This window comes from Rothia sp. HSID18067 (assembly GCF_003989445.1).
In the GTDB taxonomy this organism is placed as follows: domain Bacteria; phylum Actinomycetota; class Actinomycetes; order Actinomycetales; family Micrococcaceae; genus Rothia; species Rothia aeria.
The window spans coordinates 920,134-1,035,476 of sequence record NZ_RBMF01000001.1 but is presented as its reverse complement, the minus strand read 5'-3'; the positions used below and the strand labels follow the sequence as shown (position 1 = coordinate 1,035,476).

The 115,343-nt window shown below is 57.0% G+C and carries 95 protein-coding genes, 4 tRNA genes and 1 CRISPR repeat array (2 of these 100 only partly in view); of the genes, 69 read left to right on the top strand and 30 right to left on the bottom strand.

The annotated features are described in order from the left end of the window. From argS to D8M23_RS04535, 9 genes are all read left to right on the top strand, one after another. Positions 1–152: the final stretch of an arginine--tRNA ligase gene (gene argS / locus D8M23_RS04575; RefSeq protein ID WP_126853848.1), read on the top strand. 1,513 nt of this gene lie to the left of the window's left edge; only the last 152 of its 1,665 coding nucleotides appear in the window; the start codon falls outside the window, past its left edge; it ends in the stop codon at positions 150–152. Between the two features lie 182 nt (positions 153–334). Further along, entirely contained in the window at positions 335–1,849 is a 1,515-nt protein-coding gene (gene lysA / locus D8M23_RS04570; protein ID WP_126853847.1) for a diaminopimelate decarboxylase, read from the top strand. A gap of 206 nt (positions 1,850–2,055) precedes the next feature. Next, positions 2,056–3,339 (top strand): homoserine dehydrogenase, encoded by a 1,284-nt coding sequence (locus tag D8M23_RS04565; protein ID WP_006888912.1) that lies wholly within the window; start codon positions 2,056–2,058, stop codon positions 3,337–3,339. Between the two features lie 79 nt (positions 3,340–3,418). After that, positions 3,419–4,519 carry a threonine synthase gene (gene thrC, locus D8M23_RS04560; RefSeq protein ID WP_126853846.1) on the top strand — a complete coding sequence of 367 codons (1,101 nt, stop codon included), beginning with the start codon at positions 3,419–3,421 and terminating at the stop codon, positions 4,517–4,519. Between the two features lie 174 nt (positions 4,520–4,693). Next, on the top strand, positions 4,694–5,674 hold the full coding sequence (gene thrB / locus D8M23_RS04555) for a homoserine kinase (protein ID WP_126853845.1): 981 nt from the start codon (positions 4,694–4,696) through the stop codon (positions 5,672–5,674). A 389-nt stretch (positions 5,675–6,063) separates the two neighbouring features. Next, positions 6,064–8,037 carry a transcription termination factor Rho gene (gene rho / locus D8M23_RS04550; RefSeq protein ID WP_126853844.1) on the top strand — a complete coding sequence of 658 codons (1,974 nt, stop codon included), beginning with the start codon at positions 6,064–6,066 and terminating at the stop codon, positions 8,035–8,037. 170 nt (positions 8,038–8,207) lie between these two features. After that, positions 8,208–9,290, top strand: coding sequence for a peptide chain release factor 1 (prfA, locus tag D8M23_RS04545; RefSeq protein ID WP_006888877.1), 1,083 nt, complete (start codon positions 8,208–8,210; stop codon positions 9,288–9,290). 51 nt (positions 9,291–9,341) lie between these two features. Continuing rightward, positions 9,342–10,292, top strand: a complete 951-nt coding sequence (gene prmC / locus D8M23_RS04540; RefSeq protein ID WP_126853948.1) for a peptide chain release factor N(5)-glutamine methyltransferase — start codon at positions 9,342–9,344, stop codon at positions 10,290–10,292. Positions 10,293–10,368: 76 nt separating this feature from the next. Continuing rightward, positions 10,369–11,580 carry an L-threonylcarbamoyladenylate synthase gene (locus D8M23_RS04535; protein WP_126853843.1) on the top strand — a complete coding sequence of 404 codons (1,212 nt, stop codon included), beginning with the start codon at positions 10,369–10,371 and terminating at the stop codon, positions 11,578–11,580. Between the two features lie 127 nt (positions 11,581–11,707). Here the strand turns inward: D8M23_RS04535 and D8M23_RS04530 are convergent, their stop codons facing one another. Further along, on the bottom strand, positions 11,708–12,778 hold the full coding sequence (locus D8M23_RS04530) for an NAD-dependent epimerase/dehydratase family protein (RefSeq protein WP_126853842.1): 1,071 nt from the start codon (positions 12,776–12,778) through the stop codon (positions 11,708–11,710). Between the two features lie 227 nt (positions 12,779–13,005). On the opposite strand from D8M23_RS04530, the gene D8M23_RS04525 reads away from it, so the two are divergent. From D8M23_RS04525 to D8M23_RS04470, 13 genes are all read left to right on the top strand, one after another. Beyond that, the gene (locus D8M23_RS04525) at positions 13,006–14,949 is read left to right on the top strand and encodes a glycosyltransferase (protein WP_126853841.1); all 1,944 of its coding nucleotides are present in this window, start codon (positions 13,006–13,008) and stop codon (positions 14,947–14,949) included. Continuing rightward, positions 14,949–16,853, top strand: a complete 1,905-nt coding sequence (locus D8M23_RS04520; RefSeq protein WP_126499863.1) for a polysaccharide biosynthesis protein — start codon at positions 14,949–14,951, stop codon at positions 16,851–16,853. Before D8M23_RS04525 ends, D8M23_RS04520 begins: the two co-directional genes overlap by 1 nt. A gap of 33 nt (positions 16,854–16,886) precedes the next feature. Continuing rightward, positions 16,887–18,011: an MraY family glycosyltransferase gene (locus D8M23_RS04515; RefSeq protein WP_126853840.1), complete on the top strand. Its 1,125-nt coding sequence runs from the start codon at positions 16,887–16,889 to the stop codon at positions 18,009–18,011. Positions 18,012–18,310: 299 nt separating this feature from the next. Beyond that, positions 18,311–18,481, top strand: a complete 171-nt coding sequence (locus tag D8M23_RS11700) for a hypothetical protein (RefSeq protein WP_153269372.1) — start codon at positions 18,311–18,313, stop codon at positions 18,479–18,481. A gap of 42 nt (positions 18,482–18,523) precedes the next feature. Beyond that, positions 18,524–18,778 carry a hypothetical protein gene (locus D8M23_RS04510; RefSeq protein ID WP_006888914.1) on the top strand — a complete coding sequence of 85 codons (255 nt, stop codon included), beginning with the start codon at positions 18,524–18,526 and terminating at the stop codon, positions 18,776–18,778. A gap of 97 nt (positions 18,779–18,875) precedes the next feature. Next, positions 18,876–19,667, top strand: coding sequence for a F0F1 ATP synthase subunit A (gene atpB, locus D8M23_RS04505; RefSeq protein ID WP_006888864.1), 792 nt, complete (start codon positions 18,876–18,878; stop codon positions 19,665–19,667). A gap of 130 nt (positions 19,668–19,797) precedes the next feature. Then, positions 19,798–20,007, top strand: a complete 210-nt coding sequence (gene atpE / locus D8M23_RS04500; RefSeq protein WP_006888883.1) for an ATP synthase F0 subunit C — start codon at positions 19,798–19,800, stop codon at positions 20,005–20,007. Positions 20,008–20,056: 49 nt separating this feature from the next. Continuing rightward, positions 20,057–20,617 (top strand): F0F1 ATP synthase subunit B, encoded by a 561-nt coding sequence (locus tag D8M23_RS04495; RefSeq protein WP_023134631.1) that lies wholly within the window; start codon positions 20,057–20,059, stop codon positions 20,615–20,617. Next, positions 20,617–21,429 carry a F0F1 ATP synthase subunit delta gene (locus D8M23_RS04490; protein WP_126853839.1) on the top strand — a complete coding sequence of 271 codons (813 nt, stop codon included), beginning with the start codon at positions 20,617–20,619 and terminating at the stop codon, positions 21,427–21,429. Before D8M23_RS04495 ends, D8M23_RS04490 begins: the two co-directional genes overlap by 1 nt. A 145-nt stretch (positions 21,430–21,574) precedes the next feature. Continuing rightward, positions 21,575–23,200 (top strand): F0F1 ATP synthase subunit alpha, encoded by a 1,626-nt coding sequence (gene atpA / locus D8M23_RS04485; RefSeq protein ID WP_006888884.1) that lies wholly within the window; start codon positions 21,575–21,577, stop codon positions 23,198–23,200. Between the two features lie 81 nt (positions 23,201–23,281). Beyond that, positions 23,282–24,226, top strand: a complete 945-nt coding sequence (locus D8M23_RS04480) for a F0F1 ATP synthase subunit gamma (protein ID WP_037288061.1) — start codon at positions 23,282–23,284, stop codon at positions 24,224–24,226. Between the two features lie 62 nt (positions 24,227–24,288). Then, positions 24,289–25,752, top strand: coding sequence for a F0F1 ATP synthase subunit beta (gene atpD, locus D8M23_RS04475; RefSeq protein WP_126853838.1), 1,464 nt, complete (start codon positions 24,289–24,291; stop codon positions 25,750–25,752). Between the two features lie 2 nt (positions 25,753–25,754). After that, positions 25,755–26,027 (top strand): hypothetical protein, encoded by a 273-nt coding sequence (locus D8M23_RS04470; protein ID WP_006888845.1) that lies wholly within the window; start codon positions 25,755–25,757, stop codon positions 26,025–26,027. Positions 26,028–26,228: 201 nt separating this feature from the next. Here the strand turns inward: D8M23_RS04470 and nucS are convergent, their stop codons facing one another. Next, positions 26,229–26,942, bottom strand: a complete 714-nt coding sequence (gene nucS, locus D8M23_RS04465; protein WP_126853837.1) for an endonuclease NucS — start codon at positions 26,940–26,942, stop codon at positions 26,229–26,231. Positions 26,943–26,998: 56 nt separating this feature from the next. After that, positions 26,999–27,406, bottom strand: coding sequence for a hypothetical protein (locus D8M23_RS04460; protein ID WP_126853836.1), 408 nt, complete (start codon positions 27,404–27,406; stop codon positions 26,999–27,001). Positions 27,407–27,541: 135 nt separating this feature from the next. On the opposite strand from D8M23_RS04460, the gene D8M23_RS04455 reads away from it, so the two are divergent. The 3 genes from D8M23_RS04455 to D8M23_RS04445 all read left to right on the top strand — a co-directional run bounded on the left by D8M23_RS04455 (position 27,542) and on the right by D8M23_RS04445 (position 29,269). Further along, positions 27,542–28,015, top strand: a complete 474-nt coding sequence (locus D8M23_RS04455; protein WP_126853835.1) for a hypothetical protein — start codon at positions 27,542–27,544, stop codon at positions 28,013–28,015. A gap of 46 nt (positions 28,016–28,061) precedes the next feature. Continuing rightward, the gene (locus D8M23_RS04450; RefSeq protein WP_126853834.1) at positions 28,062–28,391 is read left to right on the top strand and encodes an ATP/GTP-binding protein; all 330 of its coding nucleotides are present in this window, start codon (positions 28,062–28,064) and stop codon (positions 28,389–28,391) included. A gap of 71 nt (positions 28,392–28,462) precedes the next feature. After that, on the top strand, positions 28,463–29,269 hold the full coding sequence (locus tag D8M23_RS04445) for an alpha/beta hydrolase (RefSeq protein WP_126853833.1): 807 nt from the start codon (positions 28,463–28,465) through the stop codon (positions 29,267–29,269). 123 nt (positions 29,270–29,392) lie between these two features. Here D8M23_RS04445 and D8M23_RS04440 read toward each other — a convergent pair whose 3' ends face one another. Beyond that, a complete protein-coding gene (locus D8M23_RS04440; RefSeq protein WP_238693756.1) occupies positions 29,393–30,754 on the bottom strand; it encodes an AI-2E family transporter in 1,362 nt (453 codons plus the stop codon). Positions 30,755–30,942: 188 nt separating this feature from the next. Here D8M23_RS04440 and D8M23_RS04435 point away from each other — a divergent pair, with 188 nt between their 5' ends. From D8M23_RS04435 to D8M23_RS04415, 5 genes are all read left to right on the top strand, one after another. After that, complete coding sequence (locus D8M23_RS04435) at positions 30,943–31,929, top strand: tetratricopeptide repeat protein (RefSeq protein ID WP_006888940.1); 987 nt, start codon at positions 30,943–30,945, stop codon at positions 31,927–31,929. 195 nt (positions 31,930–32,124) lie between these two features. Continuing rightward, complete coding sequence (locus D8M23_RS04430; RefSeq protein ID WP_126853832.1) at positions 32,125–33,024, top strand: ABC transporter ATP-binding protein; 900 nt, start codon at positions 32,125–32,127, stop codon at positions 33,022–33,024. Further along, positions 33,000–34,652 (top strand): transporter, encoded by a 1,653-nt coding sequence (locus D8M23_RS04425; RefSeq protein WP_126853831.1) that lies wholly within the window; start codon positions 33,000–33,002, stop codon positions 34,650–34,652. Before D8M23_RS04430 ends, D8M23_RS04425 begins: the two co-directional genes overlap by 25 nt. Positions 34,653–34,854: 202 nt before the next feature. Continuing rightward, positions 34,855–35,157 carry a DUF3039 domain-containing protein gene (locus D8M23_RS04420; RefSeq protein WP_006888875.1) on the top strand — a complete coding sequence of 101 codons (303 nt, stop codon included), beginning with the start codon at positions 34,855–34,857 and terminating at the stop codon, positions 35,155–35,157. Between the two features lie 261 nt (positions 35,158–35,418). After that, positions 35,419–37,206, top strand: a complete 1,788-nt coding sequence (locus D8M23_RS04415) for a DEAD/DEAH box helicase (RefSeq protein WP_126853830.1) — start codon at positions 35,419–35,421, stop codon at positions 37,204–37,206. Positions 37,207–37,230: 24 nt separating this feature from the next. Here D8M23_RS04415 and D8M23_RS04410 read toward each other — a convergent pair whose 3' ends face one another. The 3 genes from D8M23_RS04410 to D8M23_RS04400 form a co-directional block, all read right to left on the bottom strand. Continuing rightward, positions 37,231–37,893: a hypothetical protein gene (locus D8M23_RS04410; protein ID WP_126853829.1), complete on the bottom strand. Its 663-nt coding sequence runs from the start codon at positions 37,891–37,893 to the stop codon at positions 37,231–37,233. A gap of 160 nt (positions 37,894–38,053) precedes the next feature. Further along, on the bottom strand, positions 38,054–38,782 hold the full coding sequence (locus D8M23_RS04405) for a DUF6891 domain-containing protein (protein ID WP_126853828.1): 729 nt from the start codon (positions 38,780–38,782) through the stop codon (positions 38,054–38,056). A 177-nt stretch (positions 38,783–38,959) separates the two neighbouring features. Beyond that, a complete protein-coding gene (locus D8M23_RS04400; RefSeq protein WP_006888887.1) occupies positions 38,960–39,631 on the bottom strand; it encodes a hypothetical protein in 672 nt (223 codons plus the stop codon). 459 nt (positions 39,632–40,090) lie between these two features. On the opposite strand from D8M23_RS04400, the gene D8M23_RS04395 reads away from it, so the two are divergent. Continuing rightward, positions 40,091–40,561 carry a hypothetical protein gene (locus tag D8M23_RS04395; RefSeq protein ID WP_126853827.1) on the top strand — a complete coding sequence of 157 codons (471 nt, stop codon included), beginning with the start codon at positions 40,091–40,093 and terminating at the stop codon, positions 40,559–40,561. 91 nt (positions 40,562–40,652) lie between these two features. On the opposite strand, the gene D8M23_RS04390 is transcribed toward D8M23_RS04395, so the two are convergent. Together D8M23_RS04390 and D8M23_RS04385 are read right to left on the bottom strand one after the other, a co-directional pair. Continuing rightward, entirely contained in the window at positions 40,653–41,228 is a 576-nt protein-coding gene (locus tag D8M23_RS04390; protein ID WP_126853826.1) for a hypothetical protein, read from the bottom strand. A gap of 60 nt (positions 41,229–41,288) precedes the next feature. Further along, on the bottom strand, positions 41,289–41,999 hold the full coding sequence (locus tag D8M23_RS04385; RefSeq protein ID WP_126853825.1) for a DUF6891 domain-containing protein: 711 nt from the start codon (positions 41,997–41,999) through the stop codon (positions 41,289–41,291). Between the two features lie 486 nt (positions 42,000–42,485). Here D8M23_RS04385 and D8M23_RS04380 point away from each other — a divergent pair, with 486 nt between their 5' ends. Beyond that, entirely contained in the window at positions 42,486–42,911 is a 426-nt protein-coding gene (locus D8M23_RS04380; protein WP_311639971.1) for an S-layer homology domain-containing protein, read from the top strand. Between the two features lie 79 nt (positions 42,912–42,990). Further along, the gene (locus D8M23_RS04375) at positions 42,991–44,016 is read left to right on the top strand and encodes an S-layer homology domain-containing protein (protein ID WP_238693755.1); all 1,026 of its coding nucleotides are present in this window, start codon (positions 42,991–42,993) and stop codon (positions 44,014–44,016) included. A 113-nt stretch (positions 44,017–44,129) separates the two neighbouring features. Here the strand turns inward: D8M23_RS04375 and D8M23_RS04370 are convergent, their stop codons facing one another. Both D8M23_RS04370 and D8M23_RS04365 read right to left on the bottom strand, forming a co-directional pair. Then, positions 44,130–44,756 carry an isochorismatase family protein gene (locus D8M23_RS04370; RefSeq protein ID WP_126853823.1) on the bottom strand — a complete coding sequence of 209 codons (627 nt, stop codon included), beginning with the start codon at positions 44,754–44,756 and terminating at the stop codon, positions 44,130–44,132. A gap of 78 nt (positions 44,757–44,834) precedes the next feature. Further along, the gene (locus D8M23_RS04365; protein ID WP_126499881.1) at positions 44,835–46,133 is read right to left on the bottom strand and encodes a nicotinate phosphoribosyltransferase; all 1,299 of its coding nucleotides are present in this window, start codon (positions 46,131–46,133) and stop codon (positions 44,835–44,837) included. Positions 46,134–46,284: 151 nt separating this feature from the next. Here D8M23_RS04365 and clpS point away from each other — a divergent pair, with 151 nt between their 5' ends. The 11 genes from clpS (at position 46,285) to D8M23_RS04310 (ending at position 59,378) form a co-directional block, all read left to right on the top strand. Then, positions 46,285–46,626, top strand: a complete 342-nt coding sequence (gene clpS, locus D8M23_RS04360; protein WP_023134645.1) for an ATP-dependent Clp protease adapter ClpS — start codon at positions 46,285–46,287, stop codon at positions 46,624–46,626. Then, positions 46,626–47,186 (top strand): DUF2017 domain-containing protein, encoded by a 561-nt coding sequence (locus D8M23_RS04355; RefSeq protein ID WP_006888872.1) that lies wholly within the window; start codon positions 46,626–46,628, stop codon positions 47,184–47,186. Before clpS ends, D8M23_RS04355 begins: the two co-directional genes overlap by 1 nt. A gap of 259 nt (positions 47,187–47,445) precedes the next feature. Beyond that, positions 47,446–48,429 carry a glutamate racemase gene (gene murI, locus D8M23_RS04350; protein ID WP_126853822.1) on the top strand — a complete coding sequence of 328 codons (984 nt, stop codon included), beginning with the start codon at positions 47,446–47,448 and terminating at the stop codon, positions 48,427–48,429. Positions 48,430–48,433: 4 nt separating this feature from the next. Beyond that, positions 48,434–49,327 (top strand): MBL fold metallo-hydrolase, encoded by an 894-nt coding sequence (locus D8M23_RS04345; RefSeq protein WP_006888911.1) that lies wholly within the window; start codon positions 48,434–48,436, stop codon positions 49,325–49,327. Between the two features lie 39 nt (positions 49,328–49,366). Then, complete coding sequence (rph, locus tag D8M23_RS04340; protein ID WP_126499884.1) at positions 49,367–50,104, top strand: ribonuclease PH; 738 nt, start codon at positions 49,367–49,369, stop codon at positions 50,102–50,104. A gap of 43 nt (positions 50,105–50,147) precedes the next feature. Continuing rightward, positions 50,148–50,816: a non-canonical purine NTP pyrophosphatase gene (locus tag D8M23_RS04335; protein WP_126499885.1), complete on the top strand. Its 669-nt coding sequence runs from the start codon at positions 50,148–50,150 to the stop codon at positions 50,814–50,816. Between the two features lie 139 nt (positions 50,817–50,955). Further along, on the top strand, positions 50,956–52,185 hold the full coding sequence (locus D8M23_RS04330; RefSeq protein ID WP_126853821.1) for a peptidase E: 1,230 nt from the start codon (positions 50,956–50,958) through the stop codon (positions 52,183–52,185). Between the two features lie 37 nt (positions 52,186–52,222). Further along, a complete protein-coding gene (locus D8M23_RS04325; RefSeq protein WP_126853820.1) occupies positions 52,223–53,329 on the top strand; it encodes an ADP-ribosylglycohydrolase family protein in 1,107 nt (368 codons plus the stop codon). 77 nt (positions 53,330–53,406) lie between these two features. Next, positions 53,407–54,666 (top strand): exonuclease SbcCD subunit D, encoded by a 1,260-nt coding sequence (locus D8M23_RS04320; RefSeq protein WP_126853819.1) that lies wholly within the window; start codon positions 53,407–53,409, stop codon positions 54,664–54,666. Next, positions 54,648–57,863 (top strand): AAA family ATPase, encoded by a 3,216-nt coding sequence (locus tag D8M23_RS04315; protein WP_126853818.1) that lies wholly within the window; start codon positions 54,648–54,650, stop codon positions 57,861–57,863. Before D8M23_RS04320 ends, D8M23_RS04315 begins: the two co-directional genes overlap by 19 nt. 159 nt (positions 57,864–58,022) lie before the next feature. Then, positions 58,023–59,378: a hypothetical protein gene (locus D8M23_RS04310; RefSeq protein WP_126853817.1), complete on the top strand. Its 1,356-nt coding sequence runs from the start codon at positions 58,023–58,025 to the stop codon at positions 59,376–59,378. Between the two features lie 142 nt (positions 59,379–59,520). On the opposite strand, the gene D8M23_RS04305 is transcribed toward D8M23_RS04310, so the two are convergent. The 8 genes from D8M23_RS04305 to bcp all read right to left on the bottom strand — a co-directional run bounded on the left by D8M23_RS04305 (position 59,521) and on the right by bcp (position 68,666). Next, a complete protein-coding gene (locus D8M23_RS04305) occupies positions 59,521–60,168 on the bottom strand; it encodes an MBL fold metallo-hydrolase (protein ID WP_126853816.1) in 648 nt (215 codons plus the stop codon). Positions 60,169–60,188: 20 nt separating this feature from the next. Continuing rightward, the gene (locus tag D8M23_RS04300) at positions 60,189–61,280 is read right to left on the bottom strand and encodes an S-(hydroxymethyl)mycothiol dehydrogenase (protein WP_126853815.1); all 1,092 of its coding nucleotides are present in this window, start codon (positions 61,278–61,280) and stop codon (positions 60,189–60,191) included. 151 nt (positions 61,281–61,431) lie between these two features. Then, positions 61,432–62,307 (bottom strand): alpha/beta fold hydrolase, encoded by an 876-nt coding sequence (locus D8M23_RS04295; protein WP_126853814.1) that lies wholly within the window; start codon positions 62,305–62,307, stop codon positions 61,432–61,434. A gap of 156 nt (positions 62,308–62,463) precedes the next feature. Next, positions 62,464–63,729, bottom strand: a complete 1,266-nt coding sequence (locus tag D8M23_RS04290; protein ID WP_126853813.1) for a YihY/virulence factor BrkB family protein — start codon at positions 63,727–63,729, stop codon at positions 62,464–62,466. A gap of 174 nt (positions 63,730–63,903) precedes the next feature. Beyond that, positions 63,904–65,385 carry a malate:quinone oxidoreductase gene (locus D8M23_RS04285; RefSeq protein ID WP_126853812.1) on the bottom strand — a complete coding sequence of 494 codons (1,482 nt, stop codon included), beginning with the start codon at positions 65,383–65,385 and terminating at the stop codon, positions 63,904–63,906. A 166-nt stretch (positions 65,386–65,551) separates the two neighbouring features. Beyond that, positions 65,552–67,609 (bottom strand): ABC transporter substrate-binding protein, encoded by a 2,058-nt coding sequence (locus D8M23_RS04280; protein ID WP_126853811.1) that lies wholly within the window; start codon positions 67,607–67,609, stop codon positions 65,552–65,554. 381 nt (positions 67,610–67,990) lie between these two features. Then, positions 67,991–68,075 (bottom strand) — tRNA-Leu (locus D8M23_RS04275). 114 nt (positions 68,076–68,189) lie between these two features. Then, entirely contained in the window at positions 68,190–68,666 is a 477-nt protein-coding gene (gene bcp, locus D8M23_RS04270; RefSeq protein ID WP_126853810.1) for a thioredoxin-dependent thiol peroxidase, read from the bottom strand. A 225-nt stretch (positions 68,667–68,891) separates the two neighbouring features. Here bcp and D8M23_RS04265 point away from each other — a divergent pair. Next, positions 68,892–68,964 (top strand) — tRNA-Lys (locus D8M23_RS04265). 163 nt (positions 68,965–69,127) lie between these two features. Here D8M23_RS04265 and D8M23_RS04260 read toward each other — a convergent pair. After that, positions 69,128–69,640 (bottom strand): hypothetical protein, encoded by a 513-nt coding sequence (locus tag D8M23_RS04260; protein ID WP_126853809.1) that lies wholly within the window; start codon positions 69,638–69,640, stop codon positions 69,128–69,130. Positions 69,641–70,074: 434 nt separating this feature from the next. Between D8M23_RS04260 and D8M23_RS04255 the strand changes: the two genes are divergently transcribed. The 6 genes from D8M23_RS04255 (at position 70,075) to metG (ending at position 77,549) form a co-directional block, all read left to right on the top strand. Beyond that, entirely contained in the window at positions 70,075–71,895 is a 1,821-nt protein-coding gene (locus D8M23_RS04255; RefSeq protein WP_094758049.1) for an acetolactate synthase large subunit, read from the top strand. Continuing rightward, entirely contained in the window at positions 71,895–72,395 is a 501-nt protein-coding gene (ilvN, locus tag D8M23_RS04250) for an acetolactate synthase small subunit (protein WP_023134658.1), read from the top strand. Before D8M23_RS04255 ends, ilvN begins: the two co-directional genes overlap by 1 nt. Before the next feature lie 194 nt (positions 72,396–72,589). Then, positions 72,590–73,618 carry a ketol-acid reductoisomerase gene (gene ilvC, locus D8M23_RS04245; RefSeq protein WP_126853808.1) on the top strand — a complete coding sequence of 343 codons (1,029 nt, stop codon included), beginning with the start codon at positions 72,590–72,592 and terminating at the stop codon, positions 73,616–73,618. 309 nt (positions 73,619–73,927) lie between these two features. Continuing rightward, the gene (locus D8M23_RS04240) at positions 73,928–74,761 is read left to right on the top strand and encodes a YwqG family protein (RefSeq protein WP_126853807.1); all 834 of its coding nucleotides are present in this window, start codon (positions 73,928–73,930) and stop codon (positions 74,759–74,761) included. 212 nt (positions 74,762–74,973) lie between these two features. Beyond that, on the top strand, positions 74,974–75,795 hold the full coding sequence (locus D8M23_RS04235) for a YwqG family protein (RefSeq protein WP_238693754.1): 822 nt from the start codon (positions 74,974–74,976) through the stop codon (positions 75,793–75,795). Between the two features lie 206 nt (positions 75,796–76,001). Further along, entirely contained in the window at positions 76,002–77,549 is a 1,548-nt protein-coding gene (metG, locus tag D8M23_RS04230) for a methionine--tRNA ligase (RefSeq protein ID WP_126853805.1), read from the top strand. A gap of 173 nt (positions 77,550–77,722) precedes the next feature. Here the strand turns inward: metG and D8M23_RS04225 are convergent, their stop codons facing one another. From D8M23_RS04225 to D8M23_RS04195, 7 genes are all read right to left on the bottom strand, one after another. Then, a complete protein-coding gene (locus tag D8M23_RS04225) occupies positions 77,723–80,458 on the bottom strand; it encodes an ABC transporter permease (protein WP_126853804.1) in 2,736 nt (911 codons plus the stop codon). Between the two features lie 2 nt (positions 80,459–80,460). Continuing rightward, the gene (locus tag D8M23_RS04220; protein ID WP_037235444.1) at positions 80,461–81,222 is read right to left on the bottom strand and encodes an ABC transporter ATP-binding protein; all 762 of its coding nucleotides are present in this window, start codon (positions 81,220–81,222) and stop codon (positions 80,461–80,463) included. 434 nt (positions 81,223–81,656) lie between these two features. Next, a complete protein-coding gene (locus D8M23_RS04215; protein WP_126853803.1) occupies positions 81,657–84,563 on the bottom strand; it encodes an ABC transporter permease in 2,907 nt (968 codons plus the stop codon). Then, the gene (locus D8M23_RS04210) at positions 84,563–85,324 is read right to left on the bottom strand and encodes an ABC transporter ATP-binding protein (protein WP_006888662.1); all 762 of its coding nucleotides are present in this window, start codon (positions 85,322–85,324) and stop codon (positions 84,563–84,565) included. The genes D8M23_RS04215 and D8M23_RS04210 overlap by 1 nt, the downstream gene beginning before the upstream one ends. 199 nt (positions 85,325–85,523) lie before the next feature. Beyond that, a complete protein-coding gene (locus D8M23_RS04205; protein WP_126853802.1) occupies positions 85,524–88,343 on the bottom strand; it encodes an ABC transporter permease in 2,820 nt (939 codons plus the stop codon). A gap of 79 nt (positions 88,344–88,422) precedes the next feature. Further along, positions 88,423–89,142 (bottom strand): response regulator, encoded by a 720-nt coding sequence (locus D8M23_RS04200; RefSeq protein ID WP_006888659.1) that lies wholly within the window; start codon positions 89,140–89,142, stop codon positions 88,423–88,425. A gap of 42 nt (positions 89,143–89,184) precedes the next feature. Then, entirely contained in the window at positions 89,185–90,462 is a 1,278-nt protein-coding gene (locus D8M23_RS04195) for a sensor histidine kinase (protein WP_126853801.1), read from the bottom strand. 157 nt (positions 90,463–90,619) lie between these two features. Here D8M23_RS04195 and D8M23_RS04190 point away from each other — a divergent pair, with 157 nt between their 5' ends. From D8M23_RS04190 to D8M23_RS04155, 8 genes are all read left to right on the top strand, one after another. After that, positions 90,620–91,684 carry a 3-isopropylmalate dehydrogenase gene (locus D8M23_RS04190; RefSeq protein ID WP_094758055.1) on the top strand — a complete coding sequence of 355 codons (1,065 nt, stop codon included), beginning with the start codon at positions 90,620–90,622 and terminating at the stop codon, positions 91,682–91,684. Positions 91,685–91,937: 253 nt separating this feature from the next. After that, a complete protein-coding gene (locus D8M23_RS04185) occupies positions 91,938–93,035 on the top strand; it encodes a branched-chain amino acid aminotransferase (RefSeq protein ID WP_126853800.1) in 1,098 nt (365 codons plus the stop codon). A gap of 185 nt (positions 93,036–93,220) precedes the next feature. Continuing rightward, positions 93,221–94,018: a glycosyltransferase gene (locus tag D8M23_RS04180; RefSeq protein WP_126853799.1), complete on the top strand. Its 798-nt coding sequence runs from the start codon at positions 93,221–93,223 to the stop codon at positions 94,016–94,018. A gap of 64 nt (positions 94,019–94,082) precedes the next feature. Then, positions 94,083–94,838, top strand: coding sequence for a fumarylacetoacetate hydrolase family protein (locus D8M23_RS04175; RefSeq protein WP_006888677.1), 756 nt, complete (start codon positions 94,083–94,085; stop codon positions 94,836–94,838). Between the two features lie 89 nt (positions 94,839–94,927). Then, positions 94,928–96,436 (top strand): glutamate--tRNA ligase, encoded by a 1,509-nt coding sequence (gltX, locus tag D8M23_RS04170; RefSeq protein ID WP_126853798.1) that lies wholly within the window; start codon positions 94,928–94,930, stop codon positions 96,434–96,436. A gap of 177 nt (positions 96,437–96,613) precedes the next feature. Beyond that, entirely contained in the window at positions 96,614–96,895 is a 282-nt protein-coding gene (locus D8M23_RS11820) for a hypothetical protein (protein ID WP_126853797.1), read from the top strand. Between the two features lie 5 nt (positions 96,896–96,900). Continuing rightward, positions 96,901–97,233 carry a hypothetical protein gene (locus D8M23_RS04160; RefSeq protein WP_126853796.1) on the top strand — a complete coding sequence of 111 codons (333 nt, stop codon included), beginning with the start codon at positions 96,901–96,903 and terminating at the stop codon, positions 97,231–97,233. 266 nt (positions 97,234–97,499) lie between these two features. Then, positions 97,500–97,575, top strand: a tRNA-Gly gene (locus tag D8M23_RS04155). Between the two features lie 166 nt (positions 97,576–97,741). Here the strand turns inward: D8M23_RS04155 and cas3 are convergent. Then, a complete protein-coding gene (gene cas3 / locus D8M23_RS04150; protein ID WP_126853795.1) occupies positions 97,742–100,726 on the bottom strand; it encodes a CRISPR-associated helicase Cas3' in 2,985 nt (994 codons plus the stop codon). A gap of 344 nt (positions 100,727–101,070) precedes the next feature. Between cas3 and casA the strand changes: the two genes are divergently transcribed. The 9 genes from casA to D8M23_RS04105 all read left to right on the top strand — a co-directional run bounded on the left by casA (position 101,071) and on the right by D8M23_RS04105 (position 111,934). Continuing rightward, positions 101,071–102,786: a type I-E CRISPR-associated protein Cse1/CasA gene (casA, locus tag D8M23_RS04145; protein ID WP_126853794.1), complete on the top strand. Its 1,716-nt coding sequence runs from the start codon at positions 101,071–101,073 to the stop codon at positions 102,784–102,786. Beyond that, a complete protein-coding gene (gene casB, locus D8M23_RS04140; protein WP_161971646.1) occupies positions 102,779–103,402 on the top strand; it encodes a type I-E CRISPR-associated protein Cse2/CasB in 624 nt (207 codons plus the stop codon). The genes casA and casB overlap by 8 nt, the downstream gene beginning before the upstream one ends. Positions 103,403–103,419: 17 nt before the next feature. Further along, entirely contained in the window at positions 103,420–104,553 is a 1,134-nt protein-coding gene (gene cas7e / locus D8M23_RS04135) for a type I-E CRISPR-associated protein Cas7/Cse4/CasC (RefSeq protein ID WP_126853792.1), read from the top strand. A 2-nt stretch (positions 104,554–104,555) separates the two neighbouring features. After that, positions 104,556–105,260: a type I-E CRISPR-associated protein Cas5/CasD gene (cas5e, locus tag D8M23_RS04130; RefSeq protein ID WP_126853791.1), complete on the top strand. Its 705-nt coding sequence runs from the start codon at positions 104,556–104,558 to the stop codon at positions 105,258–105,260. Continuing rightward, positions 105,257–105,922: a type I-E CRISPR-associated protein Cas6/Cse3/CasE gene (gene cas6e, locus D8M23_RS04125; RefSeq protein WP_126853790.1), complete on the top strand. Its 666-nt coding sequence runs from the start codon at positions 105,257–105,259 to the stop codon at positions 105,920–105,922. Before cas5e ends, cas6e begins: the two co-directional genes overlap by 4 nt. Positions 105,923–106,018: 96 nt before the next feature. Further along, a complete protein-coding gene (gene cas1e / locus D8M23_RS04120; RefSeq protein ID WP_126853789.1) occupies positions 106,019–106,966 on the top strand; it encodes a type I-E CRISPR-associated endonuclease Cas1e in 948 nt (315 codons plus the stop codon). Next, positions 106,963–107,310 carry a type I-E CRISPR-associated endoribonuclease Cas2e gene (cas2e, locus tag D8M23_RS04115; protein WP_052186548.1) on the top strand — a complete coding sequence of 116 codons (348 nt, stop codon included), beginning with the start codon at positions 106,963–106,965 and terminating at the stop codon, positions 107,308–107,310. The genes cas1e and cas2e overlap by 4 nt, the downstream gene beginning before the upstream one ends. Positions 107,311–107,401: 91 nt before the next feature. Next, a CRISPR array of direct repeats spans positions 107,402–108,849; the repeat unit is 29 nt; unit sequence GTGTTCCCCGCATACGTGGGGATGAGCCC. Between the two features lie 601 nt (positions 108,850–109,450). Then, positions 109,451–111,592 (top strand): LPXTG cell wall anchor domain-containing protein, encoded by a 2,142-nt coding sequence (locus tag D8M23_RS04110; protein WP_126853788.1) that lies wholly within the window; start codon positions 109,451–109,453, stop codon positions 111,590–111,592. 269 nt (positions 111,593–111,861) lie between these two features. Next, positions 111,862–111,934 (top strand) — tRNA-Glu (locus D8M23_RS04105). Between the two features lie 64 nt (positions 111,935–111,998). Here D8M23_RS04105 and msrA read toward each other — a convergent pair. Further along, positions 111,999–112,520, bottom strand: a complete 522-nt coding sequence (gene msrA, locus D8M23_RS04100) for a peptide-methionine (S)-S-oxide reductase MsrA (protein WP_094758064.1) — start codon at positions 112,518–112,520, stop codon at positions 111,999–112,001. A 102-nt stretch (positions 112,521–112,622) separates the two neighbouring features. On the opposite strand from msrA, the gene D8M23_RS04095 reads away from it, so the two are divergent. Next, positions 112,623–113,519 (top strand): Nif3-like dinuclear metal center hexameric protein, encoded by an 897-nt coding sequence (locus tag D8M23_RS04095; protein WP_126853787.1) that lies wholly within the window; start codon positions 112,623–112,625, stop codon positions 113,517–113,519. A 169-nt stretch (positions 113,520–113,688) separates the two neighbouring features. Here the strand turns inward: D8M23_RS04095 and D8M23_RS04090 are convergent, their stop codons facing one another. Beyond that, positions 113,689–115,343, bottom strand: partial view of an S-layer homology domain-containing protein gene (locus D8M23_RS04090; RefSeq protein WP_126853786.1) — the 3' portion only. 124 nt of this gene lie beyond the right edge of the window; 1,655 of the gene's 1,779 nt are visible here — the last part of the coding sequence; the start codon falls outside the window, past its right edge; its stop codon occupies positions 113,689–113,691.

The window sequence follows — 115,343 nt, the reverse complement described above, 5'->3', positions numbered from 1 at the left end:
ACAGCTGGTACGGCCTCTCGCGCGTGGCTCCGAAGGGCGATGAGCCAGTGACTGATCTGCACCGTACCCGTTTGCTTCTCAATAATGCAACACGTCAGGTACTCGCCAACGGATTGGGTCTGCTGGGGGTCACCGCCCCCGAGCGTATGTAACGCTAACCGGCCCGAAGCCGTGTACCCCTCCCATCTTGGTGGGGTACGCGGCTTTTGTTGATCGGCGGCTCATCCGCTATCTGAACACCGCTCATCAGCAGCATCGTGGCGGCGCGGCGTTCCGATATAGTGGTGATGGCATCACGAATCTGTGACCGTGACACAAGACCCGAGGACTATGCATGAGCGACGCGCAATCCCTGTACGCCCCCAACTGGCTTACCCGCCCTGACCATCCCGCCGAGCTGAACCGTACCATCTGGACGGACTCATTTCAGCGTAATCATGGGGGAGAGCTAACTATTGACGGCATTGCAGCGAGTGAGCTTGTCAAAGAGTTTGATACTCCGCAGTACGTATTTTCGGAAGATACATTCCGAGCTAGGGCACGCGGGTACCGCCAGGCATTCGAGGATGCTTTCGCCCGGCATGGCGCGCAGGCGAGTGTCTACTATGCGGGAAAGTCATTCCTGTGCACCGCCGTGGCGCGGTGGGTGCATGAGGAAGGTTTGTGTCTTGATACGGCATCGGGCGGGGAACTGGCGATTGCCCTGCGGGCGCAGGTTCCCGGGCAAAATATCGCGCTGCACGGTAATAACAAGTCGCGCGGCGAGATTGCGCGCGCCATCAAACACGGGGTAGGGCGTGTTGCGGCAGATTCCGTTGACGAGCTTAAACTCATCGCGGATGTACACGCCGAACTGAACGCAGAACGCGCCGCAACGGGGCAGGAGCCGTACCCGGCGGTTCCCGTGCTCATCCGGATTACACCCGGTGTGCACGCCTCCACCCACGAATCTATTGCCACGGCGCATGAGGATCAGAAGTTTGGGATGTCGCTTCAGCCTGGAACCGCGCGTCTTGCCGGGTTAGAGGCAGATGAACTTGAGTATTGGTCAACCACTGAGGACGAATCCTACGCGATGCTTGCCGCCGGTATCCTCACCGCCACAGATTCCCTGGATTTTCGGGGTATTCACTGCCATATAGGTTCGCAGATTTTTGAGGCGCAGGGTTTTGAGCAGGCGGCAGATACGGCTCTTACCTTTATGCATGCCGTGAACCAGAAATACGGTCTTAGCCTGCCGGAGCTTGACCTGGGCGGCGGCTATGGTATTGGTTATACCGAGGCCGATACTCCGCGCAGTATTGAGCAGATTACCGTCTCGATTGCGGATGCTGTCGCGGCAACCTGCGTACGTCTTGGCCTGGCGATTCCGCATATGTCTTTTGAACCTGGCCGCTCGATTTCCGGTCCCTCGGGGGTGACGCTCTACACCGTCGGCACCATTAAAAACGTGAGTATTGAGGATGAGCACGGTCAGATTCGAGTGCGCCGGTATGTCTCGGTGGACGGCGGTATGAGTGATAATGCGCGCCCGGTGCTCTATGACGCCGACTACACGGTTACCCTGGCAAACCGCGCCCCGGTGGGGGAGCAGGTGCTTTCTCGTGTGGTGGGTAAACACTGCGAATCGGGTGATATTGTGGTGCGGTATTGCTATCTTCCCGCCGATCTTTGTGCGGGGGATATTCTCGCGGTGCCAGCTACCGGTGCGTACTGTTATGTGCTGGGGTCGAACTATAACTACCTGAGCCGTCCGCCGGTTATTGCTACGTCGGCGGGGGAGGCGGCATATCCTATTATTCGTCGACAAAGCGAAAATGAGATGCTTGCTCTAGACACGGGTTTCTAGTACGGGCACTGAATCTTTTCCGCATGATGACACCGCATGGCGCATGTTTGAGTAAGAAGCTGCACGTAATATAACGACACCCCCGTAAATGGCGGTAATGTTGGCGTCTTGACCGCGCCCAGGTACCGCTCTCTTGATACAGTTGATGATGACGTTGCCCGTTTGTACAGGCGCGTTCACCACTCGGTCAAAATGTAGGAGATAACGTGACTGACACCATTAAGGTTGCTCTGCTCGGCGCTGGGAATGTGGGTTCCCAGGTAGCGCGTATTTTCAGTGAAGATAGCGCGGTTCTCAAAGAACGGATAGGGGCACCTGTTGAGCTGATCGGTATTGCCGTGCGTGATACTGCGGCTAAACGCCACTGGGATGCTAACCCAGCACTGTACACTACCGATGCGGACGCCCTGATTGATGCCGCCGATGTGGTGATCGAGCTGACCGGCGGTATTGAACCTGCACGAACCCGCATTCTGCGTGCCCTAGAGGCCGGTAAATCGGTGGTTTCGGGTAATAAAGCGCTTCTGGCAAAACACGGTGTTGAGCTTCAGGCTGCTGCCGATAAGTCCGGTGCACAGCTTTCTTATGAGGCAGCGGTCGCCGGTGCAATTCCGATTCTGCGCCCCCTGCGCGATTCTTTGGCAGGCGATACCGTCACACGTGTGCTGGGCATTATGAACGGCACCACCAACTACATTCTGGATCAGATGGATACCACCGGCGCAACCTTTGCCGATGCGCTCAAGGATGCCCAGGAACTCGGCTACGCCGAAGCAGACCCCACCGCCGACGTTGAAGGCCACGATGCCGCGTCAAAGGCGGCTATTGTAGCCTCATTGGCGTTCCATTCTGATTTCACCATTGATGACGTTCACGTTGAGGGTATTACCGCTGTAAGCGCCGATGACGTTGCCGCTGCAGATGCCGACGGCTATGTGATTAAACTTCTGTCCGTTTGCGAACGCGATGGTGAGGGGGTCAATATCCGTGTGGCTCCTACGCTTATTCCGCGGCAGCATCCACTGGCGGGTGTTCATGGCGCGTTTAACGCCGTGTTTGTGCAGGCACAGAACGCAGGCGAGCTGATGTTCTACGGCCCCGGTGCCGGTGGGGCACCAACCGCTTCCGCCGTTCTGGGTGATTTTGTATCGTTAGCGCGCCGCCTGGTACTGGGCGGCCCCGGTGTGCCCGAGTCCTCTTACGCGCAGCTGCCCGCTACCGGACTGGGCGACATTATCTCCCGCTACTCGGTAGGCATGCTGGTTGACGACAAACTGGGCGTGCTCGCAAATATTTCCCGTATTTTCGCCGAGCACGGCATTTCGGTGGATTCTTTGCGTCAATCTACTCCGCAGGACGGTGCCGCACAGATTCGCCTAGTAACGCACTCCGCCAAAGACTCTGACCTGCGCCGCGCGATCGCGGTGATCGACGGCTTAGACACCGTGCGCGAGATTATTTCCGTGATTCGCGTCGAGTCCGGTAAATAACCCAAGAAGACTAGAATTTCAGCGCGGAAATTCGCAAGTCCGCGCGAGCAACACCACCAGCAGAAAGTAGGAGAATCCCATGGCACATGTGTGGCAGGGCGTCATTAACGAATACCGCGACCGTCTCCCGTTCGGGGACGACGTAAAACCGGTAACTCTAGGCGAAGGCGGAACCCCGCTAATTCACGCACCGGCACTATCAGCGCAAACCGGCAATACGGTATACCTCAAATTTGAGGGGATGAACCCCACCGGGTCCTTCAAAGACCGCGGCATGACGAGCGCTATTACCGCCGCTAAACACGAAGGCGCGAAAGCTGTCGTGTGCGCTTCGACCGGTAACACTTCAGCGTCGGCAGCGGCATATGCGCTTCAAACGGGGATGCGCTGCGCGGTACTCGTGCCGGACGGCAAGATTTCAATGGGCAAACTCTCGCAGGCCATCGCCCACGGCGCCGATATTATTCAGATTGACGGAAACTTCGATAACTGCCTCGAAATTGCCCGTAAACTCAGCGAGAATTACCCGGTATTCTTGGTGAACTCGGTGAACCCCTACCGCATTGAGGGGCAGAAGACCGGCTCTTTTGAGGTCGTCGACACCCTGGGAGACGCCCCCGATTACCACTTGCTCCCGGTAGGTAACGCGGGCAATATTACCGCTTATTGGAAGGGATACAAGGAGTATTCCAAGCCTTATACGAACCGTGACGGCAAGGTTCTAGAGCCGGTCGCCACCAAGCGACCCATCATGTGGGGTTTCCAGGCAGCCGGCGCGGCGCCGATTGTTGCAGGGCACCCGATTGACACTCCCGAAACGATTGCGACCGCGATCCGCATCGGTAACCCTGCCTCATGGGAGAAAGCTGAAGCGGCACGCGACGAATCCGGCGGCGTGATTGAGGCCGTTACCGATGAAGAGATTCTTGAGGCGCACCGCTGGCTCTCTTCCCGCGAGGGCGTTTTCGTCGAGCCCGCATCAGCCGCTGGCGTTGCAGGTCTGCTCAAGAAACACCGCGCGGGTGAGGCCCCCGAAGGCAAGACCATTGTCATTACGGTGACGGGTCACGGTTTGAAGGATCCGCAATGGGCGCTGGAACCGGTCAACGGCGCGAAGGTTGAACCGACTAAGGCAGCCTTCGATGTTGTGGCTGTGGCAGATATTCTTGACCTGAATTAGACCACCGCCCCCTTGAGGAAGGCGCCTCCAGTATCCGCATAGCGGATGCGGCGGGGCGCTTTTCTATACCGCATTACATGCAATGCTAGGATAAAATCCGTAATACACCACAATGTTTGTGTTCGGGGCAGAAACCCCTAACACACCCCACAACGCCCCGAGTACGAGGTCCCCATGTCACTCAATTCGATGCCCCTTACTCTCACCGACATTCCGGTGGGTAAAACTGTGACCGTCAAGGTTCCCGCTTCAAGCGCCAATCTCGGCCCCGGGTACGACACCCTGGGACTTGCCTTAGGGTACTATGACGAGCTGACGGTTGAGCGTATCGCCGAAGGGCTGGAATTTGAGCTGTCGGGCGAGGGCAGCGATACGGTGTCACGCAACGAAAACCATCTGGTGGTTCGGTCAATGCGCACCGTCTTCGAAAAGGCCGGGCTGGATGAGTTCCCTGCCCTTAGACTGACGGCGCACAACCGTATTCCGCACTCGCGCGGCATGGGATCATCCGCCTCCGCTATTGTTGCGGGTGTTGCGGCGGCCTCAGCGCTACTGCCGGAGTATGCTCGGTTAAGCCGCGACCAGATTTTCCAGATCGCCTCGGATGTAGAGGGGCACCCCGATAACGTTGCTCCGTCAGTGTACGGTTCGCTGTCAATATCCTGGGGTGAGCTGGGAGACTGGCACTCACTGATCGTGCCGGTGCATCCCACCATTGTGCCTGTGGTTGCGGTGCCTGATTATGAGGTCTCCACCAAACTTGCGCGCTCGCTGATCCCCGCTGAGATTCCGCATGGGCAGGCGGCGGCCAACTCTGGCCGGGCGGCACTGCTGATTCAGTCGCTTGCGCAGGCGCCGGAGTATCTCATGGACGCGACTGTGGACTACCTGCACCAGGGGTACCGTGTGCCCGCGATGCAGCCGAGCGCGGCTCTGGTGGCGTATCTGCGTGAGCAGCAACTTCCTGCTGTCATCTCGGGTGCTGGGCCCACCGTTCTTACGTTTGCGCGCGGCGCCAAGGAGGCCAGCCGGGTGTGTGAATTCGTTGAGAAGTTCACGGCGGAGCATCCCGGAAATATTTTTGAAAATCGTCATCTGTCATGGCGCGTCATGCCGCTTGAAATCGATGGCGAAGGTGTTATAGTTACACAGTAGGCACATACAGCCGAGTCACCGATTGGCGTGTCTAAAGCTTCCGGGATCTGTTTCAGTAGCGGCCTTGACCGCGTCGGAAGTGTCAAAAAATCACCGGTGGTTTCTCCACCAAAACTCCGTGTTCTTCGTGGGTGCCGCTTGTGGTTTTTAGACGTAAAAATGGCGCCGTTCAGGGTTGTCGCTTCTTATCGTAGGGTTTTTCCTTTACGGCAAAATGCGGTAGCTTAGCGAACGAATGCTCCAAGAACTTTGAAAGGATTCCCCCGTAAAAGTACGCGTCGAGCTCTACCCGAGTTCGGCGGGGGCCGCGCTCAATAGTGAGAAACCCGATCCTTAAGTTTCTGTAGGGATTTTCTGGGTGTTTTAAAACAAATATAAGGAAATATTTAGTGGCAAAAAATATTGTCGTGACTGAAGACGAAAACGCGTCGGGCACACTCGTAACGAGCTCGAAGCTTGGCGAGCTGAAAGTCGCTCAGCTACGCACCCTAGCCCAGCAGTTGGGCATTAAAGGGTACCTGCGTCTGAAGAAGGCGGATCTGGTTGAGGCTGTGGCGTCTCACCAGCGCGGAGGCGTGGTGGCTGAACGCGATGAGACCGACGCTGAGAAAAAGAGCGAAAAGACCGAAAAAACTCCTTCCTCTAAGGCTGAGAAAGCTGAAAAAAGTGAGGGCGAGAAGGCACCCGCAAAGCGAACCCGCACCACGCGTACCCGTAAAACGCAGGAGGCTAAGAAAGCCGAAAAGACCGCTAAGACGGATGCGGACCTTCCTCCCCTGGATGTGAAGGCAGAGCTGGCTTCCGAGAAAATTCGTGAGCGCCGCGAACAGCGTGAACTCCCCGAGAACTCCGCCGATTTGAAGGCCGAAACCGCAGACGGGGCAACCAGCCTGGATTCCATTACCGCCGCCTTGGATATGACGTTCGGTACCGACCCGGAGAAGCCGGTGAAACGCACCCGCACCCGTGAACGCACCAATAACCGCCGTAAGAGCGAAGAGGCTGAAAGCACCGAGCAGAACGAGCGCACCTACCGCCGCACCAATAAGCGTGAACGGTACGAGAAAAACGAGCGGTACGAGAAGAATAATGACCGCCAGGCCAAGGCCGATCGTTCTAACTCCAACGACGATGAGCGCCGTAACCGCCGCAATAAGCGCACTAATGAGCAGCGGGAGCGCCGCAATAACCGCGGGTTCGATAATAAAGTCAGCGAAAACGATGTGTTGGCACCGATCTCCGGCATCCTCGAAATCCTCGATAATTATGCATTTGTGCGCACCTCAGGCTATTTGCCGGGTCCGGATGATGTGTACGTGTCGCTGGCTCAGGTGAAGCATTTCCGCCTGCGTAAAGGCGACCATATTCTGGGTGCTATCCGGGTGCCGCGTGAAGGGGAGCAGAACTCCCGCCAGCGGTTCAACGCATTGGTTCAGATTGAGGCGATTAATGGTCAGAGCGTTGAAGACTCGACGCGCCGCCGTGAATTCTCAAAGCTCACCCCGCTGTACCCCAAGGAGCGTTTGCGCCTTGAGACCGATAAGAAGAAACTGGGCCCGCGCGTAGTGGACCTGGTGTCCCCGATCGGTAAGGGCCAGCGCGGCCTGATTGTTTCACCCCCGAAGGCGGGTAAGACTCTTATGCTCCAGTCGATCGCGAATGCGATCACGGAGAATAACCCCGAAGTGTACCTCATGATGGTGCTGGTAGATGAGCGCCCCGAAGAGGTGACCGATATGCAGCGCACGGTTAAGGGTGAGGTGATCGCCTCAACCTTCGACCGTCCCGCTGAGGACCACACCACGGTCGCGGAGCTCGCTATTGAGCGCGCGAAGCGTATGGTTGAGCTCGGCTACGACGTGGTGGTGCTGCTGGATTCGATGACCCGTCTGGGGCGTGCCTACAACCTGGCGGCGCCCGCATCCGGCCGTATCCTCTCCGGCGGTGTGGATTCTGCCGCGCTGTATCCTCCGAAGAAGTTCTTCGGTGCGGCCCGCAACATTGAAGAGGGCGGTTCGCTGACTATTCTGGCGACGGCTCTGGTGGAGACCGGCTCGAAGATGGACGAGGTGATCTTTGAGGAGTTCAAGGGCACCGGCAATATGGAGCTGCGCCTGTCGCGCCAGCTGGCGGATAAGCGTATCTTCCCCGCAGTCGATGTGACCGCCTCCGGTACCCGCCGTGAGGAGAACCTGCTCAGCGGCGAAGAGGTGAAGATCATGTGGGGTCTGCGCCGAGTGCTGGCTGGTATGGAGCCGGAGCAGGCGCTGAGCGTGCTGACGAACCAGCTGCGAAAGACCGAAACGAACGCCGAGTTCTTAATGACCGTGCAGAAGAACGGCCTTAGGATGAGCCCCAACTAGTCGCGGTGCTTCTATCGCCCGCCCCGTGCGTTTAATAGCGCAGCAGGGGCGGGCGATATTCGGCGTTTAGCGCCGGTGGCGTGGTGCGTTCTGCGGTTCGCACGGCATAATTGGCTTTGAGGATGCGCACCGGGTGGGTGCGTTCATGAATTGTAAGAGAGTAATAGACAATGTTTGAATCTATCCAGGTGCTACTGGATGAGCACGCTGATTTGCAGGCGCAGCTGGCGGATCCTGCGGTGCAGGCAAACCAGGGTAAGGCGCGCCGTGTGGGCCGCCGATACGCCGAGCTGACCGGTATCGTGAGTGCTTATAACAAATACAAGGGTTTCAGCGATGACCTTGAGGCGGCCCGTGAGATGGCGGCCGAAGACCCCGAGTTTGCCGCCGAAGTACCCGTTTTAGAGGCTGAACTTGAAGCGGCGGGGGAGAAACTGCGCCGCCTGCTCATCCCGCGTGACCCGGATGATGGCCGTAACGTGATTCTTGAGGTAAAAGCTGGCGCGGGCGGCGACGAGGCGGCGCTGTTTGCGGGCGACCTGCTGCGCATGTACATGCGGTACGCCGAGCACAAAGGCTGGAAAACCGAGATTATTTCCTCCACCAGCACCGATGTGGGCGGCTATAAGGATGCGCAGATTGCGATTAAAGGCACCTCTAATGAGCCCGCCGAAGGCGTGTGGGCGCACCTGAAATATGAGGGTGGTGTGCACCGTGTGCAGCGCGTTCCGGCAACCGAATCGCAGGGACGTATTCACACCTCCGCGGCGGGTGTGCTGGTTTTCCCTGAGGTGGATGAGCCCGAAGAGATTGAGATTAGCCAGAACGACTTAAAGATTGACGTCTACCGTTCCTCCGGTCCCGGCGGTCAGTCCGTGAACACGACTGACTCCGCTGTGCGCATCACCCACCTTCCAACGGGTATTGTGGTGGCGATGCAGAACGAAAAGTCGCAGCTGCAGAACCGTGAAGCCGCGATGCGTGTGCTGCGTGCGAGGCTGCTGGCGCATCAGCAGGAGCAGATTGAGGCGGAGAACGCTGCGCATCGTGCCTCTCAGGTGCGCACTATGGACCGGTCGGAACGTATCCGCACCTATAACTTCCCCGAGAACCGTATCGCTGATCACCGTACCGGCTACAAAGCGTATAACTTGGATGCGGTACTGGGCGGAGACCTTGAACCGGTGGTGCAGTCCGCTATTGAGATGGATGAGGCGCACCGCCTATCCCAGGTGGGTCAAGAGCAGAAATAACCGGTGCCACGGCAACGCCGGCAGGTGGATGCGATGACGCGGAACATGGACATGACCGATACGACAGGAACATCCCTTACCCCGACGCAATGTGAAGGGGTGAGCCTTGCGCAGGCACTGCGCCAAGGCACCGCCACGCTGCGGCAGGCCGGGGTGCCGAGCCCGGTGGCTGATGCTGAGCTTTTAGCGGCGCATCTGCTGGGTACCGATGCCGAAGGTAACCGGCGTGGTACCGCCCGTGAAGGGTACACGCGCGGTGCGGTGCAGCAGCGGGCGCTTCTGGGGGATGTTCTCACCGCGCAGGATATGCAACGGTATGAGTCGCTTATCGCCCGCCGTGCCCGTCGCATACCCCTGCAGCATATTACGGGTGTGGCGGCGTTTCACCGTATCCAGGTGCGGGTTGGTCCGGGAGTGTTCGTGCCCCGGCCCGAGACGGAGCTGCTGGTGGAAGAGGCACTTAACGCACTCCGAGCGTACCCCCAGCGGCGCCTGCGGGTTGTTGACTTGTGCGCCGGTTCAGGCGCGATTGCAGCTGCAATAAAAAACGCCCTGCCGAATGATGCCCTGGTGACAGCGGTGGAGCTTTCGGAACATGCCGAGCCCTGGGCCCGCATTAACTGCGAAACATACGATGTGAACTTCGTACACGGCGATGCGCTCAGCGCCCTTGAGGGATTGGGTGGGTACTTCGATGCGGTCGTGTCGAACCCGCCGTATATCCCGCAGGGGCGGGTGCCTGCAGAACCCGAGGCCGCCCAGCACGACCCGGATATGGCGCTCTATGGGGGGTCGGCGGATGGGATGCGGATACCGGCTGCGGTTGCTGCCAGGGCCGCGTACCTTGTGAAACCGGGTGGGTTTTTTATTATGGAACATGATGAAACCCAGCAGGATGCGGTGGCCGAGGTGTTCAACGAGCTGGGTTTTGTGAGAGTGCGGTGTGTGCACGATTTAACCGGCAGGCCCCGCCATACGTGCGGTTACAGGCCAACCGTGTAGGCGGTAAGAAGGCCCGCAGCATTTTGTGGCCCTGGGCTGAACCAACGCAACCTAAAAACATGAGAGAATAGGGCACGTGAAAGCTAAGCTGTACCCCGTATCGAGTGAGACTGAGGTTTCGGAGGCCATTACGGCCGCCCGTGAAGCCTTGAACTCGCACGAGACTATCGTTATTCCCACCGACACCGTTTACGGCATCGCCTGCGACGCCTTTTCGCATGAGGGCGTGGCGAAGCTGCTCTCCGATAAGGGCCGTTCACGCACCATGCCGCCGCCGGTCATGATTTTTGATCAGGCGTCGCTGTCCGGTGTGGCGGATGAGATTCCTGATGAGGTGTACGAGCTGGGCCGTAAATTCTGGCCGGGTGCACTCACCGTTATCTTGTACTCTTACCCGTCACTTAACTGGGATTTGGGGGATACCCAGGGCACGGTGGCCGTGCGTGTACCCAATGATGAGTTCGCGTTGAAGCTTCTGACGGAGCACGGCCCGCTGGCTGTTTCTTCGGCGAATAAAACGGGGCAGCAGGCGGCGGTGAACGCGCAGCAGGCAGCCGATCAGCTGGGGGAGAACGTGAGCCTGATCGTGGATGCTGGTGACCGGCCAGCATCTACTGGCAGCACAAAAGAGTCCGCGGCTGCCTCGGACAGTAAATCTCAAGCACCGGATACCGATGTGCCAGGCTCAGAGGACACAGAGACCGCAGATTCGGGGGCTGAGAGTGCCCCCGCCGCTGAAACCACCAAGGATGCCCCCTCCGAAACGGCGGAAGGTACCGGAAGTGATGATGCACCGGCACAGGCTCTGCCTTCAACAATCCTGGACTGCACCTGCACCCCGTTTGTGGTGGTGCGTGAGGGCGCTATCTCCGTAGAGGCGCTGCGTGAGGTGGTTCCCTCAATCGCGACCCGCGCCGAGCTGGATGAGCGTAACGAGCTAAAAGCGAAGGAGCGTGCCGCTGAGGGTGAGACTCATGCCGCCGCCGGGCAGGAAGATTTAGACGAAGCATACGAGCAGTGGGATAAAGAACATTCGCAGGGTTCGGAGTCCGCTCGCCGTGCTGGCGCACCAGCTGAGGGGTCTATCGCCTCGGCGCTCATGGGTGCGGTAGGGGTGCTGGGGGAGGTGTCTGCCTCAGCGGGTATCGATCAGCAGCGTACCCGACAGTACCGCAATAACACCCCGAAACCTGTTAAGCGGGATGAGGCGCAGGCGCAGCCGTTCTCCGCTCAGCAGGCCCGTGCTCTCGTTTTCGGTGAGCAGACGGAGAGCGCTTCCACAGATTAGCGGGGCGAGCTTTCTTTCCCTATAAGCCCCACAAGTACGAGTGCGCAGTTTCTGAGGCGTATGGCCGGTTTATCCCGGACCTCGCAGAAACTGCGCACTGTGTGCTTAAACGAGCTGTGTGTTCGTGCTAGCGGAATCGTTTGTCTTTTTTCTTACCCAGTGCCGTGTGGGCGTTGCGCAGCACCTCGCGCACGCGCGGCTCGGGTACCAGGTTATTGGCACGCGCCCACGAGTCGTCAAGCTCCTGACCGAACCACATGAGCTCCACTTTACGCACCGACCCCTGAAACTTATCGTTCAGCAGCTCCGAGACGGTGTAGCCAGCTTTAATAGCGCCACGGCACAACCACTCCGGCAGGTGTTTGGGGGCGCGGCGGCCCGCATCGGTCATGATTGAGTTAACCGTAGCTCCCTCCCAGGGCTGTAAGACAATAGGCGGTAGCTGACCCGGGAAACGGCCCAGTTTGACGGTAAATTCAGCTAGGGCGTATGAGCTGGAGACGGGCGATTTGCGGTTTCCTGCCCCCGCCACCGAGGCGAACGGGGAGGAAGCCATCTTTGCGAACAGCTCGGTGGTGCGGCGCCCACGCCCCTGTACGCTGGTGGCGCGTAGGATACACAGCTCAACCGCGTGATCGGGGGCTACATAGGCGGGAGCGTGGGAAGGCGCGGCGGGGTAGGGGGAATTTGCTGAACCGGGTGCCTGCCCCTGTGCCGCCGTTTCTTCTATTAAGTCGTATAGGTCAAGCAGGCACTCTTCACCGAGCGCTTTCGAGAACGAATAAGCACTGAATGGTTCAGTGTATTCGGTCGCATCCAGCACGGGTTTAGCACCCTGCACGGCGGCGGAGCTGAGGTGAATCATGCGGCGCACCCCAGTGCGTTGGGCGGCGATAGCAATGACGGCCGGTAAGAGGGCGTTCGCGCCCACAAGCGCTGGCAGGTCCTGCATATTGGGGGCTGCCAGCCCAGCGGCGTTGACGATCACGTGCGCCCCCGCGAATGCGTCGGCGAGAGAGTCGATAATACCTTCGAGACGGCGTGCCTCGTCAATGATGATTTCGGGGTCGGTTGCTCGGGTCGCCAAACGCGGCGCTTCGATGGGGTCTGCGCTGATACCCTCGGCGTTGAGTCGGGCTACGATGGAGGAGCCGACGAAGCCGCTGGCGCCGATTACTTTCCACTGGGGGTCGGACACGTCATTCACCTTTCTTATCCCCGAACCTTTACGGGGCTCACTCCAACTTTCGCACATGTGCACGGGTTTTGGAAACGAAACGCGCCTGTATATTCAGGCGGCTAAATATGGGGTGCGACATATTTACCGTGAGTGCCTTTTCTGGGGGTAAAATAGAGAGTCTGAATTCTAGTATTCTTTCGGTGAATCACGGTATTTTCTTTGAGCAATGTGGGAGGGAGCTGTTCGTGAACGCAGAGGATGCACGTACTATTGTGGCGCCCAATAATGCTCAACACTCCAATACGCTGTACCGCACGGTGGCGGTAGTGGTGACCTATAACCGTAAAGACCTGCTGCCGTTGACATTAGCCGGTATCGCCAGGGGAGAGGCCCAGCCAGCTGCGGTGGTTGTGGTCGATAACGCCTCCACTGACGGCACCGCGCAGTACCTTGCGGACCTTCACTACCCGCTCCCGCTGGATGTCATAACCCTGCCCCGCAATATGGGCGGAGCTGGCGGGTTCGCAGCAGGAATTGACCGGGCACTTGCGCAGCATGACCCGGATCTGGTGTGGGTCATGGACGATGATACTGAACCCACCGAAAACACCCTCTATGAGGCGGTAAAAGCCTGGGAGGGGTACTCGCCGGTACGGGCTTTACGCCCCGCCCTTGTCGCGTCCAAAGTTGTGTGGGACGACGGGCGGGATCACCCCATGAATACGATGCGCACTATGTTTGCGGCAGGCGCTGAGCGTCACGCCCGTGCCCAGGCGGTGGGTGCCCGGCCTATCCGCAGCGCCTCGTTCGTGTCAATCCTGATGGACGCACAGGTGATGCGCCAGAACGGCGGGCTGCCGCTGACGGAGTTTTTCATCTGGAATGACGATTTTGAGTTTTCTACACGTCTGGCACACCACCGTGACGCTATCGCGGTACCGTCCTCAGTGGCGGTGCACCACACGAAAACCTTCGGCACCACCGACGCTAAACCAGGGCCGCGGTTTTACAATGATGTGCGCAATAAGCTGTGGGTTTTTACCCGGTGCCGCACTCTCAGCCCCCTGGAAAAGCTCCTCTACGGCGTATCCAGTGCCCGTCTGTGGGTTTCCACCGTGGTGCGTACCGATGAGAAAAGAACCTATTTCGGGTACTTTGTGAATGGCATAAGGGACGCAGTACGCCCGCCCCGACCTAATGCCGAGGTCATGGCGGGGGTGTATCCCCTGCATTTCCCGGGGCGTTACGGTTCGTCACAGGAACCTGTCATTGTGCCGGATACGGATAAGACCCCCGATTTTTCGGTTCTCATGAGCGTATATGCTGAGGAAATCCCCGAGTACCTGGACGCTGCGTTGGCTTCGAATGCGCGTGAACAGTCGCTTCGGCCAACTGAGCTGGTGCTGGTGCTGGATGGGCCGCTCACCCCAGAACTTAATACCGTGATTGAACGGTGGGTTGCTGAAGGACAGGCGGGCCGGTGCGCACCTATTCGTACGGTGCCGCTGCCGCAGAACGCTGGCCTTGCTGCCGCTCTCAACGAGGGGCTGGCAGCGTGCACCCACGAGCTGGTGGCTCGCGCAGATTCCGACGATATTTCGGAACCCTCCCGGTTTGAGAGGCTTATCCCAGCACTGGCCGCTAGCGATTGTGCGGTACTTGGTTCGGCCATGCACGAGGTGGATGCGCAGAACACGGTGTGTGAGGCGAAGCGCTCCACCGTTCTGGGCGCGGAACGGGTTCAGGCAGCGATGCCGTCCCGGAACCCGCTGTACCACCCCACCGTGGCGTTCCGAAAAACCCCGGTGCAGCAGGTGGGCGGTTACGAATATGTGCCCGGGGCCGAGGACTGGTGGCTGTGGTCCCGGCTGGCTGCCGCTGGGTACAAGCTGGATAACCTTTCTGAGGCTCTGGTGCGGTACCGGGTGGGTGCGGGAGCCTACACCCGGCGCGGGGGTCTTGTAGCATGGAAACAGGATTGGGCGATTCAGCATCGTCTGTACACTGGGCACGCCATCACCAAGGCGGGGTGGGTGAAAAATATGGGGGTGCGCACCGTTTACCGGTTTATCCCCGAGTCCGTGCGCCGCACCGCTTTTAGGGCTCTTGTAGGTGCTAAAAGCATAAACCAACCACATACATCTCAGCGGCTCTTTAGCATCCGCTCACAGTTTCGAAAGGGGACTTAGTGACCTCTGAACCCACTAAGCGGTCTGAGACACAGACTGATATTCCAACATATTATGAACGTAAGCTCTCCTGGATGCTGGGGCGGATGTTCTTAGATTCCATCGCGTGGGCTTTAGCCCTCGTGGTGGCGTTCATGTTGCGTTACAGTGTGCTGCTGAATCAGCGTAGCGTGCTTGATGTGATTGACGCTCAAGCTCTGGCAATAAACATTGCGTTGGCGGCTGTCTTACAAGTGGGCTTTGGCCTGTGGTACAAGGTGTACCGTCGGGACCATGAGTACGGCTCATTTGAAGAGATCCTTCTAGCGGGCGCCGCCGTGGTGGCCACCGGGCTGGGGCTATTTGCCTGGAGCTACCTTGATGAGCTGCTGCACTGGCCGCATCTGCCGCATTCTGTGCCGCTGATCAGCATGGCGTTTGCCCTCATGCTGATGGCCGGTATGCGCATGGCTAAACGCACCTATGTTGAGTGGCGTCTGAAGAAGCGGCAGGACGGCGAACCTGTCATTATTTATGGTGCTGGTTTGGCGGGCCGTTTGGTGATTCAGTCGATGATACAAGACCGCCGTTCAAAAGTTTTCCCGGTAGCTATTATTGACGACAACCCGCGCCTATTAGGGGCGAAGGTGCACGGTATTCCGGTGCGCGGCAATATTGATAATCTGGATCAGCTTATTGATGAGCTGCACCCGAAGAAAGTGATTGTTGCGATCTCAAAGTACCCTAAAGACACCTTCGACGTGCTGTGGGAACGGATGCGTGAGAGGGGTATCGAAGCCCGTCGCATTGCGAGCACCACCCAGCGCCTGGTGGGTGACGATACGGTGTATGAGACGGACGATAGCGAAATCATGCAGCTGGTGCGCGGCGAGATTAACTATGAGGTGGACGACCAGCTGCTTAGCTCGTATATTACGGGGAAACGCGTGCTGGTCACCGGAGCCGGTGGTTCTATCGGTTCGGAATTGTGCCGCCAGATTCACCGTTTTAACCCGCAGCTGCTCATGATGCTTGACCGGGATGAGACCCTGCTGATGGACACTAAGCTGTCGATCACCGGCGAGTCGAGCCTGGATGATGAGCGCATTATTCTGGCTGATATCCGTGAGGGCGAGAACCTGCGCAAAATCTTTATGGAACGTAAACCCGATATTGTGTTCCACGCAGCTGCCCTGAAACACGTCTCAGCATTAGAGGCGTACCCCGAGGAGGCGTGGAAGACTAATACCCTGGGCACTCTTAACGTGCTGCGTGCCGCGGAAGCTTCGGGTGTTGGGACTCTAGTGAATGTCTCAACAGATAAGGCGGCTGACCCGACCACGGCCTTGGGGCAGTCGAAACGTGCGGCAGAGTGTCTGACCGCCTGGTTCGGGCACCAGACCGGACGGAAGTACGTTTCGGTGCGCTTCGGCAACGTGTTTGGTTCCCGCGGCTCCATTAAGCCGCTATTTACCCGTCAGATTGAGAGCGGCGGGCCTATTACGCTCACCCATAAGGATGCCACCCGCTACTTTATGCTGATCCCGGACGCTTGCCTGCTGGTGATGCTTGCCGGTAAAATCGGCCGGCCGGGGGACGTGATGGTACTCGATATGGGCGACCCCGTGCATATTTATGATGTTGCACGGGAGATGCGTAAGGCATATGGCCGTTACGATGTGGAGATTGTACTCACCGGCCTGCGCAAGGGCGAGAAACTAGGTGAGGTGCTGTTTGGGCACGGGGAGCACTATGAGCGTAGCGCCGAGAACCGGTACATTTCGCACTCGACTGCCCCCGCTCTAGACCCGGATACGCTGGACTACGATACGTGGCTGCGTGACTATGAGGAACACCGCGGCTATGAGCGGCACGGCTTGGAGCGAGCACCTGATCTGGGTACAGCCCGACGTATTACGCGTTAGGTGCGGTTACGAACAGAAGTAAAGGACACCCCGATGCTACCGATAATCACTGTGGCCCTGACCGCTACCATCCTAGGCGGTGTGCTCCCGTTCCTGGTGCGTCCGCTATTGCACACACTGAATATGGTGGATTTACCGAATGAGCGTTCCTCTCACACTACCCCCACCTACCGGGGGATGGGATTGGCAACCGCTTTGGCGGTGTGCGCAAGTTTTGGGGTGGCAACTGCTGCGGGATGGACGGTGAATACCGGTATTTCGGTAACCCTATTGGCGGGTATGGCTGCCGCACTGCTGCTGGGCTGGATTGAGGATGTAAGCGGCATTGGAATCGCTATACGGGCCGGGGTGCAGTTGCTGATTGGTGCGGGGGTTGCCGGGGTTTTGTCGGTGCTTATGAATGTGCCGATATTCTGGGCAGTACCGGCAGCTATTTTCGTGGCCGCGTACATTAACGTGGCGAATTTTATGGACGGTATTAACGGTATTTCCGGCTGCCACGGTTTGGCGGCTGGATTGTGCTACTCCTTTACGGGATACCTGACGGAATTGTCGTGGCTGACCCTGGGCGGTCTGGCAATCGCGGGTGCGTTCGCGGCGTTTTTGCCGTGGAACGTACGCAGCGGTCGTAATGTTTTCTTAGGTGATGCCGGTTCGTACCTGCTGGGGGCGGGGCTGTCGATACTTGCGGTGGGCACCTGGTTTGCGAATGTGAATCCGCTGGTGGCTTTGGCCCCGCTGCTGGTGTACTTGGCTGATTCGGGTACCACCTTATTGCGTCGTATGGCTGCGGGGGAGCAGTGGTATAAGCCGCATCGGACGCATGTGTACCAGCGTTTGACTGATGTGGGCTTCACACATTTAGGGTCTGCAACGGTGGTGACTGGACTAACAGTGCTGGTGTGGGCTCTCATACTTAACGGCCTTAACTTTTGGAGTAGCGACCTTCCTATTCTGGGTGTGGCGTTGCTCGCATTTGCGGTGTTAGTTGTGCTGCTATATTTATCTCTGCCCACACTTATTGCGCGTCAGAAGACCGCAGCGCCGTCAGAGAATAACACCGCGGCCCCCGAAGACGGCACAGGGGGTAGTTTGGGGAGCTCACAGGCGTCCTTCCACGGAGGTCAAAACCCTCATGATTCGGGAGAAGTTCAATGATTCTGCAGAGGGTTAAAAACCTGCTGTGGTATCCGCCATCAGAACGAAAAGGGCGGCCTCTGGGCTCCTATTCGCGCACCTTCCCGTGGAAGACTCTTTACTACAGGGTGAGTGTCTGCTCCGTCCCGCCATTATTGCTGGGTGTAACAGGCGCGTTAATTGTACGCGGACCCTCTGGTTTGGCGGGATTTATGCTCGGGTTTCTGATAATCTATATATGTTTCACCTTAGGCGTATTAACGGTGTTGGGAGCCACCCGATTAAGGGTTGGAATACCCCAGGCCCTAGTATGTGCCTACGTGGTGAAAGCAAGCTTGATGGGGGTGGTGCTCCTGACGGTGCCTATCCCCGAAAATATAAAACACGGGTGGACACTCGCCGGAGCCATTATTGGGGCTGTACTCTGGCTGAGTATTGAGGCCATCACCATTAACAACATACGGATTCTATACTTTGACTCCGAACCATAAAAGCACACATTTTTGGTTTGGAGAAAAACGACAGGAAGATTTTTGGCCGAACCTGAGAAGAAATGGTGGCGTGGAGACAGGGAACTCCGAACCACCGGGGAACTGGTATCTGGCGGGGGCCTCTCCGGCGCCGTCATGACCATTCTTTATCTACTCATCGGCGCCGCCGTCTGGGGGCTTATCGGCTTTGGGCTCGATAGTCTTCTAGGCACCTCCTGGATCGTGTGGGTCGGCGTACTGGTAGGGGTCTGCGGAGGCTTATACCTTGTATATATCCACATGAGTCAGGAAAAATAACTAGGGTCGCAAGACCCCGCGCACACCAATCCCCCATAGTTAGTTGAGTAAATGCTCGCCCAGCGGGCAGCCAACTAGCAGCAAGAAAGGACTTGCTTTGATCGAGAACGGGTCTGTACTCGCGGAAGGCTACGTGCCGCCGACCCCGGATGAAATGCACCTTCCCGACCTATTCGCTATTGGGTCTTTTGGCGTGGGCAAGCAGATGCTTCTGGTGCTTCTCTCCGTCGTCATTATCGCGGGCTTTTTCCTGTGGGCCGGACGCAAACGCGCCATGGTTCCTTCCAGGACACAGTTCGTAGCTGAGTCGGGGTACCTTTTTGCCCGTAATTCACTGGCCAAGGAACTTATTGGTGCGCATCACTTCAAGCCCTTCATCCCTCTGCTGTTTGCCTCGTTCTATTTCGTGCTGGTGAACAACCTGTACGGTTCAATTCCGCTACTGCAGTTGCCTTCGTTCTCACACCCCGGCAGTGCCTACGCATTGGCAGCTATTGCCTACCTGAGCTGGGTAGGTGTCGGTATTAAGCGCAAAGGCTTGGGCGGCTTCTTTAAAGATTTGACGATGCCTTCGGGGGTTCCTGTTTGGGTGTACCCGATTCTAATCCCCATTGAGCTGCTCTCCAATATGGTGATTCGCCCCGTGACGCACTCCCTGCGTCTTTTCGCCACCATGTTTGGCGGGCACATGGCAATGATGGTTGCCGCGTCCTTGGCGCAGTACATGATTGACTCAATGGGCGGGGTTGGTTATGCAGCTGCTATCGCCCCCGGGGCGCTCGGTATGTTCCTCTACTTCCTGGAGCTTATGATCCAGGTTATTCAGGCCTACGTGTTCGCGCTGCTACTGGCCGTGTACATGCAGGGCTCGGTCTCCGAAGGCCACTAATTAAGGTTTTCGTTCCCAAGCTTTTGGGTAACGAATAAAGCAACCCGTTGCAAGCGGGCTTAGCACACTACAAAAGACTCTGTTCGGCGGAGGAAGGGTTCCTTCCCGGGCACTGTTGAAAGGAAAAATAATGGAAATTACCGGTTCGATCACCGCAGTTGGCTACGGTCTGGCAGCAATCGGCGGCGGTATCGGCGTGGGTCTGATCTTCGCGGCTTATATGACCAGCGTGGCACGTCAGCCTGAGTCTCGCAAAGCCCTGCAGCCGATGCTGTTCATGGGTTTCGCACTGGTTGAGGCGCTGGCCGTGCTGGGCCTGGTGCTTGCGTTCATTAAGTAACCGGCCCCGATACGTCCCAACGACCAACCCATAGAACAGGATTCCTTCCATGACTTATCTGGCAAATGATGGGGGTGCGGAGCACGCCGCGTCTAACCCTCTGATCCCCGCGACCGGGGAAGTCATCATGACCGCCATCGGATTCCTGATCCTCCTCTTCATTGTCATCAAGTACATCGCCCCGGCATTCGAGAAGATCTACCAGGATCGTAAGGAAGCCATTGAAGGCGGCCTCGCCAAAGCTAAGAAGGTTCAGGCAGAGGCGGCAGCGGCTCGCGAAGAGTACAGCCAGCAGCTCGATAGTGCTCGGTTGGAGGCACAGCAGATTCGTGAGGAAGCCCGCGCTGAAGGCGAAGCGATTATCGCTAAAGCCCGTGAGCGTGCGACCGCCGAGGCCCAGCGTATCACTGAGAATGCGCAGAAAACCATCGAGGCTGAGCGCGCGGCAGCGGCTGTTTCGCTTCGTAGCGAGGTGGGCAGCTTGGCAACCGCTCTGGCCGGGAAGATTGTGGGCGAAGCTCTCACCGATGATGCACGATCGGCCCGCGTGGTAGATCGTTTTCTTGCTGACCTTGAAACCGAGCAGCAGAACGCAGGTGCAACTCGGTAATGGCAGGAGTATCTACTGAATCACTGAGCAAGGTGGAGGCGGCCCTCGACGCTAACGCGTCGCTCAACCCGCTGCATCTAGCGAGCGAGCTTTTCGCAGTGGTCGATGTTATTGACCGCGATGGTGGTCTGCGCCGTGGGCTGACTGACACCTCCCGTGTGGAGGCTGCGCGTCAGAACATTGCCAGCACCGTATTCGGCAACAAAGTTTCGTCCCAGACCTTATCTGTACTGACTGTCGCTGTTTCTCAGCGCTGGTCTGCAGAACGAGATCTGGCGGACGCGCTTGAGAAGTGCGCCGTACTCGCCGCCATTGTGTCTACCCAGTCACATGGTGGTGTTGAGGCACTCGATACCCTCATTAATGAACTTCTCACGTTCGTCCGAAACGTTGATGGCACCGCCCAAGCACAGACGGCACTGTCTAACAATCTGGCAAGCAAAGAAGCAAAGCAGAAACTCGCGGTAGCGTTGGGCGGCCCCGCCCGCAGCGCTGAAGGCGTGCTTCTGCTGGAACGGATCGGTAGCGAAACTCGCGGCATGCACGCTGCGCGTCTGGCCGACGAGTTCGTAGAAATCATCGTCAAGCGACAAAACCGCTACATTGCAAAGGTAACCTCAGCTGTAGCTCTTTCGCAGGCGCAGCTGAACCGCCTGGGGCACGCCCTCAGCAGGGTGTATAACCGCAAGTTAAAGCTGGACATTTCGGTGGATCCGACGGTTCTGGGCGGTCTGCGCGTTCAGGTTGGTGACGAGGTAATTGACGGTACTGTTATCGCTCGCCTCGACGAACTGGAACGTAACCTTGGCTAGGCCGCCCCTAACCAGCGATTCGTCGCAACGGTGATTTAGAAGATACCCCGGGCGATGGGGTGGATACCCCGATTTTTCGCCTCGGACAACAAGTTTCGGTTAGCCCCTGAGGGGCCAGCCACAAGAAGGAGAGCAGGGACACAAGATGGCCGATTTGACCATCAATGCCGACGATGTCCGTAATGCGCTGAATGAGTTCGCGGCGTCTTACGAACCCGGCAATGCAGAACGTGTTGAGATAGGCCGTGTGGTAGCGGCCTCCGATGGTATTGCGCGTGTTGAGGGTCTTCCCTCAGTCATGGCGAATGAGCTGCTTCGTTTTGAAGACGGCACCCTCGGTCTTGCACAGAACCTAGATACCCGCGATATTGGTGTGATCATCCTGGGTGATTTTACCGGTATTGAGGAAGGCCAGCAGGTACACCGCACTGGTGAGGTGCTGTCGGTACCCGTTGGTGACAAGTACTTGGGCCGTGTCGTTGACCCCCTCGGTAACCCCATTGACGATCTGGGGCCTATTGAGGCTGAAGGTCGCCGCGCACTGGAGCTGCAAGCACCCGGTGTGACGCAGCGTAAGTCGGTGCATGAGCCGCTGCAGACCGGCCTGAAAGCTATTGACGCGATGATCCCGATTGGCCGTGGCCAGCGTCAGCTGATTATCGGTGACCGTCAGACCGGTAAAACCGCGATTGCGGTCGATACCATTCTGAACCAGAAGACGAACTGGGAGAGCGGTGACCCCTCCAAGCAGGTACGCTGTGTGTACGTTGCGGTCGGGCAGAAAGCCTCGACCATTGCGGCGGTGCGTCATACCTTGGAGACTAAGGGCGCACTGGAGTACACCACCATTGTTGCTGCTCCTGCATCGGATGCCGCAGGCTTTAAATACTTGGCACCGTACACTGGTTCAGCGATTGGCCAGCACTGGATGTACGGCGGCAAGCATGTGCTGATTATCTTTGATGACCTTTCAAAGCAGGCAGAAGCATACCGCGCCGTGTCGCTGTTGCTGCGCCGCCCGCCGGGACGTGAAGCATACCCCGGTGACGTCTTCTACCTGCACTCCCGTCTGCTGGAGCGTTGCGCTAAGCTCTCCGATGAGCTGGGCGCCGGGTCGATGACTGGGTTCCCCATTATTGAGACGAAGGCGAACGATGTGTCTGCCTTCATTCCCACCAACGTCATTTCGATTACCGACGGTCAGATCTTCCTGCAGTCCGACCTGTTCAACGCTAACCAGCGCCCCGCAGTGGACGTGGGTATTTCCGTCTCCCGCGTGGGCGGTGCGGCTCAGACTAAGGCGATGAAGAAGGTCTCCGGTACTTTGAAGCTGGAACTGGCGCAGTACCGCGCAATGGAAGCGTTCGCAATGTTCGCATCCGACCTGGATGAGGCTTCGAAGGCGCAGCTGACCCGCGGCGCCCGCCTGACCGAGCTGCTGCGCCAGCCGCAGTACACCCCGTACGCGGTGGAGGAACAGGTTGTCTCTATCTGGTGCGGTACTAACGGGTACCTGGATGACCTTGAAGTTTCTGACATTCTTCGTTTCGAAGCTGAGTTCATTGATTATCTGCGTCACCGCACCTCAGTACTGACCGATATCGCTGCCTCGGGGAAGCTGGAGGACGATGTTGTGGAAGCCCTGAAGTCTGCTGTGACAGAGTTCAAGAAGGGTTTCCGCTCTGAGGGCACCAGCCACCTTGTTGATGCCGGTCATGAGGAGTATCAAGCTGCCAAGGACCAGGACATCACCCAGGAAACCATCGGTTAGCGATTATTCCTAGCCCGCTTTCAGCCGTGCACCCTACACCGGGTGCACGGTGGGGGAGAAGGGCAGGAGAAAGGAAGCTCTATGGGAGCCCAGATTAGGGTTTACCGACAGAAGATTGCTTCGACATCGTCTATGAAGAAAATCTTTAAGGCGATGGAGATGATCGCGACCTCCCGCATTAATAAGGCACGCCGTAGCGCGCAGGCGGCAGGCCCGTACGCGAACGCACTCACCCGCGTGGTGACGGCCCTGGCAACCCAGCAGAGCGTGCAGCATCCGCTGATCCACGGCCCAGGGGCGATTGGGAAAAGCAAACATAAGCGTTCGGCGGTGCTGGTAGTTACTAGCGACCGCGGTTTGGCGGGCTCGTACTCTTCATCGGTTTTGAAGAAAACCGAGTCGCTGATCGAAAAGTTGCGCGGCGAAGGCCGTGAAGTGAACCTGTACCTCGTGGGGCGTAAGGCGAAATCTTATTTCGAGTTCCGTGAACGTCCTTACATTCGGGCCTGGGAGGGGCATACTGACAGCCCGCGCATCGATACTGCGGTTGAGATTCGGGACGTGTTTTTGGAAGCGTACTCTAAGCCTTTTGAAGAAGGCGGGGTGGACGACCTTCACGTGGTCTACACCGAGTTCAAATCCATGGTCACCCAGGAGACCAAGATTCTGCGGCTGCTGCCCATTCATGTGGCTGAGGCCCAGCATCTTGGGGAGGAAATCGTGCCCGATGAGGAACTCACCCAGGCTGACTACGTACAGCCAGCAGTGTTTGAGTTTGAGCCTTCCCCGCAGGAGGTTCTGGATGCGCTGCTACCGCGCTATATTGCCTCCCGTCTGTTTGCCTGCCTGCTTCAGGCGGCCGCCAGCGAGCTTGCCTCGCGCCAGCGGGCCATGAAGACCGCAGGCGATAACGCCGAGACGCTCATTAATAAGTACACCCGCTTGATGAATAACGCTCGCCAGGCGGAGATTACGCAGGAGCTTTCAGAGATTGTGGGCGGCGCTGACGCCCTCGCCTCGTCGTAGCCTGATGCTACAGCATCGAAACCGCCTACTGTTCCAAACTTTTTATAGGTAAGTGAGAGAATATGACTGCCACCTACAACGAATCGGTCTCAGCACCGACTCAGGGCGCAACGGGCCGTATTGCCCGCGTGATTGGCCCCGTGGTCGACGTTGAGTTCCCCGCCGGCCAGGTACCGGATATTTATAACGCGCTGACCACCGAACTCACCCTCAACGGTCGCACCCGTACTATCACCTTCGAGACCGCCCAGCATCTCGGCGACTCCCTTGTGCGCGCTATTTCGCTGCAGCAGACCGATGGGCTGGTGCGCGGCCAAGCCGTGATTGACACTGGCGCACCCATCTCTGTGCCTGTGGGCGATGGCGTGAAGGGTCACCTGTTTAACGTGCTCGGTGACGCGCTGGATGTGCCTAACTCCGAGATTACTGCGGATGCATACTGGCCCATTCACCGTGCCGCCCCCGGCTTCGCGGAGCTGGAGGGGTCGACCGAGATGCTGGAGACCGGTATTAAGTCGATTGACCTGCTCACCCCCTACATTAAGGGCGGTAAGATCGGCCTGTTCGGTGGCGCTGGTGTTGGTAAGACCGTGCTGATTCAGGAAATGATTACCCGTGTGGCACGTAACTTCGGCGGTACCTCGGTGTTCACCGGTGTTGGTGAGCGCACCCGTGAGGGTAACGACCTGTGGGTTGAGATGGAAGAAGCAGGGGTTCTGAAGGACACCGCCCTTGTCTTTGGCCAGATGGATGAGCCCCCGGGAACCCGTCTGCGTGTGGCCCTGACCGGTCTGACCATGGCGGAGTACTTCCGTGATGTGAAGAACCAGGACGTGCTGCTCTTTATCGATAATATTTTCCGTTTTACCCAGGCTGGTTCTGAAGTTTCGACTCTGCTGGGCCGTATGCCCTCTGCTGTGGGCTACCAGCCTAACCTGGCGGATGAGATGGGTCTGCTGCAGGAGCGTATTACCTCAACTCGCGGTCACTCCATTACCTCGATGCAGGCGATTTATGTTCCTGCGGATGACTACACCGACCCCGCACCGGCAACGACCTTCGCACACCTGGATGCGACCACTGAGCTTTCGCGTGAGATCGCATCGCGTGGCCTGTACCCGGCAATCGACCCGCTGACCTCCACCTCCCGTATTCTTGACCCGCAGTATATTGGCCAGGAACACTACGACACGGCTATCCGTGTGAAGGCTATTCTGCAGGAGAACAAGGAACTGCAGGATATTATCGCAATTCTGGGTGTGGACGAGCTGTCCGAGGAGCAGAAGGTTGTTGTCTCGCGCGCCCGCCGTATCGAGCAATTCCTCTCACAGAACACCTACACCGCGAAGCAGTTCACCGGTGTTGAGGGGTCCACCGTTCCGTTGAAGGACACTATCGAGTCCTTCCAGATGATCTGCAACGGCGATGTGGACCACATCCCGGAGCAGGCGTTCTACAACATCGGTGGTATGGACGATGTGATGCGCCAGTACGAGGAAATCAAGGCACAGACTGGAGCCAAGTAATTATGGCACTAACGGTTGAAGTTGTTTCCCGCGAACGCGTGGTGTGGACCGGTGAGGCATCCTACGTGCGTGTGCGTACCGTTGAGGGCGATCTGGGTATCTCACCCGGGCTTATCCCTACGTGCGCGCTGCTGGCGGAGGATGGCGAAATGCTGCTGCGCCCGGTGGATGGGCCGGATTTGAAAACCCGCCTGCATCAGGGGTTTATGACCGTCTCGAATGATAAGGTCACAATCGCGGCTAAACACGCGGACTTCACAGTTCCCGCCACATAGCGCGGCCTGTAATAACAACGAACCGGCGTGTCCTCTTTACGGGGAGGGCGCCGGTTCGTGCGTGTTTATATCGGTTCTCGTGCAGGTTCACCGGGTGGTACGTGGGATAGGGGCGTGAGCGCCTCTGCCAGAAGCACGGGGGAGCGCAGACCGGCTGTAACTTATGGCTGGAGAGAGGCGTAAAACTAACGCGGCAGAGAGCTAGAAAAGCCTGTCTGCGGCGTCGTCTACGCCGCGCATTGCATCGTAGTCAAGGGCGATGCACCTAATACCGCGGTCTTGGGCGAGTGTGCGGGCCTGCGGCTTGATTTTTTGGGCCGCGAATACTCCTTTGACAGGCGCTAGCAGCGGGTCTCGGTTCAGCAGCTCCAAGTAGCGGGTGAGCTGCTCCACGCCGTCAATGTCGCCTACTCGTTTAAGCTCCACGGCAACGCTTGCCCCGTTGGGGTCTTTTGCCATAATATCTACCGGGCCGATAGCGGTCGGATATTCACGGCGCACCAGCGAGTATCCTGAGCCCAGTGTCTCAATTTGTTCGGCAAGCAGACGCTGCAGGTCGGCTTCCACACCATCCTTAATGAGCCCCGGGTCTGTGCCAAGCGAATGCTCATGCTCGTGGATGACCTCAAAAACTTTAATGAGCAGCCGGTCGTCACTTTTAGCGGCCTGCACCGTCCACAGCTGCTGTACTTCCTCTTCCAGCTCTTCTAGGGCGGCGGTGGGGATGTCATCACGTGCGGCCACAGCCAGGGTGCAGGGCGGGCTCATCCAGTTCAGCGGCTTATAGGAGCCACCATCGGAGTGAATCAGCACCGAACCGTCCCCTTTAACCATGAGCAGACGGGTGGCGCGGGGCAGGTGAGCCCGTAGGCGACCTTCGTAATCGACGGAACATTCAGCTATAACAACTCGCACCCATCCACTCTACCAGCAGCGGGTCATTGTGCACACGCCATCTGCGGGTTGGTTATTTATAGTATCTCCCATGTGTAGGGCAGGCCCACATGGGAGATACGCCCAGTCTTGAAATACTGTACCGCACACTCAAAAGCCTGCTCTTGAGTCACTAATTCGTGTTCCGTGAAGAGACTCAGCTGCCCACCCACCAGTATCTTAACTGTTGCTGTGTCACTCATCTGCGGGTTTCTGACGTTTAGAATGGTGCCCTCTTCACACCCGGTGAGCACATACCGTTGGGGACCTCCGCCGATCATGAGGTGGTTGTTATCGGGGTCTTTACTGGGATGATACAGGCTGAGCAGGGTGTGGTGGTTGGTGCCGAGACGTTTCAGCAAGGCCAACAGTTCCCCCGTTGATACGATGGTGTGCTCTGTATCCTCGCTGCGGTTTCCAACCCAGTGATCAAGAATAGCTTTCATGCGGCATTCTCCTCGGTGCGCTCATCATGATGTGGGTGATACACGAGTGTATTTTATAGTGTATGCGGGGGTAGCGTTATTTCTTGGCCGCTGATAGCCCGGTGAGAAAAACCGAATACGTGAAACAATAAGAAAGTGCAGGCTGTGAAAGATTTTGCGTATGGTCAGCCATTAGAAGCGACTGAGGCGGAAAAAGTAGTGCAGCGTCTTATCCGTGTCTTTTTCAGAGGACATATGCTCTGCTCAACACCTAATAACTCAAACGAAAATACAGTGAGTTTCTCGTATAAGCGACCATTCGGGTGCGAAAGCGGCCAGCCTCAGCTGGTTCGCCCCCACCGGCTGGGTGAGCTTTTTCCTCACCAAATGCTTTATGTGCTGCGGCATTATGTGTATGACGGTCTTCAGCTGCCTGTCTTCACTGCCCTCAGCAGCGAGATCCAACACGATTTAGAAGACGTGGACTCTATTGATTTCCACGAGCACGCCTATATTTTTGATAAAAATTTTTTGCGCTGTTTTTACGTTATGGATTCTTGCAATCTTCACGGCAATACGTATGAGGCTATCCTCACCGAGTATGCTCCTTTAGACGAGGCCCCGGTATAACCTTTAAAATCTGGAATGGGTAGTAGCTAGGGATAAAATAGTGAGCATGGCACGTAAGAATCACCCCGGTAAACGCCCTTCGGGCACCACCTCCAGCAAATGGTTACGCACCACCGCAGGTGGCGGGCGTGATATTTCACGTATTCTTGACCCGGCGCCAACCGTTGAGAGCGACCGGTACGGAGACTGGTTCGTGCAGTATATCCCGGCTGTTAATGCCAGAAAAACTTACACCTGCCCCGAATGTTACCGTCCCATACCGCCCGGAACTGCGCACCTGGTGGTGTGGCAAGAAAGCCACGTGCTGGGCAGAGAACGTGCCATTGATGAACGCCGCCACTGGCACCAGCACTGTTGGCGCAGCCGCCGAAAATAACAGCAGAATCCTATGCGCATCACCCCCATTTTTGGGCTTGAGATACACCTACCCCGATTGAAAGACACACTATGAGCGAAGAAACCCGCACAGAATTCGACCCGTCCCGCTATATTTTTACCGACCCCGGGGTGCCAACCGCGATCCGTTCCCGCACGGTGCTTCCCGCGCGTCGTGAGAACTTTGAGGTCACAACAGCCGATGGAAAACGCCTCGTGGGTGAACTGGCGCTTCCTGAGGGGGACGTTAAAGCGACTCTCGTAACTTTTCATCCGCTTCCAACGCATGGCGGGTATATGGATTCGCACGTGTACAAGAAAGCGTCGTTCCGTCTGCCCGCGCTTGCCAATATAGCCGTACTTCGCTTCAATACCCGCGGCACCTCCTCCATTCGAGGCACCAGCGACGGGGTCTTCGACGGCGGATTTGCTGAGAAGAAAGATTTCGATGCGATTCTTGACTACGTCTTAGGGCGTGCTCTGCCTAACCCGTGGCTTATTGGCTGGTCATTCGGTACAGAGCTGGTGCTCAAATATGGACCCGCGCGCGCCAACGAATTCACCGGTGCGGTCCTCCTTTCCCCGCCGCTTCACCGGGTACACCCGGCGGAGATGGCTGAATGGAATACGATCAGCAACCCCCTGTACGCACTCATCCCTGAACACGACGACTACTTACAGCCCGCTCAGGCGCGTGAACGGTTTAGTGCCATTAACCGTGCCCAGGTAATCCCCTTTGAGGGATGTAAGCACCTGTGGGTGGGCGAGAAGTCTGTGAACGCGGTGCTGAACTCTATAGCAAGTATTGTGCTGGGGGAGCAGACCGTGCTGCCTAGCGAGTATAGCGGTCCGGTCGCAGAAGAGATTACTGAGCTCTAAAGCCCTCTCTGGCACCACCGGGTAAATTATTTCAGACAGCAATCGGCGGCTACATCACCGTATGGGGTGCAGCCGCCGATTAGTGTATGACCAGGTGCCGTAAACCTTCCGGTTCGTCGCAGGCTACTTCGTGTCTTGGTAAGGGATAAATACTTCTTTCACCAGAATGAGCAGGGAAGCCGCCACAGGTATGGCGATAAGCGCACCCAGCACGCCCCACAGAGCACCACCTGCGGCCACCGCAATAATTGCCACGCCACCGGGCACCGAAACCGCCCGGGACATAATGCGCGGCGAGATAATGTACGCCTCAACCTGCAGGTAAATGAAGTACACGATGGCGAAGGTGAGAGCCATCTGCCACCCCGAAATCAGCAGGATGAGCGACACTACTACGAGCGCCACCACGCCGCCGACCAATGGGATAAACGCCAGGATCAGTACGAATAACGCCAGCAGCTGGGGGAACGAAAACCCCAGGATACTCATCGTAATCAGGGCAAAGGTGGCGTTAAGAATAGCCACCAGCGCCTGCCCCATCACATAACTGCCAACCGATCCGGTGATACGTTCCACCAAGTAGGAGACACGCTCACGCTGGGACGCCGGTGCTAGGCGCACCCCCCACGCCTTAATCGTGTTCATAGACGAGAGGAAGTACAGGGACAAGAACAACACAATCACGGTGCCGGTGAGCACCTGAGCGATTGTGGATCCTGCTGTAACCAAGTTCCCCATGAACCCGCTAATCGCGTTGCTGGATGTAATAGACTCAATGAACGCGGGCACATTCTTATCGACCCAGTCGCGGATGTGCACCATATCGTCAAAGTTTTTGAACGCCTCTGACTCCAGGAAATCCTGAAAAATGGCGGGGGAGCGGTAGATAAAACTATTCGCCTGTTCACTAATAATGGGCACAATCCACAGGGTGAGGCCGGTAACCGTACCAGCAAATACAGTTACTACCAGCAGCACACCAACGCCTCGGCGGATACCCCACTTCTCCAGGCGCCGCACGGCGGGGTCAAGGCCCAGCGCAATGAACACGGCCCCGGTCACCCACCCCGCGAGTGCCCCAACGTTCGTAAACGCATAGTAGGCCAGCAACGCCAACCCCACACCCACGGTACCTAAGAAACCGAGTTTTACCGGGTTGGTCACAAGCGAGACTTTCTGAACATCGCTGTTCTCCGGGGACTCAACCGGGGGCACCACATCGGTGGGGGCGGTTGGGGGAGGCATCGACGCCTGTTTCCGTTTATCGCGGGCCTGTAGAACCGATCCGCTGAATTCGGTAATTGTTTCGGTGAGGTGCTCAGTGAATGGGCGCCGCGCCCCTCGCGACTCGTGGGCTTCTCTGGGTGAGGCGCCGCTTTCATCCGGTTGGGGGCGGGTGGAAGAGTCCTGCTGCGGCTGTGTATGAGCGTTGGAACGCCGAGGCCTAGGCGGCGTCGGCTGGGCAGGGGGGCGGTGATCGGTCATGTAACTGCCTTTCGACGAAGCATTTACTTTTTAGTCTACCGGGCGGTTGGTGGATAACGCCGGTGCAGGCGTATTGGTGGTACTACGCCAGCAGTAAAATAGCGGCCGAAGCGGCGCACCTCGGGTGAAAAAACCCCGGGGAGTTGAGATAATCAAGGGGAACTATCAGCCTGAGCAGGAGAGGGCGCATGTCAGAGAACAATCATGAACTACAGTGGGGCAACCCAGCAGCGACAGGGAAGCAGCCGGAGGCTGCGCAGATCCCAGCTTCGGTACGGAATGTCCCCGATTTGGGGAGTTTAGCGGCATCTGCTGGTGTGCCGCCGCAGCCGGGCAACACTGACCCTCATGCTGCTGCCCAGGGCACCCCTACGTGGCGTGTTGAGGTAAACACACCCGAGGATTTCCAGAAATATGTGCAGGAATCCAGCCGGGGTGCTGTTATTTTTGCGCTCTATGCTGAGCACTCTCCCTCATCGGTGCAGATGGTCGATGCGGTGCAGAAACTGGTTGATTCCGCCGCTGGGAATCTGTTGTTGGCAGCGGTAGATATCGCGAAACTTCCTGAGGCCGCACAGGCTTTTGGGGTGAGCGGTGTGCCCGCTGGGGTGGCGGTGCTTGCGGGTCGGCCCGCACCTATTTACAACGGTACTGTGGGAGAGCAGGAACTTGCCGATGTGCTCGGGCAGCTTATGCAGCTGGCGGCGCAGTACCAGCTGCCGGGAGGTTTTGAGCCCATCTACGCGGAGGAAGAGAAACCGGTACCTCCGCTGCATGCTAAGGCCGTTGAGGCACTGGACGCTGGGGACTATGAGGGCGCTCGCGCCGCCTACAAGCAGGCTATTTCTGATAACCCGGGCGATAAAGAGGCCAAACTTGGCTTGGAACAGGTGGAGCTTTTGGCGCGCGTGAAAAACCTTGATATGGCTTCCGAGCGTGCCGCTGCTGCAGCTGATCCGCTGAATATTGAGGCGGCCTTTAACGTGGCCGATTTGGATGTGGTTGGTGGGCACGTGGAAGATGCGTACGCCCGTTTGCTGCGCTTATTTAAGGCCGTGCCTGCGGATGAGAAAACTCGTGTGCGTGAGCGTCTTGTTCAGCTTTTTGATGTGGTGGGTACTGCCGATGCGCGTACTGTAAAGGCCCGCGCGGAGCTGACGGTGGCGCTTTTCTAAAGGCTGGTTTCTGCAGGAATCTGTGTAAAGCTAAGAAATAAAATACAGAATATTTATTCTTTATGTGTTCCCCATGTGGTGTTATTGCCGTCACGGGGAACACGTATCTTATAGTTATGCTTAGGGGTGAGTAAAAGCTACGCGAACGGGGCAAAAATAAGGGCATACTATGCTCATACTTGTTACCGTTAATCTATGGAAGATAAAAACTCTCTCAATAACTTGTATCCCTCACCGCCTGTCCCCGGGGCAGAAGCAGAGCACCCGAATCCGGAGGTTCACCTGCCCACCTCGGTGCAGCAGAATATAGCCCCGCAACGGGGGGCCGCAACCACCAGAAACGCGATTGAAGTTCGCGGGCTCACCAAAGCTTTCGGGCAGACCGTGGCCGTGGATCGTATTAATTTAGGCATCCCAACCGGCTCATTTTATGGGCTGGTGGGGCGTAATGGTGCTGGTAAGACCACCACCATTTCGATGGTCTCGGGTATGCTGCAACCCACCGAAGGTATGGCGTTTATTAACGGGGTAGACATGTGGCAGGCCCCCCTAGAAGCCAAGAAACACCTGGGGGTGCTCCCTGACGGAGTGCATCTTTTTGATAGGCTCACGGGTGAACAGCTCATCACATACTCCGGGTACCTGCATGGGCTTGATAAGGCAACTGTCGCCGAACGCACCGCCGATCTGCTGCGCGCTATGGACCTCACCGAGGCAGCGGGACGAACTGTCGCCGACTACTCCGCCGGTATGACGAAGAAAATCGCGCTTGCCGCCGCACTCATCCACGCCCCTTCTGTGCTTATCCTTGATGAGCCATTTGAGGCTGTTGACCCAGTCTCAGCGGCGAATATTCAGGACATTCTTAAAGGATTCGTCGGCTCGGGGGGAACCGTCGTGCTCTCATCCCACGTGATGGACTTGGTGCAGCGTTTGTGTGACCACGTGGCCATTATGAACGAAGGCCATATTCTTGCCGCCGGAACCGTCTCTGAGGTACGCGGAAACACCAGCCTAGAAGAACGTTTCGTGCAGCTCGTGGGTGGGCGCACCAGCTCGGAAGGATTGTCATGGTTGGGCACCTCGTCTCACTAAAATGGCGGTATGTGATTGCCTCACTCAAACGGAGCGTGTGGGCCCTGATCGGGATAATCCTCGGTGTCCTATACCTGGTGGGGATTCTGATAGGGTTGGGATTCCTCTACAGTTTTCTGGCTTTTGAATCCCCTGAGGGGGCGGCCTCGCTTGCCCTGCTGATAGGGACGCTGCTGTGTCTGGGGTGGATGCTGGTACCTATCTTCGTCAGCGGCCTTGACGGAACCCTGGATGAGAGCCGTTTCGTGCTTTTCCACATAGAACCGAAAACCCTGCAGAAGGGCCAATTTCTTGGTGGGTTTATTGGCATACCCGGTATCGCCTCCATAACTATGGTGCTGATCGGTGCCCTCGGTTACCTTGCCAATCCGTTGGGACTCCTCCTGTATCTTCTCTGCGCCCTGCTGGGGCTGGCCACCCTCATGTGTATAGCGCGTATCGGTAATCAGGTCGGTGTGTACCTGAACGCTAACCCGCGCATTAACCTCATCCTCATGCTTACTGCGGGGATCCTGCTCATGAGCTCCGGCTTTATTTTTGCGGGCGCAACAGCTTACATTGGAGAGAACTTTGAGCAAATAGCGCCCTATGTTGTATGGCTTGGGTATACCCCGTTTGGGGCTGCGTTTGCTGTTCCCCTGCACGCTGTGGCAGGTAACTGGATTCTTGCGGCTGTGTGCCTGGTGCTTGCACTTGTTTACTTGGCGGGCACCTGGTGGCTGTGGGGTCGCCAGCTGGAACGCTCCATCCGTAACGTGGGTGGGCAGACTCAGCGCGGGACAGCTAAGGCATTGTCCGTTGGTAATATTGGGGTGTTTGCTAAATTCCCCAGCACCCCGGTCGGGGCGGTAGCGGCACGCACCCTTCACAGCTACCTGAAAGATGCGCGCATGAGTGTATCGGCGGCCACGTTAGCCATGATGTACGTGCTGCTGGGAATATTTGTACCGATGGTCAATAGCGGGTTTTTTAGGACCGGTAGGATTCAGCTTGGTATGGATACCAGCACCGCTGGTATTGAGGCGGCCTTTAGCTTCTGGGTGTACTTCAGTACCATCTCTGTGGGGTACTACATTATGTACTCGGTCTCATACGATAACACCGCCTTTAGCCTGCACGTGCTCTCGCCGCTGTGCGGGCGTGATGACAGGCTGGGCCGTGCCCTGGGGTACTCTGTTTTGATGGTGCCTGTGGTGGTTATTATGACCTTCGCTGTGTGTCTTATTCATGGTGCTGTGGGGATGTACCCGGCGGTGCTCCTGCACCAGCTGGGCACCTATGCGGCAGCTCTGGGCGTGGGCCTGTATGCCGATACCCTGCTATCTCCACCGGCTCCGACACCCGGGTCGAACCCGCTCAAAACCCCGAAACAAACGGACGGCATGGCCAAGAACCTCTTGACGATAGTGGTGATGCTGATTTGCATGGCTGCAACGATCCCGGCATTTATCTGTGTACTTATTTATATGTTCGGCTCCCATGAACCCATGCTCCTATGGGTGGGGGGAATCATCCAAATGGTTGTGGGCGGTATTCTTCTGGCCCTTGGCGTTGTGATTGGCGGTAAGTCTTACGACCGTAATAGCCACGCCATGCTTCAGCGAGTGGCGAAGTTCACCGCAGCCTAACCTGCCGGACAACCACAGCGCACAGAGGCGGCGGATCAGAATATGTTCTGTATGAGGTATTCTGCTCCGCCGCTTTTTGCTGTGCTTTTACTGCTGCCTGGTTTCGGTGAACGGGACAATACCCGGTACCCGCCACTACAATGGGAAGAGTTATCTACACAACCGCAGAATTGCCCATGCGGCATTGTCTAAGGAGAGAACTATGAGCTCCATTGAAGGTATTGAGGACCCGTTCGGCACCAAACCCGCAGGTGGCACCAGCCTGCTGGAGCGTGAGGAAACTCAGCTTTCTGAGCCCGGTGACCACGAACGCTTCTCGCACTATGTGCGGAAAGAAAAGATTATGGAGTCCGCGCTGACCGGTGAGCCGGTTCGCGCCCTGTGCGGTAAAGTCTGGACTCCCGGGCGTGACCCGCAGAAGTTCCCGGTCTGCCCCACCTGCAAAGAAATTTATGAGGGTCTTAAGCCCGGTAAAGACGGTGGCGATAATAGCGGCGACAACTAGCCGCAGCTGACTGGCAGGCATCAGCAGGCCCACGGCAGCCAACACCAGCAGACAGGGCGCATCCGAATAACTATGCATAGTACTGGATGCGCCCTTCTTTCGCGTTCGGCGTAGCCACCGTACAGTACCGGGGGTACCGTTGAGCCGGGCAGCGTGCAAGGCGGTACACTCTTAAGGCGTCCGCACCGCACCGGCCACTTACGCCCGTGCGAGCTGCAGCGGGGGCATGACGTATAGAAATGATTAAGGGGTAGGGGAAGAATGAGCGAACACGAAGAACCCACACTGTTTGAAGGCGCCATTAAGCCGAAACTTTCCCCGGCCTACCCCGGCCGTGCCCCGTGGGGAACCTCCGTCAGTTTACGTGCTTGGCAGACGGAGGCTATGAAAAAATATTTTGAAACCAACCCGCGTGACTTTATGGCGGTGGCAACCCCGGGCGCTGGCAAAACCACTTTTGCCCTCACCCTGGCCCGTGAACTTTTTAGCCGCGGTGTGGTGCGTAAGCTCACCGTGGTAGCGCCCACCGACCACCTGAAAAAGCAGTGGGCGGATGCCGCCGCTAAGGTAGGTATACCGATCGACCCGAATTTTAAAAATGCCGACATTCATGTGGGCCGCCAGTACAAGGGGGTGGCACTTACCTACTCCCAGGTGGCGAATAAGCCGCAGCTGCATGCCCGTAACACTGAGAACGACAAAACTCTGGTTATTTTTGACGAGATTCACCATGCCGGTGACGCGCTCTCGTGGGGAGACGGACTGCGGGAGGCTTTTGACGACGCCACTCGACGCCTCGCCTTGACCGGCACCCCGTTCCGCTCCGATGCCGCACCTATCCCGTTTGTCAACTACGAAGAAGACCACGAAGGGATCCGCCGATCCCGCGCCGACTACTCCTACGGATACGGTCCCGCTCTCAAAGACCATGTGGTGCGGCCGGTGATTTTCATGGCGTACTCGGGGCAGATGCGGTGGCGTACCTCCGCCGGGGAGGAAATGGCAGCAAATCTGGGGGAGGGATTCACCAAGGATGTGACCGCCCAGGCATGGCGCACCGCCCTTGATGCGAACGGTGAATGGATACCCACCGTTTTGGCCGCTGCCGATAAGCGCCTCACCGAGGTGCGCCGTACCGTACCTGATGCCGGGGCGCTCGTAATCGCCACCGACCACGCTGATGCTAAAGCATACGCCGAAAAACTGCATGCTATCACGGGAGAGAAGCCAACTGTGGTGCTCTCAGATGACCGCGAAGCCTCCGCAAAAATTGACGAATTCCGTGAGAGTAAAAAGCGGTGGATGGTGGCGGTCCGCATGGTCTCTGAGGGCGTGGATGTGCCGCGCCTTGCGGTGGGTGTGTACGCCACCAGCACCAGCACACCTCTCTTTTTTGCTCAGGCAATCGGGCGTTTTGTGCGGGCCCGCAAGCGTGGGGAGACCGCCTCCGTGTTCCTGCCGTCGGTTCCACAGCTGATGATGCTCGCTAACGATATGGAGCTAGAACGCGATCACGCCCTCGACCGCGGCGCTACCCAGGAAGAGATCGACCCCATGGTTGAGGGGCTGGATGATGCGGCACTCGAAGAAGCAAACCGTGAAGAGCGCGCCTCGGAGCAGCTGGCTCGCGGTAAGTTTGAGGCAATAGGCTCGCAGGCCTCTTTCCACGGGGTGCTTTTTGATGGGGCGGAGTTCGCGTCGGGCGGGCTGGAAGTCGGTTCGGAAGAGGAACAGGATTTTCTGGGCATCCCGGGCCTGCTTGACGCTGAACAGGTCGGTACTTTGCTGCGGGCCCGTCAGCAGGAACATGCTGCCCGCCGCCCGGCCACTGCAGCCCCGGCGGTGGTGGACCACCGCCAGCTCAAAGAAATGCGTAATAAGTTGGCGAAAAACGTGTCGGCCTATTCGCTGAAAAGCGGTAAACCGCACGGGGTGATCCATAATGAGCTGCGTAAAATCTGCGGCGGCCCGGCGGTGGCTCAAGCATCAGCGGAGCAGATTCAGGCACGCCTTGATAAGCTCGCGGACTGGTTTGTTGGCAGGTGGTAACAGGCTGGCTCGGTCTGTGAGCGGTTAGGGGATGGCAAAAAATCCGGTGTTCGTCACGAGCGGGAAGTCAACCGCCGTGCCATTCCATTTAACCTCAACGCCGTGGCCTTCGAGCACCGGGATAATGCGGTTTTGGATAATCGCGCAGTCTGCATCGTGAATCTCTTGATCGCTTACTTCCCCAGTATCGCTGAAGGTGCCGCAGTGCAGTTGGGCGGCGTCGTAGAGCAGTAGGGCCTCCGCGCTTTCTGCACTGAGCGATACATACCCGTATCGGGTGGCACCGTCTTCGGGCCCTTCCTCAGGGATGCCGCACCAGTTGCCGTCCGGGTAAGCGATAATCCCCGTTCGTTCCAGCGCTTCGAAGGCACACACCAGGTTGCCTCGGCACCCTTCTATACCGATCTCTTTAGCATAGGCACGGCGGGAGGCAAGGAGCGCCTGAGCGTACTCTTCTAGCTTTTGGGGCGGGATAAGAATATGCCCTTCACCGTCGTCAAGGAACGGTTCAAAAACCTCCGTGTAGCACGCAATATCTGATTCGCCGACCAGCAGGCATGCCATGAGCCTGCGTTCTACGGTGGGCCGATCCATCTCTGGGATTGGCCAGCTGCGGGGTATAGGTGGGTTAATACGCGGTGCGCGCCATAGTTTTAGCTGTTCTGCAGTCACGTGAGGGCTACTCATGCTCCCAGTGTAACCGGGATACACAACCATCATCCACGCATGGAAGGAATAATATTGTGTATAAAAGGCTGATTTATGGGGGCAATTATGCAAATTTATGCTATGGGGTATGTCGGTACTGGGTAAGCGTATGGTACTCGCAAGACCATTGTGCAGCCTGTTAGGGGATAGCAATGTATTTTATGTTCATGACATTAGGACAATAGGTAGTATCGCCGCCCCACCGTACCTGCAGTCCGTGACGTTCAAGTACCGGAATAACGCGCTCTTGCAGAAATTGCTCCGTAACCCGGCGATGAGCTGCACTGCGTTCCTCTTGACTCATTGACTCCCACTGCTGCTCAGAATACTGTTGGCGCAATGCTGGCGGGAAAATGCCGTGTTGAAGGTACACGCTTGCTGTTTCTGAAATATCAGCTGCACACTGCTCGCTGAAAAATACATACCCGTACCAGTCGCGGGAGTCATCTGCCTCGTCGTAAATACTCCATGAACCGCACCTGCTGCAGCAGGAGAACGCCTCACGCGCTACAACCCCCTGACGATTGAGCTCTTTAAAAGCGAGAGAGATATTGCCCCAGCACTTTTCGATCCCCAGTTCTTGGGCATAGGCACGGCGGGAGGCGATGAGAGCACGGGCGTAATCGTCGAATTCTTCCATATGTTTCTCATCGCAATCCCACTTATCGCTCTCAGTAATAGTGCTGTCGTTCAAAATATCGACATAGGAAAATGGATCACTGTCACCCGTGAAAAGCGTACCCCACAGAACCTCACCCACGAATTCACTCACCTCATCAGGCATGCCCCAGTGGGCCGGAAGGGGTGGATCAATGCGCTGGGTGTACCAAAGTTTGAGCTGCTCATCAGTAATGCTAGGTGTAGTCATGGGGTTAACCTTAGACCACAAATGCATACTTGTCGTTGCACGCGGTCAGTCACAAAACCGGTGATCCGCAGACCTTATAAGGGAGGAAAAGACAGCACAACACACGCACGGGGGCAACGCCCGTGCTATAGGTGCATTACGAATAAGGATGGGCAGGCGCTCTACCTACCACGGGGGCTAAGGTGCAGCGAAAAACTCCGCGTTTTTCAGCACGGGAAGCTCAATGTACGTGCCGTCCCAATCTATCTCAACACCGTGGCGCTCAAAAACCGGGAGGATGTGCTGGCGGATCACAGCACTATTAATGCGGTTATACTCCGCATCACTCATCTCTTCGAGCTCTTCGCCCGTTACAAAAGCCCCGCAGCTGAGACGGGTCTCGCCATTTTTAATGAGTTCTTCGGCCTCTTCGGGGCCGAGCGACACATACCCGTACCAGGTATGCCCATCCTGCGGAGCCTCATGCGGTATGCCGCAACACCCGAAGTCGGGGTTCATCTTAACACCCTGACGTTCGAGCTCAGCAAGTGAAAGGTTCAGGGGAGTGCCCGGCACCCCGCCTAAGGCGGCAATATAGGCACGGCGGGAATCAATGAGCTGCCTAATATAGGCGCGAACTTCCCCGTCCCAGTCAGCGGAACCATAGGCATCCCTGAGTGAGGGAGTCTCCCAGAAGTAATACTCATAACGGGCCGTATCAGACTCACCGGTGCTGAGCAGGCGCCAGAGGGCATCTTCTAAGGTGCCACGCTCTTCACCGGTCACAGGCCAGTGCGCCGGGATAGGCGGATCGATACGCGGTGCGTACCAGCTGTCACGGAATTCTGTGGTGATGATATCGGTGGTCATAGTTTCAGTGTAACCGGATATTTAATGCATGAAAAGCGTATATTTCTATAGAAACTTTAGCTAAATAAAAACTTTTTACAGAAATAAATGCTTCTCGAACCAAAAGAGGTCTTTAAAACTATAGACGGTTATTCATTGAGGATATCCTGCCACCAGATTATGGGCCAACATTTTGCGGCTGCAGCACTGACATCTGCTGGTATTGCTCTTCCGCTAAGGCTGGTGGAGCGCATCGTGCCGCTCTTGCCGAATAGATGCTGTAATATCCAGTGTGATAAAATCCTGTTATTTTCTCAGTCAGTCCGTGGTGTTTTCCTGATTAGAGGGCGTCCAGTATGACGATAGGGCGCCGAGCTGGTCTTTGGCTAGTCATACAATGACGTTTGTTCGCTGCAGTTTTGCTCCAGTAAAATTGTAGTAAATAATAAACATTATTAGAATTTTTGTAGGAGATGAAATATGAGCGATAAAAATAATATAAAATACTACGAAAAAATTATTATACTGGAAGATGAAATATACGATTCTGATGCCCTGGATAACTATGATGCTTTTATTTTAAACTGTATAAAATTCGCCGAGAAAAATATTGTTCCATTAAGTCAGTATAGGAAAGAACTGGAAGGTGTAATTAAACAATGCACAGACTTTTTGGAAGGCAGAATTGGTAAATCTGAACTGGAAAAATATTATATCCAACTGGGCAGAAAGATTCGCTTGTCAGGAAGCCTAGATAAAAAAGAAAAAGAAATACATATTTTTATGTCTATTTTTCTTGACTCCAATTTCTTGCAAAATACGGCACCCGAGGAACAACAAGATAGCGATATTTGTTATCTGTTATGTAACCTGTATAGGATAAAAGATGATCTTGAATTATGCAATACATTCTATAGCAGTCTTTGTTCGGTAGGGGCAGATGATGCATAAGTAAATATGTAACTATCGGTATCTATAGGGGAAACCAGTACCCAAATGACGCAATAATCGGATCTGCTCGCCAGCACACCTGCTCCCTATTCTACTGAGGGATAAAATGCCTGCCGGTCGTAACGTAATCCATGGGGGTGAAATGTGTGGGAAGCTCCGCATTTTCAATAGCAAAAATATAGTTTCGATAAAATAGGCTATGCGCTGAACGGTCATCTATTTTTAAAATATCTTCTTCAAAGCTTCTGGCAAGTTTCAACTGTGCGTTTTCCTTGTCAATACCCTTCCCAAGAGCGTAAAACAAGACCGATAATAATAAACAATAGCAGCACCTAAATTGGTGCAATGATGAGTTTATAAACAGTGGTTCTTGAATATCTGAATAATGAAACGGGATAAGCCATACTTCTTTGTTTTTATTGACAGCAAAGAAACCATTGCTATTCTTTCCAAAAACAATAAATTTATCTTTATTACTGTTTTCGACAATAACTTCTTCGTCTTTGAACTTTATGAATTCAAATTTATCTTTATAGTAATTCTCCAACCTTGAATATTCGTTGCTTGCCATATCATTTAACAACTCGGAAAATGAATAAATTTGCTTATTGAAACTTTTTGAAATCTTATAGTCCGTACCTTTTAAATCACTCTCATTAATAATCATCAAATATTCCTTATTGGGCAGATTCCTTCTGCAGATTTTCGGCTCATATCTGGTAAATTGCTACGGGATACGGCTAAACTGCGATGAGAATACCTGTGGCCGTACAGAATAAGAGCCTTCCCAATCTACCCATAATCCGTGCTGCTCGAACACCGGAAGTACCTTTTCGCGCAATAGTTTTACACTCAAACTCTCGTACTGCTGCTCTTGGGTTTGGGCATCAAGTGCGTCCCATTGCTGCTCAGTAAAATATGCATCCAGAAAAACCCCATAATTGAGGCCTACCGATCCGCTCTCGTATGCGGATTCAGCATCCTGTTCGTGGTAGAAAACGTACCCGTACCAAGTGCGTGAATCATCTCTCTCATCCCAGATTTCGGCTGAACCACACGAACCGCAACAGGTAAAACACTCCCGTGCCACCACGCCCTCATGCGCTAAAGCGTCAAATGCCAACGTTAAATCATTATTCCGAGGCTCCAGTCCAATAGCTGCAGCATAGGCGCGGCGTGCGTTAATAAGTTGCTGGGCGTACTCTGTTATCTCTTCCCTGTATTTTTCACCCAAGCCAGCGTTCTCATCGGGCAAAACATAATCAAATACTTCCACATACGCTTCCGGGGTAGATGCGCCGTGCAGAAGCATCTCCCACAGAAGCTCTTCAAGCTCGGTGCGGCTCTGGTCGTTGAGCTCCCAATGTTCTGGGATAGGTGGGTTAAGACGCGGGGTATACCAAAGACTGAGCTGATGATCGTCACACTGCTTATTCATACCCATATATTAGCTGTTGAGCCGGGGCGCTACACTGCTAGGTCCAGCAGCACTGGCAGCACCTGGTGACAATGCGGGGTACTCCGGTCCGTACTGCACGCCATTCGAACATGCAGATATGTGCCACCAGCTCCCCTAGCGTAGCTATTGAGCCGGGCGGCAGGTAGCACTGGGAGAGATTTTACTGTTAGCTTTCGTATGATGTATAATTTTCGTCAGATAGATGTATCTATATATATTCACTCAAGTTTTGAAAGGCTAATGATGGTCTTTGCGTTAATCAGTGATAAAAAGTTAAGTATTAGAAAGCTAGTTTCTGTAACTACTTTAGGATTTTTTGTTTGGGACGTCATATGTGCCTGCTCTTAGTTTTGAGTCATCTAGTGCCAGTAGCTCACTAACAAATATCAAGTACAGTTTTTCTGACTCATCACAGGGTTTATATAACCAATTTAAAACTGTGATCAGTATAGCTGTGGTCCTGGTATTGTAGATGCGGGCAAGACACTGGAATATCTGGACAATCCTGTAAAGAACCCTGATCCATGGAATAATGGTCCAATATTTTACGATATACATAAAAACATGCCATTTTATCAAGAGATTCAGTGGATAGGAGCGCAGGGTATTACTACAGGATACCCTGATGGCACGTTCCGCCCAGCAGATAATGTAGAACGTGGCGCAATGGCAGCGTTTTTCTACCGATATGCAGGACAGCCAGAGTATGTGATGCCAAGCACTTCTCCATTCAGGGATGTTTCGGTTGGCAGCAGTTTCTATCGAGAGATTACCTGGTTGCATTCTACTGGTATAGCTAATGGGTGGCAGGATGGGACGTACCGTCCTGTAGACCCCATCCGCCGTGATGCAATGGCAGCTTTTATTTATCGCTACGCTCACAAGAAGTAAATACGCAGTGTGCGCGGTGTATCTAAAGGTCAAAATACGTTAGGGATGTGCAGCGCGCGCTATGGTGAAAGAGATAACAATGAAAAAAGTAACTACTCGTAGAACCTCTCAGGCAGTAGGTACTGCCATGTGCGCTGTTGCACTGGGAGCTACGCTGCTAGGCCCAGCAGCACTGGCAGCACCTGGTGACAATGCGGGGTACTCCGGTCCGTACTGCACGCCATTCGAACATGCAGATATGTACTACCAGCTTTTCCCCATCACGTTCACCGCTGCGGCTATTGAGGATGCGAAAGCCCAAACCGAGCATCGTGGGTGGAACAATGAGCAGATACACCAGTACTTGGTGGCCCAGCTGAGTCAGAAACTCACCGAGGATAACTATCCTGTGAATATCCAGTACTACAGCTACATACAATCTGGAGACAGAAACTATGCTGAAGTAGAAGTATCCCACTTTGTCACCGCCGCGCAGGGCAAGGGACTTCTGCAGAAACTGCTCTCATACCCCACCGTTCAAGAAGCTCAGGTGCAGCCCGTCCCACACCCAACCGTTGACGGCCCCTGCCGATTTAGTGATGTGCCCCAAAATCATCCGTTCTACGAAGAAATCACGTGGCTAGAGTACCGAAATATCACCACCGGCTGGGCCGATGGTACCTACCGACCGCTGAATAATATTGAGCGCGGGGCGGTTGCTGCTTTCTTCTACCGGCTGGCGGGTTCGCCGGAGGTTACCTTGCCCGCCGCCTCACCTTTTACCGATGTGAACCCCTCGCACCAGTTTTACCATGAGATTGTGTGGATGCATCAGCAGGGTCTTACTACCGGCTGGGCCGATGGCACCTACCGACCGCAAGACGCGGTTACTCGCGAGGCAATGGCCGCATTCTTCTACCGTTACGCTGGTAAACCTGACTATGTAGTGGTTGGGCCAGTTTTTAAGGACGTGCCTCATGATGGCGCATTCTACCGCGAAATTAACTGGCTACGTTCAAACGGCATTACTACCGGCTGGGCCGATGGCACCTACCGCCCTAGTGAGCCGATTCACCGTGACGCAATGGCTGCGTTTATCTACCGCTACGCGCATCTTGACACCTAAATCATCCGCATATTACACGTGCAGAGGCGACATTCTTACCGGGGCATACTACAGGGAACCCACTAAGAATGTCGCCTCGTACTCTAAAAGCGCTCACGATGAACGGGACGCGCTTACAGCGCCTGCTTGACCGTAATGCCCTCGTCCTCCATCTCGGCGATTACTTCGTCGAGCTTATCCTCATGTACGGGAGCCGTCAGGTCGATCAGCACACGGGTCTCATACCCAGCATCCACCGCATCCTTAGCGGTTGCCAGCACACAGTAGTCGGTGGCGATACCCACAATATCGACATCCTGTATCTCGTGTTCATCCAGCCAGTCTGCCAGCGGGGTTTTCGGGCCTTCGTCATCCAGTGTGGCGCCTGGCTCATGCTCACCGGTCATGACCGATTCCTCGGGGGCCTGCAGTCCCTCGAACCCTGAATACGCAGCCTCATACCGGCCCTTGCGGAAATACGCTTCGATGTAGTCGGTATCAAGATTCGGGTGAATCTCGGCTCCTTCGGTATTCGCCACACAGTGCACCGGCCAGGAATCCACAAAATCCGGGGTGTCAGAGAAATGCGCGCCCGGGTCAATATGCCAGTCCTGGGTGGCCACAACCGCCTCGTACCGGTGGTGGTTATCCTCAACGTATTCGCTAATGAGCGCGGCGACCTTGGCTCCCCGGTCGGTTGCCAACGCCCCACCGGCGCAGAAATCGTTCTGAACATCAACAATAATGAGTGCTTTTGTCATGAGACTATCCTAGAAAATCCTTGGGGCTCAGTGAAAGGGGGACAGTTGCTAAAGAACTAGGGGACAGTTGCTAAAGAACTATATGAACTCGGTGGGGATCACTGGCTCACCCTCCGAGAGACGGCGGGCCGCCTCGGGGAGCTCTGCCAGTGAACGCTGATGCCGTGCGGCGGCGGCACGTACCGCATCCTCGCCCGTAAAACCAGGCAGGTATTCACCATCCACCACAAAATCCACCATGAGCGGGCGGGTATTCTCGACCTGTGCCGGATCCTCGGTGATGCTCAGTAGCTCTGCACTGGCTATTCCCATGGGGGAGAGCTTACGCGCGGCGCGTTTAGCACCGCCCACCGATGCCTTACCAGCGGAGGCCTTTGCCACGGGCTCCATCTCGCCCGCCGAGTTCTCGCGCGCCACCACCTTATACACCATGGAAGAGGTCGGTGCCCCGGAGCCGGTCACCAGTTTAGTGCCCACCCCGTATGAATCCACGGGGGCCGCCGCTAGGGAGGCGATAGCGTACTCGTCAAGGTCGCTGGTGACCGTAATCTTTGTGTGCTCGTTCCCTAAAGAATCGAGCAGCTCACGCACTCGCTGCGCGGTTGCCACCAGGTCACCGGAATCCAGGCGTACCCCGCCGAGCTCCTCGCCCGCTAGTTCAACGGCGGTGCGTACCGCATTATCCACATCGTAAGTATCGACTAGCAAGGTGGTGCGTGCACCCAGCGAACGCAGCTGAGCTTCGAACGCTTCCCGCTCCGAGTCGTGAAGCAGGGTAAAGGCGTGGGCGCTGGTACCGACGGTTTCAAGCCCGTACCGGCGGCCTGCCTCAAGGTTGGAGGTTGCGGCAAATCCCGCAATAGCGGCGGCGCGGGCAGCAGATACTGCGGCGCGTTCATGGGCCCGTCGCGAACCCATCTCAATGCAGGGGCGGGTTCCGGCGGCGGCGCTCATGCGCGAAGCGGCAGAGGCGACCGCTGAGTCGTAATTTAGGATCGACAGCAGATAGGTTTCAAGGACGCACGCCTGCGCGAACGTTGCCTCAACCTGCAGCACGGGGGAGTGCGGGAAGAATAACTCGCCCTCAGCATAGCCGCGTACTGTGCCGGTGAACTCAAAATTTTCGAGATATTTCAGGGTTTGGGTGTTCACAATATTGCGGGCCGCCAAGAACGATAGCTCTTCGTCATCGAAACGGAACTTATCGAGTCCTTCAAGAAAACGCCCTGTTCCAGCGAGCACCCCGTAGCGGCGGCCTGCTGGCAGTCGCCGGGTGAACACTTCGAAGGTGCACATGCGGTGAGCCGCCCCTGAGGCGAGCGCGGCCTGCAGCATAGTTAATTCATAATGGTCGGTGAGCAGTGAGGTTGTTGCCATACACCTCATTCTAGAGGGGTGGGCGGCGCAAAACAGCATTGTGAAGGTGTGTTGTCCATGACATACGGTAAAAATGACCATAAGAGTTCGCTGTGAACCGAAACCCATAAAAAATAAGGGAAGCAGGCAGATTATGCGGTACAATCGGCCCATGAGTAGCACGCCCGCCCACACCATCATCACCCCGCCAGTGCTGTCTGCACACACACTCGGTGAAACCGATCTTGATACCCACTTGAGTGACTCACTTGAACTCAATACGCCGTGGCAAGTGATCGTGTGGAATGACCCCGTGAACCTCATGACCTATGTGTCCTATGTTTTCCGTTCACACTTTGGGTTCAGCCGTGCTCGCGCTGAAGAACTTATGCTCCAGGTGCACCATAACGGTAAAGCCATAGTATTTACCGGCAGCCGTGAAGAAGCCGAAAAACATACCCACGCCATGCACGGCTGGGGGCTGCAGGCAACCTTCGAGAAAGTTGATAACTAATGGCGCGCGGCTTCAAAAACACCCCGCGCGGGTACACTGCGTACTTCGAAAAACCCGAGCTGCTTCTCATTCGTGACCTCGCCGAAGACATTGTTGCCCTGCTGCAGCCCGAAACCGGGCAAGACGCCGACCCGCTGGATGCACTTATCGGTATCACCGACAACCCGCAGGTGCCCACCGACCCCGCCGTATCCCGTCTGCTGCCGGTCGGCAGCAGCGACGAAGAAGCAGCCGCAGAATACCGCCGCTACACCGAACGCGACCTGCGTGAACGTAAAATCGCGAACCTTTCGATGCTCGCCTTCGATATCGAATCCGCCGACCTGCTCCTTGACGAAGAACACGCGCGCGCTTGGGCATCGGCCCTCTCCGATATCCGCCTGGTGCTGGCCACCCGCCTCGACATTACCGACGATGCGCGAGCTGAAGAAATCCACCGGTACGTCGACTGGTCACAGATAGAAACCGAAGACGAATACCTGGCGATGGTGTACAACTTCATTAGTTGGGTGCAGGAATCGCTCATGAGCGCGCTGATGGACGGGCTGCATACCCCCTAGCCCAGTAACCTTTGCCGGTGCTGCCCCGTTGTGCAACGCCACAGGTGAACACAGCGCCCGCAGGTAGAAAAACGGGGAAAACACCCCGTAATATCCGTAATATAAAACCGCGCACCCGAGCGGAATACGTTTTAAGGCACCCAAACCGTAGAATGGGTTACGGCGCCTAAAACGGTACAACCACACAAAACCCCAAAACCCGATTTGGCCCTCAAACCCTGTGTTTGAAGGCAACAACAAAAGTGCAGGTAAAACCACAGTGAGCGAAAGCCACAATACGACCGAGCAAACCCACGCTCGCACCCCCTGGGGAACTCTCGCCCCCATCACCCCGAGTGCTTCCGCCCCTATCGGCGTCTTCGACTCCGGTGTGGGTGGGCTCACCGTGGCCCGCGCCATTATGGACCAGCTGCCGTATGAACGCATTATCTACGTGGGAGACACCGCCCACGGACCCTACGGACCCCTCAAAATAGCGCAAGTACGGGCCAACGCCTTACGCATTATGGACGAGCTCGTGGACTCCGGCGTGAAAATGCTCGTCATTGCCTGCAACACCGCCTCGGCAGCCGTGCTCAGAGACGCCCGTGAACGGTACACCCGCCAGTATCATATCCCCGTGATTGAGGTGATTCAGCCCGCCGCGCGCCGCGCGCTCGCAGCAACCCGCAACCGCACCATCGGGGTAATCGCAACAGAAGCAACCGTCACCTCCCGCGCCTATGAAGACACCTTCGCCATCGCCCCCAACCTGCGCGTGCACTCGGTGGCCTGTCCCCGCTTCGTTGAATTCGTAGAGCGCGGCATTACCTCCGGACCCGAACTGCTGCAAACCGCCCAAGAATACTTACAGCCCCTCAAAGATGCGGGAGTAGACACCCTGGTGCTTGGGTGCACCCACTACCCGCTGCTGACCGGCATCATCTCGTACATTATGGGTGAAGACGTCACCCTCGTCTCCTCCGCCGATGAAACCGCCAAAGACGTATACCGTGAACTGCTCACCGGCGGGCTCGAAACCCCGGTACTGAACAGCCAGTTTGAACACGAATTCCTCGCAACCGGCCAATCAGAAACCTTCGAACACCTAGCCCGCAGGTTCCTCGGCCCTGAAGTCACCAACGTGCGCCACACCTCCTCCGTCGCTGAACGGTTCCCCACCGGCTCACTCACCGCCCTCACCCCCGACATGATGAGCACCCACACCCGTATCGACCCGCAACTTACCCCCACGAAGGACTAACCCCATGCGCCTGACCGTCATCGGATGCACCGGCTCGTTCCCGGGACCAAACTCCCCGGCGAGCTGCTACCTGCTGACCGCAACCGACCGCCACGGCCGCACCTGGCGGGTACTCATGGACATGGGCAACGGGGCGCTCGGGGTGCTGCAGCGGCATATAAACCTCGCCGATATTGATGCGATCCTCATCTCCCACCTGCACCCCGACCACTGCATCGACCTCTCCGGGCTGCACGTGGCCGTCAAATGGGATCCGCGCGGCTGGCCCGCCGGGCGCATCCCCCTCTACGGTCCAGCGGACATTAACGAATACCTCTCGGCCACCCACGGGCTCGACCCCGACCCCGGCATGAGCACCGAATTTGAATACCACACCTGGACCGAAGGGCAGAAAGTGCGCATTGGTCCTTTCACCGTAGAACCGTTCCGGGTGATACACCCCGCCAAAGACCCCTACGCCCTACGCATTGAATGCAACACCGCCACAGAAAATATTCTGTTCGCCTACTCCGGCGACACCGACCTGTGCGACGGACTCATTGAGGCGGCACGCGGCGCCGACCTGTTCCTCTGCGAAGCCGCCTACCAGGAAGGGCGTGACGACGCGCTGCGCGGCATCCACCTGACCGGAAAACGTGCCGGGCAGGCGGCCCAAGCTGCGGGGGTGCGCAACCTGCTGTTAACCCACCTGCCCGTCTGGAACGACCCAGATATTGCCCGTGCTGAAGCGAAAAGCGTGTTCACCGGATCCGTGGGGGTCGCCGAAGTCGCGGCAAGCTACCGCATCCACCCCCGGCCAAAACCCACCAACCCGCCCACCAGCACCCTGAACGTCATCGAACGGTTCGACTCGCACACCTCAAATATTGAGCTGCCACCCACCATGGACGACAACTAAACACCCCGCCCCACCGTACAATACAGCGAAGGAGACACCATGAGCGAAAACACCCGCGAAGACGGCCGCGCCCGCAACGAACTGCGCCCCATCACCATAACCCGCGGCTGGTCACTTAACGCTGAAGGCTCAGCCCTGATCGAATTCGGCAACACCCGGGTGCTGTGCACCGCATCCTTCACCGAAGGCGTGCCCCGCTGGCTCAAAGGCGAAGGCAAAGGGTGGGTGAGTGCCGAGTACGCCATGCTGCCGCGCGCCACCGGAACCCGCTCATCCCGTGAATCCGTCAAAGGTAAAATCGGTGGGCGCACCCACGAAATTTCCCGTCTTATTGGACGCTCCCTCCGCGCCGTTATTGATATGGATGCCCTTGGAGAAAACACCATTGTGCTTGACTGCGACGTACTCCAGGCAGACGGCGGCACCCGCACCGCCTCCATTACCGGGGCATATGTGGCGCTCGCTGACGCCATTGGGTGGGCTAAAAAGAACGGCCTGATCGCATCCGGTGCGAATCCTCTCACCGACTCCGTCTCGGCAATCTCGGTCGGTATTATCGACGGCACCCCCATGCTTGACTTGCCGTACACCGAAGATGTTCGCGCTGAAACCGACATGAATGTGGTGGTCACCGGATCGGGTAAATTTGTTGAGGTTCAGGGCACCGCCGAAGGCGCCCCGTTCGACCGGGACGAGCTGAACGCGCTCCTTGACTTGGCGTTGGAAGGCACCGCCGAGCTTGCACAGATTCAGCGTGAAGTGCTTGGTACCGCATAAGCTGGCATCACACCATTCGGCAACTAACCAGGGGAGAAGACGCATGGCAAAAATCGTTCTAGCAAGCCATAACCAGGGTAAACTGCGTGAGCTGCGCGAGATCCTGCGCGGGCGGATCGACGGGCTTAACGTAGAGACGGACGTGGTAGACGCCTCGGCTGTGCACGCCCCTGACGTACCTGAAACCGGGGTGAGCTTCGCAGAGAACTCCCTCATAAAGGCCCGCGCTATTGCAGAAGCAACCGGGCTCATCGCCGTAGCCGACGACTCTGGGCTGAGCGTGGACGTGCTGGGCGGGGCACCCGGTATTTTCTCGGCGCGCTGGTCTGGGGTGCACGGGGACGACACCGCGAACCTTAACCTGCTGCTGCGCCAGTTAAGCGATATTGCCGATGAGCACCGGTCCGCGAAATTCTGCTGCGCCGCTTCCTTGGCCGTGCCGGAAGCTGACGGCGGGTATGAGGCCGTCGAATACGGGGAACTGCCCGGGGTGCTCCTGCACGCCCCGCAGGGTGACGGCGGGTTCGGGTACGACCCGATCCTGCAGCCCACGGAACTTAACGGCGATAACGCGCTCTATGGCGGCGACTATGCCGGGCAATCGTGCGCACAAATACCGGCCGAGATTAAAAACTCCATAAGCCACCGGGCTCGCGCATTTGCCGCACTCGTACCGCACCTTGAAAAAGCCCTTACGCACAAGACCGTCTAGCCTTGTGCACTGCCCACAGCGCGGTAATATGCCACCCGCACCAATAATTAGCGCAATGCTATGGTTTTCATGCGAAATGGGCCGAAAAGGCGCACAATAGGTAGTACAAGCCAACCACTCAACCTTCCTAAGGGCATTGATGATTGTACTGCTCATACTCATGCTTCTGCTGCTTGCGCCCGCCCTGTGGGCCTACATCTATATTTGGCGCGGGCTCAACCGGCGGGTTATAGCCGCCGTGAAAGTCGTTGACCCCATTATCACCCTGGGACCCTACGCGATGGGGGCGTGGGCGGCGCTGAGCGCGTGCGTGGTAGTCAATATATGGTGTGAAGGGCCAGCCCGTCTTATCGGTAATATCATCACCCTCACCATCGCGGTGGGCTGTGCCCTGTGGGCCGGGTTCTGGCTTTTAATGCACTGCCTCGGCGGGCAGACACCCGGCAAACGGCCCACCTGGTGGCGTGAGGCGGTGGCCGCAAAATTCGCTTGGCGCAACCTGGAGTCCATGCCCGCCTACCTGGGGGCGCGCACCAGTATCCTGCCGGTGGCAAACCCGCGCATCGTCAAACCTTACAGCGGCTCGTGGACGCGCCCGATCGGGGCCACCATGGAGGGATACCTGCCGGATGGCTCCCACACCGAAGGTTTCGACGAGCACGGGCGTAAAATGCCACGCATCTACCCGGTAGGCCCCGAACCGACAGCATTCGAGGTGGCACGCTGGGGAAAATCCGTCAGCTCCGACCTGCTGCTGCACACTTTCCTCCCCACAGCCCCATTTGAGCGGCTGCGCATGGCCGGGACCATCACCGGGCCCTTCACATTCGCCGGTGCCGTACCGCACGGGGCCGTCACCAAATGGCCGCGACGCTCCGGGGCAAACCGGGCATTCGGCAACTATGCGCGGCTCGGCGACATTACGCAGCGGCGCGTCGAACTGCTCGTAGACTACCGGCTAGTTGCCGCGTTACAGACCACCCGCGAAAGCTACGAGAGGCGGCACAGCTGGGTGCTGGCCTTTACCGATATCACCGCGGATGACCTCACCTTCGACACCAGCAACGACGGTAAACTGCAAATAGTGTTCGGGCAGGTTGGGGAAGACTACCCCACCCCCTGGGTGTTTACCGCCACCGTGAATGACACCCCCAGGCTACGCCGAAAAATTATGCGCGCCATGCGTGAACGTAAAATCCTCAAACAAACCAGTGCCGAACTCATGGACTGGCATTTCCGGCCAAAACTTAGCGAATTCCCGCACGGGCCCATCCAGAATGAACTGCCTGAAGAGTTCTACTTTAAATCAAACCGGCTGATTGTGAGCCACCGCGAAACCTCCGCAAAAGGCGAAGGAGAGGCGCACTGACCCCGCGCGGTAGCTTCCGCTGGGTAGAATAAACGGTATGGCTGAATTCACCCGAACCCCCGATGCATCCAGCGAAAAATACCCGCTCGCGGTGTGCACCGCCCTGCTATGCGCCGCTATGGGGGATGCCCTGGGGTACCCGCTGGAGCTGCTGAGCGCCAAAGAGATCGCAGCCCGCGGCCCCCTAACGGGTGAGAACGAACTCATCTTCAGCGACGACACGCAGCTAAGCTGCTACACCCTTGATGCGCTCACCGAAGTTCTGGAGTGGAATAATCAAGGCACCCCCGCCGACGAACTGGCGTGCCTGTGGCTGGCGTATCTGCGCTGGTACCGGGGGATGGGGTTCACACCCGCAGCGCATGCACCGTTTTCCCTTGACCGCGAAATCGACACGAGCGCACCCCTGACAGCCCGCGAAGGGCCGGGGCAAGCGACTCTGAGGGCTTTAGAGAGCGGCGAAATGCAGACGGTGGCACAAAATATTAACCCCGATGCGCTTGGGACGGGGGCGCTGGTGCGTTCCTGCGCTTTCGGTTTCCTGCCGGTAGCCCCCGAACGCACCGTAGTGTTACTGGCGGCGCGGGCGGCGGCACTGACCCACGGGCACCCGGAGGCCCTGGCATCAGCGGCGGCCTATGCGTTACTGACCCGTGATGTTCTAGCGGGTGCCTGCGGGTCTGAACAGGGCAAAAAGAACAGCATAGCCGATTCGGTGCGGCGCGTCATCGACTGGTGCGGCAGCATCCCCGCGGAGGAGGCTTTCCCCACCGATGCGGCGCACACTCGCGAGGCGCTGGTGAAGGCGCTCGCCCTGCAGGACACCGAACCAACACCCGAAGCAGTCGCAGAGCACTTCGGTACCGACTGGTTATGCTACACAGTGTTGGGTATTGCGGTGTGGAACACTTTGTACTGTTCAGCCCGCATAAGCGCCCCCGGGGAAGGGCTTCAGGCGGGTCTTATGCGGGCGGTCTCGGCAGATTCCGACTCCGACTCGATTGGTGCCATTACCGGCGCCCTGCTGGGCGCACACGTGGGTACACTCGGGGACACACAGCCGCTACTTGAGACGCTGCGCGGGGCCGCGGATGTGCGGGCGGTTGCCGACCGCTATATCGCGCAGCTGGGGCAGACACCTTAAAACGGAAGCATGAGACACGCGCGCCTGGTAACCGTGCAAGATGCGTACCTATTGCTGCCGGTGCGATACTGGGAGGCATGAAAATACTGCACACCTCCGACTGGCATTTGGGCCGTACGTTCCACGGCACCTCGCTGCATGATGTGAGTGAGCGGTTCATTGATGAGCTGATCGCCACCGTAGCCGAAGAAAACATCGATGCTGTGCTCATTAGCGGAGACGTGTACGATAACGCCACCCCCTCCACGGAAACCATTCAGCTGCTCAACCGGGCACTCACCGGCCTGGTGGCTGTCGGGGCACAGGTTATTTTCAGCAGCGGCAACCACGACTCACCGCGCCGCCTGGGATTCGGGGCCGAACTGTTTGCCACAGCCGGGGTGCATATTATGACCCGGTGTGAGCAGGCCTGGCAGCACCCGGTGATCCTCAGCAAAGACGGGGTGCGTGTGGGCGTATACGCCATCCCATACCTGAACCCGCGCTATCACGGCCCTGTTCTTGGGGTGGAACCCACACACGCGGGAGTGCTGGGCGCCGTGACTGAGCGCATCCGTGAAAATATTGCTGAACTCCGCAAGGAGGGCGGCTTAGACTACAGTATTGTGCTCGCCCACGCCTTTATAACCCGCGCCCCCGCCGCCCGGGAGCAAGAGGACACCGGTGGGGAGCAGGCCGCCCTAACGGAGCCAGCCCGCTCTGATTCAGAGCGGGATATTAGTATCGGCGGGGTGGAGGCGGCCCCCGCCAGCCTTTTTGACGGTATAGACTACACGGCGCTGGGGCACCTGCACGGGCGGCAGCGGGTCAGCGACACCATACGCTACAGCGGCTCACCGCTGGCGTTTTCCTTCTCGGAAGAGAACCATGTTAAGGGTGCCTGGCTGCTCACCCTCACCCGCGACGCCGGTGGGGTCAGCGCCAGCATCGACCCCATCAACTGGGATACCACGCTACACCTAAAAACCCTGCGCGGAACCCTCACCGAGCTTTTGAACAACCCCGCGTTTGAGCCCTATGAGGACGCTTTCTGCCGTATCTACCTGGAGCAGGAGAACCGGCCGCTGAACCCTGTTGAGCAGCTTCGCAAACGGTTCCCGCATATTGCGTCCTTTGAATTTCGCAGCACCGTCGAACAGGCGCAGCGCAGCCCCTACCACCGCACCCGTGAAAATATTACCCCGCAGGTGATGTGCCGCGAGTTCTACGCCTACGTGCGTGGGGCTCCTTTGAGCGAGCGTGAAGAAGAAATACTCACCGCAATCATTGAAGAAGCCACCGAACCCGGCGGTGACGCCGCAGACAGTAAGGCATCCGCATGCTCATCCACCGACTAGAGTTCCGCGCCTTCATGGCGTACCCCCACCACGAAAAAATCGATTTTGAGCGGCTTAACGACGCCGGTATATTCCTGCTGAACGGCCCCACCGGCGCCGGTAAAACCACGGTGCTGGACGCCATCTGTTACGCGATCTACGGCACTGTCTCGTCTCAACGGGCCGAAAGCGAGCTGCGTTCCATTTTCGCTGACCGTGATGTGGCGCCTTTTGTGGAGCTGGAACTGACGGTGCAGGGGCGGCGGTTACGTATTCACCGCACCCCCGCCTGGATGCGCCCCAAAAAACGCGGCACCGGGCTAACACAGGAGAAAGCCACCCACCATGTGAGCAGGCTGCGCCCCGGGGCAGACCCGCTGGAGGCCGTCAGCTGGGAGGAAGTCGGCAACCGCCACCGTGAAAGCGCGGAGTACGTGCAGACCCTGATCGGGCTCACCCGTGAACAATTTCTGAAGGTTATGCTGCTGCCGCAGGGGGACTTCTCAAAGTTTCTGCGCACCGTGGGGCGAGAACGCCAAGAACTACTCAAGAAACTGTTCCCCATCGAAACGTATGAACGTATTGTGGAGCGCTTGAATGAGCTTGCGCGTCAGGCACACGATGGGGCTCATGACGCCGCCCAGGCGCTGGATACGTTACGGGATGAGGGGGTGAACTCTCTAGCACGTTTAAAACAGCAGCTACCGCCGCTTGACGAAGAACCCGCAGCCGCACCCGAGGAAGAAGCAGTCCGGACGGTAACGGACGGTCATAAGCCGCACGAGCAGGGGCAAGAGTCGCCCGCGATTGACCCGCTGCAGCTTCCCGCCGCAGAGTTTACGGACTGGGTGCGGCACCAGCTGACACTCACCCTGCGGGGTGGGGAGGCGGAAGATACCCGCCGCGCCAGCATTGAACAGCGTATTGCTGCACAGCGTGAGAAACTGCATGAACTAACGGCTCTGAGCCGTGACTGGGCGGAATATGAGAGCCTCACCGCCGATAAGGAACGCCTCGAAGAGCAGAAACAGGACCGCCACACCGATAAAACCACTCTTGAGACAGCCCGTGCCGCCGAACCCGTGCACAGCGCCCTCACCCGCGCTGAAGCCGATCAGGCAGCGAACGAGCAGGAGCTCACCGGCGCCGTCGAAAAACACCGTGCGGCACATGACATCGCCGAAACCCAACTGGGGATCCTAAAGCCTGGCCCCGGCGGGAAGGAGCCCTTAGAGGCCCGCGCCTACCGGCTCACCGCAGCAGCGACGCAGCCCCACAACGTGGAATATGAGGAACTAGCCACGCTCATTAGCTCCTGCCTGTCGGAGCTCAAAGGGTACCGTAAAGACGACCAGGCGCTCACCGCGGCCCACGCTGAACAGCGCAGCGCCGAAGAGACGTACACCACCGCCTGCACGGCCGTCACCACGCTGGCCGAAGAGACGCATCAGGCGGTTACCGCAAAGGAGAAGGCCGGGCAAGATCTTGACGCCTTCGCCGGGGTGGAGGAAGCCCTAGCCCAGGCACAAACCGCCGCCGCTGCTGCGCGGGAAACGCTGGAACAGGCGCAGCGGCACGTCCAGCGCCTTGCCGAGGCGTCAGCGGAGGTGCAGCGCACGGAAACCCGGTACGCAGCCGCCCATGCTGCAGCTAATGCGGCACGTCAGCGCGTTACCGAGCTCAGCAGTGCACGCATGAGCCAGGCGGCGCTGAGCTTGGCGAAGAACCTGCAGCAGGGTCAGGAATGTATGGTGTGCGGTTCGCGCCAGCACCCCAACCCCGCCACCGGTGCCCCCAACGAAACCCTCATCGAACAGGCTGATATTGATGCGGCCTGTGAGGCGTCGGATGCGGCGAACGCAGCTGAATCCGCCGCGCACTCGGCACACACTAAGGCGCGCACAGTGCTGGAGCAGCTCACCGAAACCAGCGCCGTAACCCCTCAGGCTGCTGCTACACGCCTGAGCGAGGCGGAGCACGCCCTCACCTCCGCCGAACAGGCACACACCGCAAAACAGGCTGCGCAGCAAAAACTCAAGGCCTTAGAACAGCAGCTTGAGGTGCTCGCTGAGAAAAATACTGAGGCCGCCCGGACGCAAGCCGCAGCCCGTGCTCAGGCTGAGGCTGCCCAGGAGCGTGTTATGGCGCTGGAAGCATCCCTGGAACCGGTGCGTGCTCAGGTAGATTTCACCCAACGCATTGAGGCCCTCGAACGCTACTTTAGCGCCGTGCGGGCAGCCGAAACTGCTGTCACCCGTGCGGAAGAAGCCGCTAAACGCGCCGCGCAGAGCACCGCTGGGGCACAGGCCGCACTGGAAGATTCCCCCTTTGACACTGCTGAGGCTGTGTGTGCTGCCGTGCTGTTGGGTACCGAGCAGAAGGCTATTCAGGAGCGCCTTACCGAGTATGAGCGGCAGCTGACCCGAGTCTTTTCGGCTCTTGAGCGTGAGGCTATGCGCGATATTGCGCGGCGTGCAGCCGCCGGGCAGAGCGCCCCTGAAGCGGCAGAACGTGAGAAAGTGAGCGAGTGTATTAGCGGTTTGGAGAAAACCCGTGATGAGCTGCTGGCTCGCCACACGCTGCGTGAGAGTGGTGAAGAGCATCTTAAGGAGTTCATTGTACGGTTTGAGAAGCAGCATGCCCGCAGCGCCCAGGCTATCGCACGTCATGAGCTGTACGGTTCGTTGGCGGCGGTGGCGAGCGCATCCTCCGCGAATAATACCCGCCGGATCGACTTGGTGAATTATGTGCTTGCGGGCGAGTTTCAAGCGGTGGTGCGGGCCGCTTCGGCGCATTTGAAGCAGATGAGCGGCGGCAGGTTTACCCTGGTGCATAGTGAAGATAAGGAAGCTAAAGAACGAACCAGCCTGGGGCTGGGGGTGCGTGTTTTTGATGCGTGGCAGGGCACTGACCGCCGCACCGCCTCGCTCTCGGGGGGTGAGACGTTCATGGCCTCACTCGCTCTTGCATTGGGGCTGGCCGAGATTGTGCAGGAAAACAATGGCGGGGTTGAGATTGACACTCTGTTTATCGACGAAGGTTTTGGTACTCTTGACGGTGAAACCCTAGAGCAAGTGATGTCCACTATTGATGGTTTACGTGAGAATGGCCGCACTATCGGGCTGATTTCGCATGTTGAAGAGATGAAGAATCGTATCCAGGCGCAGGTTGTGGTGAGTAAGGGGCAGGGCGGCTCAACTTTACGGGTAGACTTCTAGTAGCGGTTTTTCCGCTCTGTCCTACTGCACGGAAGGCATCCTATGCATAATTTTTCTGGCCCGGAACTCGGCAAGAGTGCCGGTGTTCTTCGGTCCTATTCCAGACCGAGTTTTACGGAGCCTGTCGATTTTGTATTAGATGATTATCCGCGTAGTTCAATGATGTGGGGCAGTATCCGTTTTACACTGCGTAAGCAGTGGCGGAATTTTCGCCGTAGTCACCGTGTGGGCAGGGCGCTTCTGTGGCGGCAGCTGCGTTCGGATGGTTTTGCGAGACTCCTGCTTGATGTGCTCATGCACCTGCCCGTTGTGCTGGTCGGTATTTCTCTTTTTATTATTGTCACTAACCATAGTTTTAGCGTTCACCTGAGTGGCTACTCGGTGGGCGCGGCTGTTTTTGCTTTTGCGTGCACTAGCCTCATGACCTCGGTCATGACGCGGTTTATTGGTATCCGCTGGCTGCTGGGCATGTATGCGGTGGTTAATATTCCTGCGCTCGTGTACCTGTCACATTTGTCGGGGGGTGGGGGGAGTGTCGGCACCACCGAGTATGCGCTCATGTGTTTGGCGGTGGGGGTTACGATACCGCCGTGGTCGGTGCTGAGCCAGCGGCACCGTGTGCATAATACCGAGTTTGCGGGTAATGGGCCGGTGGTGATGGCCTGGTCAAATATGCTGAATCTGTCGATGTACCCTCTGGCTGCGCTTTTAACTCTTCCCGCAATGTACTATGGCGGCGGCCGTGCTGGCCTGTGGGTTACTGCCGCTTTGGATGTGCTTCTGATCGCTGCGGTGCTTTTCACCCCGTCGCTGCTGCCGGGGTCCCGGCCCCGAGCGGCCGTTACCGCCGCACCGACTCCTTCGGCGGCTTCGGCGCTGCTGCAGCACCCTGAGACTCAGCTCCCGCATACCGGGCGGGGTGTGCATGTTAATGTGCTGAAGCTGCTGCTGGTGTTGGGCACGGCGATGCTTGGGGCGTGCCTGGGGTCGGCGGCCACCGGCCTTCTGGGTATGGTGATGTCCTATGATTCGCTGTACCTGTATCCGGCCGTGATTGCGGTGGGTACGGGGGTCATAGTGGTGGTGGCTGTACCTATTCTGCTGGGCGGGTTTAGGATTGTGCCGTGGCAGGGCTGGCTGGTAAGTGGCGTGACACTGGTTTTCGCGGCGATGCTGCTGCCTGCCTCCAGCACTATTGAGGGCACTATCGGGGCGCTGGTGCTCTTTGGCGCGGCGCTGGGGGCGTCGCTGGCGGGGCAGTCGTTGAGTCTGTCGATGCTCATGGGGCATTCGCCCGATTCTCAGGTTAGTTTTATTGCCCGTTCAATGTCTGCGGTGGGTATTACGATGGGCAGCATGTGGGGCGGTTTCTTGGGTGATTCGCCGTACTACCGTAATGCTTTTATGGTGCCGATTATTGCGGCGTGCCTATACCTGGTGCTTGGGCACGTGTTTGGGTATGTGTGGCGTCTTGACTATGAGGAGCATTTGGAGCCGCTGCCTGAGGCTGATTAGTGCCCGCAACCGGCTGGTGTTTACGTCAAATGTTTGTTCCCCGCTCACCCGCAATATGCGGTGTGGCGGGGAACAAACTGTGTGAGGGGGCGCTGGCCGGCGGCGCTTTGGTTTTACAGTTTCTTACGCTGCCAGCGTTGTTTTAGTGCCCGCGTTTCTTCCAGGCGTCGAGGTCGGGTGCCTCCACGCCGATGCCTGTGGAGTCTCCGTGACCGGTGAGAACCGCCGTAGACTCAGGGAGAGTGAGTAACTTCGACTCGATGGACTCGATAATAGTGTCGAAGTCGCTGTAGGAACGCCCAGTCGCTCCGGGACCGCCCTTGAAGAGGGTATCGCCCGAAAAGAGTACGCCTTCGCTGTTTTCCCAGCTAAGTTCGGGCGTGTAGAAACAGACCGACCCGGGGGAGTGTCCGGGGGTAGCGATCACATGTAGCTCGGTATTACCAGCACTGATTTTCTGCCCGTCATGCAGGGGCTCGTCGAAGTCCCAGGAGGGGTACACCATTTCCCAGAGTACCCGATCCTCAGGGTTTAGGTAGACGGGTGCTTTGAAGCGCTCGGCGGCTTCCTTCGCGGAGCGAATATGATCATCGTGAGCGTGGGTCAGCAGAATTTTTTCGACCGTGCGCCCGGCAACCTTTGTTGCGATTTTATCGACGTCATGCGCGGGGTCAATGATTGTTACACGCTGGTCATTCCCAATAATCCACACGTTATTATCGACTTCCCAGGTGCCGCCGTCGAGTGAGAACGTCCCGTGGGTAACAACCCGTTCAATAGCTTCAGTCATTAGGGGTTCCTTTCCCGGTTTTAAAGTTCCACCACGGAGCGCAGCACGCGACCGGTTTTCATGGTTTCAAAGGCATCATTGACGTCTTCCAGCTTAATACGCTCAGAGACAAAGCCGTCCAGATCGAGGCGGCCGAGCAGGTACTGGTCCACGAACTCGGGGAAGTCGCGCGAAGGCAGCGTATCACCATACCAGGCGCTCTTAATAGAGCCGCCGCGCCCGAAAACCTCATCCAGCGGAATATCCCAGGTGGTGCCAGGTTCCGGAACTCCCACGAGCACCACGCGCCCGGCAAGATCGCGTGCCTCGAAAGCCTGCTTGAAGGTGGGGGCGATACCTACCGCATCTATTACCAGATCCGCACCAAACCCGCCGGTCAGCTCCCGGATAGCCTCGACCGGGTCTACCTTGGCGGAGTTCACGGTGTGTGTTGCACCCTGCTGACGTGCACGTTCAAGTTTATCGTCATCAATATCAACGGCGATAATGGTCGTTGCTCCGCCCAGCTGCGCCCCGGCAATTGCAGCGGTACCCACACCACCGCACCCAATAACGGCCACAGATTCTCCGCGCTTGAGCGCACCCGTATTGAGAACGGCACCCAGGCCAGCGGTCACACCGCATCCGAGCAATCCAATAGCGGCGTACTGTTCGGGGGAAATATCGGCGGTAATTTTGGTGCACTGGCCCGCAGCGACCAGGGTTTTTTCGGCGAAAGAGCCAACGCCTAGAGCAGGAGTGAGCTCGGTGCCGTCCTCCAGGGTCATCTTCTGGGTAGCGTTATGGGTCGCAAAGCAGTACTGCGGCTCGCCCTTACGGCATGCACGGCATTCACCGCAGACCGCACGCCAGTTCAGGATGACTAAGTCTCCGGGAGCAATATTGGTGACATCTTCTCCCACTGCCTCTACAACAGCGGCAGATTCATGCCCCAGCAGGTAGGGAAATTCATCGCCCACACCACCGGCAACATAGTGATGATCTGTCTGGCACACGCCGCAGGTAAGAACCTTCACGAGGGCCTCGCCCTGACCGGGGTCTGGCACGTTAATGGTGGTTACGGTGACGGGTTCGTTCTTAGCGAGCGCTACAACTGCTTTAACTTTGTGCATGTTGTTCCTTAGGAGGGGTTGGGCTTCTACCACAACGGCAGATAAAAGAATGTTTATACGTTTATTCTAAGGTCTGTGCCCTCGCCGCAACAGGTAGACTCGCATTCGGCGAACACATTTGTTTGGGCTCTTCCTCAGATCGGGGAGGAGACTATACCTTGGCGGCTGCTTCCGCTTCTTGGGAGAACGCCAGGGCCGCCCGGCGGAAAACACCGGCTGTAAGGGCGTTCACGTGGTCCCTTCCGGGTAAGAGAAGCAGCTCGTTTCGGGGGTTGTCGGATGCAACCATATCGTAGAGTTCGTGGGCGTCTGCAGCCACGCTGTCTTCGGTACCTACGGCCATGAGAATGGGGCAGCGTGGGCGTTGTCCGCCCCGTATGGCGTCCGGGTCGAAGGGGGCGAAGGAGAGAGCCACAAATCGGTGGAGCGCCTCCTGGCGGATGGGGGAGGAACTAATGATGCTGGTGAACGCCTGCAGCGTTTCGGTGTCATCAATGGTGCCTCCGTCAAAGAGCACCTTTAAGTCCTGAAGATGGTCGCACAGCGGCAGCCCGCCCAGCACGAGGGAAGCTACCAGGTGCGGGTGAGCGACCGCTAAATCCCACCCCAGGTGCGCCCCGAAGGAGAATCCCACCACGTGCACGGGGTGCCGTTGCGAGGTGGTGTTGCCGCTTTCTTGGAGGCCATCCAGCAGACGGGTGAGCGCTTCGACGAGCGCTCCCATCGCATCGGTGGTGTCTGCCCCATCAGGTGCAGGGGCCAGGGTTCCCACCTGCACGGCTGTTCTAGGCGGCAGTTTGGCCGCTACGGAGAACGAGGGGTCTTTGAGCCAGCCCCGGCCGTGGTACGGCAGATCAACGGCGATCACGGTGTACCCTGCACGCAGGTATTGGCGCACCCACCCGGTACCGCCCCAGAGCTGGTCGCCGCGGGTGGCGAACCCGTGAATCATGAGCACCAGCGCCTGCTGCGTGGGGTGCTCGGGCGTGTAGACGGTGTATTCAAAGTTGGGGATCGTGTGGGTCATAATCCCTATTTTCGCATTCTTTGGGACAGCCCATGATCACCCCTGTAGTGGCTTCCAGAAACCCGTTACGGGTGCACGGCGGCAGAGTTTCACAGGCGCCGGGTCGCTTATTTATGGCTGCTTGTGTACGTCTCAGACCCCGTGTTGGGGTGTGTGCTAGAAAAGCTTAGGCTGATTCGGGTTTTTGCCGGGTTCGTCGGGGCTATCCGCCTGGGTGCCTGCCTCAGATGATGCGGCAGAGCCGGAGTGCTGGCTGGTGTTTCGGGAATTTTTAAACATGCCGCGCACCTGTTTGAATATTGCAGTGACTTTCTGCGATACCCGCTGGGGTAGCGACAGCCCTTTAGGTTTAGGCATGATTTGCTGTCCCCCGGACTTGCGCTGCAGCATGTTGGCCTGCGAAATGAGCGTCTCGTTCTTGTGGTCCAGTATTTTGAGGGCGCGGTCATCACGTACCTCTACTCGAATAATGTCTTCTGAGCGCTCTCCGGCAACTAACTGCCGCATCCGCTCAATTTCGGCGTCTAGGTGCGCGCCGTAGAGGAGCATATTGTTCATAATCCAGGTGAAGAGCAGCATAACGATCACACCACCGATTAGGCCGTAGGTGGCGTTATATTTACTGAAATTATTGGTGTAGAGGGTAAAGCCGAAGCCGCCTAGGGCCATGCCGGTCAGAGCCACGAATGCCCCAGGGGTCATACGGCGCGTTTTTTCGTGGCGAATATTTGGGGTGGCCGTGTACAGCATGGCGATAAGCCCCACAGCCGCCAGGAAGATGAGCACCCAACGCCCATTGAGCCAGAGCACTTTCACCAGTTCTATATCAACGTGAGGCGGCAGGTGAGAGCCAATAATGTTCAGCACATCCACCCCCAGCAGCAGCATGAGCATCATCAGCACCGCCAGTACCACTACGGCCGTGGTGATGAGCATATTGAACGGTATAAGAACCCACACGGGGCGGCCTTCACGCACCCCGTAGATGCGGTTAATGGCGCGCCCGAAGGAACTAATGTAGCCCGAGGCAGACCAGAGGGCGCTCAGAATACCGATAAGAAGCGCAATACCTGCGCCCTGGCCGTTGGTGAGCTGTCGGATAGGGTTTTCGACGATACTGTACATCTGCTGCGGCGCGTTTTCTTGCAGAAATTCCAGGATGACCGTGGCACTTTCCTGGCCCTGCCCGACAATACCGAGAAGAGAGACGAAGGCCAGCAGCCCCGGGAAGATAGACAGCACCGTGAAGTAGGTGAGTGCGGCCGCAGAATCGGTTCCGTTGCTGCTCAGGAAGTTAAAACCTGCACGTCGAAAAATGTAGCTGATGCTTCCCTGGGGGAAATCTTTCAGACGCACCTGCGCGGTTTTTGCCGGGTGCTGGTCAAACTCTAAAGCTGTTTCTGTATTCGTATCGTTATCCATAACGGAAAAGGGGCCCTTCGTGTGTGCGTGTTCGTTTCCCACATCATACCTGAGAGCAGACCCCGCTGTGGCAGCCGTAACCCTGGTGCCTGAGCGGGTGCGGTAGGTAAGTAAGCCCCCAGGGAACAGGTCCAACCCTTATCCTCTGGGGGCGTGCGCGGCGGTTAGCGGAATCTAGTTGTAGATGCCCAGAACCTTCGCAGTGTATCCCATGAGCTCATCGGCTAGAGACGGGTTATCATTGAGCTTCATCCCGTACCCGGGCACCAGCTCACGGATGCGCGGCTCCCATGCGGCCATACGGGAGGGGAAGCAGCGGTTGAGCAGGTTCAGCATAATCGGTGCCGCGGTTGATGCGCCCGGGGAAGCACCCAGCAGTGCCGCCAGTGAACCGTCGGAAGCTGAAACAACCTCGGTACCGAACTGCAGCACGCCGCCTTTCTTCGCGTCGCGCTTCATAATCTGCACACGCTGACCGGCGGTAATGAGCTCCCAGTCGTCCCCCACGGCTTCGGGGTAGTAGCGGTGCAGCGCGCCCAGCCGTGCCTCACGGCTCTTGAACAGTTCAGTGACCAGGTACTTCACCAACGAAGTGTTCGCGGCACCGGCGCGGGTCATGGGGTAAACATTATTCAGCCGTACTGACAGCGGCAGGTCGAAGTATGAGCCCTGCTTGAGGAAGTTCGGTTTGAATCCCGCGTAGGGCCCGAACAGGAGGGAGCGTTTGCCGTCCACGTAGCGGGTATCAAGGTGCGGCACTGACATGGGCGGCGCACCTACCGACGCCTGACCGTACACCTTCGCATTGTGCTGGGAGGCGGTTGCCTCGTTGGTGCTGCGCAGGAACAGGCCAGAGACCGGGAAGCCGCCGTACCCTTTGCCTTCCTCAATCCCAGACTTCTGAAGCAGGTGCAGGGCACCGCCACCGGCACCGAGGAACACGAACTTCGTGTGAACCGTCAGCGGCTCTTCCTTATTGATGCGGTTTTTAGCCTGAATAGTCCACGAACCATCGGATTCGCGGGACACATCAGTCACCTGGTAGCCGTAACGCACCTCAACGCCGTGGGTTTGCAGGTAATCCACCATGCTCTTGGTGAGGGCACCGAAATCAACATCGGTGCCTTCGGGTGCCCACGTGGCGGCAATTGGTTCGTCTGCGGCTCGGCCCGCAACGGTCAGCGGCGCCCATTCAGCGATCTTATCCCGCTCGGTTGAGAATTCCATCCGTTCAAAGAGTTTCTGGGTGCGGAACGCCTCATAACGGGCCGCCAGGTATTTTGAGTGCTCATCCCCGAATACCAGCGACATGTGCGGCACCGGGTTAATGAACGAGTTATCCGGCAGGATGCCCTCGTTCACCAGGGAGGCCCAGAACTGACGGGACACCTGGAACTGCTCGTTAATGTCCAGCGCCTTAGCGGGGTTTACGGTGCCGTCGGGTCCTGCGGGCGCGTAGTTCAGCTCGCACAGGGCGGAGTGGCCGGTACCCGCGTTATTCCAGGGGTTTGTTGACTCCTGCGCCACTTTATCTAGACGCTCAAGAAGAATGATGTTCCAGGAAGGCTCAAGTTCCTTCAAAAAAACGCCCAAAGTGGCGCTCATAATACCGCCGCCTACGAGGACGACATCGGTGCGTTCAGTACGTGCTCCCACAGATACTCCCAAATCTCGGTGTTTCCCACCGTCAGTGGTGGTTAACAAGCGCTTGCCAATACTTCTAGGGTACTCCTCTTTCACCATTTCGCGGCTACCGGCAAGAACCATGAAGTAGTGATACAGCTCTCGTGCGAGCCGTGAGGTAGGCATGGAAGAGTCGCCTCTAGGCCACCGTAATCTTCGTAAAATACTCGATAGCGTTCTGCTCGGTCATATACCCCCGTACGTCACGGCTAAGAGCTACGTTCGAGGTCACGTTCATGAGCGGAACCCCTGGCATGTACTGAGCCAGTAGTGTGCTCACCTGCCGATACCTGGAGCGCTGATCTTCCACGTTCTCCGCAGAATCGGCATCTCGAATATCGCGCATAATCTGCTCAAGTGAGGGGGCCGGGTCAATATGCGCGGGCTTAACCGTTGGCGTTGGTGATGGGGTCGGCGAGGGCTGCCCCTGCTCACCTTCGGCAGGTGATGCACTGGGGCTCGCCGACTCGCTCTCAGAGGCGGAGGGGGAAGCCGATGCACTCGCTGAGGCTGAAGGCTGCGGGCTTGCGGAAGCTGTGGCGGAAGAGACAGGGTTTTGCGCGGTCTGGGGGAGGGACTTGGCCCGGTTGGGGTCTTTTTCATTGAGCCACTGTGCTACCAGCAGGGGTGCGAGCACGGGCCCCAGAAAAGCGTACGGGTCGCGGTAGGCGCCGTAGAAACCGCCCAGCACCATGCCGCGTTCGGCCCCGTTGCTGCGGGCCTTCTCACAGTATTCTGCCCACCCAAGCGGAACGGGTTTAATGTTCAGGCCCACCTCAATGAGCGAACCGATCAGCTGCGAATAGATCACCTGCGGGGTGCTCATCCACGGCAGTGAAACATCCACCGGGTAGTAGCATTCGATCGCCTCGTTTTTGTAGTTTGCGGCGGCCAGCAGCGATTGGGCGGTACCGGTATCACGGCGGTAGTAGGGTTTCAGCAGGTCTTCGTCTCGGGTACGGAATAGTGCGGGGAGGTACCCCAGAGCATCACTGGTGCCTTGTAGATAGTAGGGGACAATGGTGCCGCGCTCTACGGCTCGGGCGATAGCGCGGCGCACCGAAATGTTTTTGAGCACCGGGTGCTCAAGGTTGAAATCAAAATACACCAGCGAGAACGGGTCACGGGTGGGGGTCAGGTACCCTTCACGCACCAGCGGCGCCAAGTCGTTCCTGCTCACCTGATCGCAGGCATCGATTTTACTGGCAACCAGCGAGTAGTAGCGTTTGTCGGACGAAGAGAGCGTGTGGAACTGTATTTCGTCCAGCTCAACCTTGGTGTTATCTCGTTTAAAGTGTTCGTTACGCACCAGCACGGTACGCGCCTGCTCGAAAGACTGCACCTTAAAAGCGCCAGTGCCTACGGGGTGGTCTTTAATCCGTGAATTCTCGTCCAGGCAGTTGGGGGAGAGGATACCGAAGGCGGGCTGGGTGAGCATCCGCATAAATGCGAGAGAGGGGCGGCTGAGCGTCATGACGATTTTGCCCTCACGCTCCTCAACTGACTGCAGCAGCGGCTGGTGGCGGTATGTGGCGTGTTCTTTCTGCGTCGAATTGTGAGGTGCCGCCCCGGAGGCGCTGGCGCTCGGCTCGGCGGATGCGCTCGCTGTGGGGTCTGCGGTGGGCTGCGGGGATTCGGCGGGGGAGGCGCTGCCTGTTGCCGTGGGCGTTGGTGTGGCAGAGGGGCTTTGCTGTTTCGTCTCTACCTTTTCAGCGGTCCCAAAACCCCACCCGTAGAGCGGAAAGAGCGGTACGCACAGGTGCGCGGTGTCGGTATTGGTGGCTAGGGCATGCCAACGGTCGGCGTTGCGCAGCACCGCACCGGTGTTGAGTGCAGCACCGTCACTGAATTTCACGTTCTCACGGAGGGTGAAGGTGTAGGTGCGTCGGTCGTCGGAGATGTCCCATGAGGTAGCTAACGCCGGTTCGGGTTCGCCCGTATAATGGTTCGCCGCCACGAGTGGTTCCAGGATTTGGGAGGTGATACGGGTGGTGCTGGTAACCGGCGCCAAGGCCGGGTCGAGAGACACGGCCGGGGCGCCTTGGGCGAAACGGAAAACACGGTGTTCACCGTCCTGGCCCCCGCTTCCTTTGCGCGAGTTGCAGGCTGCGAGCGTAAACCCACATGTGAGTAGGGCACCCAAGCGCAGTGCATCGCGGCGGCTGACCCGGGTTGGGGGTAGCGGTGCTGTGGGCATCGGGTGCGTCCTTTCGGGTATATGGGTTGGGGCGCCCGGTGCGGGCACTGCGGTACCGATAGATGTCTGCGGTGAGAAAATCTTTAGTCGGAACTTTCAGCATACCGCTTACGGGTTCGCCGTATAGAAGATTAACCGTGTGCTGCGTTGAATCCTCAGACAATCTTCAGGTTCGAAAGTGGCGGCAGATATATCCGTGGGCTGGTACTGCCAGAGGGAACCTCTCAGGCGGTCGGTTCTTTAAAACATGTGGTTTGTGTTACCGGGCTGAAAGATATTGTCGCTATGTTCCCATTGTTTGATAGCGCTATGCGCTGCGTTCAAGGAGCTCACGTAAAGAGCCTCCGACCATTGCGGACGGAGGCTCTGAAATAAAGAATATGGTGCGCGAGGGGGGACTTGAACCCCCACGCCGTAAGGCACAGGAACCTAAATCCTGCGTGTCTGCCAATTTCACCACTCGCGCGTGATGCCAGTGCTAAACCAACGTATGCAAGTCTACACTAGCGGTAAAAGGGTTCACAAATGGCGTAAGCGGTGGGGCAGTGGGGCGCCTCCCCCGCAATAGGGGATGCTGGTGCTATTTGGGGTCAATGCCCATATCGCGCCGTAGTTTTGCTACGTGCCCGGTGGCTCGCACATTGTACTGGGCAATCTTAATGGTGCCCTGCTCATCAATGACGAAGGTTGAGCGAATAAGCCCTTCGTACACTTTCCCGTAGTTCTTCTTCTCGCCCCACGCGCCGTATGCTTCGGCCACGGCGTGGTCGGCGTCGGACAGCAGCGGGAAGGTGAGCTCTTCGTTCTGGGTAAATTTCTTGAGGGCGGGCAGCTTATCGGGTGAGACACCCAGCACCGTGTACCCGAGTGCGGAGAACGACGCCAGGTTATCTCGAAAGTCACATGCTTCTTTAGTGCACCCGGGGGTGGACGCCTTGGGGTAGAAATAGAGGATGACGTTCTGCCCCCGATAGTCGCTGAGGGAGCGGGCGGTCCCATCCTGGTCTTGTAGTGTGAAATCGGGTGCGGCGGTGCCGGGTTCCAAACGAGTGCTCACGGTGTGCCTTTCGGGTTATCGGGGCCAGAAGTGTCTCTAATACAAACCATCATGGCACGGCCTCAGGTGCGCCTCAAGATGAACGGGTCGAAGCTGTTCTCACTACTGCCCCCACACACCCCAGCTTTAGGGTGGCGAGTATCACCCCAACTGGATTTGCGAGGGTGAAGCAAGTGCCGTATAGTTTTTATCTGTCGCCAGCGGTGCTGGTGGATAAGTAAATAAGCGCCTCTAGCTCAATTGGCAGAGCAATTGACTCTTAATCAATGGGTTCTGGGTTCGAGTCCCAGGGGGCGCACACTATAGCGAGAATCCCGCCAATATCGGCGGGGTTCTCGCCTATTTTTACTCTGCACCCGGGCCCACGCAGCCAAGCGCGGTACCGGGTACATGCGGGTAACCTGCTAAAAGGCGCACCCCCCAAGCCGCGGGGTGCGCCATGAACCGGTGGCCGCACAGGCCTATAGCACTGGCCAGATAGTGGTCACGAACGTCCGGAAATCTTGCACATCCAGCGTCTGATCAATAGTGCCCGTACCAGCGTGCGTGGTAATCTCGGGCTTATCTAATAGTGTGAGCCTGAACCGGCTCCCATTAATAGACTCAAGCATAATAGTCAGATTGTCATTCGTCAGATGCGCATGCAGAGCGTTTGTGTTGTCGATGGTTGTTGCCGCACCTGCCGGGGTCACCTCAGGCATATGAATAGGTGCAATAATCACCTCATCGGGTGAATCCTGATAACCTACCAGAAAGCACTCTTGGTGATCCTCCTGAAGAGCTGCAATATCGGGGTTGCGGTAGGTCGCGGAACCGGTCGCATACACCAGGTTGTAGGCGCCGTAATTAATGATCTGATTATCAAAAGCAGGGTGCAGTACTCGGATTACTTGTTCTCCGGTTAGTTGTTGTGTGCCCTGCTGTTGATTGGCCTGCGCTACATCGGTGTCGGCCGTATTTTTCATATCGGTCATACCCCCAATTCTACCGGCAGGCGCGTTCTACGTCACCGTTTTATGTCACATAAACGCACTAATTTACTGGTGAAATACTCCGGTAGTGGTCGGCAGATAACATTTGCATCCCGTTCACAAGCCAACTTCTCAAAAAATACTGCAAAAAATTTGTTAAAACGGCACGGGAGATTTGACTCACGCACGCCAGCGCGCGAACATAGAAGGGTGCAAAAGCAACAGATGCAGCTGATTCTTAGCCTCGTAGTCGTCGCCTAGGGCGCCGCAGGACGAGGCTTTGATGCTGTCTACGTAAGCGCCCTTCGCTACCACCACCAGCGGAGGGTATTTTTTGTAGCTACGGAACCACCGGGGCGCACGCGCGAAAGGCACACCAGCTTATCGCACCTCACCTCAGATTACAGAGAACTGAAGAACCGATAAGAGGCATTAATATGACCACGGGATACTCGGCTAAGACCGCCCCCGAAACTTCGGCGGCGGGCGAAACACACACCACCGAGCGCATGACCGGCTCCCAAGCGATCATCCGCTCCCTTGAAATGCTTGGCGTCACCGACGTTTTTGGTTTGCCCGGCGGGGCAATCCTGCCCACCTATGACCCGCTCATGGATTCCTCCAAGATTAACCACATCCTGGTGCGCCACGAGCAAGGTGCAGGGCACGCCGCTCAAGGGTATGCGACCTCCACCGGCAAAGTAGGTGTGTGTATTGCAACCAGCGGGCCCGGTGCCACCAACCTGCTCACCCCCATCGCGGACGCAAACATGGACTCGGTGCCCATCGTTGCTATCACCGGGCAGGTGTCCACGAAGCTGCTCGGCACCGACGCCTTCCAAGAAGCAGACATTGTGGGCATGACCATGCCGATCACCAAGCACTCCTTCATGATCTCCGACCCGCAGGAAATTCCGCGGTGCATCGCCACCGCCTTCCATCTTGCCGCAACCGGACGCCCCGGCCCCGTGCTGGTAGACATCACCAAGGACGCGCAGGTGGGCATGATGGACTTCAGCTGGCCCCCGAAGATTGAGGTGCGCGGCTACACCCCCGTCACCCGCGGGCACTCCAAGCAGATCCGTGAAGCGGCTAAGCTCATTACCGAGTCCAAACGCCCCGTACTGTACGTGGGCGGCGGCGTGGTGCGTGCGGGCGCCTCCGAAGAGCTGGCTAAACTCGCAGAACTCACTGGCGCACCCGTGGTTACCACCCTCAATGCCCGCGGCGCTCTGCCCGACTCGAACCCCCAGAACTTGGGGATGCCCGGCATGCACGGCACCGTTCCCGCCGTGGCAGCCATGCAGAAGTCAGACTTGCTGATTACTCTCGGGGCCCGTTTCGACGACCGTGTGACCGGTAAAGTCGATTCGTTCGCCCCCGATGCGAAGGTCATCCATATTGACGTTGACCCGGCGGAGATTTCAAAAATCCGTTTCGCAAACGTGCCAATCGTGGGCGATCTGCGGTACGTGCTGCCCGAACTGAACGAGCTGCTCGCTACCGAGTTCGCTCCGCACATGCCCTCACTGGCCGACTGGTGGGTTGAGCTGGACAAGATTAAGGCGGACTACCCGCTGGGGTACGTTAAAACAGACGACGGGCTGGGCTCACCCCAGTACGTGCTGGAACGCATCAGCGCCCTCACCGGCCCAGACGCATTCTATGTGGCTGGCGTGGGCCAGCACCAGATGTGGGGTGCTCACTTTGTGGGGCACGAGAACCCGCGTCACTTCCTCAGCTCCTCCGGTCTGGGCACTATGGGCTACTCCGTACCCGCCGCCATGGGTGCACAGGTGGCAAACCCCAACTCCGTGGTGTGGGCGATTGACGGCGACGGCTGTTTCCAGATGACTAACCAGGAGCTGGCCACCTGCGCGCAGAACAATATCCCCATTAAGGTTGCGATCATTAATAACTCGTCCCTGGGTATGGTGCGCCAGTGGCAGACCCTCTTCTATGACGGTCGCTACTCCAACACGCACCTGCGTACCGGGCACGGCACCGACCGCATCCCCGATTTCGTGAAGCTTGGCGACGCGTACGGCTGCGCCACGTTCAGGTGCGAACGTGACGAGGACGTGGACGAAACCATTAAGCAGGCGCTCGCGATTAACGACCGCCCCGTGGTGATTGATTTCACCGTTAGCCCGGATGCGATGGTGTGGCCGATGGTGCCCGCTGGCGTGTCGAATGATTTGATTCAGATTGCGAAGAACACCTCGCCCGATTTCGGTCGAGAAGAGGGGGAGAACTAATGAGCCTGCATACCCTTTCAGTACTGGTAGAAGACAAGCCCGGCGTGCTCTCACGCGTTTCTGGGCTGTTCTCCCGCCGCATGTTTAATATTGCCTCCCTCGCGGTGGGCCCCACGGAGGTTCCCAAGGTTTCACGCATCACGATTGTTGCGGATGGCGATTCTGAAACTCTGGAGCAGCTCACTAAACAGCTGAATAAGCTGATCCATGTTCTTAAAGTGGTGGAGCTGCCGCCGGAGACCTCAACACAGCGCGACCACATTATGGTGAAGGTTAAGGCGGACCCGGCGGTGCGTCTGCAGGTGGTTCAGGCCGCCGATCTTTTCCGTGCTTCGGTAATTGACGTCTCTACGGAGTCGGTAGTGATTGAGGCGACCGGTTCGGCTGAGAAGCTTAACGCCCTGCTGGATGTGCTCGAGCCCTACGGCATCCGTGAGATTGTGCGTGCTGGCACTATTGCGCTTTCTCGCGGGCCGCGGTCGATGAGCGAACGCATTTAGCGCCCTCTTTCGGCGGAAGAAGCCGCTGGCAACCGTGGGTGGAGCCACTATCGTTGGGTGCGGGTATGCGGTGCCGTGCGGTGCCGGTGCCCGCATCCTGAGAAGAGGCGTTTAAACCTTCTGCACGGTACCGCATCTAGTAAACTTATTCACTGAGCCCTTAGCGGGTAAACACCAAAATATTAGGAGAAGAAATGGCAGCAACCATTTTCTACAACGACGATGCAGATCTTTCCCTGGTCCAGGGCCGTACCGTCGCGATTATCGGTTACGGTTCGCAGGGTCACGCCCACGCATTGAACCTGCGTGATTCTGGCGTGAAGGTTATTGTTGGCTTGGCTGAGGGCTCCAAGTCCCGTGCCAAGGCTGAGGCTGAAGGGCTGCGTGTGGCGACCGTTGCCGAGGCCGCCGCTGAGGCAGATGTCATTATGATTCTGACCCCGGATCAGGTGCAGGCTAAGGTCTACGCTGAGAGCATCGAACCTAACTTGAAGCCCGGCAATGCGCTGTTTTTCGCGCACGGTTTCAATATCCGCTTTGGCTACATTACCGCACCCGAGGGTGTGGATGTCGCTATGGTCGCCCCGAAGGGTCCGGGGCACACGGTGCGCCGCGAGTACGAGGCAGGCCGTGGTGTTCCCGCTCTTGTTGCCGTTGAGAAGGACGCCTCGGGTGAGGCCCTGGCATTGGCCCTGTCGTATGCTAAGGCGCTGGGTGCTACCCGTGCGGGCGTTATTAAGACCACTTTCACCGAAGAGACCGAGTCTGACCTGTTCGGTGAGCAGGCTGTGCTGTGCGGGTCTACCTCGCAGCTGGTGCAGTACGGTTTTGAGGTGCTGACTGAGGCAGGGTACCAGCCTGAGATCGCGTACTTTGAGGTGCTGCACGAGCTGAAGCTGATCGTGGATCTGATGATTGAGGGCGGTATTGCTAAGCAGCGCTGGTCGATTTCTGACACCGCCGAGTATGGTGACTATGTTTCTGGCCCGCGCGTGATTTCTCCCGAGGTTAAGGAGAACATGAAGGCTGTGCTGGCTGATATTCAGAACGGCGCGTTCGCTAAGCGTTTCATGGACGACCAGGCTGCTGGTGCACCCGAGTTCAAGGCTCTGCGCGCTCAGGGCGAGTCGCACCCGATTGAGGCTACCGGCCGTAAGCTGCGTGAGCTGTTCTCGTGGAACACCGTGGATGATGACTACACCGAAGGTTCGGTGGCTCGCTAAGCGCTGAGCTAATAACGTTACAGGGGTGCCTGCCATTCATGGTGGGCACCCCTTTGTATGCGTTTGGTCTTTGAAGCGTTTATTGCAGCTCATGTAGTACCCTAAAGTTTTCTGCCAGCAGCTTGGCGGTTCGGAACTAGATAATGTTGTGCCAATCCTGATGAGGGGTACATCAGGTGAGGAAAAACGGGCAATGACGAAACCAATTGTGTGCTGGTTCAGGAAGGTGCTCTAATTAATGCGGAGAACACAGGCGGTGACGCCTGTAACCCCTAACTACCGTAGCTCAGAGCCATCGAAGGAGTTCCCATGAGCAGCACTGCCGAGAAAGCTATCGCCCTTATTAAACAGCTCAATGCTGAAAACCCGTTACCCGTTATTGAGATTAAGGCATCTAAGGCTGCTGAGCCGCTGCCGGTGACCGTCTCAAAGTTCGGGGGAGTGCCGTATCTTCCTGTCGATGTGGAGGCACCCACCGACTCAGATGGGAACCCAATGGCCATGATCGCGCAGATTAACTGTGCTGAACTGCCCGAGACCCCCATTTACCCGCCTACCGGTATGGTGCAGTTCTGGATAGGGGGCGGTGACGATTGGGGATTAGGCGGCGAAAATGACCGCCGCGTTATCTATTACCCTCAGCTGGGTGAGGCGAACCCAAATGCGGTAGCAACTATGAATGACGATGAACATGATATTTGGCTGCCGGTGGAGCACGAATGCGCACTCGAATTTGTGGTGTTGGAGCATGAAATATTCTCCCCGTACAAGGATTCAGTGAACCACCCGCTGATTGAGAGGTGGAACCAGGCATACCCGGAACAGACCATTAAGTCTCTTTTTGACCTTGACAATTTTGAGGACGGCGATGTTCTGGAAGAGATTGAGAAGTTCACCGGTTCACGGGATTACTCGAAGATTGGCGGTTTACCAGACTTTGTGCAGGGCGACCCGCGTTACTACCATGAGAATGCTGAGGAGCGTGGGTGCACCGTGAACCTGCTGACGATGGACTCAGTCTGGGATGGCGAAGAATATTTGGTGATCTGGGGTGATGGCGGTACGGCGAACTGGTTGATTGCTCCCGACCGGTTGGCAGCCCGTGACTTCTCGCAGGTCTTCTATGAGTGGTCATGCTGTTAGCGGCCTCTGTAAAAACACGGGCTGACCTCCTGGCACATTCTGGTGCCGAGCGCTGCCCCTAACCGGGGTTTGTCAGATGAGGAAAAGTGGGTAATGACGAAATCGGTTGTGTATTGGCTCGGGAGAGTGCTCTCATTAAGCTAGGGCGCAGGTGGAAACACCTGCACAACCCAGCAATGACCATAGATAGAACCGTTGAAGGAGAGCTTCCTGTGAGCGATATTGTTGAGAAAGCTGCTGCCCTTGTTGAAGAGCTCTATACCGAGAACCCGTTACCCACTATTAGGATTAAGCCCTCTGAGGCCGCTGAGCCGCTGCCGGTGACCGTCTCGAAGTTCGGGGGAGTGCCGTATCTGCCCGCTGGGGTGGAGGCACCCACCGACTCGGACGGGGTACCGATGGGCATGATCGCGCAGATTAATTGTGCTGAGCTGCCGGAGAATCCTATTTATCCGCCCACCGGCATGGTGCAGTTCTGGGTGAGCACAAACGCAGGGTGGGGGATAGATAAGTGGGGGATATATAAGGGAGAGAACCACCGTGTGATCTATTATCCTCAGCTGGGTGAAGCGAATCCGGATGCGGTAGCGACTTGGGAGGATCATGAGCGGGAATTCTGGTGGCCTATCAAAAGTGAGTGTGCACTCGCATTTACGACGCCTGGGCGGGAAATATTTGCCCCGAACGATTCGATAAATCACCCGCTGCTTGAGAGGTGGAACCAGGCATACCCGGAACAGGCTATTACGAGCCTTTTTGACCTTGAAGATTTTGAGGTGGAAGAAATTGAGGAATTTACTGGTTCAGGGGACTACTCAAGGCTTGGTGGGTTACCGGACTTTGTACAGGGTGATCCACGCCGCGAATACCCTGAAAACTCTGATATTCGCAGGCGTACCGTTAACCTGTTAACGATAAACTCGAACATAGGCGTGCTCTGGGGTGATTGTGGTACGGCGAACTGGGTGATTGCTCCGGACCGGTTGGCAGCCCGTGACTTCTCGCAGGTCTTCTATGAGTGGTCATGCGGCTAACGGGCCCAGCCTACAACGCACTGTTGTAAACGCAGGTGACCCCTTCGCACATGCTGCGTGCTGAGCACCGTCACGGTGTGCAGCGTGCAACATGTGCGAGGGGATCTGCTACTGCAGCTGGGGTTGTGCGCGGGTACATGACGGCGGCTTGTCGCATTACTGTTTCGCCGCATCTATGCTGAAAAACTGCGGTAAGATTAATAGTTATGAGTGCTACCCCCTTCTACATCACGACTGCGATTTCTTACCCCAACGGAAACCCCCACATCGGTCATGCCTATGAGACCATTGCCGCCGATGTGTTGGCACGTTTCAAGCGACTCGACGGTTTTGACGTGCGCTTTATGACGGGCACCGACGAACACGGGCAGAAGATGCAGACCACCGCTGAGAAACAGGGGAAAACCGCCAAAGAACTCGCCGATGAGAACTCCGCCCGTTTCAAGGCGATGAATGATGCTCTCGGCATTAGTTACGATCGCTTTATTCGCACTACGGATCCGGACCATTATGAGGCATCTCAAGCAATCTGGAAGCGTATGGAAGAGAACGGGGATATCTACCTCGATAAATACGCCGGATGGTACTCCGTACGCGATGAAGCCTACTATGCTGAGGACGAGACAGAAGAACGTGACGGGCAGCGTTACGCTATTGCCACCGGAACGGAAGTCGAATGGACTGAGGAAGAGTCGTATTTCTTCCGCCTCTCAAAGTATGCCGATAAGCTGCTGGAGCTTTACGCAACTCAGGGCTACATTTACCCCGAGTCGCGCCGCAATGAGCTGACCTCGTTCGTCAAGGGCGGACTGAATGACCTCTCAATTTCGCGCACCACCTTCGACTGGGGTGTGCCCGTACCCGGTAATGATAAGCATGTTATGTACGTGTGGGTGGATGCGCTGACTAACTACCTGACTGGCCTGGGCTACCCGAACACTGAGGGGGAGCTTTTCACCAAATACTGGCCGGCAGACCTGCACCTGATTGGTAAGGACATTACCCGTTTCCACTCTATCTACTGGCCTGCGTTCCTCTGGTCGGCCGGTCTTGAACTGCCCAAACGCGTATTTGGGCACGGGTTCCTGCTGGTCAATGGCGAGAAAATGTCGAAATCGGTGGGTAATGTGGTGGATCCTGCCGACCTGGTGGCGGCCTTCGGGCTGGACCAGGTGCGGTTCTTCCTGATGCGTGAGGTCTCATTCGGGCAGGACGGCTCGTATTCCGCCGAGGCGATTAAGAACCGTATTAATTCGGATTTGGCGAATAACCTCGGGAATTTGGCGCAGCGTTCGCTGTCGATGGTGGCGAAGAACTGTGACGGTAAGGTGCCTACCCCCGGCGAGTTTACCGAGGCTGATCGTAAGATTTTGGCTGATGCTGCCGCCCTGTATGAGCCGGTTCGCGCGGACTATGATGAGCAGGCATTCCATCGTGCCCTAGAGCGCATCTGGACGGTGCTTGCCGATACGAACGCCTATTTCGCGGAGCAGCAGCCGTGGGCTTTGCGTAAGAACGGTGAGCTGGAACGCATGGGCACAGTGCTGTATGTGACCCTTGAGGTGGTGCGCCAGGTTGCTATCCTCATGCAGCCGGTGATGCCCGCCTCCATGGCGAAGCTGCTGGATCTGCTGGGTGTTGCTGAAGGTGATGCGCGCCAGTTTACCGCGCTGGGTGATGCTCTGGTCGCCGGTACTGAGCTTCCGGCCCCGTCGCCGGTGTTCCCCCGGTATGAGGAGCCGAAAGAGGCGTAACCGGCACGTATCTTCATACGCTAAAAGTCCCGGAAGCAACGAATACCGTTGCCTCCGGGACTTTCTGTTGCTCGTAATGTTAGCGGGCTACTGCTGTGAGGGCAGGAAGAAGCCCCCGGCTCCAACCGACAAAAGCACCGGGGGCTTTTCCCCTTCCGGGGATCCTTATGAGGTTAGCGGGACCTTAACCCCTCCACTGGGGATTGCCGTGCCGACCGGAAGGCCGGGATGGCTGACGCCGCGAATGCGGCGAATAGGCCCACTACCAACACGAGTACCAAGCCAGTAATTGGCAGGGCAGGTACCATTTCCGTGGATTCACCCGTGGACCGCACCAGTACTCGTGAAAGAACTAAACCAATGAGTACGCCTGAGACGATGCCCATCGCCAGCGCTCCGAGGGTAATCATGACGGCTTCGGTTGAGACCATGCGGCGCAGCTGCTTGCGGGACAGGCCCAGCGAGCGGAGCATCGCGTTCTCACGGCGGCGCTCGTTTACCGACAGGGTCATAGTGTTTGCCACACCAATCACCGCAATAACGACTGCCAGTGCCAGCAGGATCAGGGACGCATTGAGCATAATACTCAGATTCTGATCGTTAATCTTACGAACCTTCAGTCCGCCCTGGAACTCGGTGCCGTCATTTGCCTTAGCAAGCTCGCTCTGCAGCTGGCTGTTATCGGAGCTGGTGAGCGGGGTCTTTGCCCGCATGAGCACCATAGTTGCGGTACCGCGTACCGCGAAGCTGCGTGCCAGGGCCGGGTTTTCCTGAGCAGCCTTCATGAGCGCTTCCTGTGCGGCGGGGTCTTCCGGCATAGCCTGCTCAGTAGTGGCTGGCTGCGGGTTGGAGGCATCCTGCACCTTAGCGCCGGTTGCCGGGTTCACCACGAAGAACGGCTCTTTGGTCTCTGCCTTAATGGGTTTGGCCTCGACCGTTCCCAGCGGCCCGGTAATCTTCAGACGGGTGTTGTTATCGAACTTGCCCAAGTCCCAAATATCCCGGGGCACGAGCACCTCGTCGTCCTTCAGGTTAATGTTGGACTCGCCGGTGGCTACCTTGTGCAGGTCATCATTGCTCAGAGACATCACATTGCCTTTGAGATTGGTGGAGCCTGCATTATCATCGGGCTTTGCGGTGTATTCGATTACGCCCGCAGCCGAGCCAACACTAACGGCTTCAACGTTTTTAAGGCCCTTAATCTTATCGGCCACATTCTTTGCCTTGGTCACGCTCGCACTGCTATTGGTCACGGAGGACTCACCGAACGGTGCGTACGCTGTGACCGGGTATAGCCTATCCAGCTCTTTGGCGATGGATGTGCTCAAAACCGAGTGGCCAGTTAGCACGATGCTAATCACCAGGGTTCCCACCAGCACGGCGAGCCCGGTTGAAACGGTGCGTTTAGGCGAGCGCAGGGAGTTCGCCAGTGCGAGTTTACCGGTCTGCCCGCGCAGTACCGACCCAATAATCCGAACGAGCGGCAGCAGGATCCACGGGGTGAGCAGGAATACCGCCAACGCGTAGAAGAGGCACGCCCACATAATGGTGGTAATAGCAGTGCCGCCGTTATTATCCTTCAGCGCGGCGGCGTTGAGAATACCGCCCGCAATGGCGAAGACGACGCCGATGATTCCCCCAATGATGCTGGGCTTCTTCACGGCCTGCTCAGTATTTGCGCTCATGGCGCTAATGGGGGAGATGCGCAGGGCAGTACGGGCCGGGACGAGCGAGGCGAGCACGGTCACGACGGTGCACATGAGCACACCCACAATAAACGCCACGGGGGAGAAATTCACGACGAACGTGCTGAACATTGCGTTCAAAATCCCGCCGACTGCATACACCGCTGCCGAACCAATAATGGAGAAGAACAGGCCAATCACCACCGACTCCATAAGCAGCATTCGCACCAGCGAACCACCACGGGCACCAAGGGTGCGCAGCAGGGCGAGCTCACGTATCCGTTGGCCCACCAGCACCGCGAAGGTGTTCGAAATGACGAATGAGGAAACCAACAGAGCCAGGATTGCGAAGGCGACGAGGATAGTACCCACTGCGTCGAAGAACGATGAGAGCTGCTTCTTGAGGTGGTCCATCATCTGCGTGTTAGAGAGCACCTTGGGGGTGGTGTTCTTATCGCCGGTGTTCAGCTCTTTCTGCAGGGCATCGCGCGATTCCTGGGTATTATTCTTGAGCTTAATGAAGGCCTGAGGCGCCATAGGTTTGGAGGGGTCTGAGACGATCCCGCCCTCTTCATCGGCAAGCTGACGCGCGATATCCGCAAGGCTGGTGCCGCCAATGAAAATATTGTCGCTCATCTGCGAATCTGAGATACCGGTGTTGAAAGTAGCCGTGAGGGTATACTCGGTGTCTTTCGCATTGTCCTTATCGGTAGCTGAGGTGACAATATTAGGCATGGTCACCTTATCACCGATTTTCAGATTGTGTTTCTCAGCGAAACTCTTAGCAACCAGGAGTTCTGTATCTTTAGACGGGAGATTCCCCTCAATATTGAAGGGCGAAAGGTCCTTTGACGACGGTGTAGAAGCGTATGTTACCTTCTCTTTATCGGCCCCGTAGGTGCCAGAAACACCATACAGAATCCAGGATGAGCTAACCTCCGGGGACTCCTGAAGCTTCTTAAGCGTGTCATTGGACATCGGGACCTTAGCGGTGGAATTCCCGTCGCCTTGGTTCGCCATACCCGCAGAAATCACCACGTTTTGGGAGTTAGTGTAGACATCGCCAATGGTCGCATCCAGCGTCGCCTGAAGCGAGGAGGTAAGCATTAGCACCGCCGAAATGAAGAACGACGAAATGGCAATACCAATACCCGTGAGAATATATTTCTTCTTGGAGGCGCGCAGGTTCGCCCGCGCCACCGTACTTAGTGTAGTAGTAGCCATTTTTACTTACCTTCCAACTGTCCCATGGCCTGCAGGACGGCGTCGTGGGTGGGGTTGAGCATCTCGCCAGCAATCATGCCGTCTTTGAGGAAGACCACGCGGTCTGCGTACGAGGCGGCGTGCGCATCGTGCGTGACCATGAGGATGGTCTGCTGGTGCTCAGTCGCCGCATCACGCAGCAGCCGCAAAACCTCAGACCCCGAGTTGGAGTCGAGGTTACCGGTCGGCTCATCCGCAAATACGACCTCCGGGCGAGCCAGCAGTGCACGCACAATGGCAACGCGCTGCTGCTGGCCGCCGGAGAGCTGTTCGGGGCGGTGATCCAGGCGGTTCTGCAGCCCCAAAGTCTGAACAAGATAGTCACGCCACACCGGGTCGGGTTTTTTGCCGGCCAGTCCCAGTGGCAGGTCGATGTTTTGCCCGGCGGTGAGGGTGGGTACGAGGTTAAAGGCCTGGAAGATGAAGCCTACGTGTTCGCGGCGGAATTCGGTGAGCTGGTTGTCTTTCTGCCCGTACAGCTCGGTGCCGCCGATACGGATAATAGTCTGGGGGTTACGGTCGGGCGCATCAAGGGTAGCGAGCGTCTGCATCAGCGTGGACTTGCCAGAACCGGAAGGCCCCATAATGGCGGTAAATTTGCCGTGCTCGAAGTCAACGCTCACATTGTTCAGTGCATGAACGGTTGCTTCGCCCTTGCCGTAGGTTTTGAAGAGGTTTCGTGTGGCTACCGCAGGAGTGCCTGCGGGGATGGTTGAAGTAGTCATGATTTAATTGTTTCAGGAATTGAAAGCGATATCCCCTGACATTTGTCATCCTTTGGGGTGAAGTTTTTGAAGGCCCCAAAAACGGTTCTCATACTTTCGGATGATATACGGCCCTGACCAGGGTTTAAGGTGGCACGGCGGGGAATGGTGTGGTAAAAGTGGTAGATACGCTGCATTTAAGCTGCATTCAAAGAGTATGAGGTAATGTATACCCTAAGTGGTGTATGTGATATATGACACTGTGTCTAATAAATGGAAAATAAAGATTTAATAACACGCCGTCGTGTAAGAATTATAGGCAGAATAGTACATCCTCAGCATGTTTCGGCAGACAAACTGTATTAACTTTAGCGGGCACAATAAAAACACAGGGCGGGTTCCCCACACCGGGGAACCCGCCCTGTGACGGTTCGGAACCGACAGCGAATCAGCGGCTAGCTGCGCATCCCCTCCACGGGAGACATACGCGCTGAACGTATCGCCGGCAGCGCCGAGGCGACCAGTGCTGACAGCAAACCAACCAGCACCACAAAGGCCAGCCCCAAGAACGGCAGCTCAACCACAATCTCAGCGGAACTATTGGACGCCGTGAAAATAACCTTCGCCGCGAGCAGCCCAATCCCAATACCGCCTAAGATGCCCAGCAGCACCGCGCCTAGGGTAATGAGAATTGCCTCGGCCGAAATCATGCGACGCAGCTGCTTGCGGGACAGGCCCAGCGAGCGGAGCATCGCGTTCTCACGGCGGCGCTCGTTCACCGACAGGGTCATAGTGTTCGCCACGCCAATCACAGCGATCACAATTGCCAGAGCCAACAGTGCCAGGGTGCAGCCCAGCAGAATAGTCAGTATCTGGTCAATCTGTTTCCGCGACTGCAAACCGCCCACAAAATCAACGCCGTCATTAGCTTTAGTCAGCTCATCCTGCAAAGCGGCGTTATCGGAGGACGACAGCGGAGAAGCCGCACGCACCAGAACCATCGTCTGGTTACCGCGCGCTACGGTTCCCAGCTCCTGCTGCCCGGCACCGTCCTGGCCCGGCTGCTGGGCACTCCCAGCGGATGCACCCGCAGCAGAGCCTTGAGCGCCGCCACCGGCAGGGGCACTGGCACCCTCAGAACCGGCACCGGTAGCGCCGGGAGACGCGTCGCCCTCAGCCCCAGCGGTGGGTGCTCCCTGTGCTCCATCGGCAGGAGCCTGGTGCTCACCACCCTGGGCGGGCTGCCCCTGTGCACCCTGCTGTTCCGGTGCGTTTGCAACAGCAATCGGTTTCGGGTCGGAGGCATCCTGCAGCTTGGCCCCGGTTGCCGTATTCACGATGAAGAGGGTCTGCTGGGTCTGCGACTTAATCGGTTTCAGCTCCACAGTCCCGCGCGGGCCGGTTGCCTTGAGCCGGGTTGAATCGTTATATGAGCTGGCCTCATAAATCTTGGTGGGAACCAGCACGGTGTTATCGGCAAGCTGCTGCGAAGCCTCACCCGGGATGACCTTCCCCAGCTCGTCTTGGCTCAGCGCCACCAGGTTACTGGCGTGATCCACCGACTTGTCAGTATCCTTCACAGGGATCGTGTACTCCACGGCACCCGCAGCAGAGGCCACAGTTGCTGCTTCCACATTCTTCAAACCCCGCGCCTTATCGGCAACGCTGCGGGCTTTCTCCACGCCCTTGGCACCGGTCGATGAGCCATCACCGTATACGGCCATCGCCGAGATTGGGAAGGTTTTATCCATTGCTTTTGCCAGCGAGGCGTTCATGACGCTGTAACCGGTCAGCACGGTAGCGACCACCAGTGCACCCACCAGTACTGCACGGCCCGTTGAGACCGTACGTTTGGGGGAGCGCAGGGCGTTAGCGACCGCCAATTTACCGGTCTGGGTGCGGAACATTGTGCCCAGCCCCCGTACCAGCGGCAGCAGAATCCAGGGAGTGAGCAGGAAGATCGCCACACCGAGCAGCAGGGCAGCCAGCATCACCAGCAGCACAGCCTGTTCGGAGTCCTTCTTGTCGTTGGTCATCCCGATGGCAATACTGACCAGTACGGCACCGCCAATACCCACCAGCACGCCCGCGATCATCCCAATAATGCTGGGCTTCTTCACGGCCTGGGCGGTGGTCTCACCCATTGCGCTAATGGGGGAGATGCGCAGGGCGGTGCGGGCCGGGGCCAGCGAAGCCAACACTGTAACGATGGTGCACAGTGCCACACCAGCGACGAACGCCATGGGGTCGTACGTGATCAGAATATTGTTAAACAACAGTGACAGCAGGCCCGCGACGGCATACACCGCCAACGCACCGATCGCTGAGAATACAATACCCACCACGAGGGCCTCAATGATAAGCATGAGCACCAGTGAGGAGCCACGCGCCCCCAGGGTACGCAGCAGGGCAAGCTCACGCACTCGCTGCCCAATCAGCACCGCGAACGTATTAGAAATGACGAAGGACGAGACCAGCAAGGCCAGTGCCGCGAAAGCGCCCAGGATCGTGCCAATAAGCGCGAACCCAGCCGAGATTTGGTCCTGTATCTTCTTCAGGTACTCTTTCCCGGTTGTAACCTTCGGCTCGGTATTTTTGTCCCCGGTGTTGAGCTTATTCTGCAGCTCAGTACGTGCAGCGGCCGGGTCATCACCCTTGAATTTAACAAACGCCATGGTAGCGCCCGGATACACGTACTCGGGTGCCCCGGCAGGCCTGTTCTTAAGGGCCTTGGTGGCGGCTTCCCCGTAGGCGGTGCCGCCAATAAAGACCGCATCATTTGAGCTGGCGCCCGAGAACCCGCCGTCGAACAGGCCGCTGACCGTGTACTCCTTAGTGTCGGTGGTGCTCGGATCGGAGGCGGAAGCCACAATATCCTGCGAGGTGACCTTATCACCGGTTTTCAGGTTGTGTTTTTGCGCGAAGATTTTAGAGAGCATAATCTCTGAATCATTCGCGGGCAACTTACCGTCAATGCTGAAGGGGAATGCGTCGGTGCTGGTGGGGGCCTGGTTGTAGTAGGCCGTGGTCTTATCGGCACCGAACTTGCCCGAACCCTGGTAATCAATCCAGGCTGAGGCTACCGACGGGTCTTCCTGAATTTTCTTAATGGTCTCCTCATCCAGGTAAATATTCGCGCTATTGTTAGACTGGTCGTTTGCCCCGGCAGAGATCACAATATTATCGGCCTTGGTCAGCACATCGCCGATTGAGGCGCTAACGGTGCCTTGCAGCGAGCTGATCAGCACAATCACGGCCGCAATGAAGAACGACGAAATGGCAATACCAAGACCCGTGAGAATATATTTGCCTTTGGACGCACGCAGGTTCGCGCGCGCCACTGTATTTAGATTACTAGACACTACTTACCCTCCAACTGCCCCATGGCCTGTAGGACGGCGTCGTGGGTGGGGTTGAGCATTTCGCCAGCGATCATGCCGTCTTTGAGGAAGACCACGCGGTCTGCGTACGAGGCGGCGTGCGCATCGTGCGTGACCATCAGAATTGTTTGTTTCTGTTCGGTGGCTGCATCCCGCAGAAGTTTAAGCACCTCAGTACCCGAGTTAGAGTCGAGGTTACCGGTCGGCTCATCCGCAAAAACCACCTCGGGCCGGGACAGTAGCGCACGCACAATCGCCACACGCTGCTGCTGACCACCCGAAAGCTGCTCGGGCCTGTGGTTCAGACGTTCGGCAAGACCCAGGGTTTTCACCAGGTAATCGCGCCATACCGGGTCGGGTTTTTTGCCGGCTAGCCCCAGCGGCAGGTCGATGTTTTGCCCGGCGGTGAGGGTGGGTACGAGGTTAAAGGCCTGGAAGATGAACCCTACGTGTTCGCGGCGGAATTCGGTGAGCTGGTTGTCTTTCTGACCGTATAGTTCAGTGCCGCCAATCTGGATGCTTGTTTCAGGGTTTCGATCCGGGGTGTCGAGAGTCGCTAAGGTTTGCATGAGCGTGGATTTACCCGAGCCGGAAGGCCCCATAATGGCGGTAAATTTACCGCGCTCAAAGTCAATGGTCACATTATTCAGGGCATGAACGGTTGCTTCGCCCCTACCGTAGGTTTTGAACAGATTTCGTGTGGCTACCGCAGGTGCAGCTGCGGCAATAGTCGTAGTACTCATGCCCTCAATTGTTGCAGATGATACCCTCAAATACCTGTTATATCCCTCATCCTTTAGGATGATTTTTAGGGAAACACCGCAGTGGGGAGTCAGAGCGGGCTAAAAAGTAGCCTTACATGCGTTAGTGCTTTACATGGCAACTAATTTATTTACAAGGTAATAAATAATCTGTCATGTGTGCACCCGCCCAAGACATTATTTAGTCGGTCCGCAGCCCCTCCACCGGGGAACGCCGCGAAACGCGCACCGCTGGGATAAACGAGCAGAGGATAGCCGCCACGAGAGAGGCGAGAAGCGTGAAACCGTACCCCACCCACGGTATGGTGTACACCAGCTCATACTGCTCCGGGACCATCGCCCGGGCGCCTACGAAACCGATGATGGTACCGCCAGCAAGCCCAATGGTGACGGTCGCGAATGTAATCAGCACCGCCTCCATGATCACTACCGAACGCAGCTGTGTGCGCGAGAGCCCCAGCACCCGTAAGAGCGCATTTTCGTGTGCCCGCTCGTACCCTGAAAGCGCGATAGTGTTCGCCACCCCCAGCATTGAAATCAGCAGCGTGAGTGACAGCAGCGCCATATAAACATACACGGCATAGTCCATGCTTTGGGTTATAGTAGCGCGCGTGTCAACAGTGCCAAGCACGTAATGCCCCTGATGCTTCGAGGCAATATGCTGCAGGTTTTTGCGTAGTTCTTTAGCTTTATTGCCGGTAAGCGGTTTGGTCTGCATGATCAGCTGGGAGCCGCCCCCAGTGCTTCCTTCAACCGTGCGGGGGTGCTCAAGGTCTTGTACTTTTGCGGCCGTTGCACGGGAGACATACGGGGAGTGGTTGTCAAGGTTTGACGGTACAGGTTTAAGCTTGATCTCCCCGGTGGGGCCAACAAACCGGAATTCGCTGGTTTCGCCAGCCCGGTAGGATTCCCAGTCCTGCCGGGAGAGTGCCACCGTGTCCCCATCCAGCAGATGAGAGTCAGCTCCGGGAAGTACCGTAGTAATATCTGCGGTATCAACCGCATACGTATTCGCCAGGGATGCGGTAGATTCTTCGGTGCGCAGGCGCTGGTATTCCTGTTCGCTCATACGGTTTTGAACGAACTTGTGGTACGGCTCGGTCTCCAGATAGTCGAACCCGCCAGCATACTCCACCAGAGAAGCTGAGGATACACCCGCTAGATTGCGCACCTGCTGGGCTGCTTCACGTGCCTGACGCAGCGATGTCTCCACAGCAGAAGAATTTGATTCATTATGCTGTTGCGGCTGTTTCTCGGCAGTATGTTGCGCGTCGGACGGTGTAGCGTGTGGCGGCAGCGCAGAGGGCGCACCAAAATACAGGGATGCTGCCGCAGCCTTCTGCTGATCGACGGTGTGCATCACCATTGACTCCAGCGTGGCCCGGCCAGAGAGCACAACACCCACCAGAACCGCCCCCACCAGCAGGGCACGCCCGGTCGCCACTGTACGTTTGGGGGAGCGCAGCGCATTCGCCCGGGCAATCTCACCCGTTAGTGTGCGGGCAATAAGCGCCGCCCACCCGCGTACCAGCAGCGGTATAAACCGATAAGCAAGGAACACCAGTGCCACCAGCAGGCACGCTACCCCAAGCGCCGAGAATATGAACCGTTTCTGCCATCCTGTATTAGCGTTATTATCTATGCCTATTGAATGGAACAACCCCCAGGCTACTAAGCCCGTAGCAAGCAGGAAAAACACGGTTCCTAGGATGGTCTGCACCCGACCACCGGCATGTACCGTGATCTTTGTGCCTTGCCGCAGACCCTGTACAGGAGAAATACGCATCGCCGTCACCGCTGGCAGAAGTGCCGCAATGAGCGTGGTGGTACAACATGCAGCTAGGGTTATTGCCGCTGGCATGAGCGATGAGCTGAACACGAGCTCAGTAATAGCCCGCACCTCTGAGATAGTTATTGCGAAACGGGAGGAGCGATCCAACAGCAGGGTGCCCACCGCGAACAAGATATAGGCTAAGACAATACCAGTCAGTGAAGATACCACACCCATAATTACCGCTTCCCCCAGCACCAGTGCAAGGAGCGAGCGTTTATTCATCCCCACTGTTCGCAGCAGTGACAGTTCGCGGGTGCGTTGAGCCATGAGCACATTCAGTGTATTAGAGATGACGAAAGCAGAAACCAACACCGCCAGTATGGCAAAGCTGAGCATTGAGCTGGTCAACACCGCTAGAACTATATGCTGGATTCCGCGCATAGCATCAGCATATTGGTGGGGAGTCATTGCCGTGAGCGCGTGCCCACCGGAATTGACCCCACCAAACCCGTTCAGCCCTGCTGATTCGGCCAAGTCTTTGATGCTGGCCCCGGGTTTAAGCTTAATGGCTAAACCCTCAATGGTGTTTGAGGACGCTCCCGGCCGGGTCAGTGACAAGCCACCAGCATATACGGCACGCGTTTCGTCAGACCGCTGCGTCGCTGGCTTAAACGTACCCACAATACGGTATTCACCCAGCGTATGGCGGGTTGTACTGTTGCCCCTGAGTGTATCACCAATATTTAGCTGTAAATCAGCGGCTACGTACTCGGAGACCACCACCTCCCGCTCATTAGCTGGCATGCGGCCATTCACCGTGTAGGGGAACATGTCGGTGCGAGTAGGAACCTCCCGGAGTACAAAATACTTATCTGTTGTTCCGGCGGTGATGTAGGAATCTCCCACCAGCTCCCAGACGGCCTCAACATGGGGGTCATTCCTGACGCGCTGCACCTGCTCAGTGGTCAGAGTGTCTGAGCCGTTGTTGGGGCTTGGCGACATCAACAGTGTTTGTGGTACCACAACGGCATCACTGCGCGAGACCCTATCCTCAAAGTGGGCATCAAATGCGGCGTTGAACGACAGGCTCAGCAGAATTACCATAGCTAAGAAAAACGCCGAGATCCCCACCGCTGCCCCCGTGAGCGCGTATTTACGCCATGAAGCGCGCGCATTTGCGCGAACCAGCGTCACTAACGGTGCCCTCATCGTTGCCTTTTTCGCCAATTTTCCCACTACTTTTATCGTCCAGCTTTACCGTTTCAGTCGTACACGCCCGCACCCACCGCCGTGGGTCTCCCGCCTTCTAACTCACGATCCCCGCCTCGTACGCCATGATGACCGCCTGCACACGATCCCGTGCGTCCAACTTATTCAACACATGCGACACATGCGTTTTAATAGTCGCCTCAGAAAGCACCAGCTCCCGACCGATCTCAGAGTTCGACAGGCCCTCAGCCACCAGTTTCAGCACCTCATACTCGCGCGGGGTCAGCTGCTCAATAAGTTCCTGATGCTGCAGCACCGGCTGCTCCTGCGGCGGCGCTTCGGCTGCAGCATTTTCCCTGGAGGTATCCAGTACCGGGATCATGTGCTTGAGCAGGCGGCGCGTGGCCGAAGGCGCGATCACCGCATCCCCCCGGTACACTGTGCGCACCGCCCCCAGCAGCTCCTCCGGCGGGGCGTCTTTGAGCAGAAACCCGCTCGCACCGGCCCGTACCGCCGAGTACACGTACTCATCCAAATCGAAGGTGGTCAGCATAATCACATGCGATTGGGGGGCGTGCATCTCAAGGATGCGCGTGGCCGCCTGCAGCCCGTCCAGTACCGGCATGCGCACATCCATCAGCACAATGTTCGGCGCGTGCCCCTGCTCCGCCAGGCGCGCATAACTATCCACAGCGGCGGCGCCGTCATCGGCTTCCATCACCACCTGCAAATCGGGTTGAGAGTCCACGAGCATCTTCAGCCCGCCACGCACCAGCTGCTGATCATCAACCAGCATTACCGTAATCTTTTCATCCACTATTACGCTCCTTCACGAATAATTAACCAAAACCTACACTGACTAAATTTCCCGGTATGGCAGGTGCGCCCGCACCGTGTAACCGCCCTGAACGTCCGGGCCGTAGCTCAGCTCACCCTCATACATATTCACACGCTCCGCCATGCCGCGCAGCCCGTTACCTGACCCCGGCACCGGGGAAAACTTACCCTGCGGGGCGCTATTGTGTGCACTAATGCCCAGCCCCGCCCTGTCCCAGGCCACCACCAGCTGCACCTGCTGTGCGTCACGGGCGTGCTTAAGGATGTTCGTCAGCGCCTCCTGCACCACCCGGTACGCTGCCAGCTCAGCCCCCTGCGGCAGGGTGCCTCGCGGCACCCCGCTAATACCCGAGAACTCGATTGGAACCCCCGAATCGCGTGTCTGCTCCACCAGCATCGGCACCTCACCCAGGCTGGGGGCGGGGGTGTACATGGTCACCTCGTCGGTGCGCAGTATCCCAAGCAGTGAACGCATCTGTGCAAGAGAACCACGCGCCGTTGTGGCGATCGTATCGAGTGTTTGCTCCGCAATTTTTTGAGATGTTTCCGGCTGTGAGCCATCTGCGTCGGTGGCTTCTTCGCTAGCCTGCCGTGCCGCCGCTGAGGCATACCGCGCCCCATCGGCCTGCGTAATAATACTGGAGAGTGAATGCGCCACAATATCGTGCATTTCCCGGGCAATACGGGTGCGTTCGTCTTGGGCCGCCAGCCGCCGCTCCTGCTGCTGCTCAAATTCCAGGCGCATGGCGCGCTCACGGATTTCGTCTTGCAGCAGCACACGCATACGCCGTGAAGCACCAAAAAACCAGAAGAACGAGAACGTGAGCCCGCAAAAGAAAAGGGCGAAGAGCGCTATGAAAGCTGCACCGGCGGCATTGAACACCGGATCAGCAGCCGGGTTAAGGCCGTGAAGCAGCGCTATAAAACTACGGACTCCCACCAGGAATGAGATAACCCACCCGCCAATAAATGCGCATGCTCGTCCCTTGTGGTTCCAATGCCGGCCGGTATGGTACGCGGCCAATAACACCGGCAGGTAGGAATAAATAACGACGGTGGGGGCGAAAAGCGAAAGGAGCAGCGCCACCGTAAAAACATAGATGCTGCCGTAGGGGTTGCGGTACCGGTAGTACAGGCTGGTGGTAGTCACACCCGCAGTAATAAAGGCAACGCCCGCATCACGGTCAGCGGTTCCTAAACAGATCAGCAGGGTGAGCATCTGAATGCTCAGAACAGCCGCGGCATTACCCCACCGGTGGTGTTTGTCGAGGAAGTTATTAACGCGGCTAGTGAAGTCCATGGGTTAAGTTTATCGGTGGGTAGCTACTACTCAGGTATGAGAAGGCCATGTGCGCCAGCTGCATCATGATAAGTGCTGGGGTTCTCAGGCTGCCCACACTGTGAGATTCGCGGGGCTGTGTGTGGGCGTGGTTCCGCACCAGCAGTAGGGTAGTAGCATGACTGAACAGCACCTCACCAACAGTATTGACCTCGCCGTGATCGCTGGCGACGGTATCGGCCCCGAAATTATTGCTCAGGCCCGGCGCGTACTTGACCGCGTATGCGAGCTCGATAGCATCGCCGTGACCTCAACCGACTACTCGCTTGGGGCTGAGCACTGGCTAAAAACTGGTGAGACCCTGCCCGAGAGCACCATGGATGCGCTGAAAAAGCACGACGCTATTCTTTTTGGCGCTATTGGTGCCGACCCGCGCAGCGGTGATATCCCCTCGGGCCTGATTGAGCGTGAGATGCTTCTGAAACTACGGTTCGCGTTCGACCACTACATTAACCTGCGCCCCGCGCGGCTGTACCCGGGGGCGGTGTCGCCGCTGAGCAACCCCGGCGAGATCGACTTCGTGGTGGTACGTGAAGGCACCGAAGGCCCCTACGCGGGTAACGGCGGTACCCTGCGTGAGGGCACGCAGGAGCAGATAGCAACTGAAGTGTCGCTCAACACCGCACACGGGGTCAGCCGCCTGATTCGGTACGCCTTCGAGCTGGCACAAGCCCGCCGCAAGAAGCTGACCCTCATCCACAAAACGAATGTGCTGGTGCATGCTGGCCGCCTGTACACCCGCCTTTTTGAGGAGATCGGGCGTGAATTCCCCGATGTGCAGACCGACTACCTGCACATTGATGCGGCAACAATTTTCATGACCACCGACCCCTCACGGTTCGACGTGATCGTAACCGATAACCTATTCGGTGACATCCTGACCGACCAGGCCGGTGCAGTAACCGGCGGTATCGGGTACGCCGCCTCCGGCAATATTAATGCGGTGGGGAAGTTCCCCTCAATGTTCGAGCCCGTGCACGGTTCAGCCCCCGATATTGCGGGGCAGAATAAGGCAAACCCGACCGCCACAATCCTCGCAGCGGCCCTGCTGCTGCGGCATCTGGGCTATGAGTCGACCGCCGTGCGCATTGAGGAAGCAGTCGAGGCCGACATGCGCGCCAATGGTGCCCGCACCCGCACCACCGTTGAGGTTGGTGACGACGTGCTGGGCTTTATCGGCTGACCACCACCACCGGGCACCCGCACCCCAGCACGGGTGTGCGGTGCCAGACAGTCCCGGCAGCAATATGCGTGGTGCCCCCATATCGGGTACCCTAAAACAGGGTGCGGCGAGCACACACGGTTTGCCCACCGCTGGCGTGGTCACGAACCACAGCATCCCCACGCGCCACCCGCGCAGTTTAACGATGCGCACCGCTCACCTTCATTCGCGGGCGGCACACCAAGTAACGAACTCTCACGGAAGAAGAACCTCGATGGCCATCGAATTCAGCCACGAAACGAACCAAAACCCCGCCAGCGACGCCCGCCGCGCCGAGATCCTAGCCGACCCCGGGTTTGGCGATTACTTCACCGACCACATGGTCAGCATCGACTGGAACGGTGATTATAAGACCGGCGGTGAATGGTCGAACGCGCGGGTGCACGCCTACGGTCCGCTCAGCTTAGATCCCGCCGCCGCAGTTTTTCACTATGGCCAGGAAATCTTCGAGGGTATTAAGGGTTACCGCCACGCGGACGGTTCGGTGTGGACATTCCGGCCCGAGAAGAACGCGGCGCGCCTAAACCGCTCAGCATATCGTATGGCGTTGCCTCAGCTGCCCGAAGAGACCTTTATCGAGTCCCTAAAACAGCTGGTGCAGGCGGATGAAAAATGGGTTCCCAGCGGTGAGGGAGAAGCGTTTTACTTCCGTCCGTTTATGATTGCGACCGAGGCGTACCTGGGGGTCCGCCCCGCGCGTCACGTGGAGTATCACGTGATTGGGTCACCAGCCGGTAACTACTTCGGCACCCCCGAGCCGGTGGACATTTGGCTGTCCACGAAGTACGCCCGCGCTGGTGAAGGCGGCACTGGCACCGCAAAATGCGGCGGTAACTATGCTGCCGCCATGATCGCCCAGCTTGAAGGCGAAGAAAACGGCTGCAAACAGGTGATCTTCAAAGACCCGCACCGCAACGATGCACTCGAAGAGCTGGGTGGCATGAACGTATTCTTCATCTACGGCAAAGAGAACAAGCTGGTCACCCCCGAACTGACTGGCACAATCCTAGAAGGCGTTACTCGCTCCTCAATTCTGCAGCTGGCCAAAGACCGCGGAATGACCGTTGAGGAACGCCCCATCACCCTGAACGAGTGGCGTGACGGTGTGGCCTCCGGCGATATTACAGAGGTGTGCGCCTGCGGTACCGCAGCAGTTATCGCCCCCATCGGAAAGCTCAAAGCCGCTGATTTTGAGATTCCCGCAGCCTCCGAAGGGTTCGGTGAGATCTCCAAGAGCCTGCGTGAAGAGCTCGTGGGTATTCAGACCGGCACGGTAGAAGACCGCCACGGCTGGATGACCCGCCTCGTCTAAAAAGCTCACCCCCGCACGTGGCTTTTCGACCGAAACGCACCTTATAGAGGCAGCCCCGGCCGGAAAGCCACGTTTCGCGCTTAAAATCCGTGCCGATTCCCTACCCGCCACCACCGCGCCGGGGTACACTTGAGACAAGCAGAAGGGAGGTTCTGAACCGGGTCACACCCGTGCAGGGCCTCTTTTTGCGCACTCAAAACCACACGGTGCGGGTGCGCGCCACCGATATATCAGGTTCAACCGAGGGAGACCCCATGCACAAGCTGGCCATTATTACCGCCGTAGCCCCCGACCGCGCCGACCACCTGCACGAAACCGCCCAATCCGTGGCCCAAACCCGCAACCACCTCAACATCCAGTGGATCGTGGTGTGGGACGGCGTGAGCACCCAACCCGTCGAACACGCAGACGCACAACTAACCACCGGCAAACTCTGCAGCGGCGCCTCCGTGGCCCGCAACACCGCACTCCCTACGGTCGAGGCCGAATACCTGCTCAAACTCGACGCCGACGACGTGCTCAACCCCGAAGGCGTGGCCGCCACCATCCACCAGCTTGAGAAAAACCCAGACGCCGGGTGGGCCGCCGCAAACATGCTCATCCACGGCACCGGCGAACGCACCGAACACTGGGCCAACACCCCAGAAACCTACCCCGAAGGCACCCTCGCCGGGCTCTGGACCGTGCCCTTCCCGCTACACCCCGGCGCCGTCATCTACCGCACCGACCGCGTACTCCAAGCCGCAGGCTGGCCCGCCCTCAACAGCGCCGAAAACCTGGGGCTGCTCCTGCACGTCGCAGAAGACACCCAAGGGCTGCGGGTACCCGACGTACTCGTCTACCACCGCCAATGGGACGCCCAAGAAAGCCAACAAGAATACGCCCCCCAACGCGAAGAGCAAGCCCTCAAAACCATCCGCGCCACCATTAACGCCCGCCGCGGACGCACCGGCCGCGAACCCGTATACTTCCGTACCCGCTAAACCCCACCGCAGACGCAGACAACCCGGCGGCTGACACCACCGCCGGGCTGGTACCCTAGAGGGTATGCGTATTGCACGATTTACCGTAGATGACGAACTACACTTCGGCCTCGTCGAAGGCGAAGAAGGCGCCGAAACCCTGCGCGTTCTCGCCGGTGACCCGTTCTACAACGGCATAGAACCAACCGGTGCAACCCACCGGCTAGATGATGTGCGCCTACTCGCGCCCATCATCCCACGCTCAAAAGTAATCGGCGCTATCGCCAACTGGGCGGGCACACCGGCACCGGCCGCACCACAGTTCTTCACCAAACCCAACACCACCGTGGTAGGCCCCGGCGACCCCGTCACCCTCCCTGACTACTCCGAGGCGGTCAGCCCCGAAGGTGAACTCGCCGTCGTCATCGGGCGCATCGCAAAATCCGTGCCGCTAGAACGCGTACCCGAAGTCGTGTTCGGCTACACCGTAGCCAACGACCTCACCGCCCGCGACGTCATGGACACCGACGCCCAATGGACACGCGCTAAAAGCTTCGACGGTTCAACCCCGCTCGGGCCCTGGATCGAAACCCAGCTCGACACCGACTCGCTGAACATCACCACCTGGGTAGACGGTGACACCCTCCAAGAAGGCAACACCTCCGAGATGCACTACAGCGTGGCTGAACTGGTCGCCGCCGCATCAGAAGTCTTCACCCTCTTACCGGGCGACATTATCCTCACCGGAACCCCCGCAGGAACCACCGTGCTGCACGAAGGCAACGAGGTCGAGGTGGAAGTTGAAGGAATCGGCGCGCTCGTCACCCGAATCCGCAGCTAACCCACCCCACCCGGCACCAGGTAAGCGGGTACCGAACAGCACCCCCGCCCCGCCCCCGAAACCTCTGACACATATATAGGAGAACAATAATGACCGAATACCGCGGCCCCGCGCTCGCAGACGCGAGCCAGACCCGCGTCCGTTTCTGCCCCTCACCGACCGGAACCCCGCATGTGGGCATGGTACGCACCGCCCTGTTCAACTGGGCGTACGCGCACCACACCGGCGGCAAACTGGTGTTCCGTATCGAAGACACCGACGCGGCCCGCGATTCGGAAGAGTCGTTCAACCAGGTGCTTGAGGGCCTGCACTGGCTGGGCATTGACTGGGACGAAGGGGTGGGCGTGGGCGGCCCCCACGAGCCGTACCGGCAGTCGCAGCGCATGGACCTGTACGCCGAGGTCATTCAGAAACTCAAAGACGGCGGCTACATTTACGAAGATTTCTCAACCCCCGATGAGGTGCGTGAACGCCGTAAAGCTAAAGGCGAAGACCCGCAGTTAGGGTACGACAACTATGACCGCACCCTAACCGAGCAGCAGAAAGAGGCGTTCCGCGCCGAAGGCCGCCAGCCCGTGTGGCGCCTGCGCATGCCTGAGGAAGACATTACGTTTAACGACCTGGTGCGCGGCGAAATCACGTTCCGGGCCGGTTCGGTACCGGACTATGTGGTGGTGCGCGCAAACGGCAAGCCGCTGTACACTCTCGTGAACCCGGTGGATGATGCGCTCATGGGCATCACCCACGTGCTGCGCGGTGAAGATCTGCTCTCGTCAACCCCGCGCCAGATCGCCCTGTACCGTGCCCTCATTGATGTGGGTGTTACCGAGTTCATCCCCGAATTTGGGCACCTGCCCTATGTGATGGGGCAGGGTAATAAGAAGCTTTCAAAGCGTGACCCCGAATCGAACCTGTTTTTGCTGCGTGAGGCCGGGTTCATTAAAGAGGGTCTGCTGAATTACCTCTCGCTGCTGGGCTGGTCGCTCTCAGCAGACCAAGACGTGTTTACGGTGGACGAGCTGGTGCAGCATTTCGATGTGCACGATGTGGTGGGTAACCCGGCACGTTTCGACGTGAAAAAAGCCGAAGCCATTAACGGCGACCATATTCGCCGCCTGGATGCCGCCGATTTCCGGGACCGCCTGGTACCGTACCTGCAGGCGGCGGGTGTGCTGGGGGAGCAGCTGAGCGAACAGCAGGAGTGGGTGCTCACGCAGGCCGCCCCGCTGGTGCAGGAGCGCATGCAGCTTCTGGGCGAGGCACCTAAACTTCTGGCGTTCCTCTTCACCTCTGATGAAGATATTACGGTGGCTGATGATGCGCGTAAGCAGCTGAAAGAATCCGCCCCGCAGGTTCTTGCCGCCGCCATTGAGGCGCTCGAACCCATCACTGAGTGGGATTCTTCTCACATTGAGGCGGCGCTGCGTTCGGCGATCGTTGAGGGCCTGGACATCAAGCCACGCCTGGCATTCGGGCCTGTACGCATCGCAGTTTCAGGTGAGCGTATCTCCCCGCCGCTGTTCGAATCTATGCAGATTCTGGGGAAGGAATCATCGCTGAAGAGGCTGCGTAAACTAGCAGCCGATTTGGGGGAGTAGAATATTACTTAGCCCCTTTCTGAAAGTGCCGCCCGACCCGCCGCCTGCCACGCGCAGGGCGGGCCGGGCGGTTCTCTTATACCCCCGTGCACAACCGGTAGAGTGGTGCGCGCACTATGGGCGCAGGGTGCGTACAGCTTATGCTTATAGCAGTGCAGGAACCGCTGAGAGGCTACGATGCTGGAGATTTTTAGCAGTAAAAAACGCGTGTGGCGTGCCGTCCGTAAAGGCACGGTGATGGCGTTCGCAAACGCGTCGATCATTATGCTCATCGCAACCGTTGCCGATGCGCTGCGGTCTGTGTGGACTATTGTGGCGATTATGGTGGCAAGCCTGCTGGCGTATTTCGCCGCCTACCAAGAGGCACGTTTTGACGACGAACAAGACGCCTGGGAGGCGCAGCAGAAAGCCCGTGCTGAAGCCGCTGACACCAGCAGCACTGAGCTGGAGAAAGGATAATAAGGATGACCCGCAAAGATGTGGCGCTGGCACTGACGATTTCCGTTGCCGCCCTGCTGTTGTATGTGGGGGTAAAACAGGTGCTGGGCGGGCACTGGGACTGGGTGACGTTCGTGATCTGGGTGCTGGGTGCGCTGTTGTTTGGGTTCGGCATGGTGTACGCAAAATCGTTCCTAATGCGCCTGGTAGATGAGATGAACGAGGACGGTGTGGCCCCTGAAACGCAGCGCAAACGCCAGCCCTCCACCGGTGCTGAGAGCAGCACGAACAGCGACAGCGACCCAGAAACCGGGAAGACCACAAACGAGCACACAAGCACGGACAGGAACGGTGCTTAAAGCAGCAGGCAAAGGCATGGTATTCGTCGTGACCTGGAGTAGCTGCCGGGCCTTGCGCACCCGCCCAGAACCGTAACCATCGCTGAGGCACAGCAGCACCCCGATGAGAAAAACCTCAGAAAAATATTGGCCATGCTCACCAGTGTTTGTGCTTGTCAGAGCGTTCTATGGGATAGTTTTCCGGGTTCAGAGACAGAATTTCACGCCCGCCAAGCCCGTGAAGACTTGCAGGGTGCCCAACAGTTCGGTATAGTATTCTTCGTTGCGCGGTTGTAGCTCAGTTGGTAGAGCACCACCTTGCCAAGGTGGATGTCGCGAGTTCAAGTCTCGTCAACCGCTCCACCAAGCCCCCAAAGGTAAAACCTTCGGGGGCTTTCGCTTTGCTGAACTTCAGTGGTTCCCTGCCTTACCCCGGCTTATAGACGCATATTCTCGTCTATAAGCCTTGAGGGAATAAGGCCCCAATGGGTTTATACCGCCTAAGGGAATATCAAATAGTTTTCTCTCGCTATTCGTCATCTAGCTTTATGGATTGCAGGCCCAGCTCCGCAGAGTAGCGCAGGCGGTAGTCGCATAACGTCACCTCGTAGAAACCGGAGTCTTGCAGCTCAAAAGGTAAGATAAGCTCACCGGCAAGCATAAAGTTCTTCTGCCATGAGTCGATGCGTTCACCCTCCAGCTCATCAAGAGCTGCCTCAAAGCGGACCCTGTTCTTTGGAGAGTCTGAGTACTGGTAGGGCAGACGTATAGTCGATGCTAATAGCTCAAAGGCTAGCGAATTGGCTGGCTCATTTGGGTCTTTCGCATTGTGCCAGTCAATCTCTTGGGTTTTCTGCAGGGTACTAGGGATTGTACGATAACGGTCAATGCGGCCGTCTCCGTCACGCTCAACTACGATGGCGATCACCTCAAGCGAAGCGTCGCCATCACGAACACGTGCCTCACCAATCTGATCTTCTGAGAGCGTTCCATCCTTTTTGCCAAGGTAACTATTCATCACGTCTGCCATGACTGTTTGTTGATTTTGCGGGCGTTTCAAGAGGAACGACTCTGCCATTACTGAAGCGCATTTTTGATGTTTATCAGACTCTTCACGGGCTTCTTTGTAAACACCATCCCAAGCCTCCGGGTACTCAGGACATTCTTTGTAAGCCTCCTGAACAAGCCCGCTCATATCAGCCGGAATGCGCAGAGTTTTTCCGGCAAAATAGGGGAGTAACCGTGCATAGCTGCTGAGCAGGATAGCGGGCTCGTAGACCAAACGTGAACCTTTGGGAAACTCTGGAACTTGGGCTTCAGAACCAAAGGTCTCAATACCACGAACGTAGCAGATGGGTGAAAGATATTCCTTAGGCCGTTCTGAATCATCACGCTCATGGCGGTGCAGACGCCCCAGCCTCTGAAGCACTAAATCTACCGGGGCGAAGTCGGTCACCATGACATCAAAATCAAGATCCAGGGACTGTTCAATGACCTGTGTTCCCACCACGATTAAACGTTCGGGGCGGCCATCGCCTCGGTGGGAGTCCTTGCCAAGTAGCGAAACTAAAGCGGCTTCTTTTTCAGCACGATGTTTAGCAGTAAAACGGGAGTGAGCCAGCATGACATCATTACCAAACTTCGCCCGAAGATGCTCGTAGGCTTCCTGCGCTCGGCCCACAGTATTACAGATAACCGCGGCACAGCCGTGCCCATTGTCTAAGGGTGCTAGTACCTTATCAAGGTCGGTGAACTCATCGCTTATCTGACGAATGGAGATCGTTACCTGCTCTTCGGGTGCTGCTACCTGCCATTTACGCGGGGTATAACCATCCTCGGCGGTGAGTGTATGAATAACAGGGTAATCTAGGTCGAGAGAAGGCTCAGTAACATCCTCTAGAGCGAAACCATCATCAAAGTCCCAATCAGTAGAATCCTGAATTTCAAGACCTTCCGCGTAACTCTCCATCAAAGAGGTGCGAACATGCGCAGGTAAAGTAGCCGACATGAGAATAACAGGTGCGTTCATCTGACCCAGCCAGTAGAGTGCCTCCTTGAGGTAAACACCCATATAGGCATCGTAGGCGTGCACCTCGTCGATGATGACGACTTTAGAACCCAGTCCAAGGTGGCGAAGCATCACATGGCGTGACTGTAGAGCCATCATAAGAATCTGGTCGATAGTACACACGACGAAGGTCGAAAGAATGCCGCGTTTTCGACCGCCTATCCAGCTGTGGCGTGCTACTGAAGTATTAGGGCGTATACTCTGTTTCCCTTCAATGTCGGCTTCTGAATCGAAAATATCAGCTCGCTGTAGGTAGCGGAAAGAACCTTGCTGTTGGTTTTTTGCATGGCCTAAAAACATAGTGTGCGGTTCAAAACCGCCAGCAGGCCCTTGCGCCCATGCTTTGACCCGATCAAACAGTGCGTTTGACGTCGCTTGAGTAGGGGCGGCAAAGGCGAGCCCGCTGCGTCCTGTTTCTTGGGCTAGAATTTCGGCAGCGATGAGTCCAGCCTCAGTTTTACCCTGTCCCATGGGGGCCTCAATACACATCATGCCGCCGCCCTTCATAGCACGTGCAGCATTGACCACTACCTCCTGCATTGGTCGTAGAGTGGGATTTTTCCACCCAAACCGTGAGCTGTATAGGTCAGAAGCGGCAGCGTCCCCAGTATATGCACCCCAAGGATGCTCAAGACCAAGGGTATCCCAGCCTTGATTGAGGCGTTTGCGCTGAGCCTCAACATCAAAAGTTCCCATAGGGAAAAACGTTGGGTTAGAAGCGATCCAGTCTGCCATAATCACCAGGCCCGTAAGATAAAGCTGCACGGCAACAGGGATTTTGGTTCCTGACATGAGTTTCTGAAGAACCTGATCTGCGCCAGTTTGCTCCAGCGTCATCTCGAAAAGTTCATGCCACGCTTGATGCCACTTGTCGTTGAGGGCCTCAAAGATAGCAAAATCTTGTCCGGGTGTTCCTGGAGTGTATGCGGCGGGTACACCATGGTGAGCCCCCGCGATACTTGCGATTGTCCCAGCGGTCTCTGCGTCGTCTGTGTAATGTTCTGTAAGCAGCTTAATAAGGATGCTCTGGCTATAGGTTGAATGAGGGCATCGTGTTCCTGCGGGTGGAGTGGTGAGGTGATTGGGAAAATTAAACTTGTGTTCTTCAATCCTGTCTCGAAACACGCGGAGTTCTTCTCTGCCGCGTGAGTCTAGCTGTCCTGCAAACTCTGGGGTCGCTTTGCCCATATCGTGGGTGGCGGCAACCCAACAGGCGAAAGACTTGGCCTCATCCTGTGTGAGATTGAGCATCTTCATAATGCGTTGTTTAGCGCCAGGGGAGAGCCACTTATCCCATAGTTCGGCGGCTACAGATCCTGCATCTGTCATGTGTTGAGGTAGGGAAAGACCAATGCTTGGGGTTTCGTCCGATCCGGTTTTTGCCCAGAGGGATGATGTCTCTGCTGTAGCAAGCTGACTAGGGTGTTTAGTATTTTCGACTGTCATTCTAACCTCTTATTGGCTATAGTTATAAGTCACTGTTCCCGCGAGGCGAGAAGCGCGGGATGAGCCTTTTGTACGGTTTCTTCTTAAAGTGTTCCCCAGATTTCTCTGGGGATCTTCTCGCTTTAAGTTTATTTCAAAACTTTGTACGTTTCCTTCTTGACTTAATATTTCATACAGATCTACACTGAACCTGTACTCAGCTGATCCTCTATGAGGCGGCAAAGTGCTCGTGAAGCCCGTACCTCCCATTTTGGGGTATGGGAAGAAAATACGCCCAGAATTTCGTCATTGTGCGACGAATTTGGGCGTGTGAATTCCATCAATGCTGAAAGGAGTAGTGGGCCATGTCTGATGATCAGTCGGTGCAAAGTAACACTAGCCCCGACTTCAACTTGTGTAATGAACCATGGATTCCAGTTCTTTATGTATCAGGGCAGACCCAGGAAGTTTCCTTAAAACAACTGTTCGATGAGAGCAACTCAATCCGTAAAATTCACTCGGGTGATGCAACGACTGATGTTGCAATTCTCGGGGTTGCTGTTGCCATATTCTTCCGTGCGGTTCTGGAAAATACAGAGGAATACGGGGAACTGTACCGTGAACCCAAGAAGTGGATTCAAAATATTTCCTTGGGTGGATCTGAACAGTTGTACTTCGTACAGGACTACCTGAAGAAATATCAGGATCGTTTCAACCTTTTTGATGCCGAGCGTCCCTTTATGCAGGTCGCTGATCTGCACACGAGTAAAGGTGAGGTAAAACCTGTATCGCGTTTGGTGCTTGATTCCGAGAGCGAGTACTTCTCAATGCGTGCTGAACAGGCATTGACGTCGCTGAGCTACGCCGAAGCGGCACGGTACTTGGTGACTGTGCAGGCATACGATTATTCGGGCATTAAATCTGGTGCTGTAGGAGATCCTCGTGTTAAGGGAGGTAGGGGATACCCTATCGGCGTAGGTTGGTATGGAACTACAGGGAAGATTATTATTCATGGTGAGAACCTAATCGAAACCTTGCTGTATTGCATTGATTATGAGCAGCTTCTCAACGTCGAAAAGGTGAAAGGTAAGAGTCACCGGATCGCTTTACAAGACAAGCCTGTTTGGGAACGAGAGCTTCCCGATACCGCCGCCCCTCGTGCATATAAGGGTGGTGACCCCACCAAGTATAAAGATGAGCCTGCGCCCGCAGCTGGTATGTGTGAAATTCTGACCTGGCAGTCGCGCCGTGTTCGTCTTTTCCCTGAAAATGGGCGAGTCACTGGGGTGCTTGTATCGAATGGTGATAAGTGGCTTGACAGGAATACTTATACAGACCCGTTAACCGCCTACCGCTTTAGCAAAAATCAGTCTACTCAAACTCACTATGTCTGGATGCCTCAAACACACAGCGCCGAACGCACTTTATGGCGAGGAGCAGATGCGCTACTAACCAGGTTGTCTTCTTCTCAAGAAAAGCAGAACAAACCTGCTACTGTTATCCGTCAAATCTCCAGCGGTAAGTATTTTTCACCTGATACAAAAACTAAAATTCAGCTGGTTGGCATGGTGTATGGTACTCAAAGTTCTATCGTTGAAGAAACTATTGATGAGTCTGTGACCTTAGAACTAGGTATTCTCACGGAACAAGGTGCCGAAATTTCTGCAATGGTGCGTGACAATATTCAGCTAACCATGGACGCGTCCATTGCGCTTGGGCAGTATGCAGGAAACCTGCTTCGTGCTGCTGGTAAGGAATACGAATTCCGTCCTTCCGTAACGGAAAGTATTTTGCACCGTATGGAAGATGAATTCCGCAGCTGGCTTGCAGATCTGAGCGTTTCTGACGATGTCTCTGCACAAGCCGCTAAATGGCAGTCAAAAGTACGTCGCATCCTTGAGAGTGAGGCTGACCAGCTTGCTGTGAGTGCTGGCCCTAAAGCTGCCATAGGAACTATCTACGATGAGCAGCTCTACAATACGGCTAAAGCACGCCGTCAGTTTGGCGGCCGACTGTATAAGCTTCTGCCTCTCGCGTATTCTTCAACAATTACCCGTGTTCAGGAGGAAAATCATGCATGATGTGGGGAACCATAATACTTTGCGGATATATGTTACCCGCAAAGTCACGTGGCTCTACGAACAGAAAGAAAAACAGGGTAGCCCTCTTGCTACTGCCCAATTGGCACAGCTACGTCGTGGTGCAGGTGACGATCCCGCAAACCATCCAGGGCTTTGGGAAATTATCTTCGGGAATAATACAGACATACCCCAATTCCCCAAACGATACTTGGGATACAACGATGCCGTTAGCCATGGGGAACAAGCAACCTATGCCGCTGTCACGTTATTTGCTTTGCATCAACAATCACGGTCACAACCAATGCATGTGCCAAACTTTAGGTTTGGTACGGCAGTGGGACAACTTGTTCTGCAGACCAGCGAATCCATGAAAAAACGATTCGACGCATTGTTAAAAGCACGAAGTGAATCGGCACGCAGGCATTATTTGCGTAGCCTCATAACACTTCTACGGTCAGAAGAAATTGCTTTTGACTATGGGCAATTTGCTCAGGATTACATGCAGTTACAAAATCCTGAAAAACGCGATGCGGTTATTCTGCGCTGGAGCCGTGACTTTTTGTATGGCTACGAACCCAAGAAATCTAAAACCTCAGAGGAAACCTCTAAAAACTAATTGAAAGGATAAGAACTATGTCGTTCTTTGTTGATATTCACGCTTTGCAAACTCTTCCCCCGTCAAACATTAACCGTGACGATACCGGAAGCCCGAAATCCGCTATTTTTGGCGGTGTGAGCCGCCAGCGTGTCTCTAGCCAGGCATGGAAATCAGTCATCCGCCGTAACTTTGAAGAACACTTAGACCGCTCTGAAATCGGTGTTCGTACCCGCCAGGTTGCCGACATGATTGTAGACCGCATCACCAATATCAGCCCCGATTTTGACCCAGATAAAGCCGAATCAGCTGTTGTGGATGCATTCAAAGCGGCCAAAATCAAACTTGAGAAGCCTAAGGCCAAGAAGGGAGAAGAAAATACTGGCCGCGCTGTATCGGGTTACCTTCTCTTCCTGAGTAACCAGCAGATTAACCGTCTTGCCAACGCCATCATAGAAGCTAACGGCGAGAAAATCCCCGCTAAGGAAGTCAAAGACATTCTGGATACCGAGCATAGTGTTGATATTGCTCTCTTTGGCCGTATGCTGGCCGACGCCCCCGATTTCAACGTGGATGCCGCTTGCCAGGTGGCTCATGCCCTTGGGGTACATGGTTCGGAACCTGATTTTGACTACTACACTGCCGTCGACGACGTAATCCGGGAGTCTGAGGATGAAACCGGTGCTGGAATGATCGGCACCATCGAGATGGCCTCCAGTACCCTTTACCGTTACGCCAACATCAACGTGGACGCTCTGAAAACTAACCTAGGCGGTTCAGCAGTTGCCACCGTTGAAGCTACCCTCGCTTTTATCCGTGCCTTCATCGACTCGATGCCCACCGGTAAACAGAATACGTTTGCTGCACGTACTCTGCCTGAGGCAGTAATTGTAACGGTGCGTGAGGATCGCCCGATCTCCTACATTAATGCATTCGAAAAGCCTGTTACAGAGAAATCTTCCGAAGGACGCCGTCTCGCCGCTGCCCATGCATTAGCAACGGAAGCAGCAAATATCCGTGAATCCTACGGATATGAGTCTAAAGTTTCATACGTGGTAGCGCTTGGCGAGCTACGTGAAGCACTGTCAAATATGGGAGAGAGCGTCACCTTAAAGGAGCTTCTAGCTTCCCTTGAAAGTCAGCTGACCGAGCTGGTTGGTCAGGAGTCATAGTCATGCCTAGTCTGCTCCTTAAACTGAGCGGGCCAATGCAGTCCTGGGGTACACAAAGCCGATACCGCCGTCGAGATTCCGGGCATGAACCCAGCAAATCTGGCGTTATTGGCTTGATAGCTGCAGCTTTAGGACGTGCACGGACGGAGCCCGTAGATGACCTCGCTCGGCTTAACTTTGCGGTGCGTGTGGACGCGCCGGGCACTTTACTGCGCGACTACCAGACCGCGAAGGACTGGGCGACAGACCCGAATGGTGCGGCATCGCTGTCCACTCGTTATTATCTTTCAGATGCAGTTTTTGTGGCTGCTGTAGAAGGAGACCAAGAGGTCCTCAAGAATATCGAGTCAGCGCTTAAGAAACCGGTGTACCCGTTATATTTAGGGCGGCGTTCCTGCCCAGCAGGGTATGACCTTGTACTTGGTATTCGTGAAGAATCTGCTGAAGAAGCCTTGCGGAATGAAGAGTGGCATGTGCCTGAGCACCGCCGCGCTGAGTTCCCCGATCCTGTACAGCTGCGTATTCTGCGGGATGCAAAATCTGGTGAGCAGGGAGATCTAGTACAGGATGTTCCGGTGAGCTTTAACCAGGAACATCGGCAATACGCAGTACGGGCTGTAGTTTCTGCCGAACCTAAGACAGTTGAGAACCCCAAAGGCAAACGTCACAGCGACGTTGACTTTATGAGGACGGTGACCGAAGCATGACATACTTCTCAAAATTCCTCATTAATCCACAGCGCCGGGGCGCTCGCAAACTGTTAAGCAGCCCGCAGGCTCTGCATGCAGCCGTTATGGCAACCAACCCGCCAGACATAAAAAACGAAGATGGGCGCATACTATGGCGTCTAGACATCACCGGTCACCAGTATGTGCTGTATGTGCTAAGCCCGGAAAAGCCTGACTTCTCGGCTCTGGTTGAGCAGGCAGGATGGAATACCCGGCCAGGGGAAAGCGCCCACTACGGGCGCCTACTCGCGAAACTGGAGAACGGGCAGGAATGGGGGTTCAGGCTTGCTGCCAATCCGGTAAAACGCCAGGTTAAAAGCGGTAAGACATGGCCACATGTAACACCGGTTCAGCAAAGTGCTTGGTTGCGTGAGCGCGCTTCACAATGGGGGTTCGAGATCATCCCGGCGGAAGGCCAGGAGCTTGAGGACGCCCCTACTGTGACGGGCCGTAACGATCTTTCCTTCAGCCGCCGTGATACCGGTGGGCACGTAGGACGGGTCACCTTACGTAAAGCGCAATTTGATGGTGCTCTGCGTATCACTAATGTTGAGCAGTTCCGCGAGGCACTGGTTAACGGTATGGGTCGAGGTAAAGCTTATGGTATGGGTCTTATGACTTTAGCGCCACTTGCCCAGTAAAATCTCTACCTTGTTTAGGCGGGGCGCTGTTTAGCGCCCCGCCTGCTGCATAAGTAGACAGGTATTATCGACTTGTTCATTCTTCAAGGAGGAAAAATGATTGGTGCTACCCCGCCAAGCGTGAGTGAACTGACGAGGAGCTCGGAACGTCTTTCGTATATCTATGTGGAACATGCAACAATTCACCGTGCTGATAATGCTATTACTGTCACAGAAGAGCGAGGGGTAACACATATCCCTGCGGCGTCATTAAGCGCTTTATTGTTAGGGCCTGGCACCCGTGTGACCCATCAGGCAATGGTTCTACTTGGTGAGTGCGGTACCTCTGCTATCTGGGTTGGGGAACAAGGGGTACGTTACTATGCACATGGCCGATCTTTAGCGCGTTCATCTCGACTGCTGATAGCACAGGCAGAAAAAGTTTCAAATACTCGTTCCCGTTTAGAGGTTGCACGCACCATGTATGCGTGGCGTTTCCCTGGGGAAGATACCAGCCAGTTAACGATGCAGCAGCTTCGCGGGCGTGAAGGCGCTCGCGTGCGGCGTGTATATAGGTACTGGTCTGATAAGACCGGTGTTCCGTGGTCCCGGCGTGACTATAACCCGAACGACTTTGGGGATAGCGACCCCATTAATCAGGCGCTTTCAGCCGGTCATGCGTGTCTCTACGGAATAGTGCATGCGGCAATTGTGGCTCTTGGGTGTGCACCTGGTTTAGGGTTTGTACACACGGGACACGCCTGGTCTTTCGTATATGATATTGCGGATTTGTATAAGGCTGACATTACTATTCCTGTTGCTTTTCAGGTGGCTGCTGCGCATGAGGAAGGCCAAGACATTGGGTCTATTACTCGTCGTGCTGTTCGTGACCGTATTCGTGGTGAAAAGATTATGCAGCGGGTAGCGCGGGATATTCAGCGTTTACTGGTACCTGATGAAATTAGTGACGATACATTAGAGGCTGATGTTGTAGCTTTATGGAATGAACGCGGTGGGGATCAAAAAAGCGGACATAATTACAGTGATGATGAGGGGGAACTATGATTGTGGTTGTCCTTTCAGCTTGCCCTGTTGGCTTACGCGGGGATTTAACACGCTGGCTTCTTGAAATTAGTGCCGGGGTATTCGTAGGAAAGGTGAGCGCCCGCGTGCGTGAGCACCTGTGGAACCGTATTACTACAACGTGTAGTGATGGTAGCGCGCTTATGGTGTATTCGGCTGATAATGAGCAGCGTCTTGAGTTTAAAGTGCACCGTCATCCGTGGGAGCCTGTCGACTTTGAAGGGGTAAAACTTATGATGCGCCCGTCTGCACCGAAAGAGGACCTTGGGCCACGAAAAGGGTGGAGCAAAGCTAGCAGGTATAGGCGTGCTTCCCGACGGCGATAAGCCCAAAAATCGTGTAGGGTTAATACTGGCTTTGGGCTCCAAACTAATTCTAAAACTTGGTGTGTGGGGATAAAACCCCATGTCAGCAAGTGTGTTCCCCGCATACGTGGGGATGAGCCCTCCACCGTAACCACCCTATCGCCCGCCGGGGGCGTATACGACGGGGAGTGTTCCCCGCATACGTGGGGATGAGCCCCGAGCGGCTACAGGCCGCCGGGTATGACGAATGTGTTCCCCGCATACGTGGGGATGAGCCCATTTCCAGAGTGTACGAAGCGCGCGGCGCGGGGTGTTCCCCGCATACGTGGGGATGAGCCCGTTCGGGTCGCCGTTCGACTCAGACTGAATCTGTGTTCCCCGCATACGTGGGGATGAGCCCCAGCGGAAAGGCACGAGCTTACCCTCAAAGTTGTGTTCCCCGCATACGTGGGGATGAGCCCGCCATGAAACGCATGGGCGAAATAGCGAAAGGGTGTTCCCCGCATACGTGGGGATGAGCCCCGACGTGCCAGCTGTGCTGGACGAATTGGACTGTGTTCCCCGCATACGTGGGGATGAGCCCCGGGTCAGCCTCAGACAAAGCCCATGATCACCGTGTTCCCCGCATACGTGGGGATGAGCCCTCCCAGGGGCTCGACAACGGCAGCCCCGCACAGTGTTCCCCGCATACGTGGGGATGAGCCCCAGGCACCGGGAACATGCACCCAGCTGCTGTTGTGTTCCCCGCATACGTGGGGATGAGCCCGAACCCCATTCGACCTGAGTTGCAATTGCCTGGTGTTCCCCGCATACGTGGGGATGAGCCCACCAGCGAGCACTCAACCTTGAAGCCCTCGGGGTGTTCCCCGCATACGTGGGGATGAGCCCTTGCCAAAATCCATGATTCTTTGCCTTTCTTTGTGTTCCCCGCATACGTGGGGATGAGCCCCGTAAGCGGCAAACCTTGCTGAAGAACATTAGGTGTTCCCCGCATACGTGGGGATGAGCCCACTAGGGTGCGTTCTACCCCGTCGGGTAGGCTGTGTTCCCCGCATACGTGGGGATGAGCCCCGCCGCGGCACCGAAGTGAAGCAGGCCCGCGCAGTGTTCCCCGCATACGTGGGGATGAGCCCCGATTTGAAAATTCAGGATGGTAGCGATAACAGTGTTCCCCGCATACGTGGGGATGAGCCCGGCCCCTCCTTAGCAACAGCCACCCGCTGACAGTGTTCCCCGCATACGTGGGGATGAGCCCAACGTTGATATTTGGGGGCCTTTCGCTGAGGGGTGTTCCCCGCATACGTGGGGATGAGCCCAGCTTCTTGTGTTGAAAGACCTGCATTCGCAGGTGTTCCCCGCATACGTGGGGATGAGCCCATTGTCTAGCCGTAACCCGCACCGTGTGAAAGGTGTTCCCCGCATACGTGGGGATGAGCCCAGTCACCCACCCTCCACGAACGATAACAGCCCGTGTTCCCCGCATACGTGGGGATGAGCCCCACCAGGTCATAATAATGTCCTGAAGAGTAACGTGTTCCCCACACACGTGGGGATGGGGTCCGCAGAACAGTCGCAACCGCACGGAAATAATCGTTTTTCCCACAACATGTGGAGATAAACCGACGTTTACTAGGGTATGTACCCTGCGGTTTTTGCGTTCCCCACATATAGACAGTCCGAGCGACTGCTGGCTGGGTATGATGTAGCTCCTCGTATTTTTCTATTCCTTACCTCACTGGTTTTAATAAAATATTTTGCGGATTCCGCCCTCAGCATGTGCTGTGCACCTGCGGGGAGGGGGGTCTATACTCTACAGTTAATAGAGAAGGCTCCTGATCGTTCCCTGCACCCGTAGGGTCTGCTAGAAAACGGCTTGCCTGCCCGAAATTTTTTGGGTGGGTTGGCCGCTTTCTTTTATTTAATTTTCTTTTGCTATGTTTTCTAACCGTCAGCTTCGCGTCTACTGTTTTTTCATGGTCTGCGGTGATAAAAGTAATTTTTTGTGTATTTTCGGTATTCGGTTTGTAAAACCCTGGGAGTTCGCTAAAAATTATGGGTAGAGCATTATTGAGGATGCTTTTGGATGCGCGCCCTGTTTCTTCCGGTTAAGAGTGGTCTTCCCGGTGGTGCGCGGCGCGTTTTTTGTTTCGAAAGGAAACCAATGAACCTGACTCTCGCTTCCGGCAAGGTTACAAAGTCTTTCGTGGCTGGGGCCTTGGCCCTGAGTGTTTCTGGGGTTGCTGTTCCCGCATCGTTCGCTGCCCCTAGCGCACCAGAATCGCAGAGCGCACCTGCTGCCACGTCTCGCACCTTAGATGCGGCGGCAACTAAAGCTAAGATCACGCAGGGCCTACCGGGCCAGTTCCAGGTCTCGTATTCTAAGAAAAACCATAAGCTGTGGGTGGCGGGAACCGCTGACGGGGACATGCATGTCTCTACTCTCGCCCGCCTTGATGCTGACTCGTTGAAGGTTGAGGCTGTGGCCGAGCTACCCATCATTAAGGGTGAGAGAGGCTACAATTTTGAGGCCGCCTACGGGGTGGAAGTTGATGATGTTGAGGGAACCGTGTGGGTTACGAACACCCGCGATAACTCCATTTCGGTGTACGACCAGGCCACGATGAAGCTTGTGTGGACTAACCACGGGCTTGATAAGAACGACGCGAACTGGATTGAGCACCCGCGTGAGGTGCGCATTGACCACGCCTCAGGGAAGGCGTTCGTGTCGGGCCGGTTCTATGTGTCGGCTATTGACCTGAAAACTAAGCAGGTTCAGAAGCTGCAGCTTGCGGGTGCCCCTGACGGCGGGGTGCGGTATGTGGGCATGAACATGCACATCGATTCTCAAGATCACCTGCTGTATGTGCCGGAGCGCACCAGCGGCAAACTGTTCGTGGTAGACACGAACACCCTCAAAACTGTGCGCACCATTGATGTTCACGCAGATACTGAGGGCACTGAGGTTCGCCCTTCTGATGTTGCCATCGATAAGTCTTTGAACGAAATCTATGTTTCTTCCCAGGGCGTGAACGGTGTTAATTCGGGGGTGACCGTGTATGACTTCACCACCGGCGAGTACAAGAAAACGATTGCTTTCGGCACCCAGGCCCTGGCCATGGAGCATGATGAAGAGCGCGACCTGGTGTATGTGAGTGATTTCGGCACCGGCAAAGTTGGTGTGATTGACGGCGCCACCAGCAAAGTCATTGGTGAGGTCGCCATGAACGGTGCGAAAGCTAATGACTTGACCATGCTCAATAACGGCTCGATCGTGGCTGTAGACAAGCAGGATCTACCCGGCACAGCCCGCGTGCCGTACGTGCTGAACGGTGCCACCGGTGAGGTGAAAACCTCAGATAAGACCACCTCGAAAGCGAAGAAAGACAAGGACGGCAGCGAGATCCCCGCCGCCGAGTCAGAGATTCACCCGAACTCCATTATGAAGTTCAAAGCTGAGGTGAAAGCAGGGGATGAGGCGGCCGTGCAGATCACCCCGCAGCAGCGCGAATTTCAGGGGTACCCCACCGAGGCCACCCGCACCGTGAGCTACGCCAACCCGGTGATTGAGTTCCCCGACGGGAAGATCGACATCACCGCAGACTATAAGCTCCACATTAAAGGCAGCGGCTACGTGGGGGAGGGCGCCGCGAAGGGCGTGTACGTGTTCCTCGTCCCTGAGGGGACCTGGAAACCCGGGCAGAGCATTGACCGTGAGCAGGCCATGAACTTGTCAAAGAACGCCGTGTGGGTGCGCCCCGAGCAGCTGAAGGACGGCTCGTTTGAGATTGACCTGCCCATCCCCGCGAACACCCTAGAGTACGGCAAGAAGTACACGGTCGGCACCATTGCTGCGCATGACTTGTCGGTGACTAACCGCAGCCTGGACTACTCCGCAATGTTTGAGATCACCAAGGACGGGCAGACCAGCTCTAGCGTGTCCGGCCCGAAAACTGAGCAGAACCAGGGCGGCGGAAGCACCCCGGCGCAGCCCACCGAAACTGCGGCTGTGACCGCGCCTTCACCCACCCCCGCCCCCACCGAGTCGGCATCTGCGCAACCCTCAGCAACGGGAGGCACCACCGGTGAGGCGAAGCCCGAGGCCGCTCAGGAAAGCGTATCCGTGACCGTTGCTAACGGTAACCACCCCGGCGGTGACTCCGCACCCCAGGCGACCCGCGGCTCCACATCCCGCAGCCTGGCGAATACCGGCGCGAACGGCGTGATCATGTTGGCGGGTATGGGTGCTTTGGCTATCGTGACCGGTGCGGTGGTGCTGGTTGTACGCCGCCGCATTAAATCCTAGCCGCTCCCTGGTGCGCTAACCGGCAGGTTGCGTGAAAAACCGCAGGGGCACCCCGAAAAACAGGGGTGCCCCTTCCCGGTGGGTGATGCGTAAAACCGCCGCAGTACGGTGCCTGAACGGGGAGGAAACCCCGGCGGGAGCCACCCCAAACACCACCCTGTGGAAGTGTCGTAAAACACTGATAGCTGATTTGGTGGTGGGGTACCCGAACTGTATAGTTATATCTGTTGCCGAAACACCCACGGCACATAACGAGAAGAAATTCTCACGGCCCCATCGTATAGCGGCCTAGTACTCCGCCCTCTCACGGCGGCAACACCGGTTCAAATCCGGTTGGGGTCACGCTAAGACTAAAGAATCCCCGGCTCTCAAAAGCCGGGGATTTTCTATTGCCACAGTACTAGGGCTACTTCAGAAGATGCGCGTACTTACGGCGGGCCACCGCAACCTTCGGGCTGATCACCACAGAGCAGTACCCCTGGTACGGGTTCAGCGCGTAGTAGTCTTGGTGGTAGTCTTCCGCCTCCCAGAACGTCTCAAGAGGTTTTATTTCCGTCACTACCTGAGCATCGAAAAGAGCCTGCGCCCGCACCTTTGCCGCCTCGAAAACCTTCCGCTGCTGCTCGTCGGCATACAGCAGCACCGAACGGTACTGCGACCCGGTATCTGCCCCCTGACGATCCCAGCTTGTGGGGTCGTGGGAGGCGAAGAAAATATCCAGCACCGCGTCCTCACCGATCACGTTCTCATCAAAATCAACGCGCACCACCTCGTGATGCCCCGTCGCCCCCGAGCACACCGACCGGTAATCCGGGTTCGGCACGGTGCCGCCAGCGTAGCCACACACGCTCGCGCTCACGCCCTTAAACTGGCGGAACACCGCATCAATACACCAAAAACAGCCGCCGCCAACCACAAAACTACGCATCGTCCCGCTCCTTCACGAAAACCACTGTCTCACCTGACACCCCATTAAACGCCCCGCACCTTCCGAATATTCCCCGCCAGGTGCTCATGCCACAATAGAGACATGACTGAAACCACCACACCAAACCTAGCGCAGGTTGTTGCCGCCTTCCACGACCTCTACCCGCCGCAGCTGGCCGCCGGGTGGGACGCATCTGGGCTGGTCTGCGGGCGCGCCGCCGCCCCCGTGAGGCACGTGCACTTCGCCGTTGATGCCCTCGCCGCCACCGCTGACGAAGCCGTAGAACACGGCGCGGGGCTGCTCATCACCCACCACCCGCTGCTGCTGCGCGGTGCGCAGTTCATCCCCGACACAGACTATAAAGGGCACGTGCTGCACACCCTCATCGAAGGCCAATGCGGCCTGCTCGGGGCGCACACTAACGCCGATGCCGCCATTGCGGGCGTGAACGAGGCACTCTGCGACGCCCTGAACCTCACCGACCGCACCGCACTGGCCGAACCTCAAACCCAAGAACTTGGGGGAGAGGAACACCCCGTTGGAACCGGGCGCGTGGGCACACTGCCTGAACCGCTCACCCTGCGTGCCCTCGCTGAACGCTTAGCGGATGCGCTACCGGCAACCGCTGGCGGGCTGCGTATCGCCGGGCGCCCAGAGCAGCGCATTAGCCGTGTGGCACTGTGCGGCGGGGCGGGCGATTCCCTGTTCGAGGCGGTACGTTCCGTCGGGGCAGACGTGTACATTACCGCCGACTTGCGGCACCACCCCGCCAGCGAATTCCGTGAACAAGAGCTCGTGCGCGGCACCGAGTGCGCGCTGATTGACTGCTCCCACGCGGCCAGCGAATCGCTCTGGCTGCAGCGCGCCGGTGAGAGGCTGCAGGCGCTACTGGCCGAGCGCGGCCACAGCATTACCTTCACCGTCTCATCACTGAACACCGACCCGTGGGACTTCACCGTATCCACCGGCAGCGCGGCGGGCTCAGCATCCACCCGGTAATTCGCCGTAAAACCCAAACACCTCAACCCACACAAACCCACATTGCGGCGTTTTTGCGGGGTATAAGGTGTGCGGCGTCCAGAAACGGGAAGGCCCCGGGAAACCCACCACGGGTCCCGGGGCCTTCCACCTTTAGCTGACTACCTCTGCAGGCAGAGAACAGCCGGTGCTATCGCGTCCTCGTAGCATTCGCGTACTGGTACAGGAACTGAGCAGCCTCAGCACGGCTCACTTGAGCGCGCGGGTTGAACTCCTTAGACTGCGCATCAAGCACCACACCCTTCTGCTGCGCCCACACCATGTCGCGGTAGTAAATGTTGCTGCCCGCACGCACATCGGTGAACGGTGAATACTTCGGGAGGGTCACGTTCGGCTTACCGGCGGCGCGATACATGAACGAGACAAGGGTCTGCCGGTTCACGCTATCATCCGCGTGGAATGAGCCGTCCCCATACTCATTACCAATATTCTGCTGACGAGCCCACACAATCGCCTTATACCGCGGGTTGCTGGTGGAAATATCGCGGTAGGGTGACTGGGCTGGGAGCTGTATATCAGGGGAGCCAGCCATACGGTACAGCGCCTCCACCAGCTGTCCGCGTGTTACACGCTCTGACGGGGAGAAACGGCCATCACGGGCTTCCAGCACGTTCTGATCCACCGCCCACGTGGCACTCTGGTAGTAGCGTTGTGAGGACTCCATATCAACAAACCGGGACTTCGGCTTCCGGACCTCCTGCTGTGAGGTAACCGCAGGAATATCAATGGTGCGGCTAACCGCGCGGGACGGATCCTGCGACTTCACCGACACGGTAACTTCGTACTGTTTAGAGGCGCTTACCTGCGACCCGTTGATTCCCATTCCCACAATAGCGCCTGAACCATCAGGGAACATTGCGGTCTGCAAATCCTGCTCCACCCGCTTCACCACGGTGCCGGTACCCTTTTCACGAAGCACCAGCTCGAAGGAATCGTCCTCATCTAACCGGAAATTCGTGGCCCACACCGACACGTGGTTGTATGACTTGGTGGTGTTGATCGTCTCGCCGATGTACTTGACCCTTGGCTGGGCATCCTTCACCGGCAGGTTTGCCCGCGCAATCTCATTCACCTGGCCGTTATGCCGGTTGTACACAATGTAGGCGTAACGCTTCGAAGCATCAACCTTGAACCCCGAGTACTCCAGGGTGGACGTAAAACTGCTGGTGTTTTTACCGTCCTGCGCGGCAAAGGTAATGTCTTTGGAGGCGAGAGGCTCACCCTGAGGCTTCCCGTTCGCGTCCACCTCAACGATCTGTGCGTACGAGGTTGAACCTGCGGGAATATTTGAGAAGTTCAGCCCCCTAACTGTCAGGCTGGCCTGTTTATCCACAGGATTCAGCTGGTTATTGCGAATGGACAGGCGCTGCACCTCACCCGTGACGGTATTGAGCGGAACGCTCACACCCGTCATGGTGCCGTAGAAATACTCGGAGTACACATCCAGCTTAAAGGTGCCAATGCTGTACGGGCCTTTCGCCGGGTCTATATCATTGCCGGGGACTTTGAGCTGAATTTCGAAGGAACCGTCAGCGTTAATCTTGTCTTTCGGAATTACAGTAGTGTAAAGGTTCGGAACGCGCTGCATCTTCTGCCGCGACCCTTCAACAAACATGGACCGCGGGCCGAATGCAATGGCGAGCGAACCGTCCTGTTCACGGTGCTGCTCGGTGAACCCGGTGCCGCGCACCGTAATGGTTCCGCCATCAATCAGGTCAAGGTTTGGGGTATCGACGGTCAGCTTGGGGCCGCTGGCTGCAGGCTGCCCAGCGGCTTGTGCGGCGG

Coding starts and splice junctions, on each gene's coding strand:
- D8M23_RS04450 (WP_126853834.1), top strand. CDS start 28,062: ATGGCACGTAAGAATCACCCCGGTAAACGCCCTTCGGGCACCACCTCC.
- D8M23_RS04355 (WP_006888872.1), top strand. CDS start 46,626: ATGGCGCGCGGCTTCAAAAACACCCCGCGCGGGTACACTGCGTACTTC.
- D8M23_RS04320 (WP_126853819.1), top strand. CDS start 53,407: ATGAAAATACTGCACACCTCCGACTGGCATTTGGGCCGTACGTTCCAC.
- D8M23_RS04335 (WP_126499885.1), top strand. CDS start 50,148: ATGGCAAAAATCGTTCTAGCAAGCCATAACCAGGGTAAACTGCGTGAG.
- rph (WP_126499884.1), top strand. CDS start 49,367: ATGAGCGAAAACACCCGCGAAGACGGCCGCGCCCGCAACGAACTGCGC.
- D8M23_RS04195 (WP_126853801.1), bottom strand. CDS start 90,462: ATGGACTTCACTAGCCGCGTTAATAACTTCCTCGACAAACACCACCGG.
- D8M23_RS04400 (WP_006888887.1), bottom strand. CDS start 39,631: ATGACCACCGATATCATCACCACAGAATTCCGTGACAGCTGGTACGCA.
- casA (WP_126853794.1), top strand. CDS start 101,071: ATGTCTGATGATCAGTCGGTGCAAAGTAACACTAGCCCCGACTTCAAC.
- thrC (WP_126853846.1), top strand. CDS start 3,419: ATGGCACATGTGTGGCAGGGCGTCATTAACGAATACCGCGACCGTCTC.
- D8M23_RS04395 (WP_126853827.1), top strand. CDS start 40,091: ATGAGCGATAAAAATAATATAAAATACTACGAAAAAATTATTATACTG.
- D8M23_RS04495 (WP_023134631.1), top strand. CDS start 20,057: ATGACTTATCTGGCAAATGATGGGGGTGCGGAGCACGCCGCGTCTAAC.
- D8M23_RS04095 (WP_126853787.1), top strand. CDS start 112,623: ATGACTGAAACCACCACACCAAACCTAGCGCAGGTTGTTGCCGCCTTC.
- prfA (WP_006888877.1), top strand. CDS start 8,208: ATGTTTGAATCTATCCAGGTGCTACTGGATGAGCACGCTGATTTGCAG.
- D8M23_RS04190 (WP_094758055.1), top strand. CDS start 90,620: ATGACTGAACAGCACCTCACCAACAGTATTGACCTCGCCGTGATCGCT.
- D8M23_RS04220 (WP_037235444.1), bottom strand. CDS start 81,222: ATGACTACTTCAACCATCCCCGCAGGCACTCCTGCGGTAGCCACACGA.
- D8M23_RS04185 (WP_126853800.1), top strand. CDS start 91,938: ATGGCCATCGAATTCAGCCACGAAACGAACCAAAACCCCGCCAGCGAC.
- D8M23_RS04415 (WP_126853830.1), top strand. CDS start 35,419: ATGAGCGAACACGAAGAACCCACACTGTTTGAAGGCGCCATTAAGCCG.
- D8M23_RS04370 (WP_126853823.1), bottom strand. CDS start 44,756: ATGACAAAAGCACTCATTATTGTTGATGTTCAGAACGATTTCTGCGCC.
- D8M23_RS04315 (WP_126853818.1), top strand. CDS start 54,648: ATGCTCATCCACCGACTAGAGTTCCGCGCCTTCATGGCGTACCCCCAC.
- D8M23_RS04515 (WP_126853840.1), top strand. CDS start 16,887: ATGCTACCGATAATCACTGTGGCCCTGACCGCTACCATCCTAGGCGGT.
- D8M23_RS04480 (WP_037288061.1), top strand. CDS start 23,282: ATGGGAGCCCAGATTAGGGTTTACCGACAGAAGATTGCTTCGACATCG.
- prmC (WP_126853948.1), top strand. CDS start 9,342: ATGACCGATACGACAGGAACATCCCTTACCCCGACGCAATGTGAAGGG.
- cas5e (WP_126853791.1), top strand. CDS start 104,556: ATGCCTAGTCTGCTCCTTAAACTGAGCGGGCCAATGCAGTCCTGGGGT.
- atpD (WP_126853838.1), top strand. CDS start 24,289: ATGACTGCCACCTACAACGAATCGGTCTCAGCACCGACTCAGGGCGCA.
- D8M23_RS04110 (WP_126853788.1), top strand. CDS start 109,451: ATGAACCTGACTCTCGCTTCCGGCAAGGTTACAAAGTCTTTCGTGGCT.
- atpA (WP_006888884.1), top strand. CDS start 21,575: ATGGCCGATTTGACCATCAATGCCGACGATGTCCGTAATGCGCTGAAT.
- D8M23_RS04425 (WP_126853831.1), top strand. CDS start 33,000: ATGGTTGGGCACCTCGTCTCACTAAAATGGCGGTATGTGATTGCCTCA.
- D8M23_RS04310 (WP_126853817.1), top strand. CDS start 58,023: ATGATGTGGGGCAGTATCCGTTTTACACTGCGTAAGCAGTGGCGGAAT.
- ilvN (WP_023134658.1), top strand. CDS start 71,895: ATGAGCCTGCATACCCTTTCAGTACTGGTAGAAGACAAGCCCGGCGTG.
- casB (WP_161971646.1), top strand. CDS start 102,779: ATGCATGATGTGGGGAACCATAATACTTTGCGGATATATGTTACCCGC.
- D8M23_RS04440 (WP_238693756.1), bottom strand. CDS start 30,754: ATGACCGATCACCGCCCCCCTGCCCAGCCGACGCCGCCTAGGCCTCGG.
- lysA (WP_126853847.1), top strand. CDS start 335: ATGAGCGACGCGCAATCCCTGTACGCCCCCAACTGGCTTACCCGCCCT.
- D8M23_RS04365 (WP_126499881.1), bottom strand. CDS start 46,133: ATGGCAACAACCTCACTGCTCACCGACCATTATGAATTAACTATGCTG.
- D8M23_RS04345 (WP_006888911.1), top strand. CDS start 48,434: ATGCGCCTGACCGTCATCGGATGCACCGGCTCGTTCCCGGGACCAAAC.
- D8M23_RS04210 (WP_006888662.1), bottom strand. CDS start 85,324: ATGAGTACTACGACTATTGCCGCAGCTGCACCTGCGGTAGCCACACGA.
- D8M23_RS04375 (WP_238693755.1), top strand. CDS start 42,991: ATGAAAAAAGTAACTACTCGTAGAACCTCTCAGGCAGTAGGTACTGCC.
- gltX (WP_126853798.1), top strand. CDS start 94,928: ATGACCGAATACCGCGGCCCCGCGCTCGCAGACGCGAGCCAGACCCGC.
- D8M23_RS04385 (WP_126853825.1), bottom strand. CDS start 41,999: ATGAATAAGCAGTGTGACGATCATCAGCTCAGTCTTTGGTATACCCCG.
- D8M23_RS04490 (WP_126853839.1), top strand. CDS start 20,617: ATGGCAGGAGTATCTACTGAATCACTGAGCAAGGTGGAGGCGGCCCTC.
- D8M23_RS04240 (WP_126853807.1), top strand. CDS start 73,928: ATGAGCAGCACTGCCGAGAAAGCTATCGCCCTTATTAAACAGCTCAAT.
- cas6e (WP_126853790.1), top strand. CDS start 105,257: ATGACATACTTCTCAAAATTCCTCATTAATCCACAGCGCCGGGGCGCT.
- msrA (WP_094758064.1), bottom strand. CDS start 112,520: ATGCGTAGTTTTGTGGTTGGCGGCGGCTGTTTTTGGTGTATTGATGCG.
- D8M23_RS04330 (WP_126853821.1), top strand. CDS start 50,956: ATGATTGTACTGCTCATACTCATGCTTCTGCTGCTTGCGCCCGCCCTG.
- ilvC (WP_126853808.1), top strand. CDS start 72,590: ATGGCAGCAACCATTTTCTACAACGACGATGCAGATCTTTCCCTGGTC.
- cas3 (WP_126853795.1), bottom strand. CDS start 100,726: ATGACAGTCGAAAATACTAAACACCCTAGTCAGCTTGCTACAGCAGAG.
- D8M23_RS04255 (WP_094758049.1), top strand. CDS start 70,075: ATGACCACGGGATACTCGGCTAAGACCGCCCCCGAAACTTCGGCGGCG.
- D8M23_RS04460 (WP_126853836.1), bottom strand. CDS start 27,406: ATGAAAGCTATTCTTGATCACTGGGTTGGAAACCGCAGCGAGGATACA.
- D8M23_RS11820 (WP_126853797.1), top strand. CDS start 96,614: ATGCTGGAGATTTTTAGCAGTAAAAAACGCGTGTGGCGTGCCGTCCGT.
- D8M23_RS04160 (WP_126853796.1), top strand. CDS start 96,901: ATGACCCGCAAAGATGTGGCGCTGGCACTGACGATTTCCGTTGCCGCC.
- metG (WP_126853805.1), top strand. CDS start 76,002: ATGAGTGCTACCCCCTTCTACATCACGACTGCGATTTCTTACCCCAAC.
- D8M23_RS04325 (WP_126853820.1), top strand. CDS start 52,223: ATGGCTGAATTCACCCGAACCCCCGATGCATCCAGCGAAAAATACCCG.
- D8M23_RS04295 (WP_126853814.1), bottom strand. CDS start 62,307: ATGACCCACACGATCCCCAACTTTGAATACACCGTCTACACGCCCGAG.
- D8M23_RS04300 (WP_126853815.1), bottom strand. CDS start 61,280: ATGCACAAAGTTAAAGCAGTTGTAGCGCTCGCTAAGAACGAACCCGTC.
- cas1e (WP_126853789.1), top strand. CDS start 106,019: ATGATTGGTGCTACCCCGCCAAGCGTGAGTGAACTGACGAGGAGCTCG.
- cas7e (WP_126853792.1), top strand. CDS start 103,420: ATGTCGTTCTTTGTTGATATTCACGCTTTGCAAACTCTTCCCCCGTCA.
- D8M23_RS04305 (WP_126853816.1), bottom strand. CDS start 60,168: ATGACTGAAGCTATTGAACGGGTTGTTACCCACGGGACGTTCTCACTC.
- D8M23_RS04280 (WP_126853811.1), bottom strand. CDS start 67,609: ATGCCCACAGCACCGCTACCCCCAACCCGGGTCAGCCGCCGCGATGCA.
- clpS (WP_023134645.1), top strand. CDS start 46,285: ATGAGTAGCACGCCCGCCCACACCATCATCACCCCGCCAGTGCTGTCT.
- cas2e (WP_052186548.1), top strand. CDS start 106,963: ATGATTGTGGTTGTCCTTTCAGCTTGCCCTGTTGGCTTACGCGGGGAT.
- D8M23_RS04290 (WP_126853813.1), bottom strand. CDS start 63,729: ATGGATAACGATACGAATACAGAAACAGCTTTAGAGTTTGACCAGCAC.
- thrB (WP_126853845.1), top strand. CDS start 4,694: ATGTCACTCAATTCGATGCCCCTTACTCTCACCGACATTCCGGTGGGT.
- D8M23_RS04435 (WP_006888940.1), top strand. CDS start 30,943: ATGTCAGAGAACAATCATGAACTACAGTGGGGCAACCCAGCAGCGACA.
- D8M23_RS04260 (WP_126853809.1), bottom strand. CDS start 69,640: ATGACCGATATGAAAAATACGGCCGACACCGATGTAGCGCAGGCCAAT.
- D8M23_RS04405 (WP_126853828.1), bottom strand. CDS start 38,782: ATGACTACACCTAGCATTACTGATGAGCAGCTCAAACTTTGGTACACC.
- D8M23_RS04225 (WP_126853804.1), bottom strand. CDS start 80,458: ATGGCTACTACTACACTAAGTACGGTGGCGCGGGCGAACCTGCGCGCC.
- D8M23_RS04470 (WP_006888845.1), top strand. CDS start 25,755: ATGGCACTAACGGTTGAAGTTGTTTCCCGCGAACGCGTGGTGTGGACC.
- D8M23_RS04430 (WP_126853832.1), top strand. CDS start 32,125: ATGGAAGATAAAAACTCTCTCAATAACTTGTATCCCTCACCGCCTGTC.
- D8M23_RS04420 (WP_006888875.1), top strand. CDS start 34,855: ATGAGCTCCATTGAAGGTATTGAGGACCCGTTCGGCACCAAACCCGCA.
- D8M23_RS04390 (WP_126853826.1), bottom strand. CDS start 41,228: ATGATTATTAATGAGAGTGATTTAAAAGGTACGGACTATAAGATTTCA.
- D8M23_RS04410 (WP_126853829.1), bottom strand. CDS start 37,893: ATGAGTAGCCCTCACGTGACTGCAGAACAGCTAAAACTATGGCGCGCA.
- D8M23_RS04445 (WP_126853833.1), top strand. CDS start 28,463: ATGAGCGAAGAAACCCGCACAGAATTCGACCCGTCCCGCTATATTTTT.
- D8M23_RS04175 (WP_006888677.1), top strand. CDS start 94,083: ATGCGTATTGCACGATTTACCGTAGATGACGAACTACACTTCGGCCTC.
- atpE (WP_006888883.1), top strand. CDS start 19,798: ATGGAAATTACCGGTTCGATCACCGCAGTTGGCTACGGTCTGGCAGCA.